This window comes from Bradyrhizobium sp. U531 (assembly GCF_051710265.1).
Taxonomy (GTDB): Bacteria; Pseudomonadota; Alphaproteobacteria; order Rhizobiales; family Xanthobacteraceae; genus Bradyrhizobium.
In genome coordinates, this window is sequence record NZ_JASVEN010000002.1 from 625,396 (window position 1) to 736,540 (window position 111,145).

A 111,145-nucleotide genomic window follows, 5' to 3' on the forward strand; every position below is an offset into this window, starting at 1 on the left:
TTCGTCGAAGCCAATGAGCGCGACGGTGCGCCCTATCAGGAGTTCTGGGCCGCGCTCAATCGCGGTGAGTACCAGGCGGCCGAATACAAGCGCATCGGCAAGGGCGGCAAGGAGATCTACATCCAGGCGTCCTACAATCCGATCCTCGACCTCAACGGCAAGCCGTTCAAGGTCGTGAAATACGCGACCGACACCACCAGGCAGGTGCTGATCCGCATGGGCAACGAGCGCGTCCGCGCCATGATGGAATCGGTCGCCGCCGGCTCCGAGGAATTGAACGCCTCGGTGCGCGAGATCGCCGAAGCCATGACCAAGTCGCGCGAAACCGCGACCGGCGCCGTGGAGCAGGTCTCCTCCGCCGACGCCCAGGCCCAGCGCCTCACCGATGCCGCGCAGGCCATGAGCGGCATCGTGGAGATGATCAACAACATCACCGGGCAGATCAATCTGCTCGCGCTCAACGCGACGATCGAATCGGCGCGTGCCGGCGAAGCCGGCCGCGGCTTTGCCGTGGTCGCATCCGAGGTGAAGGGGCTTGCCAACCAGGCCAAGCAGGCGACCGACAAGATCGCGCAGGAGATCGGCAGCCTCAACCAGATCTCGGGCGACGTCGTCGGCGCACTCGGTGCGATCAAGCAGGCGATCAACAATGTCAGCGAATACGTGACATCGACCGCCGCGGCGATCGAGGAGCAGAGCACCGTGACGAACGAGATGTCGACCAGCATGCAGCGCGCCGCGGCCGAAGCCGCCGCGATGGCCGGCCGGACCTGATCAGGCGGGCGCTGCGTCCCGCGTGTTCCGCTGCGTCGATGAGGCGGACGTCGCTACTCCGTCGTGCCGCTCAGCGCGGCGCGACGTCGGCGCGATCGAGCGACTCCAGGGTCGCGGCATTGGCGCAATAGCCGTGATAGTTTTCCGCGGCGGTGCCGTGGGCGAGATCGCGGTCGCATTGTCCCTTGTGATTGCACAGCGAGCAGACCCGCTCCATGTCGCGGAGCAGCAGCGGCTGCGCGCGGCCGAGGCCCTCGGCGCTGATGCCGAGCTGCTGCAGCATCAGCGGCAGCTCGTCGGCTGAATGCTTGCCGTGACGGACCAGTTCCTCCAGATCGTCGGGCGCGATCCTCAGATCGCTCGCGATCCGGTCGAAGTCGGCGCGATCGAGCTGACGCATCTCGTTCATCTCGCGGCGATGCTTCAGCCAGCTCGCAAAGGAGTCGATGAGGTCCTGGACGATGGGATAAGGCCTGCTGGCGGTGCTCATGGAAAGCTCCTTCGAACGGCGGAATTGGAGCGAATTAAGCACAATGTTGCAGAGGCGCGTTGCGCTGGATCAAACTGGGAGGGGCACGAGAACTACGCGAATCTCTCCGTCGCCCAGGCATACAGGCTGCCCGGAATCGGTTTTTCGCCGCCACGGCCCTTGGGCGAGATGTGCAGGCCGATGATCTCGGGGTTGGTGACGAGGTCGAGATAGCTCGAGGGATCGAAGAACAGTTTTGGTTCGGCATGCACGGCGTAGAACGACTGCTTCGGCAGCGCGTTGTGCAATTCGCCGGTCCGGCGCGCGAGCGCGGTGAGGGCGGCGGGGCCGAAGATCGCGACGCGGATATCGGAGAGCCGGTTCGATCCGCCGCGCAGGCGGCGCATCATGAAGGTGATGCGGTGGCGCACCGACAGCCAGTTCGGCGTCAGCTCCTCCTGCTCCATCAGCTCCGCGAAGGCGGCGACGATGCCGTGCTCGGGCGGCAGATAGATCACGGAATTGCCGAGCTGGCGCGGCCGCTCCCAGGCGAAATAGGGTTTGTCCGGATCGATCTCGACCGGCCTGAGCAGCAGCACGTCGGCATCGAGCCAGAGGCCGAGACCCTTCGCCATCAGCTTCATGCGGAAGAAGTCGCTGAACTGCAGCGTTGTCCAGTCGCGCCAGCTACCGTCCGGCTGCGGCGGCCGCAGCCGTTCGGAGAAGGTGTGCGGCAGGATCGCTTCGGCATCTGCATTGCCGACGCCCATGGGCAGGCCGGGAATGATGTCGAAACTGTAGACCGTGACCTTGTGGCCGGCAGCCAGCTGCGAGCGCAGACAGGTCTGGCGCAGTGCGTCCATCGGGCCATGCCAGAAGGTGACGATCTCGGGCAGCATGCGAGGACTCATAAGGGATAATCAGGACAAAGAAAAAGCCCCGGCGTTTTGGACGCCGGGGCTCGAACCAAATTTGAAGATCAGGCCCAGGCGCGTTCGCGCTTGAGCTTGTCCTCATAGCTGTCGATCGAGCCCTTTTTCTCCATCGTGAGGCCGATGTCGTCGAGGCCGTTGATCAGGCAGTGCTTGCGGAACGGGTCGATCTCGAACTTGACCTTGCCGCCGTCGGGGCCGCGGATCTCCTGGTTCGGCAGGTCGATCGTCAGCGTCGCGTTGGCGCCGCGCTCGGCGTCGTCGAACAGCTTGTCGAGGTCTTCCTGCGAAACGCGGATCGGCAGAATGCCGTTCTTGAAGCAGTTGTTGTAGAAGATGTCGCCGAACGAGGTCGAGATCACGCAGCGGATGCCGAAGTCGAGCAGCGCCCAGGGCGCGTGCTCGCGGCTCGAGCCGCAGCCGAAATTGTCGCCGGCGACCAGCACCTTCGCGTTGCGATAGGCGGACTGGTTGAGGACGAAATCCGGGTTCTCGCTGCCGTCGTCCTTGTAGCGCTGCTCGGAGAAGAGCCCCTTGCCAAGGCCGGTCCGCTTGATGGTCTTGAGGTACTGCTTCGGAATGATCATGTCGGTGTCGACATTGATGATCTTCAGCGGCGCCGCGACGCCTTCCAGCGTGGTGAACTTGTCCATTGTGGGCTTCCCGGTTTGTCGTCAGGGGAGGGCTGTTTAGCCCGGTTGGTGCGCGAATCCTAGGCCGGATTCGGCAATCTTGGTCTGTCAGACATGATCTGCGGGCCCTTGCGGAGCCATGCTGTCGGGGACGAAGCCCGTCGGCAGGCCGTCGATGCTCTTCATGTTCTTCAGGCCCCAGTATTTTCGCAAATTGTCGAGGCCCTGCTTGGTCCAGTAGCGCACGAGGCTGCCACGCTCCTGCTTGTAGTCGAACAGAGGCACGCCCATGCCGCATGACGTCTGCACGAGCTCGACCGAGAGGCGCACGATCTGGCGTGCCCCGGTCATGTCCTCGAAGCCAGGGGCGAGAGCTGTGTATTCAGGCGTGCCGCGCATCAGCGACCGACCCTGACCATAGAGCCGCAGGATCATCGGCGGGCCGTCGAAGGCGCAAAACATGATGGTCAATCGCTTGTCGTCGGAGGCGATCAGGTGCGCGCGGGTCTCGCTGCCGCTGCCGGTGCAATCGAGATAGGCGACATCATTGTGGCCGAGGACCCGGAATGAGGACAGGCCCTTCGGCGAGACGTTGATGCGTCCCTTTGGCGGGGCGCTCGCGACGAAAAAGATCTTCTGCCGCTCGATGAAAGCCCTGTGCTCGGGTTCGATCCTAGCGAATTGCTTGCCCATGTCTGGCGTCCTTGGCGCAGCGACGAAGTCCGGACGCTAGCATGGGCTATATACCAGTTTAATGGTCAATACTATGCTGGTATAAATACCACCATGTTAGGACAAGACCCAGACACCCCGGCTCTCTCGCTGAGTGCATTCCTGCGAGCGTTGCGGGAGCGCCAGTCTCCGGCGGAATTCGGCCTCGCCGCCGGGACGCGGCGGCGTACGCCCGGTCTCCGGCGCGAGGAAGTTGCCCAGCTCTGCGGATTGAGCGTCACCTGGTACACGTGGATCGAGCAGGGACGCGATGTCTCCGTCTCTGCGTCGGCACTCGCGCGCCTCGCCAGCGGATTGCGCTTGTCACGGGCCGAGCGCAGCTATTTGTTCGAGATTGCGGGCAAGCGCGATCCTGAACGTCCCGGCGCCAGCGACGACCCGCCTGACGAAATCCTGGCCTGCGTCGATGCGATCGACGGACCTGCCTACATCCTCGATCGCACATGGCGCGCGCGTCGCTGGAATGCGAAAGCGTCCGTTCTGTTCGCGGGATGGCTCGATGCAGACGGCGAGAAGAATCTGCTGCGCTACATCTTCCTCAGGCCCGAGGCGCGAACCCTGATCCTTGATTGGGCCTCGCGCGCACGCCGCGTCGTCGCAGAGTTCCGCGCCGCGGTGACGGCCTATTCCGACGATCCCGAGATTCGCCGGCTGGTGGAGGAACTGCGACTGGGAAGCCCCGACTTCGAACGTTGCTGGGACACGCAGGGCGTTCTGGCGCGCGAAGGCGGCGAACGCGCGTTCAATCACCCGGCCATGGGGCAGCTGCACTATCAGCAGGTGTCGCTGTCTCTTGCGGGGTGGTCCGACTATCGGCTGACGATGCTTGTCGGTCGTGTCTCAGTTTGAAATTTCGTCCGTCGGGCGAGAGCCTGATACGAGAAAAATGTGAATCTGCTGCGCGATGATCTGCTGAGCAAAGTTTGCTTGCTCCCGAGTGATCAACTGCCCGGCGATCAATTCCTCAACGGCATAACCTGCCACCATATCGGACCACTCCAAGTCCGGTGCCAGCCTAAGAGGTGGTTTGGCCATGTGCCCTCCCTTCGAGACATTGCCTGCTTGTCACTGCACCGCGCCTCGAAAAACCCGCGTCCTACTCGGCCTGAGCCTCGATCGCTTCCATGTCGTCGTCGGAGAGACCAAAATGGTGGCCGATCTCGTGGATCAGGACGTGGCGGACGATATGGCCGAGGCTCTCGTCATGCTCGGCCCAATAGTCCAAGATCGGCCGGCGGTAGAGCCAGACCATGTTGGGCAGCCGCGCCACGTCGCCGAGGCTCTGCTGGGGCAGGCCGACGCCCTGGAACAGGCCGAGCAGGTCGAACTCGCTCTCGCATTCCATCTCGTCGAGCACTTCCTCGGTCGGGAAGTCGTCGACGCGGATGATGACGCCCTCGCACAGGGCGCGAAATCCCGCCGGCAGGGCCTCGAAGATCTCGTGCGCCGTCGTTTCCATTTCGGCGAGCGATGGCGCTTTCAATTCCGTCCACATGTGTCCCTCTTCGCGCGGGTTCCCCGGTGATGCATCCCGCTTTATAAAAGCTGTGAGGTTGACGGGCGGCGCCAAAACGGGGAGCGTGGCCTCTCGACGGGACGTTTCAGGTGGGCGAAAAAATGCGAGCAAAAACAGCGCTGACGCTACTGTGCATGGGGTTGTTTTCGCAATTTTGCGTCGGCGCCGAGGCCCAGACGGCCGCACCCGGGGTCAGGCTGGCGCAGGCGGCCGCAACGGACGACATCCCGCCGCCGCGCAAGCGCCCGCGCGCGCGCCTTCGCGTCACGCCCTATTACACGCCCGACGGCGTCTATCCGCGCTACAATCCCGGTCCCAATGCGGTCCGCGAATGCAACGCGACCTATGTGCAGGAATTTCGGCCGAGCGGCACCGTGATCGTGCCGCGCGTGAGCTGTTACTGGCGCCCGGGCTAAGGCGGCGCGCCGCGCGGGAGCCGGGGAGTGATCATGGCGAGATGGATTCCATGGGCCGTTGCCAGCGCACTTGTCGCCGTCATGCCTTGCGCGTCCGCGGCGCACCGGGCGGTGATCCCGGAGGCCTCGGCGGGGATCGCGGTCTTCGATGCGCGCCGACACGCGCGGACCCATGTCATCGTGCCGCCCGTCATGCGCCGCGACCCCCGCTATTATGCGCGCCCGGTCCATTACCGCCCCTATCCCTACGGCGTGCCCGCACCCTTCGTGTTCGGCTACGGGCCGTTCTGGTGACGCTAGCCTGTGGGCGCGAATCCCTTCACCAGCAGCACGGTCGCCTGCGCGCCGGCCTTGCGGTCGCGCGAAATCTCCTCGTAGTCGGGTGAGGTCGAGAAGGCGAGGAAAGCGGCCTCGTCCGGAAACGACATCATGACGAGCTTGTCGTGCGGCCACGCGCCCTCGAGCACGCGCGGGCGCTCGTCGGCGGCGAGCAGCCGCCCATTGTATTTCCGGAACACGTCGAAGAACCGGGCCTGGTAGCGGTCGTAGGCGGCGCGGTCCGTCATCTTCAATTGTGCAATCGCGTAGACGGTCATCTCAAAGCTTCCTCTCGTCGCGGCACCCCGTCGCATCGCAGGTGCCGGCTTCGTTCATTCATGGCGCGTTCACATCGCTGTCCGCAATTTAATCCCGGGAGCGACTGCAATTGAACAGGGATGACGCGGGCCGGGAACGAGCATCGCAACTCCGCTGTCCATCAGGGAGGATTCCATGCTGAGGAGTTTGGGTTTCAAGACAGGTCCGATGCGCCTGCTCGGGATAGCGGCGGCGGCGACGCTGATGCTGTCGGCGGGGACCGCGCAGCGAGCGGAAGCGCTGACCTTGATCAATCCGGCGACGTCACCTGCGACGAAGGCTGCGACCGAGGCTGCGAGTGACGACCTCGTCACGCAGGTTCGTCATGGTGGTGGCGGCGGGCATGGCGGTGGTGGCCATTTCCACGGCGGCGGCGGTTTCCGCGGTGGCGGCGGACATGTCGGCGGCTTCCACGGCGGTGGTGGTTTCCATGGCGCGCGTATCGGCGGCTTCCGCGCCGCGCCGGCCTTCCATGGCGGCGGCTATCGCTATGGTGGCGTTCACCGCTACGGAGGATTTCATCGCTACGGGATCTATCGGCCTCACTACGGCCATCGCCACTTCCACCGGCGCTATTATTACGGCGGCTACTATCCCGCCTATCACTATCCGCGCCGCTGCCGGATCATCTGGACCTATTACGGCCCGCGCCGCGTCTGCCGCTGGCATCGCTGGCACCATCCGTATCGCTACTATTATTGATGTGAGAGAGCCGTCATGCCCGGGCTTGTCCCGGGCATCCACGATCTTTCTAGGCAAGTCCAAGAACGTGGCCGGGACGTAGGCGAGCGGAAGCGGCGCCGTCCTGCGGACGGCTATGCCCGGCCACGACGGAGAGACCTGCTAAAGCCAATCCTTCAGCTTCCACGGCGAAGCTTTCCACCGCATCAGATTGTCCAGCTTCCACTGCTTGAACATCGCCGGCGGCCAGCGGCTGAGCTTGGAGGTCTCCTCGACCTCGGGCTTGGCGACGATGCGCAAGGGTGCCGCGCGCCGGCGGTGCTGCCGCGTCGCTTCGCCGATCAGGTCGACATATTCCGGCTTGTTGGCCATGGCAGATGTCTAAGCTCGGCCCCGTGAAGTTGGGTTCCACGCGGCTTGCCAAAATTTTGCGAGAGTGCGCCATCCCGGGCGGTGCGACTTATTGAGAGCAGTAAGGTTGTTCAATCTCTGATTCAGATCTCATCGACACGATCAAAAGAAATCCGACCCGCCCTTCACTTCTTGAAGCGCGGATCGATGTTGCTCGGATCGATGCCTTTGCCTCCGTCGAAACGAATTTCGTCTGTGTGCCTACTCCAAATTTCTGAAGCTTTACCAAAACATTCGGCTGCAATACCTCTTCGCCAATACGGATGTCGGATAGCCAACTGATGTCGCCAATGACCCCGGCTAAGCCCTTGTTCTCAGGTATGAACCATCGATTTCGATCGTATTGGGCCGAGATGATCCGCATCTTCGGATCTTTGCCGCTATATCGATTTGCGGCAAAACTACATCTCAACCAAAGCCGATCAGTGTCTGCCAAACAGTGTGGCTGCAGTCGAGGGATGTTCCAAAAAATTGCGAGAGGCAATCGAGAGCGTTGAGCTTCCTTGAGAAGATCAATCGGTGAAGCGATGTTCGGGAATCTCGCGAGAATCGCCTCAATATCTTGCCGTGTTTGAATAAGGCTTAGCGCAAAGTGAAATGCAAATTCTTCGTGTAAAGGTTGGCTAAGATGGTTGGCTACCTCAGGATGGTCACGGAAAAAGACGGCATGGCCGATTTCGTGAAGGATAACAAACCGCCTGTTGATATCCGGTAGGCCCTGACGGATAACGATTTCGCGTTCGCGAGTCAGCAAGCCGCGAACCTGCAAACCTCTTACTTCCCTCAATTCTAGGTCCAGTCGCTTCAACAACTGGGGCACAGTCGGTGAATCGTCACCAAACAAATTTCGCTCTCTAAGGGAGTTTGCTGATAAACGGGCAAGCTCGCGAATACTATCGGCGTCCTGTATCGCTCCCCTATCTAGGCGCATTCGATCGCCTCCTCGTTCATCTGCGATGACTAGGAGAGTGTGCCCGACTTCAACCGCTCAGCCAAGTCGTCCAACTCAAACGCCCTCCGCAAAATTTGCTGTTGTTCCCCGGTTTCCACATTGGTGTCATAGTGGAACTGTGTTTTGACCTCCGCCGGGGCATCATATGCAGCGAGCATTCCTGGCGCAGCGAAATGAGAACGCACCTTGGCTACCGCGCGCTTTTCTTGCTGATCTATCGAAGATCCTTGGTCATTATCTGCCATTAGCCTTTCGACCAAATATGCACGCTGCGCATGGTCATCCGGAGCCAGGCTGCCCTGGCTCGCTGTTGTGAGGATCGGTAGCCGAATAAATCTGTCCCAACTTATTGGTCGTGAGACAGTCCCGCCAACAGCGGTGGATAGGCGCTGCATCAGTTCAGCCGCGCCACGATTTTCGACAGGGATATATGGGAACCATGCGGCTTCCTGCAGGGTATCTATTGTCCCATGACTATGGAGGCGCTCGTCTGTGCCGAGATGTGCAAAGCCGGTCCAAAGAGCGCACACAAGAACGTCTACTGCTCTAGAAAGCGACGTTACCTCTTCTCGATATTCAGGATGGACAAGCAGCAGCAATCTCCAGAGCGCCTTGTAGTCCTTTCCTAGTTCGTGGACTTTGGCCGATACAGCTGGATGGTTGCCTAATCGAACGACCCCATCCTTAGTAAAAGCAAATGTTTCTATCCCCTTGGCCTGACTTTTTCTCGGAGGAACGTATAGGAGAAGAGAATCAATCGGCCAGCCTGCTGCCTTCGTCATCTCCAGTTCTAGCTTGTCGCGTAACCCGCGCTCGGACCGAAGCCGCGTTAGTAAAGGGGCGAGCCGCTTTTCAACTTCTTCAGTCTCTTTCAATCCGTCGGTGAGCTTGCCGAACTGTTCGAAAGAAATCGAGAAGCAAACTTTATGTAGCTGTCTGTCAGAAATCGCCTGCAGCATCGCAATGCCGCGCAAGCAGTTTTGTAATTCGTCTCGCTCTCCGGCGTTGACGCATTTCTCGACACGCTGAAAGGCGCTGCTCAACAACAGCGCATGAAGCCCTTCATCGCCGATCTCAGAATCTAACAACGCTTTGGGTACGCAGTCGTCCTTTAGAGACTCTACGCGCTCCTTACCGTCTAACAGGCTCTCGGCTGTGGCTTCTGCTGAAAATTCTTTCTTGTAAAGAAGTCTGCGAGGCTTTCCGATTTCCGGCGGTTGGCCGATCAGACTCATTGCCTTTGCGAACATAGCTGAGGCCGAGACTTTTGCCTTGTGGTAGTATATGATTTCTGCAAACCGGTAGCGCTGACGCACCAGCTCAACAACGCTTGTGCAGACGTCTAGTCGTGCTTTTCCATGACGATCGACCAAAGCAAGAGCCATTCTGAAACATCGGTCACTCGACGCGGGGTCGACGCAAACATAGAAGCTTGATAGCACACGGATTTCGCGAAGGACATCTAACCCCACATTCAATGGATCGCGGCGCAGATAATCTAGATAGTCCGCGCAAATCGTGTTTCCGACGATGTCGGCCATGTATGGTCGAAAAATTTCTGCAGTTTGATCATGCGCTTCTCGGAGCATCTGAAGGAAAGAGTTGGGCTCCCCCTTCTCAAGCTGCGCCTTGAACCGTGCATGACCATCATCTCCCGCATCCTTAAAGAAGCAAATGAGCATTACGACTTGCCAAACTTGCTCCCGTTTCACGCCACAACGCTTAAAGGAAGCTGGATGCAAGTTCTCGTCGGTTAGAATTTGGTGTATCTCGCTTTCGCGCCCCCACAGGTGCGGAGATCTAGGGCTCCTAAAATCATCGTGCTTCTGAAAGATGCCTTCGAACTCATCCTCCAGCGTGTGTCCGAGCGGTACGTGTCCCAAGTCATGAAGGAGCGCGGCCCAAGCCACTAAGTGGCGGAGTACGTCCCACCTTTCGTCTAGACTCCCGCTCGTACAGGGAAGAAAATCTCTAGGGAACACGACGTAACGCGGGTGAACTGCTGTTTTCTTGGTATAGTTGAAGCGCAGTTTATCGACGATTTCAGTTGCGGTATGTGAAGCGCCCATCACGTGACTTAAGCGGGTATGTGTTCCTCCGCGAAATACGAGGTGTGCATAGCCAAGTTGATAGATTCGTCCGAGCCTTTGCATAGCGCTCGTATTGAGAAGCTTTGCGCTCAGCGGATCATAGTGAACGTCTCCGTGAACTTGGTCCCGGTGAACTATAGGCTTCGGTTGGGAATAAGGTGTTTCGAACTCTTGATCTGACTCAAGCGCCCCGTCGCCGACACCGGGAAGTAAAAGTTCGGAATTTCGCCGAATTACCCGCTTTGCCACGGTAAATCCCTCCGAAATGAACGTTCCTTCTCAAGCAATCAATTTTTGCAGTTAATCAAAAATTAAGCAGCCCGCCAAGTGCAACTTGAGCGGGCTGCTTTATGGGTGGGCAGCCTTAGCGCCAATCCCGGACGTCGACGAAGTGACCCGCGATCGCGGCGGCCGCTGCCATCGCCGGAGAGACGAGGTGCGTGCGGCCCTTGAAGCCCTGGCGGCCCTCGAAATTGCGGTTCGAGGTCGAGGCGCAGCGTTCTTCCGGAGCCAGCTTGTCCGGGTTCATCGCCAGGCACATCGAGCAGCCCGGCTCGCGCCATTCGAAGCCGGCCTTGATGAAGATCTTGTCCAGACCTTCAGCCTCGGCCTGCTCCTTCACGAGGCCGGAGCCCGGCACGACCATGGCGTTGACGTGACCCGAGACTTGCTTGCCCTCCGCGATCTTCGCGGCGGCGCGCAGATCCTCGATGCGGCCGTTGGTGCAGGAGCCGATGAAGATGCGGTCGAGCTTGATGTCGGTGATCTTCGTGCCCGCGGTCAGACCCATGTACTTCAGCGCGCGGTGCTTGGAGATGCGCTTGGCCTCGTCGGCGATCTTATCGGGATCGGGCACGAATCCGGTCACCGAGATGACGTCCTCAGGCGACGTGCCCCAGGTCACGATCGGCGGCAGCTTGGCGGCGTCGAGACGCAACTCGTTGTCGAAATGCGCGCCCTCGTCGGAGCGCAGCTTCTCCCAGTAGCGCATCGCCGCGTCCCAGTCGGCGCCCTTTGGGGCCATGGGACGGCCGCGCAAATAGTCGTAGGCCTTCTGGTCGGGCGCAACGAGGCCGGCGCGCGCGCCGCCTTCGATCGACATGTTGCAGACCGTCATGCGGCCTTCCATCGACAACGCGGTGATCGCATCGCCTGCGTATTCCAGCACGTAGCCGGTGCCGCCTGCGGTTCCGATCTCGCCGATGATGGCCAGGATGATGTCCTTGCCCGTCACGCCGTCAGGCAGCTTGCCATCGACGGTGACGCGCATGTTCTTGGCCTTCTTCTGGATCAGCGTCTGCGTCGCCAGCACGTGCTCGACCTCGCTCGTGCCGATGCCGTGCGCGAGCGCGCCGAATGCGCCATGCGTCGAGGTGTGGCTGTCACCGCAGACGATGGTGGTGCCGGGCAGGGTGAAGCCCTGCTCGGGGCCGATGACGTGGACGACGCCCTGGCGCTTGTCGAACTCGTTGTAATATTCGACGCCGAATTCCTTGGCGTTCTCCGCCAGCGCCTTGATCTGCTCGATGCTCTCGGGGTCGGGGTTCGGCTTGGTGCGGTCGGTGGTCGGCACGTTGTGGTCGACGACAGCCAGCGTCTTCTCGGGCGCGTGAACCTTGCGCCCCGTAGCGCGCAGGCCTTCGAATGCCTGCGGCGAGGTCACCTCGTGCACCAGGTGGCGATCGATGTAGAGCAGGCAGGTGCCGTCCTCGGCTTCGTGCACCAGATGGTCGTTCCAGATCTTGTCGTACAATGTGGTGGGCTTGGACATGAGCTTGAGCTCCGAAGGACTATGTGAAGCGGATGTGCGCGGCGAGCGCGCGGGGCAACAAAATCGTCAGCGCAGCTTTTAGGCTGCGCGCGTAAGCTCTGACGTTGCCGAGGTCGCGAAGCGTCCGAAGAACCGGCCGGGCAGCCGCGAGCGATCGTCGATGACGACGCGCTTGGCGGACGAGGTGCTGGTCAGATCTGGAAACATTCCAAGAATATATAGCAGGCCCATTTGGAAGCGCGAGGCCTTTGACGCGCACGGCAGACGCAACAAAAAAGCGCGGGGTTTGGCCCCGCGCTTTTCGAAAAACCTGGCTGGTCGCCGGAGCTTACTCGTTGACGGCCTTGGCGTGCTCAGTCTTCTCGACGATGCGGGCCGACTTGCCGCGGAGGTTGCGGAGATAATAGAGCTTGGCGCGACGCACCTTGCCGCGGCGCACGACCTTGATCGAGTCGATCATCGGCGACATCACCGGGAACACGCGCTCCACGCCTTCGCCGTACGAGATCTTGCGCACGGTGAAGCTCTCGTTGAGGCCACCGCCGGAACGACCGATGCAGACGCCTTCATAGGCCTGCACGCGGGTGCGGTCGCCTTCGACGACCTTCACGTTGACGATCACGGTGTCGCCGGGACCGAATTCCGGAATTTCCTTGCTGGCGGAGAGCTTGTCGAATTGCTCTTTTTCAAGCTGTTGGATCAGGTTCATGGGGTAATCTCCATCGGCGCGCCCAGCCCTGGAAACGGGGGGCTGCGCAAAATTCGTCTATCCAGCCATTGCGGATTTGGCCGCTGCTATAAGGCAAGCCGGAGCGTTTGTCACCCGTCTGTCTTGGTTTTTGGCGTTTTTTGGCGCCTGGCCCGATTCGCCGGCTTGGGCGGGATCCTGGCCCATAAATCGGGCCGTCGGGCCTCTGTGAGGGCTTCCGATTGGGCCCGCCGCCAGCCGGCGACCTTGGCGTGGTCGCCGGAGGTCAGGATCTCCGGGATCGGAACCCCCTCGAACAGCTGCGGCCGGGTGTATTGGGGGTACTCCAGAAGGCCATCGGAGAAGCTTTCCTCGGTTCCCGAAGCTTCCTTGCCCATCACGCCCGGCAGCAGGCGGACACAGGCGTCGATCAGGGCCAAAGCTGCGATCTCGCCGCCGGACAGCACGTAATCGCCGATCGAGACCTCCTCGAGGTCCCGCCCGTCGATCACCCGCTGGTCGATCCCTTCGAAGCGCCCGCAGACGATCAGGGGGCCGGGACCCTGGGCGAGCACCTGAACCCGGGCTTGGGTCAATGGCCGACCCCGGGGGCTCATCAGCAGGCGTGGCCGGTCGGACGCGATCTCCGCCGCGTCGATCGCCGCCGCCAGAACGTCCGCCCGCAGCACCATGCCCGGCCCGCCGCCGGCCGGGGTGTCGTCGACGCTGCGATGGCGGTCGGTGGCGGAAGCGCGGATGTCCCGCGCCTCGATCTGCCAGAGCCCGGATGCCAACGCGCGGCCGGCGAGGCTCACGCCGAGCGGTCCCGGAAACATCTCCGGAAACAGCGTCAGCACCGTCGCGCGCCAGGGTGAGGGATTGGTCATCGGATCTCAGTTCTCGTCGTCCCGGGGGCGCGCGAAGCGCGAGCCCGGGACCCATAACCACCGCACTTCATTTTGCGATGGCTGGAGCTATCAGCTTAGCCAAAAACCACGGACTGTGGTTATGGGTCCCCGCCTTCGCGGGGACGACTCGCGGAGGGAGTGTCGCTGTCGTCCTCGCCCTCGACTTCCTGCGGCAGAGCGATCACCACGCGCCCGCCTTCGAGATCGACCTCCGGCACCACCGCGTTCGTGAACGGCAGCAGCATCGTCGGGCCCTTGAGCGGCGCGATCTCGATGATGTCGCCGGCGCCGAAATTGTGGATCGCGAGCACGCGGCCGAGCTGCTCGCCGCCCGTGGTGACGGCGGCGAGTCCAATCAGGTCGGTGTGGTAATATTCGTCCGCATCCGTCGCGGGCAGCTTGCCGCGCGCGACGTAGAGTTCGATGCCGTTGAGGCGCTCGGCCTCATCGCGGGTCGTGACGCCCTTGAACGTCGCGACCAGATGATCCTTTGCCTCACGCGCCTGCGCGACCTCGAACTGGCGCTTGCCGTCCTTGGACGAAAGCGGGCCGTAACGTTTGATGGCAAAGGGATCTTCGGTGAAGGTCCACAGCTTGACCGCACCGCGCACCCCATGCGCGGCGCCGATCCGCGCGACGCAGACCAGCGCCGACATGATCTAGCCTTAGCCCTTGGCTGCGGCTTCGGCCTGCGCCTTGCGCTCCTTGCGCGGCACGGCCTTCTCGGGGTTGTTGCGCGCTTCGCGCTTCTTCACGCCGGCGGCGTCGAGGAAGCGGGACACGCGGTCCGACGGCTGCGCGCCCTTGGCGAGCCAGGCCTTGACCTTGTCCATGTCGAGCTTCAGGCGGGTCTCGTTGTCCTTCGGCAGCAGCGGGTTGAAATAGCCGAGACGCTCGATGAAGCGGCCATCGCGGGGGAAGCGCGAGTCGGCGACGACGACGTGATAGACGGGACGCTTCTTGGTGCCTGCGCGGGCGAGGCGGATAACGACGGACATTTGAGTTCTCCTTCAAAGTACAGTTTGTTCGGTTGATTGGTATTTTCGCGCCGCGCGGGACATTGACGACCCTCGCGGCGAATTCCTCATTTCTTCTTGCCGGGGAAGCCGCCGAGGCCCGGCAGCGTCGGCTTGCCGCTCATCCCGGTCAGTCCGGGAAGGTTCGGCAGGCCGGTACGAAGTCCCGGCGGCAGATCCTTCGGCAGGCTGGGCAGACCTTGTCCGCCGCCGGCCTGCATCTTTTCCTGCATCGCCTTCATCTCTTCGGGCGAGGGCATCTTCATGCCGCCACCAAAACCCATCGCCTGGGCGATGCCGGCGAGCGGGCCGCGCTTGCCCGAGCCCATGGCCTTCATCACGTCGGCCATGTTCCGGTGCATCTTGAGCAGCTTGTTGACGTGCTCGACGCTCTGGCCCGAGCCTGCGGCGATGCGCTTCTTGCGGCTGGCCTTGAGCAAATCGGGATGACGGCGCTCGTCGCGCGTCATGGAATCGATGATGGCGACCTGGCGCTTCAGGATCTTGTCGTCGATGCCGGCCGCCGCGATCTGGTTCTTCATCTTGGAGATGCCGGGCATCATGCCCATCAGGCCGCTGATGCCGCCCATGTTGGCCATCTGCGACAGCTGCTCGCGCATGTCGTTGAGGTCGAACTGACCCTTGCGCATGCGCTCGGCGGTGCGCGCGGCCTTTTCGGCGTCGATATTGGCGGCGGCACGCTCGACCAGCGAGACCACGTCGCCCATGCCGAGGATGCGGCCGGCGATACGATCAGGATGGAAATCTTCCAGCGCATCGGTCTTTTCACCGGTGCCGATCAGCTTGATCGGCTTGCCGGTGACGGCGCGCATCGACAGCGCGGCGCCGCCGCGGCCGTCGCCGTCAACTCGTGTGAGCACGATGCCGGTGAGGCCGACGCGCTCGTCGAAGGCGCGGGCGAGATTCACGGCGTCCTGGCCGGTGAGCGAGTCCGCGACCAGCAGCACTTCATGCGGGTTCGCAGCGGCTTTGATCGCCGCGGCTTCCGCCATCATGTCTTCGTCGAGCGTGGTGCGGCCGGCGGTGTCGAGCAGCACGATGTCGTAGCCGCCGAGCTTGCCGGCTTCCAGCGCGCGCTTCGCGATCTGCGGCGGCTGCTGGCCGGCGACGATCGGAAGCGTGGGAATGTCGAGGTCGCGGCCGAGTACGGCCAGCTGCTCCATTGCCGCCGGACGATAGACGTCGAGCGAAGCCATCAGGACCTTGCGCTTGTCGCGCTGGACCAGGCGGCGGGCGAGCTTTGCGGTGGTGGTGGTCTTACCCGAGCCCTGCAGACCGACCATCATGATCGGCACCGGCGGCACGGAATTGACGTCGATGGTCTGGCTTTCGGCGCCGAGCGTGTTGATCAGCTCGTCATGGACGATCTTGACCACCATCTGGCCGGGTGTGACCGACTTGACGACGGTGGCGCCGATCGCCTGCTCGCGGACGCGCTCGGTGAAGCTGCGTACCACTTCGAGTGCGACGTCGGCTTCCAGCAGCGCGCGGCGCACCTCGCGCATCGCGGCGTCGACGTCCTTCTCGGTCAGCGCACCGCGCCCCGTCAGACGATCGAGAATTCCGCCAAGCCGTTCCGACAGATTGTCGAACAATGAAGTCGTCCTGTTGCTGTCCCCCAAGATGGAGGAGCGCTCCGCTATTTCACCACTGTCACGCCCCGCGAAGGCGGGGCATCCAGTACGCCGCGGCACCTCGGTTCGACCCGAGCCGCCCCTGGAGTACTGCATCCCCCGCCTTCGCGGGGGATGACCGCTTCCTCAGGCAAACGATCTTCCAAACACCTTTACGCCCGAGGGCGCATCGCGCTGTCGGGCGTTGACCTCCGGCCTCCAGGGCCGGTCGGCGGGTCGAAAAGAAAGCCTTTCCGAGAAAGTGGCGGGGTTAAACGCCGCTCCCGCCCAAAAGTCAAGGAAAGTTAGGGCGTGGCGGCCCCTTTGCCAGGGCAAGGGCTTGAAAAGACGTGCTTTCCGGCGACGGGTTCCTTTTTCGACCGGCCGGCCCATATAGCGGTGATGTCTTACCGCCCCAACCGTCTCTAGAAGCCCGCCCGTGCCGATCACCCGCCGCCGTGTTCTCGGACTGCTTGCCGGCGCCGGCGCGCTGGTCGGCGTCCCCTCGCTCTGGATGTCCTACATGAAAACCTATGACGGCCCGGTCTCCGACCATTTCGACGGCCTGACCTTCTTCGATCCGGACGGCGTGCCGCCAAAGTCGCTGCGCGAGGTGCTGCGCTGGCAGTTCGGCGGCAAGCGGCAGCGGGCGAAATGGCCGGATTGGGCCCCCAGCCCCCATGCCGACACCCCGCCGGCGCGGGTGGACGGCGAAAAGGTGCGGCTCTCCTTCGTCGGCCATGCCAGCTGGCTGATCCAGGCCGGCGGCCTCAACATCCTGGTCGATCCCGTCTGGTCGGAGCGGGTCTCGCCCGTCAGCTTTGCCGGGCCGAAGCGGCACAACGATCCCGGCATCGCCTTCGAGAAGCTGCCGAAGATCGACGTCGTGCTGGTCTCGCATGGCCATTACGATCATTTGGACATCGCGACGCTGTCGCGGCTCGCGAAGAATGATGCGCCGCGCGTGGTCACCCCGCTCGGCAACGACGTCACGATGCGCAGCTCCGATTCCACGATCAAGGTGGAAGCTTTCGACTGGCACGACCGCGTCGAGCTCGGTCGCGGCATTGCCGTGCACCTGGTGCCGACCCGGCACTGGAGCGCGCGCGGTATGCTCGACCGCAACAAGGCGCTGTGGGCGAGTTTCGTGCTGGAGACGCCGGCCGGGAAAATCTATGTCGTCTGCGATTCCGGTTACGGCGATGGCCGGCATTTCCGTCGTGTCGCCGAGAGGCACGGCAAGCTGCGTCTCGCCATCCTTCCCATCGGCGCCTACGAGCCGCGCTGGTTCATGCGCGACCAGCACATGAACCCGGCAGACGCGGTGAAGGCGCTGGGCGATTGCGGCGCCGAGGCCGCGCTCGGGCATCATCACGGCACATTCCAGCTGACGGATGAAGCAATCGATGCCCCGGCGAAGGCGCTGGTGGAGGCGCTGGATGCCGCGCAGATTCCGCAGGATCGGTTCGTGGCGATGAAGCCGGGGCAGGTGGTGGAGATTTAGGTCCTGTACCCACAAACCCGGCGGTGTGATGCGACGAAAGCAATGTCCGCCTTGCTCCTGCAGCGACAAGTTCGTGCGTCACTGCGCCGTTGAACCGGAATGCCTTTGACGCAACAAAACACCATGGATTTGGATCGATCGGAAGACCTTGATTGATCGATGGATGGAGTCGAACCGTGGGATTTTTGCTGAGAATTGTGCTCGCAACCGCTCTCGTGAGCCTTGCTCCAGCCGTCGCCCAGGCGGCGAAGGACCCCGTCGCTTCTCCTGCCGTGCAGAAGGAGTTCGATGGCTTCATCGAAAAGTTTCGCGCGGCGTTGAAGGCAAACGATTCCGCCGCCGTCGCCGGTATGACGCGATTGCCGTTCATGAACGACAAAGCCATTGGCGACGCCGCGCAATTTGCCGCCAAGACCTATCGGACAGAGTTCACGGCGAAAAATCGCGCATGTCTCCAGCGCGGCAAGGCCGTCTATGATCGGGATGACTATAAGAACGACAACTACTTCATCTTCTGTGGCGATCTCATCTTCGTCTTCAGCAAGACGCCGACGGGTTTCCTTTTTACGGATATCAGCGTGAACGACTGATCGAGCAGGTGGTGGAGATTTAGCTCGCTCCACGCGCGCCGCTCGTGCCCCGGACGAAGCGCAGCACGCAGTGATGCGCTGCAGAGCCGGGGCCCATGCCACGGAAATGTACTGTGTAGCTTTCTGGGTCCCGGCTCTGCGCAGCGTCACTGCGTGCCGCAGCGCGTCCGGGACGCGAGAGCTACGGCTCTTTCGCCTTGATCGCCCAGCTCACATTCACCGTCACCGACAGCGTCTCCTCGCCCGGCGCGACGGCGGCGCCTGCGGCCATGGGAGCTACGGCCATGCGGCCCTTGAACAGCGGGACAGGGGCGCCGCCTTCCGACACGCTGAGCGGCGCGCCGAGCGTGACGCCGGTGGCCTTGGCGTAGATCTCGGCCTTGCGGCGCGCATCGGCGACCGCCTGCTCGCGCGCATCGTCGAGCAGTTTCGAAGCCTGCGTCACCTCGAAGGAGATGTTGCCGATGTCGTTGGCGCCGGCGCTGACCAGCGTGTCGATGATGCTGGCGACCTTGGTCACGTCGCGGATCTTCACGGTGACGCGATTGCTGGCGCGGAAGCCGACCACGGGGGATGCGCCGGTGGATTTGTTCTGGCCGTATTGCGGCTGCAGCGACAGGCGCGAGGTTTGATAGTCCTTCTCGGCGATGCCGGCGCCCTTCAGCGCCAGCAGCACCTTGCCCATCGCGGCGTTGTTGGCGTCGGAGGCTTCTTTCGCCGACTTGGCGTCGTTGGCGACGCCGGCATCGATCTGCGCGAGATCGGGCGCGGCGGACACGTTGGCTTCGCCGCTCACCGAAATGGCGGAGACGACGTCGTCGGCAAGCGCGGAGTTTGCCGGCAGCGTGGCGGCGAGGACGGCGGCAAGGGAGGCAACAAATACGGCGGGCTTCTGCATCGGTCTCACTTCAGCGGTACGAAAACGTTGATCACGAGCTTGTCCTCAGCGGTCTTCAGGGGATCGGTGAGGTATTCCTCGATGAAGGTGTCCTTGGCTTCCAGCCTCTTGTCGTCGAGGTGATTGGTGATCGCCTCATAGGTGTTGTCCATGTTGTCGTAGGAGCCGCGATGGACGAATTTCAGCACCTTGCCTTCCGGCGATTTGCCGATGCTCATGTCCTTGGACAGGTTCTTCGGGTCCTGCTCGACCGGAATCTCGGCGAGGAAAGTGAAGCCGGTATCGTCCGTCGAGGTGTAGACGATCATCGCATTGCCGGCGTGCTTGATGCCCTGCTTGTCCAGCAGCGTGTTCAGCGCCTTGAAGGCGTCGATAAGCGTGTCGAAGGCCGAGTCCCAATTCGCGGTGCCCTTGACCATTACGACCTTCTTGGACTCGAGCGTGGTCTCGAGGCCGAACGGGTCGGCGGTCTGCACCGGGGCGGGGGTTGCGGCGGCCGCGGGCGGCGGGGCCGTCGGGCTCGGTGACGCACTGGCGGCGGGTGACGGCGACGCTGTCGGGGCCGGCGAAGCGCTGGCTGCCGGCGACGGAGCGGGTGAGGGGGTGGCTGCCGGCGCAGGCGACGCGCTCGCTGCCGGGGCAGGGGAAGCCGACGGAGCCGGCGAGGGACTTGCCGAGGCGGCCGGTGCCGGGCTCGGGGTCTGCGCCAGACCCTGGGACAGGCCAAGCGACAAGGCCGCAGCCGGGATCAGCGCGGCCAGAGCGAGACGACGAAACCTCAACATTCTATTCTCCCCAAGGCCTTGATCACCAAGGCGCCTTCGCCGCCAAGGCCTTAACCACCAGATCCAGCTTTGCGCCCGGCCCGCGCATCCCGCTTCGCGCCAACTTTCGCCGTTCTAACACGCGAGCGCCAAATTCGTCCCATGACAGATGCGTCATGGCAGGCCTCTCGGCGGGCTTGCTGGCGACCGGCGGCAAGACACTGGCCAAGCCGGCAAGGATCGCCATATAACACAGGCGAAATTCGGGAATTTTCATGAGCGCGCTGGCCAATCACGCATTTGCCAAGATGAACGGCATCGGCAACGAGATCGTCGTTGTCGACATGCGCGATTCCGCAGGGCCGGTGACGCCCGACGACGCCCGCGCGGTGGCGTCCGCGAATGGCGGCGTGGCTTACGACCAGCTCATGGTGCTGCAGAAGCCGAGGCTCGACGGCACCGAAGCCTTCATCCGCATCTACAACAATGACGGCTCGGAGGCCGGCGCCTGCGGCAATGGCATGCGCTGCGTGGTGCGGCGCATCTTCGAGAAGAACGGGCAGACCAATGCGACGTTCGAGACCGCGGCCGGCCTGCTCAATGCCTGGCAGGGTCCGGCGCCCGATCTCTACACCGTCGACATGGGCGTGCCGAAGTTCGGCTGGAAGGATATCCCGCTGGCGGAAGAATTCCGCGACACCCGTTACATCGAGTTGCAGATCGGGCCGATCGACAAGCCGATCCTGCATTCGCCCTCCGTGGTGAGCATGGGCAATCCGCATGCGATCTTCTGGGTCGACGACGTCAACGCCTACGAACTCGAGCGTTTCGGCCCCTTGCTCGAAAACCATCCGATCTTCCCGGAGCGCGCCAACATCACGCTCGCCCATATCGTCGATGACCAGCACATCACCATCCGCACCTGGGAGCGCGGTGCCGGCCTGACCAAGGCTTGCGGCTCGGCGGCCTGTGCCACGGCGGTCGGCGCGGCGCGCCTGAAGCGGACCCAGCGCAATGTCGAGATCACGCTGCCCGGCGGCAAGCTCGGCATCGAATGGCGCGAGCGCGACGACCACGTGCTGATGACGGGCACCGCGACCTTCGAATACGAGGGCAAGTTCGATCCGGCGCTGTTCGCGCCGGCCGCCTGATGGCCGTCGACATCGTCACCTTCGGCTGCCGCCTCAATGCTTTCGAGGCCGAGGTGATCCGCCGCGAGGCGGAAGCTGCGGGGCTCGAAGACACCATCGTCATCAACAGCTGTGCCGTCACCAACGAGGCGGTGGCGCAGGCGCGGCAATCGATCCGCAAATTTAAGCGCGAGCGCCCCTCGGCGCGCATCGTCGTCACCGGCTGCGCGGCGCAGACGCAAAGCGGCATGTTCGCCGACATGGCCGAGGTCGACCGCGTCGTCGGCAATGACGACAAGATGCGAAGTGACGCGTGGCGTGAGACGCGCGATGCGTTCGATCTCGGCGCCAGCGAGAAGATCGCGGTCAGCGACATCATGGCCGTGACGGAGATGGCGCCGCATCTCGTCGACGGCTACGCGAGCGGCCTGCCGCGTGTGTTCGTGCAGGTGCAGAACGGCTGCGACCATCGCTGCACCTTCTGCATCATTCCTTTCGGCCGCGGCAATTCGCGCTCGGTGCCGATGGGCGCGGTGGTCGAGCAGGTGCGCAATCTCGCCGCGCGCGGCCATGCCGAGATCGTGCTGACCGGCGTCGATCTCACCAGCTACGGTGCCGACCTTCCGGGCTCGCCGAAGCTCGGCATGCTGACGAAGCAGATATTGCGGCACGTGCCGGAATTGAAGCGCCTGCGCATTTCCTCGATCGATTCGATCGAGGCCGATGACGATCTGCTCGATGCCATCGCCGGCGATGCGCGGCTGATGCCGCATCTGCATCTGTCGCTGCAATCCGGCGACGACATGATCCTCAAGCGCATGAAACGGCGGCATTCGCGGCAGGATGCGATCGCGTTCTGCGAGCAGGTGCGCCGCCTGCGTCCCGATATCGTCTTCGGCGCTGACATCATCGCGGGCTTCCCGACCGAGACGGACGATATGTTCGCGCGCTCGCTCGATCTTGTCGGGGAATGTGGCCTGACGTTCCTGCACGTCTTCCCCTATTCGCCGCGCCCCGGCACGCCGGCTGCGAAGATGCCGCAGGTTGCGGGCGGTGCGATCAAGGAGCGCGCGAAGCGGCTGCGCGCGGCAGGCGAAGCAGCGCTGCGTCAGCGGCTGCAAGCCGAGATGGGCAAGACGCGCGAGGTGCTGATCGAGAGCGATGCGCAGGGGCGTACGGAGCATTACCTGCCGGTGGCGATTTCGGGCGAGCGGGTCGGAAGCGTCGTGCCGCTGATGATTGCCGGCAGCGATGGTGAGCGGCTCACCACGCAATAGAGCTGCGAATCATGTGCGGCGCTCTATCCTCAACGTCGTCCCTGCGCACGCAGGGACCCATACCGCGTGATCTATCGGTCGCGGATGGTGCTCGTCCCAACGAAGCAGAGCCACGGACAGCCGTCGCCAAACTGTCTTCTGTGGTTATGGGTCCCTGCGTGCGCAGGGACGACACCGCGGCTGTGGTGCGCAGTTCGACTCGAACAGAGTCTACGACGCCCGCACCTGCCAGAACCGCAGCGTGCGCTTGGCATCCTCGACCGTCATGCGCGCGTAGAGCGCTTGCGCCCGCGAAAGATCCGCCGGCTTCATGGCGCCGGTCGCGAAACGGCATTCGAGCACGGCAATGGTGGTGTCCCAGCCGAGCTGCGCGGCCTTGCAGGGCACCAGCAGGCCGTCCTCACGCAGGCTCTGCATCAGCGGCCGAATCACCTCGACGGTCGATCCGGACAGGGCTGCCAGCGCCGCGGCGGTCTCCTCATAGCGGCGCTGCCTGGCGAAGCCGAGCAGCGCGGCCTCGTTGAGCTGACCGGTGGCCTTGAGCATCGCAATGGCGCGCTTGGCGCCCTCGAAATCGCGGACACCCGACATCTCGCGCTCGACGCCGACGGTGACGGCGGCGATCGCGCCCTGGATCTCCTCGAACAGATGCGGCGGCGCGCGCGACAACAGGCGGGTGCGCACGGCATCGGTCGCCGAGCGCAGCAATCGGCGACGCAGCTCCGACGGCAGGTCGACGCGGACGCCGACGCTGACCGCAAGTTCGGGGTCGGCCTCGGCCTGGGCGACCATGACGGCAAATCCATTTCCGGAGACGCGCGCGCCGGGATTGGCGGCGAGCCTGCGGCTGACGCTGGGATAGCGGCGGGCCAGAAGTGCGTCGGTGACGATCTCCTTCAGCCACCAGCGGCCGGCCATCGCAAGCAGATGCGGCTCGCTCTTAGCGGAGGCGATCTTCACCAGTTCGCCGTCGTCGAGGCGGGCGGATTCCTGCAGCACGGGGCCGGCGATGCGGATCTCGTCGTTGCTGGCGAGGCGGCGGATTACGGAGGGCGGCGCCTGCGCGACCGGCGCCAGCTGCGCGCTGATCTCGGCGAGCGCGACGCGCGCGCCCATGTCGGCCAGCGCACGCAGCTCGATGGTGCCGATCAGGCGATCGAGCACCTCGTCGAACAGCGCGATCTGCTCGTCGTCGAAACTGCCGGCGGAGGAGAGAAACAGGTCGGTGACGCGGCGGGCGGTCGCCAGGCCCTTTTCCGGCGAGCCGGTGCGAATCGCAGATTCGACCTCGTCGATGATCGATAGCCCGGCCGTAGACATGACGCGTTGCTCGTCCTGAGCGAATGACGGAAGCTTGTTCTAAGCAACCGTCATCATGAGGGACGAGGACTGAAGGTTTCGTAAACCATGGGGCGGGATGGCCACAGGCCGTATCGGGGCCTTCATGGTTCGAGACGGCCGCTGCGCGGCCTCCTCACCATGAGGGACTAAACGACTATTCCCCGTTCCAGCCGCAGGCCCTGAGCTTCTCGTGCATGTGGGGCGGGGCGGGCGCCACGACGCGGACCGGCTCCTTGTTGCGGGAGATCGGCACCACGATCTCGCGGGAGTGCAGATGCAGCTTCGGCTCGCCGAAGCGCGGGCCGTTGCCGTAAATGTTATCGCCGAAGATCGGCCAGCCCGTTGCCGACGAATGCACCCGCAATTGATGGGTCCGCCCGGTCACCGGTTCCATGGCAAGCCAGGTGAAGCCCTCGCCCCGGCCCATCACCTTCCAGTTGGTGATCGCCTTCTGCCCGTCCGGATCGGGCTTCTGCCACCAGCCGCGCTCGGCATTGAGCCGGCCGAGCGGCATATCGATCGTGCCTTCGTCCTCGGCAGGTCCGCCCTCGACCACGGTCCAGTAGGTCTTGCCGATCTTGCCGTGCTTGAAGAGGAGGCCGAGCGAGGCGGTGGCCTTGCGATGGCGGCCGAGCACGAGACAACCGGAGGTGTCCTTGTCGAGCCGGTGGGCCAGCACCGGCGGTCGCGGCAGGCCGAAGCACAGCGCCTGGAAGGAATCCTCCAGATTGGCGCCGCCCTTGGGGCCGCGATGCACCGGAAGGCCCGAGGGCTTGTCGATGATCAGCATCAGCCCGTCGCGATGGAGCACGCGCGCCTGGATCTCCTCGGCGGTCAATTGGGGAACATCGAGCAATTGCAGGACCTTCGGACAAGACTTTCGTTTGGGGGCGGGAACGGCTAACACACCCCCGCCATGAACGATACCACGTCAGATCCCCCCAAGCTGAGCTGGTGGCGCCGCCTGTCCAACGGGCTGAAGCGCACCTCGTCCTCGCTCGGGACCGCGGTCGCAGACCTCGTCACCAAGCGCAAGCTCGACCGCGCCATGCTCGACGACATCGAGGACGTGCTGCTGCGTGCCGACCTCGGCACCTCAGTCGCGGTCCGGATCGCGGATGCCGTCGGCACCGGCCGTTATGACAAGGCGATCTCGGCGGACGAGGTCAAGGACGTCGTCGCGACCGAAGTCGAAAAGGTGCTGTCGCCGGTGGCGAGGCCGCTTGAGATCGATGAGGCCAAAAAGCCGTTCGTGATCCTCGTGGTCGGCGTCAACGGCTCCGGCAAGACCACCACCATCGGGAAACTCTCGCAGAAATTCGCCAGCGAAGGCCGCAAGGTGATGCTGGCCGCCGGCGACACCTTTCGCGCAGCAGCGATCGAGCAGCTGAAGGTTTGGGGTGAGCGGACGAAGACGCCGGTCATCGCGGGTGCGCAGGGCTCGGATTCGGCAAGCCTCGCCTTCAACGCGCTGACGGCGGCGAAGGAGCAGGCCACCGACGTGCTCCTGATCGACACCGCCGGCCGCCTGCAGAACAAGGCCGAGCTGATGAACGAGCTCGAAAAGGTCGTGCGCGTCATCCGCAAGGTGGACGACACTGCGCCGCATGCCGTGCTGCTTGTGCTGGATGCGACCGTGGGCCAGAACGCGCTGTCGCAGGTCGAGGCCTTCCATCGCACGGCGGGGGTCACCGGTCTCGTGATGACCAAGCTCGACGGCACCGCGCGCGGCGGCATCTTGGTAGCGCTCGCAGAGAAGTTCAAACTGCCGGTGCATTTCATCGGCGTCGGCGAAGGCGTCGACGATCTCGCAGCCTTCACCGCGCGCGACTTCGCGCGCGCCATCGCCGGAATCGAAGCATAGGTTTCTCGTCATGCCCCGCGAAGGCGGGGCATCCAGTACGCAGCAGCGCTCGTTGTAGATCACTGGCGTCTCGGAATACTGGATCCCCCGCCCCCGAGCGCAATTGCGCACTAGGCGGGGGATGACGCAAAAAAGGGTACGTAATGGACAAGACCCAGCCGCATCCGCTGTTCAAGCTCGCGACCGAGCTCGGGCCGCTGCTCGTGTTCTTCTTCGTCAATGCGAAGTTCAATCTGTTCGCCGCGACCGGCGCCTTCATGGTCGCGATCGTGGTGGCGATGGTCGCCTCCTATGTGGTGACGCGTCACATCCCGATCATGGCGATCGTGACGGGTGTGGTCGTGCTGGTGTTCGGCACGCTGACTTTGGTGCTGCACGACGAGACCTTCATCAAGGTCAAGCCGACCATCATCTACGGCCTGTTCGCCGCGATCCTCGGCGGCGGCCTGCTGTTCGGCCGCTCCTTCATCGCCGTGATGTTCGACCAGGTGTTCAACCTGACGCCGCAGGGCTGGCGCATCCTCACGCTGCGCTGGGCGCTGTTCTTCGCCGGCATGGCGGTGCTGAACGAGATCGTCTGGCGCACGCAGAGCACGGACTTCTGGGTGAACTTCAAGGTGTTCGGCGTGACCCCGCTGACCATGATCTTCGCCATCGCCCAGATGCCGCTGACCAAGCGCTATCACCTCGAGCCGGTCTCGCTGGAGCGAAGCGAGGCCGAGGCGGGGGACATTAGCAAGGGGTAGTGCCGGCTCCGGGCGGGGCTGCCAACCACCACCCCACCTATTCACGCTGACGTGCACTTCACGCGCGCAGCTGATCGGGTCGAGCGACGCGTCCGGCGGGTTCCTTCATCGCTCTGTAACCGCAAGCTGAGATTCTTCGGCTCTGGACCTTGTCCGAACGGCCGCAGGCGATAGCCTCTGGTAGTGAAGAGAGGATGCCGCGCCGGAGGGCCCGGTGATGAGTGCAAAGCAGGACCACACCGCTGAACACCTGATTGAGTACCTCCGGCAACTCGCTCCGCAGGTCCGGCGCCGCCTGCTTGCCGAACTGGAGCGGCTGCATCTTCTCGGCGAGGACATCCCGCATTCCGAGCCATTGATCGCGGCGCTGCGTGCCGAGTTTCGCAACACGGGTCAAAATCACTACCGCGTCGGAAATCCCTCGCGTTACTTCTTCGAGCCGCTCGAGCCGGTGCTGGTCGACAGCGCGCCGGAACGGGCCAATGACGGACAGATCGCCCGTGGATCGCTCGCACCGATCTGGAGCCTCGTGACCGAGCAACTGCTGCGCAGCATGGCCGCCGACTACATCGCCAATGCGACCAAGGCCATCTCTGCCGACAAGCAGCCCGAGGCGCGGCAGATGGCGCAGGTATTCCAGAAGAAGGTGCTGACCTCTCTCAACGGCCAGCTTGGTTCTGCCGAGGGGGTAGCCGGCATTCGCGACGGGCTGATGGCCTATACCAGCTCCCATGCGACGTTCGATGACCTCAAGAAGATGCTGCGCTGTCTCGAGCTGCAGCGGGAGCTCGACGATTTCGGCCGTGCGCTTGCGCCCAAGATCGCCCGGCTCGAGGGCGCCAGCCTCGACAAGGTCCTTGGTCTCCTGAGCGCGCTCAAGTCCAGGCGCGTCGATGCCGTGCCGTTCGCGCTCACGATCCTCACAAGGCGTCTGGAAAATCCATGGGAGCTGCTGTCGCTCGCGACCGCGACAGCCGACGACCGGGCTGCGGCGCGGATCGCGGCGGGTCCCTTGGCGATCGCGGTTTCGATGGTGCTCGATCAGATCGAGCAGAAGCACCATCTCCTGCTCTTCGCGCTCAGGAACAATCGCCCGGTGCGGGCCAGGGAGATCGTGAGCGAGATCTACCGGATCGAACAGGCGCTGCGAACGCAGATCGAACTCAAGGGGTCCGGCTGGGCGAAGCGCCTCGATGACCTGATGACTGATGTCCAGGCCGCCGTCGACCTGGAGGTCAGCAGCATTCCAGGCGATCACCGGCACCTGACGCACATTCTGGAATCGCCGCGGCTGCGCCCGGATGATTCCTTCGGCCACAAGGTCGGTCATATCTTCGAGAAGGGCTGGGATGTCGTGGCTGGCCTGCTCGCGGGCCACGCGGACCCGACCGATCGTCGCGACGACGCGCCGTGAACTCACGCGCTCGGGCAGCTTGCCCGCGTCACGATCAGCTTCCTGCCTTGAGCGCCTTCTCCAGCTCCGGCATCAGCACCGTCTTGAGGTTTTGCGGCGTGATCGGGCCGACCAGCTTGTAGACGATGGTGCCCTCGCGGCCGACGACGAAGGTTTCCGGCACGCCGTAGACGCCCCATTCGATCGAGGCGCGGCCGTTGGCGTCGACGCCGACATGGCCGAACGGGTTGCCGTAGCGGCCGAGGAAGCGCCGCGCATTGTCGGATGCGTCCTTGTAATTGATGCCGACGAGTTGGAAGCGCTGGTCCTTGGCGAGCTCGGTCAGCAGCGGCGCCTCGTCGTGGCACGGTACGCACCAGGAGGCCCAGACGTTGACGAGGCTGACCTTGCCCTTGAACATCGCGGGGTCGAGGCCGGGCACCGGCGCATTGGCGGCCTGCAATCCTTCCAGCGGCGGCAGCGTGGTCTGCGGCACGGGACGACCGATCAGCGCGGAGGGAATCCGCGAGATGTCGCCGCTGCCGAGCCGGAACCAGAACAAGAGCGCGAGCCCGATGAAGGCAATCAGCGGCAGCGCCATCAGGAAGGTGCGGCGCTGCGGCGCTGCTGAGGCAGGTTGATCGCTCATCACAGGTCCGTGGCGTTGCGACCGGACCGGCGCGTGATGCCGCGCTCCTCCAGTTCGCGCAGGCGCTGCGTCTGGCTGCGATAGTCCAGCGCGATCCAGCCGATCAGGACCACGACCACGAGGGCCGCCGCGGCATAGGACGTCACGATGAAGGAGGCATAGGGACCGAGCGACATGATCAGGCGGCCCCGGCTTCTTTCGAGGCGCCTTGTCCGCGCGAGGAGGCGCCCATCTCGCTCGAGAACGCCACGCGGCTCGCCTGCATCATCTGCAGGGAGCGGACACGGCGGCGTAGGATTTCGTTGCGCATCGCGGCGAGGTGCAGCGTGACGAACAGCAGCGTGAAGGCGATCGCCATCACCAGGAGCGGAATCAGGAACGATTTGTCGAGGGCCGATCCGCCCATGCGCATCACCGAGGCCGGCTGATGCAGCGTGTTCCACCAGTCGACCGAGAACTTGATGATCGGCAGGTTGAGCGCGCCGACCAGGGTCAGCACGGCGGCGGCGCGCGCGGCGCGCGAGGGATCGTCGACCGCGCGCCACAGCGCCATCAGGCCGAGATACATCAGGAACAGGATCAGCACCGAGGTCAGGCGGGCATCCCATTCCCAATAGGTGCCCCACATCGGACGGCCCCACAGCGATCCCGTGAGCAGCGCGAGGAAGGTGAAGGCGGCGCCGATCGGAGCGGCGGCCTTGGCGGCGACGTCGGCGAGCGGATGCCGCCACACCAGCGTGCCCAGCGAGGCGATGCTCATCACGCCCCACACGAACATCGACAGCCAGGCATTGGGCACGTGGATGAACATGATCTTCACGGTCGCGCCCTGCTGGTAGTCATCGGGCGCCAGCGCGGTTTGATAGAGACCGATCGCAAGCAAGAGAACGGTCGCGGCCGCAAGCCACGGCAGCACCCGCGCTGTCAGCGCAAGGAACCGCGTGGGGTTGGCGAGGTCGATCAGTGTCATGGTACCCTGATAATCGTCGGTGGCCGCTCAGGCAATCAGCACGAAAGCGAGCGGCGAAAGTTGATCGGCGTCAAAATCGATCGAGGCCTGTTCAGTCGAGTCCGTGCCGCAGGCTCGCTGCGGCTGCGAACGGGCCGACGACCAGGCTGACCAGCGACAGCGCGCACAGGATCGAGAACGGCGCGCCGAACGTCATGGGGCCGACGATCACCGCCTGCGAGGCCGCCACGCCGAAAATCAGTACCGGAATCGACAGCGGCAGCACCAGCACCGCCATCAGCAGCCCGCCGCGGTGCAGCGTCACCGCCAGCGCCGCGCCGATCATGCCGGTGAAGGTCAGCGCCGGGGTGCCCGCCAGCAGCGTCAGCGCCACCGCCCCGGTCGCGACCATGTCGAGGTTGAGCAACAGGCCGAGCACGGGGGTTGCGACAATCAGCGGCAGGCCGGCGGCCAGCCAATGAGCCAGCGCCTTGGCGGCGCAGGCGAGTTCCAGCGGCGTTCGGCTCATCGTGATCAGGTCGAGCGAGCCGTCCTCATGGTCGGCCATGAACAGCCGGTCCAGGGTGAGCAGGCTCGCCAGCAGCGCGCCGAGCCAGAGAATGGCCGGCCCCAGCCGCGACAGCAGGGCCAGATCCGGGCCGACCGCGAACGGCATCAGGACCACGACGGTCAGGAAGAACAGCACGCCGATCAAGGCCCCGCCGCCGACGCGGAGCGCGATCCGGATGTCCCGGCGGATCAGGGCGGACAGGGCGGTCATGGGAGGCTCCCGTCGTGCCTCAAAGGCGGTGCGCTCCCTCCCCCGCTTGCGGGGGAGGGTTGGGGAGAGGGTGTCTCGGCAACGAAGATTCCCCCAGAGGACAGAACCCTCAACCGCGCCTTCGGCGCGACCTCTCCCGCAAGCGGGAGAGGCGAGGGAGCCCGCGGCAGCGGCTGTTTCGTGGGCGCGAGGGCGGAGGCCAGCCACTCGAAAAGCTGAGGGTCGATCGGAATCATACCGCACCCCCGATCCGCAACTCCCGGGATTCGATCCCGAGCGGAGCATGGGTGGCCGCGACGATCATGCCGCCGCGGGACAGGTGCTCGCGCATCAAGCCGCCGAACATGTTCTGGCCGGCGACATCCAGCGCGTTGGTCGGCTCGTCCAGCAGCCAGACCGGGCGGCGGACCGTCAGCAGGCGCGCCAGCGACAGCCGGCGGCGCTGGCCGGCCGACAGGAAGCCCGCGGGCAGGTGGGTGGCATGCTCCAGCCCCACGGTGGCGAGGCCCTCGGCGAAGTCCAGGCGCTCGCCGCCGAGGAAATCGGCCCAGAACGTCAGATTTTCGGCCACGCTGAGGGCCGGCTTGAGGGCATCGCGATGGCCGAGATAGTGGCACTGCTCGGGCAGCGACAGCTCGGCATCGCCACCCGCGAGCGCGATCCTGCCCTCGGCCGGGACCAGCAGGCCCGCGATCAGCCGCAGCAGCGAGGTCTTGCCCGATCCGTTGCGGCCGACCACCGCCACGGCCTCGCCCGAGACCGCCGAGAAATCGAGCCCGGCGAACACCTGGCGGCCGCCCCGCACGCAGGTGAGGGCGTGTCCGGAGAGCTGCATCTCGCCTCGTTTCAATTCACTCAAAGCCGGGCCTCAGGAAAACTTGGGGTAGCGCATGGGAATTTTTGGCTCGCGGTTGCTGCGGCACGATTGTGGCTGTGGCGGCGCGGTTAGAAAGCTTCTATAAGCCCGGAACTACTTGATGCAGCAACTCAACCTGCCCCTGCAAGCGGCCCAGCCTGATACGCTGACGGTGTTAAGATACCCTGCCGGGTATAACTAACCATTGGGATTTCCTACATGACCTCGCTCGACAGCTTCAAATGCAAAAAGACCCTCAAGGTCGGCGCCAAGACCTATGTCTATTACAGCCTGCCCACGGCCGAGAAGAATGGTCTGAAGGGAATTTCCAAACTTCCCTATTCGATGAAGGTCCTGCTCGAGAACCTGCTGCGCAACGAGGACGGGCGTTCGGTCAAGAAAGAGGACATCGTCGCCGTCTCGAAATGGCTGCGCAAGAAGTCGCTGGAGCATGAGATCGCGTTCCGCCCGGCGCGCGTGCTGATGCAGGACTTCACCGGCGTGCCGGCCGTGGTCGACCTCGCCGCGATGCGCAACGCGATGCAGAAGCTCGGCGGCGATGCCGAGAAGATCAACCCGCTGGTCCCCGTCGACCTCGTCATCGACCACTCCGTGATCGTGAACTTCTTCGGTGACAACAAGGCCTTCGGCAAGAACGTCGCCGAGGAATACAAGCAGAACCAGGAGCGCTACGAGTTCCTGAAGTGGGGCCAGAAGGCGTTCTCGAACTTCTCGGTCGTGCCGCCCGGCACCGGCATCTGCCACCAGGTCAATCTCGAATATCTCTCCCAGACGGTGTGGACCAAGAAGGAGAAGATGACGGTCGGCAAGAAGACCGGCACCTTCGAGGTCGCCTATCCCGACTCGCTGGTCGGCACCGACTCGCACACCACCATGGTCAACGGTCTGGCCGTGCTCGGCTGGGGCGTCGGCGGCATCGAGGCGGAAGCCTGCATGCTCGGCCAGCCGCTGTCGATGCTGCTGCCCAACGTCGTCGGCTTCAAGCTGAAGGGCGCGATGAAGGAAGGCGTCACCGCCACCGACCTCGTGCTGACCGTCACGCAGATGCTGCGCAAGCTCGGCGTCGTCGGCAAGTTCGTCGAGTTCTTCGGCCCCGGCCTCGACAACCTCTCGGTTGCCGACAAGGCGACCATCGCCAACATGGCGCCCGAATACGGCGCGACCTGCGGCTTCTTCCCGGTCGACGCCGCCGCGATCGACTATCTCAAGACCTCCGGCCGCGCCGCGCCGCGCGTCGCGCTGGTGCAGGCCTATGCGAAGGCGCAGGGCCTTTTCCGCACCGCCAAGTCGGCCGATCCCGTGTTCACGGAAACGCTCACCCTCGATCTCGCCGACGTCGTGCCGTCGATGGCCGGTCCGAAGCGTCCCGAAGGCCGCATCGCGCTGCCCTCGGTCGCCGAAGGTTTCTCGCTCGCGCTCGGCACTGAATACAAGAAGGCCGAGGAGCCGACGAAGCGCTTCGCCGTCGAAGGCAAGGACTTCGAGATCGGCCATGGCGACGTCGTGATCGCCGCCATCACCTCCTGCACCAACACCTCGAACCCGAGCGTGCTGATCGGTGCCGGCCTGCTCGCGCGCAACGCCGCTGCGAAGGGCCTGAAGGCCAAGCCGTGGGTGAAGACCTCGCTCGCCCCGGGCAGCCAGGTCGTCGCCGGCTATCTCGCCGATTCCGGTCTGCAGAAGGACCTCGACAAGGTCGGCTTCAACCTCGTCGGCTTCGGCTGCACCACCTGCATCGGCAATTCCGGTCCGCTGCCGGATGAGATCTCGAAGTCGATCAACGACAACGGCATCGTCGCCGCCGCCGTGCTCTCGGGCAACCGCAACTTCGAAGGCCGCGTCTCGCCGGACGTGCAGGCGAACTACCTCGCCTCGCCGCCGCTGGTCGTCGCGCACGCGCTCGCCGGCAGCGTCACCAAGAACCTCGCGGTCGAGCCGCTCGGCGAAGGCAAGGACGGCAAGCCGGTGTACCTGAAGGACATCTGGCCGACGACGAAGGAGATCAACGCCTTCATGAAGAAGTTCGTGACCGCCGCGATCTTCAAGAAGAAGTATGCCGACGTGTTCAAGGGCGACACCAACTGGCGCAAGATCAAGACCGTCGAGAGCGAGACCTATCGCTGGAACATGTCGTCGACCTACGTGCAGAACCCGCCCTATTTCGACGGCATGAAGAAGGAGCCGGAGCCGGTCACCGACATCGTCGAGGCACGCATCCTCGCCATGTTCGGCGACAAGATCACCACCGACCACATCTCGCCGGCCGGTTCGATCAAGCTGACCTCGCCCGCGGGCAAGTATCTCAGCGAGCACCAGGTGCGTCCCGCCGACTTCAACCAGTACGGCACGCGCCGCGGCAACCATGAAGTGATGATGCGCGGCACCTTCGCCAACATCCGCATCAAGAACTTCATGCTGAAGGGCGCCGACGGCAACATCCCCGAGGGCGGTCTCACCAAGCACTGGCCCGACGGCGAGCAGATGTCGATCTACGACGCCGCGATGAAGTATCAGCAGGAGCAGGTGCCGCTCGTGGTGTTCGCCGGCGCCGAATACGGCAACGGCTCCTCGCGCGACTGGGCTGCCAAGGGCACCCGCCTGCTCGGCGTTCGCGCCGTGATCTGCCAGAGCTTCGAGCGCATCCATCGCTCCAACCTGGTCGGTATGGGCGTGCTGCCGCTGACGTTCGAGGACGGCACCTCCTGGTCGTCGCTCGGCCTGAAGGGCGACGAGAAGGTCACGCTGCGCGGCCTGGTCGGCGAACTCAAGCCGCGCCAGAAGCTGACCGCGGAGATCGTCTCGGGCGACGGTTCGCTGCAGCGCGTTTCGCTGCTCTGCCGCATCGATACGCTGGACGAGCTCGATTACTACCGCAACGGCGGTATCCTGCACTACGTCCTGCGCAAGCTCGCCGCCTAAGCGCGAATTTGTGAACGGTGGCTCACCGCGACGTGAGTAGAAGGTTAAACGAAGGCGGCCTATCACAAGGCCGCCTTCGTGCGTTCAGGGTACGTATCGGATTGGCCCGCCCGGCGGAAAACGGTCCTTTGACGGTGGCTTGGGTGGACGAATGCGTCGTGCCCGTAAGACTACGGTGACCATCAGGCGATAAGATCCTCTCCACGAGTGACGGTGTGTGACGTTCGACATGACAACAATGACGGCCTCTCATCTGGTTTCGCGTTGGTCCGGTGCGCTCTGGTCGGGAGCTCTCGGCGTCTGCGCCATCGTCGCCGCCATCGTTCCCGCCTCCGCCGATCCGCGCGCCGTCGTCGAATTGTTCACCTCGCAGGGCTGCTCCTCCTGCCCGCCCGCCGACAAGATCATCGGTGACCTCTCCAAGGATCCTTCTGTCATCGCGCTGAGCATGCCGATCGATTATTGGGACTATCTCGGCTGGAAGGACACGCTGGCGGATTCGCGTTTCTCCGCACGGCAGCGCGCTTATTCGCGCATGCGCGGCGACCGCGAGGTCTACACGCCGCAGGTCGTGGTCAACGGCTCGACCCATGTCATCGGCAGCGATCGCTCCGGTATCGAGAACGCGATCGGCAACACCGACAAGGGCATGGGCGTGATGAGCGTGCCGGTGACGATGTCGCTCGCCGGCAAGCAGATCAACGTGTCGGTCGCCGCGAGCAAGGAGCCGACCGTCTCGCATGGCGAGGTCTGGATCTGCTCGATCGCCAAATCGGTTTCGATCGCAATCAGCCGCGGCGAGAATCGCGGGCAGCAGGTCACCTATCACAACGTGGTGCGCAACCTGCTCAAGGTCGGTGATTGGACCGGACGTTCGGAAAGCTGGACGGTGCCGATCGAGAATCTCACGCGCGACGGCGTCGACGGCGCGGTGGTCTATGTCCAGGACGGCAGCCGCGAGAAGCCCGGTCCGATGCTCGGCGCTGCCTACACGTCGCTGCACTGATTCTCTAGCGTCGCACTCTGCTCTCAACCCTCATGGTGAGGAGCGCGCTCCTGCGCGCGTCTCGAACCATGTAAGGCCCCCGCTGATGCAGTTCGGGCTTCGATCCTTCGAGACGCGCGCAAGAGTGCGCTCCTCGGGATGAGCACAGAGAGTCTTTTCGCTGATGTCTGGAAAAAACGCGGCGCGCCGGAAACATCCCGACACAAACAAAAAAGGACCAACTTGCGTTGGCCCTCCTTGTCGCGCGTACAGACCCGATCCTGTTCGACCCCGGGGGGCTGGGGGCTGAGGAATCCGGAACCGAAAGGACCGGGTCAACGCACACGAATCTTTTCGCAATGCAGGGCGGCGGGCGATGGGCGGAAAAGCGGCGATCCTGTGATTCCTTCTAACGATCCCGTGACGGCTTGCCGCGACAGAGTTCCACCTTTGCGTGTGGCGCGAGTCACAACTGATTCGATGGGTTGAATCCGGCGCGTTCCCAGGTTCCATCAAGAGCCTTGCGGCGAGCAACGGTTGGCGCAATCATGCCGTTGTCATGATCCTCCGGTTCCGGGGACGGTTCGCGGGGCCGCGGTCATGTCATGCGATGACGTAGCGATGAGGAGACTCTCCATGAGTCTGTCGGAGGATGCCGATCCCAGCGAGCAGCGCGCGGCGGCGCGCCCCGCTGCGAATGCGCAACAAAGCAGGGTGACGTTCAACCGGATCGAGCTGCACCGTATTCTCAATCTCTACGGCCGCATGGTCGCCGACGGCGAGTGGCGCGACTACGCCATCGATTTCCTGAAGGACCGCGCCGTGTTCTCGGTCTATCGGCGCGCTTCGGAAGTGCCGATCTACCGCATCGAGAAGGACCCGCGCCTGGCGCGCAAGCAGGGCATGTACAGCGTGATCTCGGCCACCGGCCTGATCCTGCGCCGCGGCCACGAGCTGGAGCGCGTGCTGCTGGTGATCGATCGCAAGCTGGCGGTGGTGTAGCGGGATCAATGGTCGTCATTCCGGGGCGCGACGAAGTCGCGAGCCCGGAATCCATTCAACCACCGTCTGTGCCGCTCAATGGATTCCGGGCTCGCGCTGCGCACGCCCCGGAATGACAAGTAGAGACCTATTTTGTCGGAATGCTCTTCGCGCCCTCGCCAAGGTCGCGCTGCATCATCACCGTATCCAGCCAGCGGCCGAATTTCAGCCCGACGCTCGGATGCGTGCCGATCATCTTGAAGCCGCCCCGGGTGTGCACGCCGATCGAGCCGGCATTGGCGGAATCGCCGATCACCGCGATCATCTGGCGGTAGCCGCGCGCCTCGCACTCGGTGACCAGCCGCTCCAGCAGCCTCGCGCCGATGCCGCGGCGATGGAAGGAGGGATCGAGATAGATCGAGTTCTCGACCGTGAAGCGATAGGCCGGCCGGGGCCGGTAGGCGCCGGCATAGGCATAGCCGGCGACGCGGCCCTCGAGGATGGCGACGAAATAGGGATAGCCGCCGTCGACCAGCGCGCGATAGCGGCGCGTCATCTCGGCCAGGTCGGGCGGCTCCAGCTCGAACGTCGCGGTGCCCTCGCGGACGGCCTGCTGATAGATGGCGGTGATGGCGGGAAGGTCGGCCTCGGTCGTGGGCCTGATGTCAGGTGCGGTCATGGCATCAGCCTAAAGGCTTCCCGGGACCGCTGGAAGGGGCCGCGCCGCCTCCACACCCGTCATTGCGAGCGCAGCGAAGCAATCCAGAAATGCATCCGCGGAGGGACTCTGGATTGCTTCGTCGCTTCGCTCCTCGCAATGACGAGGAGAGAGACGTCGCCTGTAGCCCGGATGGAGCGCAGCGTAATCCGGGGCAATCGTATCCGCGGAGAGGCCTGGCCCGGATTTCGCTGCGCTCCATCCGGCCTGCGGGGCACGGGGTGTGGCTGCCATCCCCCAAACAAAAACCCCGGCCTCTCGGCCGGGGTTCGTGTCCGTTCTCTGGGCCTGGCGCTTAGTCGCGCTGGCCGAGCAGCTGCAGCAGCAGCGTGAACAGGTTGATGAAGTTCAGGTACAGCGACAGCGCGCCGGTGATGGCCGCACGCTCTGCGATGTCACCGCCGGCCGAAGCGTAGCCGTAGATGTAGTCGTTCTTCAGCCGCTGGGTATCCCAGGCGGTGAGGCCCGCGAACACCAGCACGCCGACCACCGACACGATGAACTGCAGCATCGAAGAAGCCAGGAACAGGTTCACCAGGCTCGCGATGATGATGCCGATCAGGCCCATGAACAGGAACGAGCCCATCCCGGTCAGGTCACGCTTGGTGGTGTAGCCGTAGAGGCTGAGCGCACCGAAGGTCGCCGCGGTGATGAAGAACACCCGCACGATCGAGGTGTGCGTGAACACCAGGAAGATCGACGACAGCGAGATGCCCATCAGCGCCGAGAACACCCAGAACAGGATCTGGGCGGTCGAGGGAGCCAGACGGTTGATGCCCGCCGAGATCACGAACACCATGGCGAGCGGCGCGAGCATGAACAGCCACTTCAGCGGGCTGACGAACATCGCGTAGCCGAACGGCGTCAGGAACATCTTGCCGACGCGGACGGCGTCCGCGGTCGGCACGTCGGTCACGGCAGCCATGTAGACACCGAGCGCGGCAAGGCCGGTGATGGCCAGGCCGATGCTCATGTAGTTGTAGATGCGCAGCATGTAGGCGCGCAGGCCGGCATCGACCGTCGCGGCGTCAGCACGCCCGGCGGCCCTGCCGAAAGGAGAAGCGTAGTTACGGTCTAGGTCCGACATGGTCGAATTCCCGTTGGTTGGTCCGGTCCGGCATGAGGGTCGCCATGCCGCCGGTTCTTCAAACTCTATCTCGGATACCGACGCCAACCGACTAAATTTTGGCTAACAATCGGGGCTCCGAACCCATTCGATATGTGGGAAACTAACACATTCGCTGCAACCTTCCACGCGCGGCTGAATGTCGCCCTTGGCGGCAATCCTGACGCGAACCTGACGAGCAGTCGTGGTTAATCGCGGGAATCGTGCGATTCCGCTGTCGTGCGCCGATCCGCTACATTTTGTCACAAATTCCGCAACACCGTGGCAGGCTTTTTGTTCAATGCCAGCAGCGTGCCGGCGAGCCCGAGCCCGACGGTGACGACCAGCGCCGCCGCGACCACCCCGGCCGCACTGCCGGCCTGCCAGACGAAGCTCAGCGTCATCAGCCGCGTTACGATCATCCAGGCAGCCAGGCTGCCGGCGATCACGCCGAACAATGCGGTGGCGAGCCCGATCAGGAGATATTCGAGCGCATAGGCGCCGAGCAGCCGCAGCCTTGTCGCACCCAGCGTTTTCAGGATCACGGCATCGTAGACCCGGTGGCGATGGCCGGCAGCGAGCGCCCCGCCCAGCACCAGGATCGCCGAGATCAGGGTCACGGCACTGGCGCCGCGGATCGCCAGCGCCAGATTTGTCACCACCGAGCCGACCGTCTCCATCACCTCGCGTACGCGCACGCTCGTCACCATCGGATAGGCGTCGGCGACCTGCTTGATGATCTTGCCGTCGCCCGTCGCGGTTCCCCCGGATTCCGTCAGGGTCGCGATGTGGGTGTGCGGAGCGCCCTTGAAGGCGTTCGGCGAGAACACCAGAACGAAATTGATGCCGAGCCCCTGCCAGTCGATGGTGCGCAGATTGCCGATTCGGGCGGGAATGTCGCGGCCGAGCACGTTGACCACGACCTCGTCGCCGAGCTTGAGGCCCAATCCGTCGGCGATTTTCTTCTCCATCGAGACCAGAATCGGGCCGGAATAATCGGGGCTCCACCATTCGCCCTCGACCACCTTGGAGCCCTTCGGCAGCTCGCCGGTATAGGTCAGGCCGCGGTCGCTCTGCAGCACCCATTCGGAATCGGTTGTGGGCTTGAGCTCCTCGGCGCGGACCCCGCGCGCGCCGACGATGCGTCCGCGCAGCATCGGCACGTCCTCGACCGTCGCGCCGGGCGCGATCTGGCGCAGGTAGAGGTCGAACTGCGCCGCCTGCGCGCTCGGAATGTCGATGAAAAAGAACGACGGCGCGCGATCGGGCAGCGCCGCCAGGAACTGCCGGCGCAGATTGCCGTCGATCTGGGTGATGGTGACGAGCACGGCAAGGCCGAGGCCCAGCGACAGCACGACCGAGGGCGTCAGCGCGCCGGGCCGGTGGATGTTCGCGATCGCGAGCCGCAGCATCGGCAGCCGTGTCCGCGGTAATCGCCGCGCGATGGCCATCAGGAGGACAGCGATGCCGCGCAGCAGCGCGAACACCACGACGGAAGAAGCCACGAACACCGCGGCGATGCGCTTGTCGAACGACAGTCCGATCACGACGGCGATCAGCAGAGCGATCACCACGCCCATGAACACGAGATAGCCCGCGCGCGGCCGGTGCCATTCCGAGCTGATGGTGTCGCGGAACAGTGCCGCCACCGGCACGTCGTGAACGCGCCCGAGCGGCCACAGGCCGAAGGCGAGCGCGGTGAGCAGGCCATAGACAAAGGACAGCGTGAGCTCGTCGGCATGCACGGCCGGCACCACCGGCAGCGGCAGCAGTTTGCCGAACAGGCCGACGATCGCGAACGGCATGGCGGCGCCGAGCGCAAGGCCGATCACCGAGCCGATGCCTGCGAGCAGCAGAACCTGCGCGAGATAGATGCCGAACACGTCGCGCCCGGTGGCGCCGACGGCCTTGAGGGCGGCGATCACTTCGAGGCGGCGGTCGATATGGCTCTTCACGGCATTGGCGACACCGACGCCGCCGACCAGCAGCGCGGCAAGGCCGACGAGTGTCAGGAACTGCGTGAAGCGGTTGATGTTGCGTTCGAGCTGCGGCGAGGCGTTGGAGCGGCTGCGAATCTCCCAGCCGGCCTGCGGCGCGGCGCTGCGGGCATCCGCGATGAAGGCATCGGTGGCGCGCTCGTTGTTGGCGATTTCGGGCAGCTTCACCCGGTAGACCCAACGCACCAGGCTGCCGGGCTGGATCAGGCCGGTGGCGCGCAGGCCCGCCTGGCTGATCAGGAAGCGCGGGCCGAAGCCGATGCCGCCGGCGAGCTTGTCCGGCTCGGCCTCGACGGTCGAGCGGATCTGGAAGGTCGCGGAGCCGATGGTGACGCGGTCGCCAGTCTTCAGCGACAAGCGTGCCAGCAGCGTCGGATCGGCTGCCGCTCCGAACGCGCCGTCGCGCTCCGCGAGCAGGTCGGACATCGGCAGCTGCGGCGCCAGCGTCAGCTGGCCCAGCATCGGATAGGTGTCGTCGACCGCCTTCATCTCGACCAAAGCGAGCTGGCCGTCGGCCGCGCGGGCCATGCCGCGCAAGGTGGCGGCCGTGGAGACGGTGCCGCGCGAGCGCAGGAAGGCGACCTCTTCGGGCTTGGCCTCGCGCTGGAACAGCACGAAGGAGACGTCGCCGCCGAGCAGCGTGCGGCCCTCGCGGGCGAGGCCGTCGGACAGGCTCGCCGACACCGAGCCGACACCGGCAATCGCCATCACGCCGAGCGCGATGCAGGCGATGAAGACGTAAAAGCCGCGCAAGCCCCCGCGCAATTCGCGCAGCGCGTAACGCAGCGACAGCGCGACGCCGTTCGGCTTCGCGAACGATTCTGCGGCGATGCTCATGCCGGCGCTGTCTGCGTGTCGATGCGGCCCGATCGCAGGCGGATCACTCGATCGCAGCGATGCGCGAGCGAGGAATCGTGCGTCACCAGCACCAGCGTCATGCCGCGCTCGGCATGTTTGCTGAACAGGAGATCGACGATCTGGTGTCCGGTGGCCTCGTCGAGATTGCCGGTCGGCTCGTCGGCCACGAGGATGGCGGGATCGGGCGCGAGCGCGCGCGCCAGCGCCACGCGCTGCTGCTCGCCGCCGGAGAGCTGCGTCGGATAATGATGCAGACGATCGCCGAGACCGACGGATTGCAGCTCCTGCGCCGCGCGCTTCGCGGCGTCGGGATTGCCGGCAAGCTCGAGCGGCACCGCAACGTTCTCCAGTGCCGTCATGGTCGGGATCAGGTGGAAGGACTGGAAGACGATGCCGACCTGGCGGCCGCGGAAGCGGGCCAGCGCGTCCTCGTCGAGGGCATTGAAAGGCGTGCCTGAGACCACCACCTCTCCGCTATCAGGACGCTCCAGCCCCGCCATCACCATCAGCAGCGTGGATTTGCCCGAGCCTGACGGGCCGATCAGGCCGATCGTCTCGCTACGGCCGACCCGCAGGCTGATATCCTTGAGAATGTGAACGCGTGCCGCGCCCGTGCCCAATGAGAGATTGACGTTGGAGATGGCGATGGTGTCCGCGGTAGCGGCGAGCGAAGAGGGTTCGATGCGAGTGTCCATGGTCCGGTCATATGGCAAGTCCGATAGCGCGGTCGAGAGGCGTTACCGATTCTTCATGCACATAGCCGTGTTGATGCTCGTCTTCATGACAATGGCGAACCAGGCTTGGGCGGAGGCGACAAAACCGGTCAAGCTCGTCGTCCTCGGCGATTCCCTGAGCGCCGGTCTTGGCCTTCCGGCCCAGGAGGCGTTCCCCCAGAAGCTCCAAAAGGCTTTGCGGGCCAAGGGTATAGAGGTCGACATGACCAATGCCGGCGTGTCCGGCGACACCACCTCCGGCGGGCGCGACCGGCTCGACTGGTCGGTCCCCGAAGGAACCGATGGGGTGATCGTCGAGCTCGGCGCCAACGACGCCCTGCGCGGCATCGATCCCGATCTGGCACGGGCCGCGCTCACCGACATCGTGCAGCGGCTGAAGGCGCGAAAGATCGCGGTGATGTTGTGCGGCATGGTGGCGCCGCCGAATTACGGCGCCGACTATGCCGCGCGCTTCAATTCGATTTATCCGGATCTGGCGAAACGGTTCGACGTGCCGCTCTATCCGTTCTTCCTCGAGGGCGTTGCAGCCGACGCTAAGCTCAACCAGGCCGATGGCATTCATCCGACTGCCGCGGGCGTCGACATCATCGTCGGCAACGTCATGCCCACGGTCGAGGCATTCCTTGGCACGATCGCTGGGCAACGGCGTTGAAACGCAGGCAGCGCTCTCGGTAATTCCCAGGGTTTTACCGGGGTGAGGCCGGCTCCGCTTCGCAGAGTCACACAACTGCGATAGGAATCAGGGTACCGGTGATTCGTCGCCGGCTCTAATTTGGATATGATCCTGCTCGAAGGATCGTACCCAAGCATCGGGAGTGCGAAACGATGCCGCGTTTGTTCACGGGTCTGGAAATTCCGGCCGAGATCGGCCAGTCGCTTTCCAACTTGAGGGGCGGCCTTCCCGGCGCCCGATGGATCGATCCCGAAAATTATCACGTCACCTTGCGCTTCATCGGCGATATCGACGGCGTCTCCGCCAACGAGATCGCCTCGTTGCTGTTTCGCGTCGACCGCAAGCCCTTCGAGGTCAAGGTGCAGGGCCTCACCAGCTTCGGCGGCCGCAAGCCACGCGCCGTCGTTGCGACCATCGCACCGAGCAAGCCGCTGATGGAATTGCAGGCCGAGCTCGAACGCATGATGCAGCGGATCGGTCTCAATCCGGAAGGCCGCAAGTTCATCCCGCACGTCACGCTGGCCCGCCTGCACGACGCCACCGACCGCGACGTCGCCGATTATCTGTCGCTGCGCGGCTACTTCCCCAGCAAGGCGTTCACGGCCGAGCGTTTCGTTCTGTTCTCGTCGCGGGCCTCGACGGGCGGCGGGCCGTATGTGGTCGAGGATGCGTACGAGCTGTGTGAGTGATGTAGTTCTCCTGCCCCGGACGCGGTGCAGCGCGTAGCGTTGCGCCGCAGAGCCGGGGCCCATCGCTCTACCGTCAATGTACGAAATAGTTGGTCCCGGCTCTGCGGAGCGGCACTTCGCGCCGCACCGCGTCCGGGACACGGAACGCATAGCGCCTCGCACCAATTGACGGCTTGCAATTTGCCGCGGTCTCTGGCGGTAAAGGGGCATGCTCTCGACCCCCAGTTCCCCCTTCAGCGAAGCCTATCAGGCCCAGATCGCCTCCGGCGCCATCGAGCCGGATGCCGCGCAGGCCGAGGTCGCCGAAGCCTATGCGGCGCTCGATCTGCGGCTTGCGAACTACAGGCCGCAGCGCAAGCAGGGGCTGCTCGCCCGCCTGTTCAGCAGCGACAAGGACGAGGCCCCGCGCGGGCTCTACATCCATGGCGAGGTCGGCCGCGGCAAGACCATGCTGATGGACCTGTTCTTCCAGCACGCGACCGTAGAGCACAAGCGGCGCGCGCATTTCCACGAATTCATGGCCGATGTGCATGAGCGCATCTACGACTACCGGCAGAGCATCGCGCGCGGCGAGATCGCCGACGGCGACGTCATCGCGCTGACCGCGAATGCGATCTTCGAGGAAAGCTGGCTGCTCTGCTTCGACGAATTCCACGTCACCGACATTGCCGACGCGATGATCCTCGGACGCCTGTTCGCGAAGTTGTTCGAGCTCGGCACCGTCGTGGTGGCGACCTCCAACGTCGCGCCCGACGATCTCTACAAGGGCGGCCTGAACCGTTCGCTGTTCCTGCCCTTCATCAAGCAGATCACCGATCACATGGACGTCGCGCGGCTCGACGCGCGCACCGACTTCCGGCTGGAAAAGTTGCAGGGCGTGCCGATGTGGCTGACGCCGGCGGACGCCGATGCGGACGCCGCGCTCGACCGCGCCTGGTCGCGGATGTCGGGCGGCGCCAAATGCCGCTCGCGCGACATTTCGATCAAGGGCCGCATCCTGCACGTGCCGTGCTCGGCCCACGGCGTCGCGCGGTTTTCCTTCGCCGACCTCTGCGAGAAGCCGCTCGGCGCATCGGATTACCTCAGGCTGGCGCACGATTATCACACCATCCTGGTCGACCGTATTCCAGTGATGGACTTCTCCCAGCGCAACGCCGCCAAGCGCTTCATCACGCTGATCGACACGCTCTATGACAATGCGGTGAAGCTGATGGCCTCGGCCGACGCCAACCCGATCTCGCTGTACCTTGCCCATGAGGGCAACGAGGCCATGGAGTTCAAGCGGACGGCCTCGCGGCTGATCGAGATGAGCTCGGAATCCTATCTGGCACTGGCGCACGGCCGCAAGGATTCCACCGCCAGCGGCTCCACCAAGGGCCTGGTAGAGACTTAAGTCCTATTCCCGCCGTCATTCCGGGGCGTCGCGAAGCGACGAGCCCGGAATCCATTCATCAGCGCGTTCTGCCGCCCGATGGATTCCGGGCTCGCGCTTCGCGCGCCCCGGAATGACGTGCCCGGTATGGCTGCTATCGCGCCAAGCCCGACAATTGGGCATCCGGCGACTTGAACGGGGGAGGCGAAAGGGATAACCACCCTCTCAGTTTTCCCACTCCTTACGTGTCTAAAGGACAGGCTCACATGGCGCGCGACAAGATTGCTTTGATTGGCTCCGGTCAGATCGGCGGAACGCTGGCTCACCTCATCGGCCTGAAAGAACTGGGCGACGTCGTGATGTTCGACATCGCCGAGGGCGTGCCGCAGGGCAAGGCGCTCGACATCGCGCAGTCCTCGCCGGTCGACGGCTTCGACGCGCACTACACCGGCGCCAACTCCTACGAAGCGCTCGACAACGCCAAGGTCTGCATCGTCACCGCCGGCGTGCCGCGCAAGCCCGGCATGAGCCGCGACGACCTCCTCTCCATCAACCTCAAGGTCATGGAGCAGGTCGGCGCCGGCATCAAGAAGTACGCGCCCGACGCTTTCGTCATCTGCATCACCAACCCGCTCGACGCGATGGTCTGGGCACTGCAGAAGGCGAGCGGTCTGCCGCACAAGAAGGTCGTCGGCATGGCCGGCGTGCTGGATTCGTCGCGCTTCCGCTACTTCCTGGCCGACGAATTCAACGTCTCGGTCGAAGACGTCACCGCCTTCGTGCTCGGCGGCCACGGCGACACCATGGTGCCGCTGGTGAAGTATTCCACCGTCGCCGGCATCCCGCTGCCCGACCTCGTCAAGATGGGCTGGACCTCGCAGGCGCGCCTCGACGAGATCGTCGACCGCACCCGCAACGGCGGCGCCGAGATCGTCAATCTGCTCAAGACCGGCTCGGCCTTCTACGCCCCGGCCGCCTCGGCGATAGCGATGGCCGAGAGCTATCTGCGTGACAAGAAGCGCGTGCTGGCCTCGGCCGCCTACCTCAACGGCGAATACGGCGTGAAGGACATGTATGTCGGCGTACCCGTCGTGATCGGCTCCAAGGGCGTCGAGCGCGTCGTCGAGATCGAGCTCGCCGGCAAGGACCGCGAGGCCTTCGACAAGTCGGTCGGCGCCGTGCAGGGTCTGGTCGACGCCTGCAAGAAGATCGCCCCCGATCTTCTCGGCCGCTAAGCGCCAGATACTTCCCGCCGAAGCCCGAAAACCGGTCTTCGGCGGTTTCATTTCCGGGGCCCGGTTGTCGGGACAGGCCCCGGGTCGGCAGTCCAGATCGATGTCAAAGAATCCGGGTTGCAGTTCCTGTGGTATATGGTATGCCAGCCACAAGACTGAGGTGGGCCCCTAGAGGTCACCGCCCGCGGGTTCAGGGAGCGACCATATGAATATCCATGAATATCAGGCCAAGGCGCTGCTGGGTGAATTCGGCGTGCCGATCTCCAAGGGCGTTCCGGTCCTCAAGGCCGCCGACGCGGACGCCGCCGCCAAGGCGTTGCCGGGTCCGGTCTATGTGGTGAAGAGCCAGATCCACGCCGGCGGCCGCGGCAAGGGCAAGTTCAAGGAAGCCTCGGCCGGCGACAAGGGCGGCGTCCGCATCGCCAAGTCGGCCGCGGAAGTCTCCGAGTTCGCCAAGCAGATGCTGGGCGCGACGCTCGTGACCATCCAGACCGGCCCCGCCGGCAAGCAGGTCAACCGCCTCTACATCGAGGACGGCTCGGACATCGACAAGGAATTCTATCTCTCGCTCCTGGTTGACCGCGAGACCTCGCGCGTCTCGTTCGTCGTCTCGACCGAAGGCGGCGTCAACATCGAGGACGTCGCGCACAACAATCCCGAGAAGATCGTCACCTTCTCCGTCGATCCCGCCACCGGCATCATGGGCCATCACGGCCGCACCGTCGCCAACGCGCTGAAGCTCTCCGGTGATCTCGCCAAGCAGGCCGAGAAGCTCACCGCGCAGCTCTACGCGGCCTTCATCGCCAAGGACATGGCGATGCTGGAGATCAACCCGTTGGTCGTGACCAAGCAGGGCCAGCTCCGCGTGCTCGACGCCAAGGTGTCGTTCGACGACAACGCGCTGTTCCGTCATCCCGAGGTGCTCGCGCTGCGCGACGAGACCGAGGAAGACGCCAAGGAAATCGAGGCGTCCAAATACGACCTCAACTACGTCACCCTCGACGGCAACATCGGCTGCATGGTCAACGGCGCAGGTCTTGCCATGGCGACGATGGACATCATCAAGCTCTACGGCATGTCGCCGGCGAATTTCCTCGATGTCGGCGGCAGCGCCAGCAAGGAGAAGGTCGCAGCCGCCTTCAAGATCATCACCGCCGATCCCAACGTGAAGGGCATCCTGGTCAACATCTTCGGCGGCATCATGAAGTGCGACGTGATCGCCGAGGGCGTCACGGCTGCGGTGCGTGAAGTCGGCCTCAGCGTGCCCCTGGTGGTCCGCCTCGAAGGCACCAATGTCGAGCTCGGCAAGAAGATCATCCGTGAATCCGGACTGAACGTGGTGCCGGCCGACAATCTCGACGACGCCGCGCAGAAGATCGTGAAGGCCGTCAAGGGAGGCTAACGCCATGGCCCAGGACCATCTCGCCGCATCATCTCCGCTTCCCGAGCACGCGCGTCTTTCCGCGTTCGCCGGCGAATGGGATGGCGAAGAGGTGGTCTTCCCGTCACGCTGGACGGCGGGCGGGCCGGCAACCTCGCGCACCGTCGCGCGCATGGACCTCAATGGGTTTTACCTGATCCAGGACAGTGTCCAGATGCGCGACGGCAAGCAGGTCTTCGCCACCCACGGCATCTTCACTTTCGACCGCGACGACCGGACCTACAAACTGTTTTGGTACGACTCGCTCGGTTACACGCCGCCTTCGCCCGCTTCCGGCGGGTGGGTCGGCAAGACCCTGACGCTGGTGCGCGGCTCGCTCCGCGGCAATGCGCGCCACGTCTACGAAATCATCGACGACAATTCCTATTCGTTGAAGATCCAGTTCTCGCCGGACGCGGAAGGTTGGGCCGACGTGCTCACCGGCGTCTACCGCCGCATCCACTGACCCTCTCACTCCGTTAGTTTCGCGAAAGCAGACCTCATGTCCATCCTGATCGACAAGAACACCAAGGTCATCTGCCAGGGCTTCACCGGCAAGAACGGCACCTTCCACTCGGAGGCCGCGATCGCCTACGGCACCAAGATGGTCGGCGGCACCTCGCCGGGCAAAGGCGGCTCGACCCATCTGGGCCTGCCGGTGTTCGACACCGTGCGCGATGCGCGTGAGAAGACCGGCGCCGACGCCTCGGTGATCTACGTTCCGCCGCCGGGCGCGGCCGACGCGATCTGCGAAGCCATCGACGCCGAGATCCCGCTGATCGTCTGCATCACCGAGGGCATTCCCGTCATCGACATGGTCCGCGTGAAGCGTTCTCTGGCCGGCTCCAAGTCGCGCCTGATCGGGCCGAACTGCCCGGGCGTCATGACCGCCGGCGAGTGCAAGATCGGCATCATGCCCGCCAACATCTTCAAGACCGGCTCGGTCGGCATCGTCTCCCGCTCGGGCACGCTGACCTATGAAGCCGTGTTCCAGACCTCCCAGGAAGGCCTCGGCCAGACCACCGCGGTCGGCATCGGCGGCGACCCGGTCAAGGGAACCGAGTTCATCGACGTCCTCGAAATGCTGCTGGCCGACCCCAAGACCGAGTCGATCATCATGATCGGTGAGATCGGCGGTTCCGCCGAGGAAGACGCCGCCCAGTTCCTCAAGGACGAGGCCAAGCGCGGCCGCAAGAAGCCGATGGTCGGTTTCATCGCCGGCGTCACCGCCCCTCCCGGCCGCCGCATGGGCCACGCCGGCGCGATCATTTCGGGCGGCAAGGGTGATGCCGGTTCCAAGACCGAGGCGATGAAATCGGCAGGTATTACAGTGTCCCCGTCGCCCGCCCGCCTCGGCCATACGCTTGCCGAAAAGTTGAAAGGCTAATTCACTTCTTCGTACTTTTCCGGGCGAAGTTTCGCAGCAAATAGGGTAAAGGGTGCCTGTCGCGCCGAGCCTCTGCCGGGGAGCTCGGTGCCAGCGCCGTTTGTTATGCGCGAACCGAAATCGCCAGGAACTCAAGTATGTCTCGCCAGGACGCGAACGCAGCCTTTGCCCTGTCATCCTTTTTGCAGGGCACCAACGCCACCTACATCGACGAAATCTACGCCCGCTACCAGAAGGACCCCTCCTCGGTCGACGCCGAGTGGCAGGAGTTCTTCAAGAGCCTGAACGACGCCCCTGCTGACATCAGCAAGAACGCGGAAGGGCCGTCCTGGGAACGCGACAACTGGCCGCTGACCCCGCAGGACGACCTGACCTCCGCCCTCGACGGCAATTGGGCCGAAGTCGAGAAGGCGGTGGGTGCCAAGATCGCCGCCAAGGCGCAGGCCAAGACGGGCGACAAGGGCGCCAGCCTCTCCTCCGCCGACCTGCTCCAGGCCACGCGCGACTCGGTCCGCGCCCTGATGCTGATCCGCTCCTACCGCATGCGCGGCCACTTCCACGCCAAGCTCGATCCGCTCGGCATCGAAGCCCCGCGCAACCGCGAAGAGCTCGATCCCCGCACCTACGGCTTCAGCGAAGCCGATTTCGACCGCAAGATCTTCCTCGATCACGTGCTCGGCCTCGAATATGGCAGCTTGCGCGAGATCACCGCGATCTGCGAGCGCACCTACTGCCAGACGCTCGGCGTCGAGTTCATGCACATCAGCAATGCCGCGCAGAAGGCCTGGATCCAGGAGCGCATCGAGGGTCCGGACAAGGAGATCTCGTTCACCCGCGAGGGTCGCCGCGCCATCCTGATGAAGCTGATCGAAGCCGAGGGCTTCGAGAAGTTCTGCGACACCAAGTTCACCGGCACCAAGCGCTTCGGCCTCGACGGCGGCGAATCCCTGATCCCCGCGCTCGAGCAGATCATCAAGCGCGGCGGCAATCTCGGCGTGAAGGAAATCGTGCTGGGCATGCCGCACCGCGGTCGCCTCAACGTGCTGACGCAGGTGATGGGCAAGGCGCACCGCGCGCTGTTCCACGAATTCAAGGGCGGCTCGGCCAACCCTGACGCGGTCGAAGGCTCGGGCGACGTCAAGTACCACCTCGGCGCGTCCTCGGACCGCGAGTTCGACGGCAACCGCATCCATCTGTCGCTGACCGCCAATCCCTCGCATCTCGAGATCGTCGATCCCGTCGTGCTCGGCAAGGTCCGCGCCAAGCAGGACCAGCACGGCGATCCCCCGGATATGCGTATCTCGGTGCTGCCGCTGCTGATGCATGGCGACGCCGCCTTCGCCGGCCAGGGCGTGGTCGCGGAGTGCTTCGGCCTCTCCGACCTGAAGGGCTACCGCACCGGCGGCTCCGTCCATTTCATCGTCAACAACCAGATCGGCTTCACCACCTATCCGCGTTACTCGCGCTCCTCGCCCTATCCGTCGGATGTGGCGAAGATGATCGACGCGCCGATCTTCCATGTGAACGGCGACGATCCCGAAGCCGTGGTGTTCGCGGCCAAGGTCGCGATCGAGTTCCGGCAGAAATTCCACAAGCCCGTCGTCATCGACATGTTCTGCTACCGCAGGCATGGCCATAACGAGGGCGACGAACCGGCGTTCACCCAGCCGGTGATGTACAAGAAGATCGCGGCGCATCCGTCCACGCTGGAGCTCTATGCTCGCCGTCTGGTCAGCGAAGGCGTGCTGACCGAGGGTGAGGTCGACAAGGCCAAGGCCGACTGGCGCGCACGGCTCGACGCCGAGCTCGAAGCCGGTTCCGGCTACAAGCCCAACAAGGCCGATTGGCTCGACGGCAAGTGGGCGGGCTTCAAGATCGCCGACCAGGAAGAAGATGCGCGGCGAGGCGTGACCGGCGTCGACATCGCCGCCCTGAAGGATATCGGCCGCAAGATCACCAAGGTGCCGGACGGCTTCCGTGCCCACCGCACCATCCAGCGTTTCCTCGAGAACCGCTCGAAGGCGATCGACAGCGGCAACGGCATCGACTGGGCGACCGGCGAAGCGCTGGCGTTCTGCACGCTGCTGAACGAGAAGCACCATGTCCGCCTGTCCGGACAGGACTCCGAGCGCGGCACCTTCTCGCAGCGCCACTCCGTCCTGATCGACCAGGAGGACGAGAGCCGCTACACGCCGTTCAACCATCTCGGCAACGAGCAGGGCCATTACGAGGTCATCAACTCGCTGCTGTCGGAAGAAGCCGTACTTGGTTTCGAATACGGCTACTCGCTCGCCGAGCCGAATACGCTGACACTGTGGGAAGCCCAGTTCGGCGACTTCGCCAACGGTGCGCAGGTCGTGTTCGACCAGTTCATCTCCTCGGGCGAGCGCAAATGGCTGCGCATGTCCGGTCTCGTCTGCCTCCTGCCGCACGGCTATGAGGGCCAGGGACCGGAGCACTCCTCGGCGCGCCTCGAGCGTTACCTGCAGATGTGCGCGGAAGACAACATGCAGGTGGTCTATCCGACCACGCCGGCGAACTACTTCCACGTGCTGCGCCGGCAGCTTCATCGCGAGATCCGCAAGCCGCTGATCCTGATGACGCCGAAGTCGCTGCTGCGCCACAAGCGGGCGGTTTCGCGTCTCGAGGAGCTCGCGAAGGGAACGACGTTCCATCGCATCCTGTACGATGACGCCCAGATGCTGCCGAACGAGGCCGTCAAGCTCGTCCCGGACGAGAAGCTCCGCCGCATCGTGCTGTGCTCCGGCAAGGTCTATTACGACCTTTACGAGGAGCGCGAGAAGCGCGGCATCGACGACATCTACCTGATGCGCGTCGAGCAGCTCTATCCGGTGCCGCTGAAGGCGCTGGTGGCCGAGCTGTCGCGCTTCAAGAAGGCCGAAGTGGTGTGGTGCCAGGAAGAGCCCCGCAACATGGGTGCCTGGCACTTCATCGAGCCCTATCTGGAATGGGTGCTGAACCAGGTGAACGGTGCGAGCCGGCGTCCGCGTTATGTCGGCCGCGCCGCTTCCGCCGCGACCGCGACTGGCCTGATGTCCAAGCATCAGGCGCAGTTGAAGGCGTTCCTGGACGAAGCACTGAGCTGAGAAGTTTTTAAAGACGTCGTCATGCCCCGCGGAGGCGGGGCATCCAGTACTCCGCGCCGCCTGTGATTGTCACGGACGGCACGGCGCGTTGGATCGCCCGGCCCCGTGCGCCACCGCGCACAAGGCGGGCGATGACACTTGAATTCCTGTCCGCGACCGCGATCCCTTAAGGAAAAGACCATGACTGAAATTCGTGTGCCGACGCTCGGCGAATCCGTCACCGAGGCCACCATCGGCCGCTGGTTCAAGAAGGCTGGTGATGCCGTGGCCGTCGACGAGCCCTTGGTGGAGCTCGAGACCGACAAGGTCACCATCGAAGTCCCGGCGCCCTCCGCGGGTACGCTGAGCGAGATCATCGCCGCCGACGGCACGACCGTTGCGGTCGGCGCGCTGCTCGGCCAGATCACCGAAGGCGCCGCCGGTGCAAAGCCGGCTGCTGCGCCCGCCAAGCCCGCCGCTGCTGCTCCGGCTCCCGCGGCTGCTGCTCCCGCGCCGGCTCCGGCCGCGAAGGCGCCGCCGGCCGATGCGCCGCTCGCCCCGTCCGTGCGCAAGCTTTCCGCCGAGAGCGGCGTCGATGCCTCGACCGTTCCGGGCTCCGGCAAGGACGGCCGCGTCACCAAGGGCGACATGCTCGCTGCGATCGAGCGTGCGGCCTCCGCGCCGACCCCGGTCAACCAGCCTGCCGCAGCCGTGCAGGTCCGTGCGCCTTCGCCGGCCGATGACGCCGCCCGCGAAGAGCGCGTCAAGATGACCCGGCTGCGCCAGACCATCGCGCGCCGCCTCAAGGACGTGCAGAACACCGCGGCCATGCTGACGACCTTCAACGAGGTCGACATGACCAACGTGATGGCGCTGCGTGCCCACTACAAGGATGCGTTCGAGAAGAAGCACGGCGCCAAGCTCGGCTTCATGGGCTTCTTCACCAAGGCCGTCGTGCAGGCGCTGAAGGACATCCCGGCCGTCAACGCCGAGATCGACGGCACCGATTTGATCTACAAGAACTACTACCACATCGGCGTCGCCGTCGGCACCGACAAGGGCCTCGTCGTGCCCGTGGTGCGCGATTGCGACCACAAGTCGATCTCCGACATCGAGAAGGGCATCGCCGATTTCGGTCGCCGTGCCCGTGACGGCCAGCTCAAGATCGACGAGATGCAGGGCGGCACCTTCACCATCACCAATGGCGGCATCTACGGCTCGCTGATGTCGACCCCGATCCTGAACGCGCCGCAGTCCGGCATTCTCGGCATGCACAAGATCCAGGAGCGTCCGATGGTCGTCGGCGGCAAGATCGAGGTCCGCCCGATGATGTATCTGGCGCTGTCCTACGATCACCGCGTCATCGACGGCAAGGAAGCCGTCACCTTCCTGGTTCGCGTCAAGGAGAGCCTGGAAGATCCGGCGCGCCTGGTGCTCGATCTCTGATTCCTGATGCTTTGCGAGCGCCGTCGCACAATTGCGCGACGGCGCGTGTCGAACCATGGAGGCGCGCGTGACGGATAAGGTCGTTGTCATCACCGGCGGCAGCCGCGGCATCGGGCGGGCGACCGCGATCGCGGCGGCCGCGCGCGGCTACCGGGTCGTGGTCGGATACGCCAGCAACAAGAAGGCCGCCGACGAGGTGGTCGCTACGATCGAGGCCAGCAACGGCAAGGCGATCGCGGTGAAATGCGATGTGGCGGAAGAGCGCGACATCGTCGACCTGTTCAAGGAGGCCGACAAGTTCGGCACCCTCGGCGCACTCGTCAACAATGGCGGCATCGTCGGCACGAGCGGCGTGCGCGTCGACGAGATGTCGGCCGAGCGCATCCAGCGTGTGATGGCGGTCAACGTCACCGGCTCGATCCTCTGTGCGCGCGAGGCCGTGAAGCGGATGTCGACGAAGCATGGCGGCGAGGGCGGCGTCATCGTCAACCTGTCGTCGGTTGCGGCGAAGCTCGGCGCGCCCAACACTTATGTTGATTACGCCGCGTCAAAGGGCGCGATCGATTCCTTCACCACCGGTCTCGGCTACGAGGTCGCAAACGAAGGCATTCGCGTTGCGGGCATTCGCCCGGGCCTGATCGACACCGAAATCCACGCCTCGGGCGGCGAGCCCGACCGGCACCATCGTCTGGCCCATATGGTGCCGATGAAGCGCGTCGGCACCGCTGATGAAATCGCCAATGCCATCGTCTGGCTGATGTCGGACGAGGCCTCCTACATCACCGCAGCCACGCTCGATGTGTCCGGCGGACGCTGACGCACCGGCGGACGCTGCCATCTCGTCTTCACGCTAAACCTCACGGGACTTTCTCTCATGGCTACCTACGATCTCGTCGTCATCGGCACCGGACCTGGCGGTTATGTCTGCGCGGTGCGCGCCAGCCAGCTCGGCATGAAAGTCGCCGTGGTCGAAAAGAACGCCAGCCTCGGCGGCACCTGTCTCAATGTCGGCTGCATGCCGTCGAAGGCGCTGCTGCACGCTTCCGAGATGTTCGAGGAGGCCGCGCACTCCTTCGCCAAGATGGGCGTGTCGGTCTCCTCGCCGAAGCTCGACCTTCCCGCGATGATGAACTTCAAGCAGCAGGGCATCGACGGCAACGTCAAGGGTGTCGAGTTCCTGATGAAGAAGAACAAGATCGACGTGATCAAGGGCACCGGCAAGGTCCTCGGCACCGGCAAGGTCGAGGTCTCCGCCGACGGCAAGTCGCAGGTGGTCGAGACCAAGAGCATTGTGATCGCGACCGGCTCGGACATCGCGCGCCTCAAGGGCATCGAGATCGACGAGAAGCGCATCGTGTCGTCCACCGGCGCGCTGTCGCTCGACAAGGTCCCCGGCAAGCTCCTGATCGTCGGCGCCGGCGTGATCGGCCTCGAGCTCGGCTCGGTCTGGCACCGTCTCGGCGCCGAAGTCGTCGTCGTCGAGTTCTTGGACCGCATCCTGCCCGGCATGGACGGCGAGATCGCCAAGCAATTCCAGCGCATCCTCGAGAAGCAGGGCTTCTCGTTCAAGCTCGGCGCCAAGGTCACGGGCGTCGACACCTCGGGCAAGTCGCTGAAGGCGACGGTCGAGCCGGCCGCTGGCGGCGCTGCCGAGACGATTGAAGCCGACGTCGTGCTGGTCTGCATCGGCCGCGTGCCCTACACCGAGGCGCTCGGCCTGAAGGAAGCGGGCGTTGCGCTCGATCCCCGCGGCCGCGTGCAGATCGATCCGCATTTCGCCACCAGCCTGAAGGGCGTCTATGCCATCGGCGACGTCGTTGCCGGACCCATGCTGGCGCACAAAGCCGAGGACGAAGGCGTTGCGGTCGCCGAGATCATCGCAGGGCAGGCCGGCCACGTGAATTACGATGTGATCCCGGGCGTCGTGTATACCACGCCGGAAGTCTCCTCCGTCGGCAAGACCGAGGAGGAACTGAAGCAGGCCGGCACCGCCTATACCGTCGGAAAGTTTCCGTTCACCGCCAACGGCCGCTCCAAGGTCAACCAGACCACCGACGGCTTCGTGAAGATTCTCGCAGATGCGAAGACCGATCGAGTGCTCGGCGTGCACATTATCGGCCGCGAAGCCGGCGAAATGATCCATGAGGCGGCCGTTCTCATGGAGTTTGGCGGCAGTGCGGAAGATCTCGCGCGAACCTGCCACGCCCATCCGACCCGCTCGGAGGCCATCAAGGAGGCCGCGCTTGCAGTCGGCAAGCGGGCCATCCATATGTAGCAACGCGCCCAGCGCTGAATCGGGCGGGAAACACATGCTGCGCCGCCTTCTTCAACCGGTCTGGGTCCTGCTTGCGATCGTCTTCCTGATCGAAGCCTGGCTGTGGGACCATCTCGAGCCGATCGTTGCGAAGGTCGTCGCGGCGATTCCGCTCGCGCGCTTCAAGCAATGGCTGTCCGACCGTGTCGATGCGCTGTCGCCGGCGGTGACGCTGGTCATCTTCGCGGTGCCAATCATCCCGCTGTTTCCGCTCAAGCTGGTCGGCCTGTGGCTGCTCACCCATGAATATTGGCTGAGCGGCGTGTCCACGTTCCTGTTCGCAAAACTGCTCGGCGTCGGTGTCACCGCCTTCGTGTTCGACGTGACGCGCGACAAGCTTCTGGAGATGCGCTGGTTCGAGCGGATCTACGATCTGGTGCTGAAGATCCGCGCCAGGGCCGTCGAGCTCGTCAACCCGATCAAGCAGCGCATCCGCGAGCTGATCGCCGGCAACGGCGAAGGCTGGTCGTCACGCACGCTGCGCCTGATCCAGCGCTTCAGGAAGAGCGTGCACCAGGCGCGGTGACACACACTCAGTGTCATTGCCCGCGAAGGCGGGCAATCCAGTATTCCACCAGCGGTCGTGATTGAATCGAAAAGCCGCGGCGTACTGGATGCCCCGGTCAAGCCGGGGCATGACACTGCTTGTGTGGCTGAAAGTGCCGTAGCCCGGATGAGCGAAGCGACATCCGGGATCTTCCGTTGTCGCCCCCGCATGTCGCTTTCGCTCATGCGGGCTACAAGCGCCGTCGGCCCCTCAATGCAAATGCAGCAGATGCGGCCACCACAGGCCGAGCCCGGTCATGAACAGGCCGGCGAGGGTCAGGATGCCGCTGACATAGGCCAGCGCGAGCATGCCGGTGATGATGGTGGCCGAGGCTAGCACGATGCCGATTTGGAAGGCGGCCGAGGCCAGCTCGAAGTGATGGTATTTCGCGGTCGCCTCGTCGCGATCGTGCTCGGCATGCTTGGCTTTCTCGGCGAGCTGCTCGGTGCCTTCGCCGGTCTCGGGCTCGGAGCGATAGCGCGCCGCGGTCTTGGTCCAGTCCTCGACCTGCTTCTGCACGGCGGGCTTTTGCGCCTCGTCCGCGCCGGCGAGCGTAAGCTTGCCCTGCTCGGCCGCGGTCACCACCACGGTGCGGCGGATGCTCTTGGCCTGGAAGAACGCCCAGAGATTGGCGGCCTCGACGTTCTTGCTGATCGATTCGGTCTGGGCGCCCTTGCCGAGCGTCTCCGAGACCGCCAGGAACAGCGCCAGCACCGCGATCAGGAGCGCGATCTTCTTGTTCGAGCCGGACGCGTGTTCGGCGTGCTCGGCATGCTCCATGCTTTCATGTGCGCTCATAAGTCCCTCCTGTTCGGTTCCCAACGATTGACCGAACCGCGCGGCCTGCGCAAGGGGCACGCGGGCCAAGAGAGTTGCTATGACAGCTTCATGTCAGGAAGCAGCGGCCATTCAGCGCTGGTTCAGCAACGTCACCGCCGCGGATGCGCGCTGGCGTAGACTTCCAGGAGGCGCTCGGAATCGATGCCGGTATAGACCTGCGTGGTCGAGAGCGAGGAATGGCCGAGCAATTCCTGGATGGCGCGCAAATCGCCGCCGCGCGAGAGCAGATGCGTGGCGAAAGAGTGGCGCAGCGCATGCGGCGTCGCGCTGTCGGGCAGGCCGAGCGCGCCGCGCAGCCGCTCCATGGCGAGCTGGATGATGCGCGGGCTCAACGGGCCGCCGCGCGCGCCGACGAAGATCGGGCTTTCCGCCGGCAGCGGATAGGGGCACATCGCAACGTAGTCCTGCACCAGCTCCAGCACGTTCTGCAGCACCGGCACCATGCGGGTCTTATTGCCTTTGCCCGTCACGATCAGCACGTCGCCTTCGCCGGGCTTGGGCACCTCGCGGCGCTTCAGGCCGAGCGCTTCGGAGATGCGCAGGCCCGAGCCGTATAGCAGCGCCATCACGGCGGCGTCGCGGGCGAGGATCCAGGTCTCGCGGTCCTCGCCGGCGCGCTCGTCGGCATCGGCCAGACGTTTCGCGGATGCCATCGGCAGCGGCTTCGGCAGGCTCTTGGCGACCTTCGGCGCGCGGATCGCAGAGAGCGCGCCGACCTTGCCCTTGCCCTCGCGTTCGAGGAAGCGGCCGAACGAGCGCAGCCCTGCGAGCGCGCGCATCAGGCTGCGGCCGGCAATGTCGTCGGCCCGGCGCATCGCCATGAAGGCGCGCACGTCGGTCGCCTCCAGCGCGGCGAAGCGCTTGAGCGTCACGCGCTCGCCCCAATGGCTGCAAAGGAAATCCAGGCACTGCCTGAGGTCGCGGCCATAGGCCTCCAGCGTCTTCGGCGACAGCCGCCGCTCGGCGCCGAGATGCGACAGCCAGCGCGTCATCTCCTGCGCGATCGAGGGATCGGCGCTGGCGAGCTCGATCAATGGGGCGGCCGCTTTGCTCATGCGCTCTGGACGTAATGATTCCGCTCAGTATATCGCATCAGACTCGTTAACGTTCGCTAAGGTCGCGCCCCGGCGCTAGGCTGAAAGCCCAAAGGTTCCGATTCCCTCTCCATGGATCACTCGTCCCGCAGCAACGCCGCCCCCGCCAACGCGACCGGCATGGTCGACGTGCTGGTGCCGGTCGCGCTCGACCAGACCTATTCCTACAAGGTGCCGCGCGGGATGGAGCTGAAGGCGGGCGATCTCGTCGGCGTGCCGCTCGGGCCGCGCGAGGTGCTGGCCGTGGTCTGGGGCGAAAACACCAATCCGGATCCGCGCCTGCACAATCGCCTCAAGGAGGTCAGCGAGAAGCTCGACATTCCCCCGCTCAAGCCCGAGCTGCGACAGGTGGTCGACTGGGTCGCCAATTACACGCTGAGCCCGCGCGGCATGGTGCTGCGCATGTGCCTGCGGATGGGCGACAATCTCGGCCCCGAGCGGGTCCGTCCCGGCGTGCGCCTGGTCGGCGATCCCCCGAAGAGGCTGACGCCGGCGCGGGCGCGCCTGCTCGAGGTGCTGTCGGACCGGCTGCTGCACGGCAAGTCGGAAGCGGCGAAAGAAGCGGGCGTCTCCGCCGGCGTGATCGACGGCCTCGTCGACGAGGGCACGCTCACGGTCGAGCCGATGCCGCCGCCTGCGCCGCCACCAAGGCCCGATCCGGATTTCGGCCGGCCGGATTTTTCGCCGCTGCAGCGGGCCGGCGTGGACGCGATGCGTGCGCTCGCGGCCAACGGCACCTTTCATGTCGCGCTGCTCGACGGCGTCACTGGCTCCGGCAAGACCGAGGTTTATTTCGAGGCGGTTGCGGAAACTATCCGCCGGGGAAAACAGTCGTTGATCCTGATGCCGGAGATCGCGCTCACCGGCCAGTTCCTCGATCGCTTCGCGCAGCGCTTCGGCGCGCGGCCGATCGAATGGCATTCCGAGCTGACCCCGCGCACGCGCGCGCGCAATTGGGCCGCGATCTCGGGCGGCACCGCGCCGGTCGTGGTCGGGGCGCGCTCGGCGCTGTTTCTCCCCTACGCCGATCTCGGCCTGATCGTCGTCGATGAAGAGCACGACCAGGCCTACAAGCAGGACGAGGGCGTGCATTATCACGCCCGCGACATGGCGGTGGTGCGCGGGCATATCGCGAAGATCCCTGTCGTGCTGGCCTCTGCGACGCCGTCGGTGGAGTCCGAGGTCAACGCCCGCAAAAACCGCTATCAGCGCGTTGCGCTGCCCTCGCGCTTCGGCGGTCAGCACATGCCGCATATCGAGGCCATCGACATGCGCCGCGAGCCGCCGGCGCGCGGCCGCTTCATCTCGCCGCGTCTCGCCGGCGAGATTCGCGGCGCGATCGAGAAGCGCGAGCAGGCGCTCTTGTTCCTCAACCGCCGCGGCTATGCGCCGCTGACGCTGTGCCGCGGCTGCGGCCATCGCTTCGCCTGCACCATCTGCGATGCTTGGCTGGTCGATCACCGTTTTCGCCAGCGCCTCGTCTGTCATCATTGCGGCTTCTCGATGCCGCGCCCGCATCTCTGCCCGCACTGCTCGGCCGAGGAATCGCTGGTCGCGGTCGGCCCCGGGGTCGAGCGCCTGCAGGAGGAGGCAGCCGCGCTGTTTCCGCAAGCCCGCACCATGGTGCTGTCGAGCGACCTCATCACCTCGATCGAGACCATGCGCTCGGAGCTCGCCGAGATCGCGGAGGGGCGCGTCGACATCATCATCGGCACGCAGCTCGTCGCCAAGGGCCACAATTTTCCCAGGCTCAATCTCGTCGGCGTGGTCGACGCGGATCTCGGCCTGTCCAACGGCGATCCGCGCGCGGCGGAACGCACCTGGCAATTGCTCAACCAGGTGATCGGCCGCGCCGGCCGCGAGCAGGGCCGCGGCGTAGGGTACTTGCAGACGCACCAGCCCGATCATCCCGTGATGAAGGCGCTGATCGCCTGCGATCGCGAGGCGTTCTACGACAGCGAGATCGATTTGCGCGAACGCACGCTGTATCCGCCGTTCGGCCGGCTCGCGAGCCTGATCATCTCGGCCGGAGATCGCCCGAGCGCCGAAGGCCTCGGCCGCCGTATCGTCGCGCTCGCGCCGCGCGACGAGCGCGTCGTGGTGCTGGGGCCGGCCGAAGCGCCGCTCGCCGTCATCAAGGGTCGCTACCGCTTCCGCATCCTGGTGAAATCGGCGCGCGGCTTCGATCTGTCGGACTATTTGCGCAATTGGCTCGCCGTCTGCCCGAAGGCGACGGGCAATCAGAAGCTCGAAGTCGACGTCGATCCGCAGAGCTTTTTGTAGAGACGACGCGCCGCTCTCTCACCGTCATTGCGAGGAGCGGAGCGACGAAGCAATCCAGAGTCCCTCGGCGGAAAGATCCTGGATTGCTTCGCTGCGCTCGCAATGACGGCGAGAGAGCAGTGCGCAAGTCTCACTTCTTGCATCAACCGTAGCCCGGATGGAGCGCAGCGCGCACGAAGACCCCGGATTACGCTGCGCTCCATCCGGGCTACGAAGCACAAACAAAAAAGCCCGCGGTCCCCCAAGACCGCGGGCTTGTTTCATTCGCGCAGAAAACTGATGAAAACTGCGCGATCACTGGGGCGCTAACGCGCCTTAGGAGACGACTTCCGCGGTAACGCGGCCGACGCCGGCGCCGGTGAGGCCGATGGCGCGGGCAGCACCCGTGGAGAGGTCGAGAACCCGGCCGCGGATGAACGGGCCACGGTCGTTGATGGTGACGATGACGCTCGAGCCGCGATGGGTGACGCGCAGCTTGGTGCCGAACGGCAGCGAGCGGTGCGCCGCGGTCAGGGCGTTCTGGTTGAAGCGCTGGCCGGAAGCGGTGCGGCTGCCGGATTCATTGCCGTAATAGGAGGCCATGCCGGAAAAGCTGTGGCCCGAGCCCGAGGTCGGCGTCATCGATGCATTGGCGTTGCGCCAATCGGAAGTCGCGTTGGTATCGGCCTGGGCGTGGTGGCGGTGATGATGATGCCGGTGGTGGCGGGATTTGGCGGAAGCCTCGGTGGCAGTTCCACCGATGAGGAGAGTTGCGGCAACGAAAGCGATCGCCGTACGCGGCCGGGTCACAAAGCCCAGCGTCTTCAAAGACAGCATTTAGTGGTCCCTAAGCTAGTATTGCCACATATGTGGCTAGTGGAGCCCCCATCAGTTTGTGAGCGGTTTGGCGTTTCGATTCCCAATGCGGCATGAATTGGGCAGTAAATCCATTCTGTGTCGTCATGAAATATCTTGTGACTGGCATCGATATTGCAGCCGATGTTCCGTAATCCTGAATTTTAACGATTCGTTAACCTAACGATTACTTTGAATTACTGTAAAACGAAGTCATCATCTTCCGCGTTTAGAATTCAGTAAGTATTCGGGAAGAGCTGGCAGTCGGGCTTGAGGTCACGCCTCAGCGAGCCGTGTTCATGGCCGCTATGCGCTGGAGGCAGGAACGAAATGGCTGGGCGGTACCGGAGGGTGCACGGCAATTCCGTGACGCGGGGCGCCGTCCTCCCGATCATCAAGACGGCGTCACGGCGTGCGACGAACTGGCGACAGAAGCTCGCGCCTTTAATTTGGCGTCATGTTGCACGTGCGCGCCTGCTATGTTAGCAAAGCCGCGATTTTAACGGATCCGGCACCTCCCGTGTCGGCCGAGAATCAAAGTCCCGCTTGAATTCCAAGGGCTTGGATCGCTTGGCGCCGCTTCGTGGCGACGGTTTTTCCCTTGCGAGTTTGACAGCAAAAAGAGCGCGTCTGTGGCTGCAGAAGATACGTCCGTTTCCGGTGTGTCCGGCCGTTATGCAACGGCCTTGTTTGAACTGGCCCGCGACCAGAAAGTGGTCGACGAGGTCAAGGCCGACCTCGAGAAATTCGAGGCCCTGCTGAACGAGAGCGCCGATCTAAAGCGCCTCGTCCGCAGCCCGGTGTTTGCCGCCGAGGCCCAGTCCAGGGCTCTCACCGCCGTGCTGGCCAAGGCCGGCATTGCCGGCATCTCCGCCAATTTCCTCAAAGTGCTGACCGCCAACCGCCGCCTGTTCGCGGTGACGGACGTCATCCGCGCCTACCGCGCGCTCGTCGCCAGGTTCAAGGGCGAAGTGACGGCCGACGTGACCGTGGCGGAAAAGCTCTCGGACAAGAATCTCGACGCCCTCAAGGTTGCCCTGAAGTCGGTGACCGGCAAGGACGTCGCGCTCAACGTGAATGTCGATCCCTCGATCATCGGTGGCCTCGTCGTGAAGCTTGGCAGCCGCATGATCGATAGTTCGCTTCGCACCAAACTCAATTCGATCAAGCACGCGATGAAAGAGGCAGGCTGATGGACATCCGCGCCGCGGAAATTTCCGCGATCCTCAAGGACCAGATCAAGAATTTCGGCCAGGAAGCTGAAGTCTCCGAAGTCGGACAGGTGCTGTCCGTCGGCGACGGCATCGCCCGCGTCTACGGTCTGGACAACGTCCAGGCCGGTGAAATGGTCGAGTTCGAGAACGGCACCCGCGGCATGGCGCTGAACCTCGAAACCGACAACGTCGGTATCGTCATTTTCGGTGCCGACCGTGAGATCAAGGAAGGCCAGACCGTCAAGCGCACCCGCGCCATCGTGGACGCGCCGGTCGGCAAGGGCCTGCTCGGCCGCGTTGTCGACGGTCTCGGCAATCCGATCGACGGCAAGGGCCCAATCCAGGCCGACAAGCGCATGCGCGTCGACGTCAAGGCGCCCGGCATCATTCCGCGTAAGTCGGTGAGCGAGCCGATGGCGACCGGCCTCAAGGCGATCGACGCCCTGATCCCCGTCGGCCGCGGCCAGCGCGAGCTGATCATCGGCGACCGCCAGACCGGCAAGACCGCGATCGCGCTCGACACCATTCTGAACCAGAAGCCGCTCAACGCGCAGCCGGACGAGAACATCAAGCTGTATTGCGTCTATGTCGCGATCGGCCAGAAGCGTTCGACGGTTGCCCAGTTCGTCAAGGTGCTGGAAGAGCAGGGCGCGCTGGAATATTCCATCATCGTCGCCGCCACCGCGTCCGACCCGGCGCCGATGCAGTACATCGCGCCGTTTACCGGCTGCACCATTGGCGAGTATTTCCGCGACAACGGCATGCACGCCGTGATCATCTATGACGATCTGTCGAAGCAGGCCGTCGCCTATCGCCAGATGTCGCTGCTGTTGCGCCGTCCGCCGGGCCGCGAAGCTTATCCCGGCGACGTGTTCTATCTGCATTCCCGCCTGCTCGAGCGCGCGGCAAAGCTCAGCAAGGACCACGGTTCGGGCTCGCTCACCGCGCTGCCGGTGATCGAAACCCAGGCCAACGACGTGTCGGCCTACATCCCGACCAACGTGATTTCGATTACCGACGGTCAGATCTTCCTGGAAACCGACCTGTTCTTCCAGGGCATCCGTCCGGCGGTGAACGTCGGTCTGTCGGTGTCGCGCGTCGGTTCGTCGGCGCAGACCAAGGCGATGAAGAAGGTCGCCGGCAAGATCAAGGGCGAGCTGGCGCAGTACCGCGAAATGGCGGCGTTCGCGCAGTTCGGCTCCGATCTCGATGCCTCGACCCAGCGTCTGCTCAACCGCGGTTCGCGCCTCACCGAGCTCCTGAAGCAGCCGCAGTTCTCGCCGCTGAAGATGGAAGAGCAGGTCTGCGTGATCTGGGCCGGCACCAACGGCTATCTCGATCCGCTGCCGGTCAACAAGGTGCGTGCGTTCGAGGACGGCCTGCTCTCGCTGCTGCGCGGCAAGCACGTCGACATCCTCAATGCGATCCGCGACAGCCGCGATCTCTCCGACGACAGCGCTGCGAAGCTGAAGTCGGTGGTCGAAGGTTTCGCGAAGAGCTTCGCGTAAGAACGCCGTCATGGCCGGGCTGAAGCGCGAAGCGCGTCTTCGCAACTGAAGTCCCGGCCATCCACGCGTCACGGCGTGGAGGCAAGACTTGGATGCCCGGGACAAGCCCGGGCATGACGACAGGATAGGGTCGCGGTCCAGCCACAGGCTGATCGCCGGGGTGAACGAAGAATGGCGTCACTTAAAGACATGCGCGTGCGCATCGCCTCCACCAAGGCGACGCAAAAGATCACCAAGGCCATGCAGATGGTCGCGGCATCCAGGTTGCGCCGCGCCCAGCAGGCGGCGGAAGCTGCACGCCCCTATGCCGACAAGATGAGCGCGGTGATCTCCAACATCGCCAGCGCCGCCGCGGGTTCGCCCGGCGCACCGGCGCTGCTTGCCGGCACCGGCAAGGACCAGGTTCATTTGCTGCTGGTCTGCACCGGCGAGCGTGGCCTGTCCGGCGCCTTCAACTCGTCGATCGTGCGTCTCGCGCGCGAACGCGCCCAGGCGCTGATGGCGCAGGGCAAGGAAGTCAAATTCTTCTGCGTCGGCCGCAAGGGTTACGAGCAGCTTCGTCGTCTGTTCGACAAGCAGATCGTCGAGCATCTCGACCTACGCAGCGTTCGTCAGCTCGGTTTCGTCAACGCCGAGGACATCGCGAAAAAGGTGCTGGCGCGTTTCGAGAACGGCGAGTTCGACGTCTGCACGCTGTTCTACGCGCAGTTCAAGTCGGTGATCGCTCAGATCCCGACCGCACAGCAGATCATTCCGCTCGTTGTGGAAGAAAAGGCGGCGAACGCGCCGTCGACGTCCTACGAATACGAGCCGGAAGAGGACGAGCTCCTCTCGGGCCTGCTGCCGCGCAACATCGCGGTGCAGATCTTCCGCGCACTGCTGGAAAACAACGCTTCGTTCTACGGCGCGCAGATGAGCTCGATGGACAACGCCACCCGCAACGCCGGCGAAATGATCCGCAAGCAAACCCAGATCTACAACCGAACCCGTCAAGCCCAGATCACCAAGGAGCTGATCGAGATCATCTCCGGCGCCGAGGCGGTCTGACGCGAACTCAACGACGGTCGTTCAAGTAAAGAATTTCGAAGGAGAGCTTCATGGCTACAGCAGCTAACCCGGTCGGTCGCGTCACCCAGGTCATGGGCGCCGTCGTCGACGTTCAGTTCGAGGGCCACCTCCCGGCCATTCTCAATTCGCTGGAAACCAAGAACGGCAACATCCGCCTCGTGCTGGAAGTTGCGCAGCATCTCGGTGAATCCACCGTGCGCACGATCGCTATGGACGTGACCGAGGGTCTGGTTCGCGGCCAGGAAGTCACCGATACCGGCGAGCCGATCCGCGTTCCCGTCGGCGAAGGCACGCTCGGCCGAATCATCAACGTCATCGGCGAGCCGATCGACGAAGCAGGTCCCGTCAAGACCGAAGCTCTGCGCCCCATCCATCAGGAAGCGCCGACCTACACCGACCAGTCCACCGAGGCTGAAATTCTCGTCACCGGCATCAAGGTCGTCGACCTTCTGGCCCCGTACGCCAAGGGCGGCAAGATCGGCCTGTTCGGCGGCGCCGGCGTCGGCAAGACCGTGCTGATTCAGGAACTGATCAACAACGTCGCGAAGGCGCACGGCGGCTACTCCGTGTTCGCCGGCGTGGGCGAGCGTACCCGCGAGGGCAACGACCTCTATCACGAGTTCATCGAGTCCAAGGTCAACGCCGATCCGAAGAATCCGGACCCGAGCGTCAAGTCGAAGTGCGCGCTGGTGTTCGGCCAGATGAACGAGCCGCCGGGCGCCCGCGCCCGCGTCGCGCTCACGGGTCTGACCATCGCGGAAGACTTCCGCGACAAGGGCCAGGACGTGCTGTTCTTCGTCGACAACATCTTCCGCTTCACCCAGGCCGGCTCGGAAGTGTCGGCGCTGCTGGGTCGTATTCCGAGCGCCGTGGGTTATCAGCCGACGCTCGCGACCGACATGGGCGCGCTGCAGGAGCGCATCACCACCACGCAGAAGGGCTCGATCACCTCGGTGCAGGCCATCTACGTTCCGGCCGACGACTTGACCGACCCGGCGCCCGCGACCTCGTTCGCGCATTTGGATGCGACCACCACGCTGTCGCGTTCGATCGCCGAAAAGGGCATCTACCCGGCGGTGGATCCGCTCGACTCGACCTCGCGCATGCTCTCCCCGCTGGTCGTCGGCGAGGAGCACTACGCGGTCGCCCGTCAGGTCCAGCAGGTGCTGCAGCGCTACAAGGCGCTCCAGGACATCATCGCCATTCTCGGCATGGACGAGCTTTCGGAAGAGGACAAGCTGACGGTGGCGCGCGCCCGCAAGGTCGAGCGTTTCATGTCGCAGCCGTTCCACGTCGCCGAAATCTTCACGGGTTCGCCGGGCAAGTTCGTCGACCTCGCCGACACCATCAAGGGCTTCAAGGGCCTGGTGGAAGGCAAGTACGACCACCTGCCGGAAGCCGCCTTCTACATGGTCGGCACCATCGAAGAAGCCGTCGAGAAGGGCAAGAAGCTGGCTGCTGAGGCGGCCTAAGCATCTCGTCATTGCCGGGCGAAAGCGCGAAGCGCGTCTTCAAGCTAACGTCCCGGCGATCCATCGAGAGAGAACTTTCGTTGATTGATGGACCCGCGGGTCAGGCCCGCGGGTGACAAGCGAAGCAAGCGGAAAAACCATGGCCACCTTCCACTTCGATCTCGTCTCGCCGGAAAAGCTCGCATTCTCTGGCGAGGTCGATCAGGTCGACATCCCCGGCGTCGAGGGTGATTTCGGCGTGCTGGCCGGACATGCGCCGGTCGTGGCTGCGATCCGCCCGGGCATTCTCACCATCACCGCCGGCGGGAAGCATGAGAAGGTCATCGTGCTCGGCGGTCTCGCCGAAGTTTCCGAAAAGGGCCTGACCGTGCTCGCCGACGTCGCGACCTCGGTGGCCGAGCTCGATCGCGCCAAGTTCGCCGAGACGATCGCGGGAATGCAGGAAAGCCTGAAGGAGCACGAAGGCAGCGAGCTCGATCAGGCCATCGAGCGGCTCGACCATTTCAAGAGCATCCAGCATCAGCTCAACGCGACGGCCATGCATTAAGCCCCGAGGCATCGCTTCGGGGCTCCAAGGTCTCAGATTTTCGAACCGATTCGGCGCTCGTCACGGAAGTGGCGGGCGCCGAAACTTTGTTGCACCGTGCCGGGGATCGCGGCATTCTGCCCGCATATTTGTTCCCGGGGCGGGTAACTGATGAAACGCAAGATCGCAGCGATTCTTGCAGCCGATATTGCCGGCTACTCGCGACTGGTCGCGGAAGACGAGGAGGAGACGCTGCGGCGTCTGGCCTCCTATCGCGAGGTCATCGACGATTTCATCGCCAAGGCCAGTGGGCGCATCTTCAATACGGCCGGCGATGCCGTGCTCGCGGAATTCCCGAGCGCCGTCGACGCGGTGCGCTGTGCGATCGACATCCAGGAAAGCCTGCGAACCCGCAACATGGCCTATCCGCCGAGCCGGCAGATGTCGTTCCGCATCGGCATCACCATCGGCGACGTGGTCGAGCGTAACGGCGATCTCTTAGGCGACGGCGTCAACATCGCGGCAAGACTTGAAGGGCTCGCCGAGGTCGGCGGCATCTGCGTCTCCCGCGCGGTGCACGAGCAGGTCGCCAACAAGCTCTCGGTGCAGTTCGCCGATATCGGCGCGCAGGAGGTCAAGAACATCCCGACGCCGGTGCACGCCTACATGGTGGCGATGCGGCGCGAGGACGGCACCTATTCCAAGCCGCAGCTGAAGAAGCCGGCCTCTGGGCTCGCCGCCACTCCCGTGTGGATGTGGCCGCTGGTGGTGGCGGTGGTCTCGATCGTGGGCATCGGCGTTTCCGGCTTCCTCTACAACACCAAGCTCAAGCAGACGGCGAGTGTCGCGCCGACTCCGGCCGCGACGCCCAGCGCAGCGCCCAGTGCGAAGCCCAGCATCACGCCAACGGCAAGTGCCGCGACGCCGAGCCCGTCACCGACCCAGCTCGCCAAGGCGCCGATGGCCCCGATGGCGCCGTCCAATGCCGGCGCCGCGATGGCACCGATGCCGGCGCCGTCGCCGTCGGAATCGCCGATATCAGGCAAATTCCCCGCCGACAGTGTGCCCTTCATCAACGAGCGCGTGCGCAGTTTTCTTGCGGGTGATTATGCGAGCGCCGGCGATCACAAGGCTTTCGCGCTCAATGTCGGCGGCTTCACCGGCTCGGCGCTGAACCAGGCGAGCGAAGAGGCCGCGCGCAACACCGCGCTCGAGCAGTGCCAGAAGCGCGCCGACGCCGCGCAATCGCCGCGGCGCTGCGAGCTCTACGCGGTCGGCAACAATGTCGTGTATGCGCATGGCAAGCCGCCGATGCCGGCAGCTCCTTACTTCCGGCATGACGCCATGACCGAGCGGGCCTTCGTCTCGAAGGATTTTCCGATGGTGCGCGAGCCGCAGAAGGTCCGGCTCGAGAACATCTTCGTGCCGGCGGCGAAATCCCGCTCGGTCGCGCTCGGCCCGGGCGGACAATATTTCATGGTGCTCGGCGCGACATCGGCGGAGGACGCGGCGCGCCGGTCGCTGGAATCGTGCGGCGCGATTGCCGGCACCGCGTGCATGGTCGTCGCGATCGACGATAATTTCGTCGTGCCGATCCCGACCCTGTTCAGGATCACCGGCTTCTTCCATGCCGCCTCCAACGCCTCGATCCTGGCAGATGCGCGCGGCGAGGTGGTGCGCAAGATCGGCGACGCCATGGGCTGGACCGCAATCGCCGTCGGCACCGCCGGCCGGCCGGGCCTCGGCCTCAAGGCCGCCGACGAGCAGGCGGCCGTCAGTTCCGCGCTCGCCGACTGCGCCAAGCGCGACAGCGACTGCCACGTCATAGCAATCGGCCCGTTCACGGTGGGACCGATCAATTAGCGATGCCGCGGCATTGGCAGTCGACTCCCTCTCCCGCTTGCGGGGGAGGGCTGGGGTGGGGGCTGTCTCCGCATTGGGATTGTCGGGAAATGCCTGCCCTTGAGGTGTAGGGAGCGGGAGAGCGAGCGCCCCTCACACTTAAAAGTTCGGCGAAAATTTCCTCATGATTTCAAACCCCGTTCTACTGTGCATGGGGTTGTTTTCGCGATTTTAGTTCGCGAAGGGCGCAAACTCTCGCGCCACTGCGAGATAGACCTCGCGCCGGAAGGGCACCACGACGTCGGCAACGCGGTCCAGGCGCTCCCAGCGCCAGGCGTCGAACTCGGCGGGCTGGCCGTTGCGCGGCGTCAGCGGATCGATCTCGTCATCCTTGCCGGTGAAGCGCAGCGCGAACCATTTCTGGCGCTGGCCGCGGAATTTCGCGAGGCGATGCGTCTGCGGGCCGTCATAGGGCGGGAATTCGTAAGTGAGCCAGTCGGTCTCGCCGAGGAAGCTTGCGCTGACAACGTTGGTCTCCTCCCAGAGCTCGCGCATCACAGCATCGCGCAGATTCTCGCCTTCGTCGACGCCGCCCTGCGGCATCTGCCAGTCGAGCCCCGGCAGGATGATCTCAGGGCCATCGCCCTTGAAGCGGTGGCCGATCAGCACGCGGCCTTCGGCATTGAAGAGGGCGATGCCCACATTGGGGCGGTAGGGCTTTTCAGTCGTCACGCAAATCTTTCTATCGTCGTCATTCCGGGGCGCGCAGAGCGCGAGCTCGGAATCCATAACCACAGGCCGGGATTTGTGGAAAGCTCGTGGTTGCCATCGCCTGTCCAATTTCTCCCCGGCGTTATGGGTCCCCGCCTTCGCGGGGACGACGACCGAGAGTATGGCGGCAGGTGACCCGGCTCATTCATCGGCCAGCGCGGAAAATTCCTGCACCACGCGCTCGTAGACCGGGCGCTTGAAGGGAATGATCAGACCGGTGAGGTTCTTCATCGGCTCCCAGCGCCAGTTCACGAATTCGGCCTTGTGGCCGCCGCCGCCGGGCTTCTCGACATTGATCTCGCTGTCCTTGCCGGTGAAGCGCACCGCGAACCATTTCTGGCGCTGGCCGCGGTAGCGGCCCTTCCAGGTACGCCCCGCGACCGTGCGCGGGATGTCGTAGGTGAGCCAGTCCGGGACCTCGCCGAGCCGCTCGACCGAGCGCACGCTGGTCTCCTCATACAGCTCGCGCTTGGCGGCTTCCCAATTGTCCTCGCCGGGATCGACGCCGCCTTGCGGCATCTGCCAGACATGGGTGTCGTCGACATGCTCGATGCCGCCGGCACGGCGGCCGATGAACACGAGACCCTTGCTGTTGAGCAGCATCACACCGACACAGGTCCGGTAGGGCAGATCCTCGTAACGCGCCATTCCGCCAGACCTCTTGCATGCTGCAGGTTCGGCCCAACCGGTCCCCCGCCAGGACCCGGGCCGCACCAATCCGTTGATTTAGCTGGATTTTGATTTCAGCATCGCGGTTGTCAATGGCACCAAAAGGATACCTCGGTCGCCCAATGTCTTGGTCCAGGCGCTGATGCGGTCGATCGAGACGGGAAGGGCGCTGGCCGTGCCCACCGCCGCGCCGCGCTCGCGTGCCGCCGATTCCAGCTTGTTCAAGGCGCGGTCGATCTCGGTCGGGGTCGGCACCGCGTCGATCGCGATGTCGCCCTTGCCGAACGGCATCGCCGCGCTGCCCGCGGCCTGGGACGCGATGCTGCGGGGCGAGGAGCCGTCGTCGAAGAAGCCGAGGCCGCGCTTGGCCGCCTCGCGGATGATCGGCTGCATCGCAGGCTCGGTCGCGACGAAGCGCGCGCCCATGAAATTGGTGATGCCGGCATAGCCCTGCATCCGGCTTAGATGCCAGTACAGGCGGTCCATGTTCTGGTCGGGGCTGAGCGAGGTCAGAAGCGTCTGCGGGCCGGGGTCGTTGTCCGGGAAATCGTAGGGCTCCATCGGGATCTGCAGGAAGATCTCGTGGCGCTGCGCACGGGCGCGTTCGGCGAGCTTGCCGGGATCGGCGCCGTAGGGCGTGAAAGCCAGCGTCACCGCCGGCGGCAGCTTCATGATGGCATCGGTGGTCTTGGCGGCGCCGACGCCGAGGCCGCCGATCACGATCGCGACCACCGGCATCTTGGCGGCCTTGGCGCGGTCCGCGTCCGCGGCATAGACGTTGAAAGGCTTCAGGTCGCCGGCGACCATCGGGATCATGCCGTAGCGCGATTTCTCCAGCATCTTCGGGTCGATCCCGGCCATGACCGGCGGCGGGGCCGAAGCAGCCGCGGCCTCGCTCTTTTCGGCGGCATCGCCGGCGCCGATCACCACGTCGTGGCGCGCGCCGGTGGAGCCGTCGATCATGGTGACGGTCTTCTGCTCGCCCGGCGATTTCGGCGCTTCCTTGGTCTCGTGCTTGCTGTCCGGCTTGCTCTCGTTCTTGCCGTCCTGGCCGTGACCGGAGGCTGCCGGCTTCTCGTCGGTCGCCTTGGAATCACCGATCGCGATCCGCTTCATCGGCTCGCCGCCGAGCGGATCCTTGTTGAAGATGGCAAAGCCGGCAAAGCTGAGCAGGAAAAGGCCGAGCAGAACGGCGAGCAACTGCATGGCCGTGAACGGCAGCCGCAGCCGGCGTTTCCGGCGCGGCTTGTCCTGTCCGAGCGGGGTGCTCAGATCATCGGCCGTTTCAGTCATGCGAGATCCCGAATCACTGCTGCCGACGATACCACGCCACGGTCAAGCGGCGGCAGGCCGGGATAGGCCGGGGATGCCGGGAGCTGCCAAGAGTTCCAAGCAAAAAGGGCGGCTCCGGGAGCCGCCCTTTTCGTGAGATCGCGTGTGGCGCCGACTTAGTTGGCCGCTTTGGGCTTGTCGGTCGTGGCCTTGTTGTCGCCGCCGGGGGCGGGCGCGGCCGAGGCGCTGTTCTTGATGCCGTGGAGCAGGTCGCCGGCGAGCTTGAGCGCCTTGTCGTCCTTGGCGTCCGGCGGGACGTAGGACTGCGAGCCGGTCTTCTCGTCGCCGTCGTTCTTGAGATGGCCGCGCAGCGAAGCCTCGCCCTTGGTGTCGGTGCGTGCCTTCAGCTCGTCCGGCACGTCCTGCAGCACCTCGATGTCGGGCACGATGCCCTTGGCCTGGATCGACTTGCCCGACGGCGTGTAGTAGCGCGCCGTGGTCAGGCGCAGCGCGCCGTTGCCGCTTCCGAGCGGGATGATGGTCTGCACCGAGCCCTTGCCGAACGAGCGCGTGCCGACGATGGTCGCGCGCTTGTGGTCCTGCAGCGCGCCGGCGACGATCTCCGACGCCGAGGCCGAGCCGCCATTGACCAGCACGATGACCGGCTTGCTCTTGGTGAGGTCGCCCGCATGCGCGGTGCGGCGCTGGGTCTCCTCGGCATTGCGGCCGCGGGTCGAGACGATCTCGCCCTTCTCCAAGAACGAGTCGGAGACGGTGACCGCTTCCTCGAGCAGGCCGCCCGGGTTGTTGCGGAGGTCGATGATGTAGCCCTTGAGCTTGTCGCCGATCTGATTCGAGAGGTTGGCGACCTCGCGCTTCAGGCCCTCGGTGGTCTGCTCGTTGAAGGTGGTGATTCGGATATAGGCGATGTCGTCCTGTTCGACGCGCGCGCGCACCGAGCGGACGCGGATGTTGTCGCGCACCAGCGTGACGTCGAGCGGATTGTCCTGGCCCTTGCGGATGATCTTCAGCTTGATCTTGGTGTTGACCGGGCCGCGCATCTTCTCGACCGCCTGGTTCAGGGTCAGGCCCTGCACCGCCTCGTCGTCGAGATTGGTGATGATGTCGTTGGCCATGATGCCGGCGCGCGAGGCCGGCGTGTCGTCGATCGGCGAGACCACCTTGATCAGGCCGTCCTCCATCGTCACCTCGATGCCGAGGCCGCCGAACTCACCGCGGGTCTGCACCTGCATGTCGCGGAAGCTCTTGGCATCCATATAGCTGGAATGCGGATCGAGGCCGGTGAGCATGCCGCTGATGGCCGATTCGATCAGCTTGGTGTCGTCGGGCTTCTCGACATAGTCGGAGCGCACGCGCTCGAAGACGTCGCCGAACAGATTGAGCTGGCGATAGGTGTCAGCGGTGGCGGCTCGCGCGCTGGAGCCCATGAACACCGCGCGCGGCTGCGTCACGAACAGCATCAGCGCTGCGCCCGTGGCTGCGCTGAGGAGGATTACTGAAGTCTTGCGCATCATCCGCGAACCTTCTCGCCTTCATTTGCGGCCCACCATGGGCCTGGATCGATTGGAGTGCCGTCCTTACGGAACTCGACATACAGCACAGGTTGACTCGCGTTCGTCGCGAGAATGGAGGCGACTTGAGATGTCGACCCCATGGTCGCGACCGGCTCCCCCGTGAGCACAAACTGTCCGATGTTGACCGAAATGCGCTCCATCCCGGCGATCAGGACATGATACCCGCCCCCGGCGTTGAGGATCAAGAGTTGTCCATAGCTGCGGAACGGGCCGGAATAGACCACCCAGCCGTCACACGGCGTTGTGACCTGGGAGCCCGGCTTGGTCGCCAGCGAAATGCCCTTCTGGACCCCGCCGACGCCGTCGGAACCGCCAAAATCCCTGATCTTGTTACCGTTAACCGGCAGCGGCAGCAGGCCCTTGGCAGAGGCGAAGGCGATCGCCGGGGTGGTCCGGGAACGGTCCTTGAACGCGCCCGGCCCCGATTTGGCGCTGGCGGCCGCGTTTGCCGCCACAGCCTTGGCCTCCTTGGCCTCGGCCTGCCTGGCCGCTTCGGCGGCCTTCTCGGCCGCCTTGGCGGCGCTCTGCAGGTCCTGCTCCATCTTGGTGATGAGCCCCTGGAGATCGCCGACCTGCCTTGAAAGCGCGATCGCGCGCGAGTTCTCGGCGTCGAGATCCTTCTCGCGCGCCGCCTGCTGGCGCTGCCGCTCGTCGACGAGGGCGGTGAGCCGGGTCTGATCGCTCCTGACCTTGTCGCGGTCGGAGGCGAGCTGGTCGCGTTCGGTGGCGATGGTCTTGCGCAAGGCCACGAGCTCGCCGAGCTCGCTTGCGATCTTTTCGGCGCGGCCGCGCAATTCGGGGACGACGGCGCCGAGCAGCATCGCGGTGCGCAGCGACTGCAGCGCATCTTCGGGACGCACCAGCAGCGCCGGCGGCGTGCGCCGCCCGGCCCGTTGCAAGGCCGCTAGCACCTCGACGATGTCGGCGCGGCGCGAATCAAGCGACGCGCGCATCTCCTGCTCGCGGCCGTTCAGGCTTCGCAGCCGTGCTTCGGTGTCGTCGATCTTGGTCTCGACCCCGCGCACATTGGCGGCGGTGTCGATCAGCTGTTGATTGAGCTGGGTGCGGTCCTTGCCGAGCGAGGTGATCTCGGATTTGAGCTTGGCCTGGGCTTCCTCCGCGCTCTTCTGCCTGGCGCGGGCGGCCTCCAGCTCCTGCTCGCGCTGCTTGATCGCATCGGGCGAGACGGCCGCGGTCTGCGGCGCTGCCGTCTGAGCTTGCGCGAGGCTTATGCAAGCTTGCGCGAGGCTTGCGCCGGCAACGCCGGTGATCAGCAGCAGGTTGAGGAGCGGCGCTCGCATCGTGTCGGCAAAGGTGCTCGTTGTGGCGCGCATCACGCGCGGTGATAGGGGTGGCCGGCCAGAATGGTGGCGGCCCGGTAAATCTGTTCCAGAAGCATGACGCGGACCATTTGATGCGGCCAGGTCGCAGAGCCGAACGCGATCGCGAGCTTGGCCTTACGGCGCAATTCGGGCGAAAGTCCGTCCGCCCCTCCGATCATGAAGATAGTATGTCCGGCCCCCTCGTCGCGCCAGCGCGCCAGATGCCGTGCGAATACGGTGGAATCGAGATTCTGGCCGCGCTCGTCCATCGCCACCAGGATCGCCTTGTCGGGGATATGGGCCGAGATCGCCGCAGCTTCCTCGGTCATCCGCGTCGCGGTATCGCGCGCGCGGCTCTCCGGAATTTCGTGGATGGTGAGCTCGCGGAATCCGAGCTTGCGGCCGGCCTCCTCGAACCGCTCGAAATAGCGGTCGGCAAGCTCCCGTTCGGGGCCCTGCTTCAGCCGGCCCACCGCAATGACAGCAACACGCATGGGTTCTTCAGGGTCGCGTTTTCAACACCGCGCGCAGGTTGCGCGCGCACGACGCTAGCATGCGCGTCAGCCGATTCGAAATCGGCCCTTTGAGCCTAGATCGCCTTCGCCGCCCCTGGGCCCTGCGTGTACAACCGCTCGAGGTTGTAGAACTCGCGGACTTCGGGTCTGAACACGTGCACGATCACATCGCCGGAATCGATCAGCACCCAGTCGCAATTGGGGAAGCCCTCGACATGGATGTTCTTGATGCCGTTTTCCTTGAGGCCCTTGGCGACGTTCTCCGCGATCGCGCCGACGTGCCGGTTGGCCCGGCCGGTGGTGACGATCATGTAGTCGGAGTACGCCGATTTGCCGCGAAGGTCGATGGTGACCGTCTCTTCCGCCTTCATGTCGTCGAGGCGGGAGAGGATCAGGCTCAGCGTCTTGTCGGCGTCGGGTTGCGCCTTCAAGGCCGCAGCTTTGGTCGATGTTTTACGCGCCGGCTTTGCCTTGGGTAAAACAGACTTCGTTGAAGCTGACTTCGTCGAGGCTGATTTGGACAATACAGATGTGGTCAGGGACCATTCCTTTCACTGTATCGCGAACGCCGAATCCGACGCTCACTGGTTACACTACATCATGTGGGGTTAAGGGTTTCAATATGCCAGAGAGCCCGGAGCCGCCCCCCGTCCGCACACTCTGTCTCACTTCGTACCTTTCCAGCTGCCGTCCGGGTTCCGCAGGCCCGTGGAGGACAGATTCAGCTTCAATCCGGTCAGGAATACCCAGGCCGGCGCCGGCTGATCCGCGAGCAGCGCCGCCTTGTTCTCGGGCAAGCGGTAACGCGCTAGGGCTTTGGCGGCGGGCGAGGCCAGGGCACGAAAACTCTGCGGTGGACGATCGATGATCGCCATCGGTACCTGGCCGGCGATGCGCCGCCAGTCCTGCCATCGATGGAATTGAGCGAGGTTGTCGGCGCCCATGATCCAGACAAAGCGCAAGCCCGAGAGGCGGCGGCGCAAGGTGTTGATCGTGTCGATAGTATAGCGGGTCCGAATGACGGATTCGAGACAGCTCACCTCGATCCGCGGGTCGTCGGCAATTTCGCGCGCCGCCTGCATGCGCTCGCCGAGCTCATACAGCGTGCCGTTCTCCTTCAGCGGATTGCCTGGCGTCACCAACCACCACACGCGATCGAGCTGCAATCGCTTGAGCGCGAACTGGCTGATTGCGCGATGGGCCTGATGCGGCGGGTTGAACGAACCGCCGAGCAGGCCGATGCGCATGCCCGAAGTGTGGGTGGGTATGGCCTGCGCGAAGAAGCGCGGGACGACGAAATTGTTGCTCAATGCCCCGCGCCTTGCAACGTTACTTACGGCCGCGTCTGCCCGGTGCCGTGAACGCGATATTTGAAGCTGGTCAATTGCTCGGCGCCGACGGGGCCGCGGGCGTGGAAGCGGCCGGTGGCGATGCCGATCTCGGCGCCGAAGCCGAACTCGCCGCCATCGGCGAACTGCGTCGAGGCGTTGTGCAGCACGATCGCGGAATCGACCTCGCTGAGGAATTTTCTCGCCGCAGTCTCATCCGCGCTGACGATCGCATCGGTGTGGTGCGAGCCGTGATCCTGGATATGCGCGATCGCGCCGTCGACGCCGTCCACCACTTTCGCCGCGATGATCGCGTCGAGATATTCGGTGTCCCAATCGTCGTCGCTGGCGGGTTTGACGCGCGCGTCGGTCTTCTGCACGGCGTCGTCGCCGCGCACCTCGCAGCCGGCCTCGATCAGCATCTCGACCAGCGGCTTCAAATTCGTCGCAACAGCGGCGCGATCGACCAGCAGCGTCTCGGCGGCACCGCAGACGCCGGTGCGGCGCATCTTGGCGTTGAGCACGATCGACTTCGCCATGGCGAGGTCGGCGCTGGCATCGACATAGACGTGGTTGACGCCTTCGAGATGCGCGAACACGGGCACGCGCGCTTCCTGCTCGACGCGCGCGACCAGGCTCTTGCCGCCACGGGGCACGATGACGTCGACGGAGCCATTGAGGCCTGAGAGCATCATGCCGACCGCCGCGCGGTCGCGCGTCGGCACCAGCGTGATCGCGGCCTCGGGCAGACCGGCTTCGCGCAGGCCCTGCACCAGGCATTCATGGATCGCGCGGCACGACCGAAAACTGTCGGAGCCGCCGCGCAGGATCACGGCGTTGCCCGACTTCAGGCACAGCACGCCGGCGTCCGCGGCAACGTTCGGCCGGCTCTCGAAGATCACGCCGACCACGCCGAGCGGCACGCGCACGCGCTCGATGGTCATGCCGTTCGGGCGCTGCCAGCTCTCGGTGACCGTGCCGACGGGATCGGCGATGCCGCGCACGATGGCGATGCCCTCGGCCATGCCCTCGACCCGCGCGGGCGTCAGCGTCAGGCGGTCGATGAAGGAGGAGGTGGCATTGCCGGAGGCGCGGGCTTCCGCGACGTCCTCGGCATTGGCGGCGAGAATGGCGGCCGCATTGGCGCGAATCGCCCGTTCCATGGCTTCGAGCGCCCGGTTCTTCTGCTCCGGCGGCGCCAGCGCCAGCACGCGCGCGGCGGCGCGGGCACGGGTGGCGAGATCGGACATCAGCGCCTGAAGATCGGCATTGCCGTCGACGGCTTTGAGGGGGGCGGCCATGGGAGTTTCAACCTTTGCTAAGGCGGTGTCCTAGCACGGAAATCCCGGGCCTGCGAAGGGTCGGGAGGGTATGGCTGAGGCCCGGTTTGCGCCGCTGGGTCGGCCAATGGCCGAGTCGTGCGGAAGGCCCGCCGGCGGCTTGCGGTTCGTCGAAATATCAATAATTATCATTATTTGATACCGGAGCTTCCCATGGCCAGCAGTTACAGCATCGGCAAACATTTCGAGGCCCTGATCGACGGTCTCGTCGAGAGCGGACGCTATGCCAGCGCGAGCGAGGTGATGCGCGAAGGTCTGCGTCTCGTCGAGGAGCGCGAAGAACAGCGCAAGCTCAAGCTGCAGGCGCTGCGAGAGGAGATCCAGAAGGGATTTGATAGCGGGCCGATGGAGGAGATCGAGGACCTGCATCAGTGGATTGAAGACATCAAGACGCGGGGACGGCAACGGCTGGCGGCGCGCAAACGTGGCCAATAGATTCCGCAAAGCTCCACAAGCAGATCTCGATCTCGATGCAATCTGGGACTTCATTGCTTCGGACAGCGCTACGGCCGCCGAGAAGCAGATCGAACGCATCGGCGAGATTTTCGAGATGCTGATGGAGAACCCGCTGCTTGGACGGGAGCGACTGGAGTTGCGCGCAGGCTTACGAAGTTTAGCGGTAGGAAATTACGTGATCTTCTATATCCCGCTGCCTGATGGCGTGGAGATCATTCGCGTGATGCACGGCCGACAGGATATCAACTCCGACGACATGCAATAGTTGAGTACCGTCGCCTCACCCGCCCACCACGAGATCGTCGCGGTGGATCATCTCGGCGCGGCCGCTGATGCCGAGAATGGTCATGACGTCTGGCGACGAGCGGCCCTTGATCCGCTCGGCCTCTTCGGCGTCGTAGGCGATCAGGCCGCGGCCGATCTCGCTGGTGTCGGGGCCGCGCACGATCACGGCGTCGCCGCGGGCGAACTGGCCCTCGACCTTGATCACGCCGGCCGGCAGCAGGCTGGCGCCGGCGCGCAGCGCCGTCACGGCGCCGGCATCGATCGTCAGCGTGCCCTTCGGCTCCAGCGTGCCGGCAATCCAGCGTTTGCGCGAGGTGATGGGATTGGCCGGCGTCAGGAACCAGGTGCAGCGGCCGCCATCGGCGATCGCCTGCAGCGGATGCTCGATCTTGCCGGAGGCGATCAGCATATGCGTGCCGCCGGTCGTGGCGATCTTGGCCGCCTCGACCTTGGTGCGCATGCCGCCGCGCGACAGCTCGGACTCGGCGTCTCCAGCCACGGCCTCGATCTCCGAGGAGATGCTCTCGACCACCGGAATGAGCTTTGCGTTCGGGTTGTTCTTTGGCGGGGCGTCGTAGAGGCCGTCGATGTCGGACAGCAGCACCAGCAAATCGGCGCTCGCCATGGTGGCGACGCGGGCGGCGAGGCGGTCGTTGTCGCCGTAGCGGATCTCGTTGGTCGCCACCGTGTCGTTCTCGTTGATGACGGGGATGGCGCGCCATTCCAGCAGCTTGCCGATGGTGGAGCGCGCATTGAGATAGCGGCGGCGCTCCTCGGTATCCCCGGGCGTGACCAGGATCTGGCCGGCGCCAATGCCGTGGTCCCCGAGCACCTCGGACCAGATCCGAGCCAGTGCGATCTGGCCGACCGCAGCCGCGGCCTGGCTCTCTTCCAGCTTCAGCGGGCCGCGCGGCAGCTTGAGGCGGCTGCGGCCGAGCGCGATCGAGCCGGAGGAGACGACGAGGACGTCGCGGCCTTCCTTGTGCAGCTTGGCCATGTCGTCGGCGAGCGCGGCGAGCCAGGACGAGCGCACCTCGCCCTTGTCGGAATCGACCAGCAGCGCGGAGCCGACCTTGACGACGATGCGGCGGAATTGACTGAGTTCGGGGCTGGCCATGTCTGTATGTGTGTCGGCGCGCTCGGGCGATCTGCTCTGCAGTGGAGGCGGCGGAGCGAGAGAGCGGCGCCGATAGGCCTGCTTTTGCAGCAGGACGATGGCCGGCGCAAGGCGGCCGGGGCGGTAAATGGCGAAGGTCGGCCTTGTCGGGGACGCCGCCCTGGTCCTAACTGCGGCCAACCAAAATGGGGCCGGAGAGGAAACGAATGGATCGCCGCAAATTCATGGCCGGATGCCTCGGACTGCCGTTGCTGGCGCAGGCTGGCGAGGCACAAGCGCAGGCCGGGCTCAGCAAGATCATCTTCCCGTTCGCAGCGGGAGCCGGCGGCGACACGCTGTGCCGCCTGATCGCGCAGGAGATGGCGCCAACGCTGCAACGGACCCTCGTGGTCGAGAACCGCACCGGCGGCGACGGCCTGATCGGTATCAAGGCGGTGAAGGGTGCGAGCCCCGACGGCAGCATGGTGCTGGTGACCACGGGCCCCACAATGTACCTGCTGCCGATGGTGGAGACGACGCCGAGCTTCGACACGGCGAAGGATTTCATGCCGGTGTCGCTCCTGGCGCGGTTCGAATTCGCCGTCGCCATCAACCCCGCGATCGAAGCCGCCGACTTCAAGGGATTCGTCGCCTGGCTGAAGGCGCATCCGGACAAGACCTCGTTCGGCGTGCCGAGCAACGGCACGATTCCGCACTTCATGGGCTCCAAGCTGGAGAAGGATCTCGGCATTCCCCTGACCCGCGTGCCCTATCGCGGCAGCGCGCCGATCCTCAACGACATCATTGGTGGCCACATCTCGTTCGGTATCGTGACATTGGCCGATGCACTGCCGCAGCATCGCGCCAAGGGCGTGAGGATCATCGCGACCTCGAGCGCCGAACGCTCGCCCTTCGCGCCCGAGGTGCCCACGCTGAAGGAGAGCGGCATCGATCTCGTCGCGGACGCCTGGTACGGCATGTGGCTTCCCGCCGGCAGCCAGCTTGACTTCGCGAGCAAGCTCGGCGCGGCCGCCAGCGCCGCGCTGGCCAAGCCGGAGGTGAAGGAGAAGCTCACGGCGATCGGCCTGATTCCGGTCGGCAGCAATGCGGACGGGCTGACCAGGGAGCTCGCGGCGAATACGGCGTTCTGGCAGCCGATCGTGAAGGCGACGGGGTACAAGATCGAGAATTGAGTCTCTCCTCCGTCATTGCGAGGAGCTCTTGCGACGAAGCAATCCAGCCGTCTCCGCGGATGCATTTCTGGATTGCTTCGCTGCGCTCGCAATGACGGCGCGGGTGGATGCTCGATTGTATCCGCGAAGCAACCTCGTGGAGAGCGTCTACATCTTCGCGCGCTGCGCGATTCCGTCCTTGATCGACGCCAGCTCTTTCTCATCCCAGATGCCGATCAGCACGCCACCCTTCACCTGCAGCTGGTTGTCCGCATAGGCCGCGATCTTCTCGCGCGGTGTGGTGATGTGGTCGTTCGGATGCAGTGCCCAGTCGAACAGCTCGGCCTGAAGCCGCGCGATGATGCCGGCGCAATCCGGATCGTCGCCCCGATCCAGAAACTCCTCCGGATCGGTTTCGAGGTCGTACAGCATCGGGCGGAAGCCGGAGGCGTGGATGTATTTCCAGCGGCCGTCGAACACCATGAACAGGCGGCAGCGCTCGATTGGCTGGTTCAGCTTCAGCCGCACGTCCTGCATGGCATAGTCGTATTCGGAGAACGCGACCTTGCGCCAATCCGCCGGCGTCGGCCCGCGCAGCAGCGGCAGCAGCGAGCGTCCTTCGAGGATGTGGCCCGGCACCTTGCCGCCGAAATAATCGACGAATGTCGGGGCGAGATCGATGCCTTCGACCAGCGCCTCGCTGCGCGTGCCGCGCGTCGCATCCGCTTCCTGCGAGGGATCGATGATGATCAAAGGGATCTTGGCGGACTGCTCGTGGAACAGGTCCTTCTCGCCCATCCAGTGATCGCCGAGATAGTCGCCATGATCGGAGGTGAACACGATCATGGTGGTGTCCAGAAGACCGCGTTCACCTAAGAATTTCATCAGCACGCCCATCTGGTCGTCGATCTGGGTGATCAGGCCCATATAGGTCGGGATCACCTTCTCCCGCGCCTCGTCGCGCGCCATGTTGCGGGAGTAGCGCATGTCCATATAGGCGCCGAACACCGGATGCGGGTTCTGCCGCTCGCGCATCGAGCGGATCACCGGGATCATGTCATCGGTCGAATACATGCTCGCATAGGGCTCTGGTGCGATATAGGGCCAGTGTGGCTTGATGTAGGACAGATGCAGGCACCAGGGCCGGCCGTCAGTCTCGGCTTCGCTGATGAAGTCCATCGCGCGGCGCGTCATGTAGGGCGTCTCGGAATGCTCGTCCGGCACGCGCGCGGCCTTGTCGGCATGCACCAGCAGCCAGCCGTTCTGCAGGGAGCCGTCGTCCGCGGCGCCGGAATTGGCCCAATGCTCCCAGGGATTGGTGGCCTCGAAGCCTTGGCTGCGCAGATATTCGTCGTATTTCGGACGCGGCCGCCCTGTCGGATGGAGGCCGTCGTCGCGCTCGTACGGCTCGAAGCCACATTCGGCGACATGCACGCCGATGATCGATTCCGGGGGGATGCCGAGCGCCTTCATGCCTTCGAGATCGGGCGCCATGTGGGTCTTGCCGACCAGCACATTGCGCACGCCGATCTTGCCCAGGTGATCGCCGAGCGTGGGCTCGCCGACGCGCAAGGGCCAGCCGTTCCAGTGCGAGCCGTGCGAGCGCATGTAGCGGCCGGTGTAGAACGACATCCGCGAGGGCCCGCAGATCGGCGATTGCACATAGGCCTTGCTGAACAGCACGCCGCGTTTCGCCATGGCGTCGATGTTCGGGGTCTTCAGCGTGGGATGGCCGGTGCAGCCGAGATAATCATAGCGAAGCTGGTCGCACATGATCCAGAGAACGTTCTTCGCGCGCGCCATGCGTCATCCCTGCATTTTCTTGATGGTGCGATGCTGCGATATTGGAGGCGCGATGGCAACCTGCCAGTGGTGCGCGGTTGCGGCTACACATTCCGGTGTCGTCCCTGCCGAGTGCGCAATTGCGCACGGGCGCAGGGACCCATAACCCCAGGGAGTAGTTTGGCGAAGACTAGAAGTTCGGTACTGCGACCGCCCGCAATCGATAGATCGCGCGGTATGGGTCCCTGCGTTCGCAGGGACGACAGTGAGTCTACGCCGACCACGGCTCCGCTTCGGCGGCGCTCTTGGCCTTGGCCGACACCGGGGCCTCGCCGATCACCTCGACGAGCGCACGCAGGGCCTCCTTGACGCCGTCGCCGGTGACCGCCGACAGCAGCAGCGGCGTCTTCTTGGCGGCGCGCTTCAGGCGCTCCTTCTGCTTCTTGAGCTCGTCCGGCTGAACCGCGTCGATCTTGTTCAGCGCGACGATCTCGATCTTGTCGGTGAGCAGCCCGCCATAGGCGTCGAGCTCCTTGCGCACCGTCTTGTAGGCCTTGCCGGCGTGCTCGCAGGTTGCGTCGATCAGATGCAAGAGCACGCGGCAGCGCTCGACATGGCCGAGGAAGCGGTCGCCGAGGCCGGTGCCTTCATGCGCGCCCTCGATCAGGCCGGGAATGTCGGCGAGCACGAATTCGCGGCCGTCCGCATTCACGACACCGAGCTGCGGATGCAGCGTGGTGAAGGGATAGTCGGCGATCTTCGGCTTTGCCGCGCTGACCTTGGACAGGAAGGTCGACTTGCCGGCATTGGGCATGCCGACCAGCCCGGCGTCGGCGATCAGCTTCAGCCGCAGCCAGATCCAGCGCTCTTCGCCAGTCTGGCCGGGGTTCGCGTTGCGCGGCGCGCGGTTGGTCGAGGTCTTGAAATGCGCATTGCCGAAGCCGCCATTGCCACCCTCGGCCAGCACGAATTTCTCGCCGACCTCAGTGAAGTCGTGGATCAGCGTCTCGCGGTCCTCGTCGAAGATCTGGGTGCCCATTGGCACCTTCAGCACGATGTTCTTGCCGTTGGCGCCGTGACGGTCCGAGCCTGAGCCGTTCTCGCCCTTCTGGGCCTTGAAGTGCTGCTGGTAACGGTAGTCGATAAGCGTGTTGAGGCCATCGGCGACCTCGAGGATGACGTTGCCGCCGCGCCCGCCATTGCCGCCGGAGGGACCGCCGAATTCGATGAACTTCTCGCGGCGGAACGCCACGCAGCCGTTCCCGCCGTCACCGGAGCGGATATAGACCTTTGCTTCGTCGAGGAATTTCATGGGCCATAGGTAGGGCAGGGGCGGGGATGCGGCAACCCGAACTTGTCCGTGAAATCAGGGAAATTCGGCAAATTTCGGTGCTTGCTTAACCCTGTAATCCCGTTCCGGCCTCAATTTGAGGTTGGTCGGTGCTGGGCCGGCAGCAGGACGCAGCGCAGCGGATGCTGGCGGGCCACCGCAAGGCTCTGGATCTTGTCGCGAAGGGCCAGAGCCTCGGTTCGGGGAAAGATGCCGCAGGAGCCACGCCGGCCTGCATGGGTGGAGAACACGATCGACGTGGCGCGCTCGCGGCTCATCCGGAAGACGTTTTCAAGGACGGAAACCACGAATTCCGCCGGCGTGTAGGGATCGTTCAGCAGCACGACCTCGAGAAACGGTGCATCGCCTTCGTTCGAGCCGCCGTCGGTCGTCCCGCCCTTGGCGATGCCATGGCTCAGATAGACGAGAGCATCGTAGCGGGTTGCGCCCTGTGCCTGAAGGAAGCGGCCGACTGGCTCGGCGAGCAGCTCGACCAGCATGTCGGCGCCGGTCACGACCGTTTTTTCGGACAGCTGCGCCTCGTTGAAGGCAGACTGAAGCAAATGACCGAGGCCCGTCGTCGGCTCCGTCGCGCCTGCGGCCTCGATATCCCGCTGCAAGCGCGTCAGATCGATGCCGCAGGCCCGCATGACCGGCGATGCGTCATCGTCCTCGATCAAGGCAGCCAGCAAGTCCTGCGGGTCAGGATGCCCGCGACCTCGTGCCCGCGCGGACGACGTCGCGCGCTGGAGCGAGCGCTTCAATGTCTCGGAGCAAGGCGGAAGCAGGGCCATGGCGGGCTTTCATGGACGGCGGAGCGTGCAGGGTTTGTCGGCCCTTTCTCCGCCGGGGTTCACGCCCCTACGGCTCCTGCCGCGAGACGGCTTCGCTAGCCCGGCCGCCGCCGGATCAGGAATTTTTGCATTCCTTCCAGCACCAGCTCCTTGCGCTGGTTGAACACGGTGCTGCGCAGCGTCACCGCGCCGGTGGTCCGTCCCGGCACCAGCTCGGTGACCTCGAGCGCGGGATAGAGGGTATCGTCGGCGTAGACGGGCTTGAGGAACCGGCTCGACTGCTCGAGGAAGCCGACCAGGGATTCCTCGACCATGAACGGAAACAGCCCGGCGCCGGGCGCGGTGTGGATCAGGGTCTGGAAGCCATGGGCGAGCAGATGCGGCATGCCGCGGCTGCGGCAATATTCCAAATCGTAGTGGACGGGATGGGTGTCACCGCTCGCGGTCTGGAACGCGGCGAAGATCGCCGAGGTCTGGGTCCGGCTCGGCAGCACGAAGCGCTCACCGACCACGAAATCCTCAAACCAGCGTTGCGTCGGGATCATGCGGTGCTGGCTCGGATCGAAGTCGGTCATGTCATGGCTCTTTTCTCGGTGTGGCCTCTATCGCTACCGCGACGCGAAGAGTGCGACAATCCGTTCAGTTCAGCGTTGCGGGCTTGTCGCGGCGGCTTACGTCATTAAAACGACTGCAAGCGAGCCTACTCGCCGGCTTCCGCTGCTCTCCCCCCGTCATTGCGAGGAGCGAAGCTTCGCTTCGCTCGCAATGACGAGCCCTCACAGTCTGATCAATGCCCCTGTTCAAGTCTCCCTCCGCCTATGACGATCGCTCCGCGCGCCTCGCCGGCATCGGGCTGATGGTGCTGTCGATCTTCATGTTCTCGTTCGGCGACGCCATGGGCAAGTTCCTGGTGGGCACCTATTCGGTGGGGCAGCTGCTGTTCCTGCGCGCCTGCGCCGCGCTGCTGCTGCTGTCGCCGATGATCTGGACGCAGCGTCACCAGTTCCTGCATCTGGAGCGGCCGGGGCTGCAGCTATTCCGCGTCGTGCTTTCGACGCTGGAGGTCGCCGCCTTCTTCCTTGCGACCGTCTATCTGCCGCTTGCCGACGTCATCACCTATTATCTCGCCGGCCCGATCTTCGTCACCGCGATGTCGGCGATCTTCCTGGGCGAGAAGGTCGGCTGGCGGCGCTGGACCGCGATCCTGATCGGCTTCTGCGGCGTGCTGATCGCGCTGCGGCCCTCGGCGCAGACCGTCAGCCTGCCGGCGTTGATCGCGCTCGGCGGCAGTCTCTCCTTCGCGACCCTGATGCTGATCACGCGCAGCCTGCGCAAGACGCCCGACATCGTGATGGCGTCCTCGCAATTCGTCGGCACGTTCTCGCTGGGGGCGGTGCTGTCGGCGTTCAACTGGGTGCCGCCGACATCGGGCAGCCTCGTGATCTTTGCGACCGCGGGGCTGATTTCGGTGACGGCGCTGTTCTGCGTCAACCGTTCGCTGAAGCTCGCGCCGGCCAGCGTCGTGGTGCCCTATCAATATTCGATGATCGTCTGGGCCGTGATCTTCGGCTTCGTCGTGTTCGGAGACGTGCCGTCGGTTGCGACCATCGTCGGCGCTGTGATCATCATCGGCGCCGGGTTCTATATTTATCTGCGCGAGCGGGATCTGGGCCGAGAGAGCGTGGACGTAAATCCGCCGGTGTAACCCTGTCGTCGTCCTCGGGCGCGCGTAGCGCGAGCCGGGGACCCATACTCACAGGACGTCGTTTTGCGAAGACTCGGGAGTCGGCGTTGTGCCTCACGCGCCGCCCTGTGGTTATGGGCCCCCGCTTTCGCGGGGGCGACACCGGTGATTGAGGCGCGCAGTGTGCCGCCTATCTCATCCGCCTTGCACTGCTCCAGCTCTTCAGCGACGACCACACTCCGCGCGTCAGGCGGAAGCAGTCGACCGGTGTCGACGATCCCAGCGCGAGGAAGCGATGCAGCTGCACGCCGCTCCACTGGAAGCCGCACTTCTCCAGCACCTTGCGCGAGGCCGGGTTGGTGACGCGGGCACCGGCATAGAGGTGCTCGTCCTCGAACTCCTCGAAGAAGAAGTCGATGGCGCCGCGTGCGGCCTCGGTGGCAAAGCCCTGGCCCCAATGCTCGACGCCGAGCCAGTAGCCGAGCTCGGCATTCCCGGGCGTCGAGAGGTCGATGCCGACCATGCCGACCGGCCCGCTGTCGTGCTCGATCAGGAACACGGTTTCGCTGCCGAGCGTGGCGGTGGCGCGGATGAACTCGACGGCGTCGTCCTGCGAATAGGGATGGGGGAGGCGGCGGGTGTTTTCCGCGACGCGGCGGTCGTTGGCGAGCCGGGCGATGGTCCTGACGTCGGCGAGGGTCGGCCGCCGCAACGTCAGCCGTTCGGTGGCGACGACGCTCGGTCTCGCCTCCGCCAAGGTCGCGCTCGAGAAATCCTGCAACATGTCCGGCTCCGTGAAAGTCACTAAGTCAAAGTGAGCAAGTCAAAAGAAAAGGGGAGGCCGGTTTCCCGCCTCCCCTTGGAGCCTTCGATCTCTGAGATCTCTAGGACTCCGCCGGTTCAGTGGGACCGGCGGACTCCAATTTGATCCACCGTCTATTCAGCAGCCTCTGCGATCGGGAGTACCGATACGAAAGTGCGGCCATTGGCTTTGGCCTGGAACGTGACGCGACCCTCGATCTTGGCGAACAGAGTGTGGTCCGTGCCCATGCCGACATTAAGGCCGGGATGCCAGGTGGTGCCGCGCTGACGCGCAATGATGTTGCCGGGAATCACAACTTCCCCGCCGAACGCCTTGATGCCGAGGCGCTTACCCTTGGAATCGCGACCGTTGCGCGATGAACCGCCTGCTTTTTTGTGAGCCATGGCTCGTCTCCGAAATCTTGCGTAGGTCTAGATCAATTCCTTGACGGAATCATTTCAAAATTTCTCACGCATCAATTCGTGAATTGGCGTGATCGATTTTGCGTTACTCGGCGGCTTCCGCTGCCGGCTCCTTCGCCACCTTCTCCCGCTTCGGACGCGGGCCCTTGGTGGGCTTGGCGCCGTCGGCCAGGATCTCGGAGATGCGGAGCACCGTGATCTCGTCGCGATAGCCGCGCTTGCGGCGCGAATTCTTGCGGCGGCGCTTCTTGAACGCGATGACCTTGGGGCCGCGCTTGTGGTCGAGCACCTCGACCGCAACGGAGGCGCCGGCCACCGTGGGAACGCCGAGCACCGGCGTGTCACCGCCGAGCACCAGAACTTCATTCAGCTGGATGATCGAGCCGACTTCGCCTTCGATCTTGCCTACTTCGAGAACATCATCCGGCACGACGCGGTATTGCTTGCCGCCGGTTTTGATGACTGCGAACATCGTTTTTTTCTCCGTGTTCAATCCCGGCCTCGCGACAGATTGTCCGGGCCGGCTTTTTGTCAGTCGCTAAGGGTTTATGTGGTTTTGTGCGGGTGGGATTTATCCCATTGAAAACCCACGCAAAAACAAGCGGCGCGAGAAACGCCCCGCGCCGGCTGTGGGACTTATAGCCGCCGAGCGCGCCAAGTCAAGGAAAACTGCCCAAAACAGCCCGGATTTGAAGGATTTGGCGGTCCCGGCGGCCGTCAGCCGAATCTCGACCGGCTTTGCAACAAACCGGTTCCCTCGCCGTTAGTCAGGCCGGAACAGGTCAGCGGGCAAGGGCTCTTCAATGGCAACGGACGAACTGGTCAAGACGACGACGGGCATCGCTCATCACGGCGCCGAGCGGCTGCCGTCGGTTGATGTTGATAGCTTCAACATCGAGATGAAGGACGAGGACGGCTTTCTCGGCGACCGCGCCAGCAAGGGTGCGTTTCGCGAGATCCTCGACCGCTGGCGCAAGCCGCTGCGCAAAACGGGCGAGGACCCGTTCGGCAAGGAGGCGTCCGAGAGCATCAGCAAGAAGACGCTGGACGACATTCTCGTCGGCGACGACGTCGAGGCCTCCGCGGTCGTGCACAGCGCGATCGAGGAATTCGCCCAGGAGCTCGCTTACGTCACCCGCCGCTTCCTCAAGAGCAAGGCCTGGGGAAAGACGGAGCGCATCGTGGTCGGCGGCGGTTTTCGCGACTCCAGGCTCGGCGAGCTCGCGATCGCCCGCACCGAGATCATCCTCAAGGCCGAGGACTTCAAGATCGACATGACGCCGATCCGCCATCACCCCGATGAAGCCGGCCTGATCGGCGCGCTGCATCTGGCGCCGTCCTGGATCTTCGAGGCGCATGACAGCATTTTGGCGGTCGACATCGGCGGCACCAATATCCGCTGCGGTCTCGTCGAAACCAGCTGGAAAAAGGCCAAGGATCTGTCGAAAGCCAAGGTCGTGAAATCCGAGCTGTGGCGTCATGCCGACGACGAGCCGACGCGCGAAGGCGCGGTGAAGCGGCTCACCAAGATGCTGAAGGGGCTGATCACGGAGGCCGAGAAGGACGGCTTCAAGCTCGCGCCCTTCATCGGCATCGCCTGTCCCGGCGTGATCAACGCCGACGGCTCGATCGAGAAGGGCGCGCAGAACCTGCCGGGCAATTGGGAGAGCAGCAAGTTCAACCTGCCGGCGAGCCTGATCGAGGGCATCCCCGTCATCGGCGAGCACGACACCGCGATCCTGATGCACAATGACGGCGTGGTTCAGGGCCTCTCCGAGGTGCCGTTCATGCAGGACGTCGACCGCTGGGGCGTACTCACCATCGGCACCGGCCTCGGCAATGCCCGCTTCACCAACCGCCGCAAGGACAACGGCAAGGACAAGGAGTCCGCGGACAGCGGGAAGAAAAAGGATAAGGACAGCAAGAAGGGCGACTAAAGCGGCAACGATGGTCGTGGCCGCCGCCCACCTCTCCCGAAGGGAGAGGTCGAATGGCATCGAGAGATGCCATTCGGGTGCAGGGAGCCGGTCCCAGCTCGCCATACCGTTCAGCGTTACCGGAGCGGGCGCCCCAGTAACCTTGACCGGTTAGGTTAAGGACCGGATTGCGTTGCGGGATGCGACCCGCACGCTAGGGTCGAACCGTCGCCTCACCTGGCCTGCGAAGCCGCCCTTCCTGGTCAGCGTTTCAATGAGCGGCACCGGGACCGCCAGTGTTTACCGCGTCTGGCGGTCCCACCCCGTTTTCCCAGCGTCGACGTCCAATATCCCGCCGCAAAACGCGACCTCATCCTGAGGGCCCGCCGCAGGCGGGCGTCTCGAAGGATGGCCGCGAGGCACGCATCTCGCCATTTTCTTCCAGGCTCAGCTCCACCCCACTCGCTCAAAGAACGCCGCGATCTCCGCGGCCGCGCGATCAGGGTCTTCCCGATGCGGGAAGTGGCCGACGCCGGGAAACATCTTCAGATCGAGCGTGCTGAACGTCTCGCCCAGCCGATCCGTCCATTCATAGGGAAACAGCGGATCGTGCTCCGCCCAGCGCACGCAGGCCGGCACCGCGATCGGCGGCAGCTGCGGCGCCTCGCCCTTCATCATCGCGACGCGCCCGGCATGCGAGGCGCGGTAATGCGCAAAGCCGCCGGCGAGGTTGCCGTCTCCAAGGAAATTGTCGGTGAAGGCCTCGAGCACGTCGTCGAAGGCGTCTGTCCGGTGCGCCCACCCCTTGAGGAAATGGCTGATATAGAGCCGGCAGCTCTCCCTGCTGGCGCCGACCAGCGCGGGCGCCATCTCCATCTGGTGGAAGGACTGGTACCAGATGTGGTTGAGCCGATCGGGGGCGGCCATGCGCGGCCCGATCCCGGGATAGACGAAATCGAAGAAGAACAGCCCCGACAGCCGCCCCGCCGCCTGCCGCGCCAGCGGCTGCATCACGGCGCCGCCGACATCGTGGCCGACCACGCCGAATCGGTCGACGCCAAGCGCCTCCATCAGCGCCAGCATGTCGGCGGCATGGCCGTCCGGCCCGTAAGGCCCGTCAGGCTTGTCGCTGTCGCCGAAGCCGCGCAGGTCAGGCGCGATCAGCGTGAACCGGTCGGCCAGCCGGGCCATGACCGGCTCCCAGGTCAGCCAGAATTCCGGCCATCCGTGCAGCAAAAGCAGCGGTTTGCCGCGGCCAGCGCGAGCCAGGTGGAATTTGGCGCCATTGGCGGAGATCGTCAGGTGCTCCATGGCAGTTCCTCCCCGAGGGCTGGAAGCGTCTCCGAGCAACGCGGGCGCCGGTCCGCCGCCCGAGAAAACGCGTCAAAACGAGAATCTCTGGGTCGTTCCGATTCATCGGAACGGGCCTGGAGGGCAAGAAGGGCGAAAGAGGCAGCGGATTTTCCCCTTTCGCGCCTTGTCTGGCCCGCCATCCTCGCCTATTAACGCCCCCAACCACAGGGGCGCCTCGCCTCTATATGGCGCCTTCAGGAGAGGTGGCAGAGTGGTTGAATGCACCGCACTCGAAATGCGGCATAGGTGCAAGCCTATCGGGGGTTCGAATCCCTCCCTCTCCGCCAGTTAATCCGTCCATCCGCCACTTTATTGAATCGGCCAAGAGCCTCGGAAAACAACGCTTCCGGCGTGCCCGAGTGTGCAAGCGTCAAAGCGTGTGTATCCTGCAATGCAGTCCCCAAAGTAGCCCAACAGAAAAGTGCACCCCAGCGCCCCGGCCCAGAGGGTTGAGCGGACACCGACCTATCTGGTGCGTCGGCCTTCCACATATTTCTTGCAGATCCCGCACTCCTCAAACCTTACAGCCAGCCTTCGGTTATACGCACCCTATTCGGGTGCGCCTTGGGGCCCCGCATCACTGGGCGCATGGCGGGCGTCTTGGCTGGGTGTGCTGGCACAACCGGCTTCAGCTAATGGAGATGCGGGGTGAATATTCACGCCGGAGGCGAGATTCCCTGCAACGATGTTGGATTTCCGACGGGCGAAATCTCTGAGGAATTCCTCGCGAATATGCTCGCCTTCCTCGAAACCGCAGCGACCAAGATCGCCAGTCCCCCTCCGTGGTCGGATTATCAGGTTGCCGCACTATTTCGAGGACGATAGCTTGCGTCGCATCTGCATGGTGCGACTGCTTTTGCGCCGGATAGGGCCATCATGTTCTTAAGACACCTTCGGGTAAAGAATCTCAGGTCGATTGGTGAAGTCGAGATCTCGTTCGAGGGCGAAGCGGGTGAACCGCGACTTTGGACGATGATGTTGGGTCAGAACGGTGTCGGTAAGAGTACGCTCCTTAAGGCGATCGCACTGGCGACCGCCGGAGGTGATGCGTTGGCCGAGTTGATGGGCAATCCCGACCAATGGATTCGAGCCGGCTCCAAAATGGCTTCGATCGAGCTCGAATACGCGACGGCTTCGCATGAACGTAGGAGCGTGGCACTGACGATCAAGCGGGGCTTAGGTGTACGTAGTTTCTTAGCCCAGAACAGAAAAAGCCTTGAAACATTGGAACGGGCCATAGGTCACGCGGCGAGGAACTACTTCATTGTAGGATATGGCGTCTCTAGGCGGAAATCGTCCAATGACTTTCTAACTGCGAGCAACGGGCCATACAGAAACAAGCGTGCTCAAAACGTCGCTACCCTTTTCTCCGCGGATGCTACGTTGATGTCGGTCGAACGGTGGGCGATGGACCTTGATTATCGAAGGGGGAAGAAGGGTATTTCGACAGTCCGAAAAGCGCTCGATCTGATGATGCCCGGAGTGAAATTCGAGGGCATTGATAAAGAAACAAGACAGCTTCTGTTCAGGACTTCGGAAGGACGCTTGCCGTTGTCGCAACTGAGCGACGGGTATCAGTCGGTGGCCGCCTGGTGCGGAGATATCCTTTTCAGGATGTCGGAGACATTCTCGGATTTTTCCGACCCACTTTCGGCAAGAGGCGTCTTGCTTCTCGACGAGATCGATCTGCATTTGCATCCTCTTTGGCAACGGCAGCTTGTTGAGTTCTTGAATAGAACGTTGCCGCGCTTCCAGATAGTGGCGACGACTCACTCCCCCATCACCGCGCATCAGACGGGAGCGGGAGAACTGTTCATTTTACAGCGGTCGAAAGCAAGCAGTCCCGCTAGGGCGAGGCAGTACGAAGGAGCCGCCAACGAGCTATCACTTGACCAAGTAATCCGTAGCCCAATGTTCGGCATCCACACGCTCGACAGCGTCAAGGTCGGCGCTATGCGGGACATTATCCGTCGTCGGCGGGGTTTTCCTACGCTCGACACGAACGACGTTGTCTCTCATTTCGAGCCGCCAGAGGCGGAATCGAATTCGGACATCCCAATTGCTGAACTTGAGAGGAAGGTCGAGCGCATAGACGATCGATCGGAAGTGCCGCCTTACCTCGCGCAGACGAACAAGCTGCTTGAGTCCCTTAAGAAGGAGATCAGAAAACTCCCGGCCTCAAACGTGAGGGTGGTCAAGAAGCGGGTGACAAAGTCTCGGTTACGAAAAGCGTCGAAAAGCAGGCGATGATCAAGCTGGAGAGATCGAGGATTGCGTCGGCATTTCCAGGCGACTTCACCGGAGCCAGGCTGACCACGAAGCATGAAGATTTAATCGACCGCTACTACACAGGAATGGAGTCGAAGACGGCTGTCGTCTTCTCGTCCGCAAAGTGGAAGTCTGCCAAACCAAAACTTAGGAAGGACTCGGCGGATAAATGTGCCTATTGCGAAGCGTCGACTGCCATCGTTGCCCATGGCGACGTAGATCACTTCCGCCCGAAGTCCCTGTACTGGTGGCTTGCTTACAACTTCGACAATTTCGTTTACGCCTGTCAGATATGCAACCAGTCCTTTAAGGGAGATCGGTTTCCTGTAGGTAAGCCGCGACTGAAGGGGCCGTCGATGCCGGCCGTTCGGCCGAAGGCGTTAGCTCTAACGAAGCTTGCCAAAAAGCTCGCGGTGGATCCCAGCGCCAGCAAAGAGACACAGGTACGGACGCATTGGAGCAGAGAGAGCCCCCAATTGCTTCATCCCTATTTAGATGATCCCGAAAAGTATTTCGCTTACCGTGTGGATGACGCCAACGAGAACGTATGGATTGTCCCATCCAAGACGAAAGACGCCAAGACCTTTGTTAAGGCGTGCGTTGAAGTTTTTGGGCTCAACCGTGAAGAGCTCTTGAAGCTCCGGTACCAACACTACAAAAGTCTCGCTGTTCTTCACGAACTCCATCAAATGGGCGTATCAAAGACGGTACAAAAAAAAATCAAAGGTGAATTTTCTCGGAATATGAAATCTAACGTTCCCTTCGCGGGGATGAGTCGTTTTTTTATTCGTAGCGCCTGGAAGCTCAAGGGAGTCTGACTAATCAGGCCCGCTCACGCTTTAGCTTTGCTTCCTCCGCGAGCTTTTTCAGTCGTTCGAAAGTCTTTCTCGGCGAGATGGTGCGAGGAATCAGATCGACCGTGCCGACGTACTGGCTAGGATCTTCGGGGCGTGTCTTTTTTGTCTTTTGCTTGGGCGCAACATCGTGAAAAAACAACTGAGCAATTATGTCGCCAGGATGCAGAGTGAGAGGCGTCTCGCCTAAATTTCGAAGCTCAAGTGTTAGTGTCCCAGCAAAGTTTGGATGTATGCCGATCGCCGTTGCTACCGTGAGACCCAATCGACCCCATGTCGAGCGCCCGACAACGTAGGACATGAGATCGGGTGGGAGGCGCAAATATTCGAGTGTGCCAGCTAAGATAAATTGGTGGGGGTGAATGACTAATTTGTCGCCGAACGGGACATAAATTCTGGTGTATAATTTTGATAGCTCAAGATGACGTTCTAGCGGCGTCCCAAGTTCAAGTTCGTCGATCGCGCCAACTAGAGACGGAGAAATCAGTGCGAACTCGAACCCGAGTCTGACATCGACTGAAGCCCTGTCGGACTTTAGTTGTTCGGCCGGTTCTAGTATCGGGCTTACGACGAGACGTTCCGAAAAAATTTTGGACTCGAGCCGTCTAATGAGTTCTTCTCCTGACAAAGCGCTCACGGCGTTATCCATTTTTTGCGAGCCTCGGAGAGCTCGACAGCCTTGATCAGCAGAGAATGAAGCTTTTCCGAGCGCTCGGCGTTTAACAGTTCTACGCCTTCTTTTGGCACCGCGAGCCGATCAAGCCGCGTTAAAAGTACGGCCCACCCCACATTTAGAATCGTCACCAGTTCGGCAGGCTTTTTTTCGGGTATCAGGCGGCCGGATTCGATAGGCGGCACCGCATTGACAAGGTTTTCGAGATGCTCCGCTAAGTCGGCCTCCAGGCGAGACGAGGTGTATAGTAGGTCGGCTTTCAAAGAACGGATTTTTTGTTCGGCCTTGTCGTACACTTGGTCGCCGATCGTCTCGATCAAGCTCGGCAGATACGCAAGGATGACTGCTTCCTCATTCGAAAAGCTTCCTTTGAGCGTGCGGATTATAGCTTCGTCCGACTTTTGGGGAGCGTTGAGTAGATTGCTGTTGATGCGTTCGGTCAAAGCGACGCCCGTCGCCTTTCGAAAAGATGTGTGAAATGAGTACTTCGGCGAGCGGTTCAGCTTCTGGAAGGCGATCCGGCGCCGAATGACGGCCGATGGATGGGTCTTCGAGATGATGTTGCCTCGACCCAAGCTCTCCATGAAGGCGCAGAGGGCGAAGAAGAATGCCGGTCCCAACATGCATATGCCGATGGCATCGGCGAATAGTTCCGTCCCCCAAAACCTGACGGCGGCGTTCAGAAACAGCCGGTCGTTTTCGTTAAGTCTCGGTTGACCGAGCTTCTTCAGGACTTTCTCCTGGAATTTGGTGTAGTCGGAAGTCTTTATCGTGAAGTTCTGCGGCGCTTGATCGTAGAGGATATGACCGATCTCGTGAGCAACGATCGCAAAGTGGGGTAGGATGCTAAGGGCCTTTCCCGGGACCGTTATGCGTAGGTAAGGCCATTTTTCTTTCTGATCTAGAATCAGCTGGAGATTATCGGAGGGGGAACGAATGCCTTCATACGAAGCGCGCTGGAATTGTCGAAGTTCGTAGTTGGCGACCGCAAGAGATCGAAAGAAAATAACGTTCTTTATCTTAAGATCGTCGACCCAGCGTTGCATCGGAGCTACAATCGCGTAGGGAAGAGCATCTGTTCCAGATCCCTCCATTTCCACTAGGTTTTTATAGACGTCGTTACAAAGCTTGTTGGCCTCTCGCAGGAATTGGACGGCTTTGTCTGGTTTCGTTTTGGCGTCGGATGCGGCTGTCAGGTATCCGACAGCTGTGGACAAAAGAGCTTCGCAGAGTTTGAGCCAGTCGCTCGGTCCACTCAGTCCTCCCGGATGAGGACGGAGCTTCAGCTTCGCGATTTGCGACTTGAGTCGCCAGATGAAAAATTCGACCGCGTTCTTCTCTGCCGAAAGAGACACTTAGCGATCACATGAGTTGCGATGTTTCGACTGGATTGAACGCGCTGACGGCATCTTCGTAATTCAAGCTGTCGAGCAACGTCTCGATCAAGTCTTCAGCGTCGCCACGTCTTTTTTTATCTATTCTTTCGGAGCGGTCCATCTGCTTGAGAACATCTGCAGCATTTTGGATTTTATCGGCGAGGTCGGGAAAGCTTCGAGACAGGTGGTGAAAGAGAAGGGCGTACGCTTCAACCGTCTGAGCCGAATCGGGCGTATTAACGAACACGGCCGACCCAATGACATCCGACCCCTTCTTCGCATTCGACATGAAGTCGCCAACCTTCGTTAGAACGAGCTTCTTCCTGTCTTTGCTAAAATCCTCACCCCGGAGAAGGGCAAGAGAGTCCTCCAGAACGTGGCGCAGTCCAATGGAAAATTCGAAGCTTGAGGTTGCGCTCATATTCGCCCCTGCATCATGCCCGCTGACGGAGCCTTTCCATCTCTTGGATGACTTCGTTTCTTACGCCACCAATTTCTATCAAGAATGCGAAGCATTGTTGGCCGTTCAATTCGACAATAGTGCTTGCGCTTTCCTTGAAGTAAATATCGACGCCGTCCGTGACTAGAAATCCTGCAATTTCAGATACTTCATTGAATCCTTGGAAGGTTTCGCCCACCTGAGCGAAGCGCTCCTTCATTCGTTTGACGGATATACCGGCTCTCAGAAGCTTCGCGATCACACGCAGAAAGACGATGTCGCCGAAACTGTATTGCCGACTCTTGCCCCGGCCACGCGCGCCTTTGCCTGATGGGATAACAATCCCCGTTCTGCACAGGTAGTCGAGCATTTCGAGGCGCAATCCCGTCAGGGCGGCGACCTTTCGAATTGGATACAAAGCATGAACCGTTCTCGACATAAAAAATAGTACAGTACGGAACTCTTTTTTTAAAGCTAGAAATTGCCTGCATTTAGGATTTCCACCTAAATCGTATCGTCTGGCCGCTCGCCGCGCGACTTCCTGCTAAACTGCATCAGGGGCGCAGACCCGGATAGCGTCGGCCCGCTGAATCTCCGTGATCTGCGTTCGGGTAAGCAGGCGCGAACTTGGGGGCGATCGGTCATGCCGGCAATAGAACATAACAAGAACACTTATGTCGAGTGGACTGATCTTTAAAAATTCAATGCGGACGCATCGGTATTTAAACAGTTGCTGCCAAAGTTGCTGAGGTTGGAATTCCGCCTTGGAGTTCCGGTCAGCAGTAGCGAAGACATCGCTAGAAATCGCCGTTCTTATAAGCTGAATAGCTTTTCGCGTACGCACCGGACGACCATTGGTACGCGGACCATGGTGAACGCGCTTTTCGCGCCGAAACGGCGTTCGGAAACGGAATCCAGTTTCTGTCTGGACACCAAGTTCATGCGAACGGCCTCTGCTGCGGCCGGTATTCAACCCCGCCCCCCTACTGCGCCCCAATCCCCGCCCTCTCAACCACCCGCTTGTTTCGCGCCGTCTCCTCCACGATGAACGGCACCAGCTCGGCCGGGCCCTTGTCGGCGATCGAGACCTGGCCGTTGGTGGTGAGGTCGGCGACGATGCCGGGGTCGGCGAGCACGGCGGCCATCGCCTCGGAGAGCTTGCTCACGATTTTCGGGTCGGTGCCGGCGGGGAGCGAGACCCAGGTCGAGCCGGCGTTGACGGCGTCGGGGTAGCCGGCCTCCAGCACTGTCGGCGCATCGGGCAGCGCGGCCATCCGCGTAGCACCAGTGGTGCCGAGCACCTTGACCTTGCCGGTGTCGATCAGCGGCCTCAGCACGGTGAGGTAGTCGAAGGAGACGTCGAGGATGCCCGACATCATGTCGGTCATCTGGCTCGAGCCCGACTTGTAGGGCACGTGGGTCAGCTTGATGCCGGCGGCCGCCTGGAACATCTCGCCGGCGAGATGCTGCGCGGTGCCGGGGCCCGGGGAGCCGAAATTGACCTTGCCCGGGTTGGCCTTCGCATAGGCCACGAATTCGGCCAGCGTGTTGTAGGGCGCAGCTGCGGTTGCGACGAGGATCTGGTTCGACGAGCTCACGCCGCGAACGTGGACATAGCTCTTCAGCGGATCGTAGTTGAGCTTCGTCATTCCGAGGTTCGGCTGGATCGTCATCGGCCCGCCGGAGGCGTAGAGCACGGTGTAGCCGTCCGCTTGCGCCCGCGCCACGAACTCCGTGCCGATGGTCCCGCCCGCGCCGGGCCGGTTCTCCACCACAACGGGCTGCCCAAGCCGCGTCCGCAGCAGCTCGGCGATCTTGCGCGAGACGAGGTCGGTGACGCCGCCGGCTCCGAACGGCACCACCCAGGTAATGGCGCGGCTCGGCCAGGACTCCGCTGATGTCTGAGCCCTCGCGCCGCTCGCATGAAATGCCAGCGTCGTTGCGGCGACGAGACACAGCAGCGCTTTCGTCATCGCCCTTGGAGCGCGCCCGCTCAGGCCGCTGCCCGTGCCGGATCCCGCGGCGTCGCCCTGCGGACCGCTCGCATGATCCGCTCCCTCCAGGAGTCGCGCAGGTGCAAACGCCATGGATGCAGTCCTCCCTCGTACGATGTGGCCGTTCAGGGCCATCTTGAGCGAAGGCTACAGTCTTGAGTCCCGGCCAACCATTGGCGCAGTCCGAGCATCACTTTTGCAGAATATGAAAAGATCGAGGGATCGCCGTCGGGGTCCCAAGCTGCGATCAACTGGCTCGCTTGCTCTTGAAACGTTGCCCGACGCGTCACCGCGTAAGCCATTGATCTCAAAGTGGCGCGCTACTGTGCATGGGGTTGTTTTTCGCTTTTTGTTGTCGGAAGACGAAGACCCCACGCAGAGCGGTGCCAGCTTGAACCCACGGCTTCCCCGATCCGACCTAGCAATGGCCCGCCATCAGGCGGTAACGAGGTGATTTCCTGCGATGTTCGAGAAGACCTACCGCGATCGCCTCGAAGCTGATCTTGCGCAATGGGAGGCCGACGGCGTGATTGCGCCGGCGGCGGCCGCCTCCATCCGTCAGGTGCTGCCGCCGCTGCCGGCGGGCATCAATATCGCCGTGGTCGTCGGCATCGTCGGCGGACTGTTGATCGCGGCCGCGTTCCTCGCCTTCGTGGCGGCGCACTGGACCGAGATCGCGCGGCTGGTGCGGTTTGCGATCCTGCTCGCCGGCATGATCGTCACAGGCGCCCTTGGCGCATGGTTCGCTGGCGGGGGCCGCAACGTTCTCGCCGATCTCTGCGCCAGCATCGGCGCGATCATCTTCGGCGCGGGCATCGCGCTGGTCGGCCAGATGTATCATCTCGGCGAGGATTTTGCCGGCGGCATGCTGCTGTGGTCGATCGGCGCGTTTGCCGCGGCACTCCTGACCGGCTCGCGCGGGGCACTGGCGGTCGGCCTCGCCGCCGCCTGCATCTGGACCTGCATGCGCAGCACCGACCTGTCCGATGGCCTGCATCTGTCCTTCGTGCCGGTCTGGCTGATCGCCGCAAGCCTTGCGTTTGCCTGGAATTCCCGCGTCGCGGCTCATCTCGTCGCGATAGCGGCGTTGCCGTGGTGGATCGCGACGGCGTTTCGCTTCGAGTTCGACGGCGGTGCCCAGCCGTCCTTCGTGCTCGCGAACGGTGCGGCCCTGCTGTTCGGCGCCGGGCTTGCGGTCGCAGCTTGGCCCTCGCCGCGGGCGGTCCGGCTCGGCAGCGTTCTGTCGATCTACGGCGCGTTTGCGCTCGCCATTGCCGCGGCCCTGGAGGTGACGACGGTGGACGACATCCTTCTGTTCCGGACCCGCACGGCGTCCGGCCAGCCGCTCTGGGCGATCCTGTGCGGCGTCGCGGGCGTGATCCTCACCGTCGCGTCCGCTGCGCTGACAAAACGCGCCGGTGAAATCCTCAGCGCCTGCGCGATCGGGCTCGTGCTGCTGGCCGCGCCGCTCTGGCCGGTCTCCACGGCCGGCGAGCCTTGGCTCGCTTATGCCGCGCTGCTCTGTGCCATGCTGTGCCTCGTCGTGTCCGGTGTGCTCGATGATGTGCGTCCGCGGATCGTCGCCGGATGGCTCGGAATCGCCGGCGTCATCGCCGGCATCACCTGGGCGGTGAAGGGTTCGCTGCTCGGCCGCTCGGCATTCCTCGCGGCAGCCGGCATCGTTGCCGTCGTCTTTGCAACGGCGCTCAATCGCGCCCTGCCGAGGGCCGCGCGATGAACCAGCTCGCCATGTCCTTATCCGCGCTCTGGCATCGCATCCCGAAAGCCCTGCTATTCGCCATTGCCGTCCTGGTGCAATGCGCGCTGCTGATGCTCATGGTCGCCGACCGCGTGCAGATCCTGCGCGAAGGCACCGAGGTCACGCTGCAGACCCAGCCGGTCGATCCGCGCGATTTCCTGCGCGGCGACTATGTCGTGCTCCGCTACGACATCTCGCAGCTGCCGGCCGGTCACCTCGCCGGCAAGCCGGCCGACGCGCGCAATCCGCTCGTCTTCGTCAAGCTCGCGCTGAATGCCGAGGGGCTTTACGCCGCCGTCTCGGTGCATGCCGAGCCTGTGCCGGTCACGGCGCCCGAGGTGCTGATCCGTGGCCGCGTCAGCTATTCCTGCGGATCGAACGTCCGCAGCTTCTGCGACAAGCTGACTATCAAATACGGCCTCGAACGCTATTTCGTACCCGAAGGCGAGGGCCGCAAGCTGGAGCAAGCCCGCAACCAGCAGAAGCTGCGCATCGTCGCCGCCGTGCTGCCCTCGGGCCGCGCTGCCATCAAGCGGCTGCTGCTCGACGGCGAGCCGGTGTATGAGGAGCCGCTGTATTAGCCGGACGTCGTTCTTGCGCTCAGTCGGAATCCGACGCGGCCTCGTGCGCGCCGTGACAATGCTTGTAGCGCTTTCCTGAATTGCACGGGCAGGGATCGTTGCGACGCAGGCCTGCAAGCGCCGACGGCGTTTTGGCTTCGTCGGGCACATACACGAGCGGAGCCGATGGCAGCTCCGAACCTATGGCGGCCATTGCCGGGGGAGGGCGTGCGTTTCGGCGATTCATCAGCCACCCCACGAACGATGCGGTCGCCACGAAACCGACCAGGATCATCGCGCCCATCTTGGTGTCGTTCGCCTCCTTGCGCTTCCGCTCCTCGGTCTCCCTCTCGTCTTGAAGGCGCTTCTCTTCCCGATCCGCAAACCACTTTGACGCGGCTTGAAGCGCCGTCGCCGGAACAGTCCAGCTCACCGCCGTCTTTTCCGGCCGCGAAAGAACGATCGCCCGCGACAGCAACGCCATTGGAGAAGGCGAACTGCTTGCAGAAACGGCGCGTGTTCCCGTCACGCGTTTCGCCAGTCCCAGCGAAACCCCGCCGCACACTGATGAGACCAGGGTCACCCGACGGTTGCCCTTGGTTTCTTCGAGGGTTTCCCAACGCCCCAGGCCCGGAAGCGAATCCGGCAATTCGACGTGGTCGATCTGGTGGGCGTCGATCAGCGGAGTGATGTGATAGGTGTAGAGGTTCTGTTCCTTCAGGATATGTGCGATCGCGAAATGCCGGTAGATGTTGTACATGTCGCGCCAGATCGGCTCGGCGCGGATTGTCTCCTCCATGCGCGCGGTCCAATCGCAGGCGAACTCCCTTGCGATGGGATCTTCATTGCCGGTCTTGGCACCTGCATCCGCGTTGGCATCGGCGTCGCTGAGGATCACCTGGGCCGATTGCAGGGATGCGATCTGGTAATCGTGTGAATATTCGAACTTGCCGGGCTCGAACCAGAACCGGCGCCGGCTGCTCCAATCACCCGTCGAGGTGCCGGCCTTCAGCATCTGCCGCGACTGATTGAGCCGGCGCGTGAATGTCCCCGGCAGGGGCGGATCGACCGGCAATTGCAGCGTGCCCTGCGAAACCTGCTTCATGCGATAGTCGGCTTCGACCAGCACCTTCGTCACGCGGGAATGCCGGGGAAGAGAATCGACGCGAACCATTTGCGGCTGCTGGGAGCACATGCGCAAGTATTGCTGCTTCGCGGCCGCGTCGCGCCCGGAAATCTGGTCGAGGCCAGGCGTCTGGCTTCTGTCGGGGTCCAGCGAAATCCCCGGCTCGATATTCCCGTACTTCCTGGCGGCCGACCTGATCGCGACGATGAGATCGTCGAGGTAGAGATCCGGCTGGCCCTTCTCGGCCACGCCGCAAAGCAGGATGTCGTAATCGTCGTCCTGGCAGACGGTATCGATCCGGGTCAAACCCGTCAGCCGCTTCGACCCGCCTGACTTCGCCCGCTTCAATGCTTCGCGCAGCGAAACGGCGACTTCCGCCCGCATGTCCGTGGTCACCGTCGCGGGCGGAGCCTTGCACACGCTGTCAGCCGCCAACGCAGTCGAAGGCTGCTGCGCGAGAAGCGCGCTCGCGCCCGACGCCAGAAAGCTGCGCCGATTGACAAGCACTCTGTGCATCATGGTGGTCTATGTCCCGCTTCGAGAAGTTCTTGTTCGAGAAATTCTTGGGCTAGGTATCCGGCTTCTTCAAATTGAGAACCTTGCGCCGGAGCTCGCTCAGGTCGCCTTCCTTGCCCGTCGGAACGGCTCCGATGTGCACGCCGCCGACAGGTGCCGAGGGCGACGAATGCGTCGGGCCGCTGACGTTTGACGCTGACGGCTTTGCACCGATTTCGGATGAGTTCGAGCTTGATCCGGGCTCGCGGGCGCCGCTGACGCCGGACTCCCGGGTTGGAAAGGATTTTGAGGTTGGGGGAGAGCTTGGTCTTGGGGCACTGGGAGCCAGTCGCCCACCTCCGATTCCGGAAACGTCCGAATCCCGCGGCGTGGGCTGGTTTCGCCAACGCTGGAGCTCCTGCAACTCGCGGGAAACGGCGGCTGCTCCGTTCAGCCGCCTCCTCTCCTCCTGGGGGCTCTCGTAGTCTGGCCGGATCGTGAGGTTTTCTCTCAACGAAGCCTTGTTGATGCAAATTCCGGAATCATAGCCGGTTCGAGCGATGTCCTGCTTGGCGCTGTCGCACTCCAGGCATTTCTTATACAGACCCTGCAATTCGACCGAGATGTAGCTGCAGTTCCATGAGGGACCATGCTTCTTCTGCAGGGTCTCGGCTTGGGCCGGACAATTGCAGATTCCAAGAGCGGCAATCGCCGCGAGAATGAAGGAGCGCATGAACGTCGTTCGGCTGAATATGTGATCGGAATCGACAGTCGATGAAATATCTGTAAGCCAGCTTAATCCAGCGGCACCGGACGGCAACCTCTTTCTGTCTTCCCGCCGGGAACCGCCGTCCAGGCTATTTCGCCGCCGCCTTCAACGCCCGCCGCAGCACCTCCCACGTCCGCGGGTCGTTCATATGGGCCACGTTGAAACGCATGAAGTGCTGGGACGTCTGCGCCACGCTGAAGACGTTGCCGGGCGCCAGCACGACATCCTCCTCGAGTGCGGCGCGCGCGACCTGCGTCGCGTCCTGGCCGCCCGCAAGGTGGCACCACAGGAAGAACCCTCCGCGCGGCATCAGCCAGGGCTCGACGCCGATCGCCGCTAGTTTTCGCGCGATGTCGCGGCGAGCCCGTGTCAGCTTTTGCCGGAGCTCGTCCATGTGCTTGCGATAGCCGCCGCCGGCCAGCACTTTTGCGATGATCTCGGTTGCGACCGGGCTGGGGCCGCCGAAGCTGGTTGCGACCTGGAGGTCGACGAGATGCTCGATCCAGTCGGCGCGGGCGGCGATGTAGCCTGAGCGTACCGAGGCCGACAGCGTCTTGGAGAAGCTGCCGATGCGGATCACGCGATTGAGCCCGTCGAGCGCGGCAAGCCGCGGCGAGCGCTCCGGCTCGAAGTCGCCGAAAATGTCGTCCTCGATGATGGTGAGGTCGTGCGCGCCGGCCGCCGTCAGAAGCCGGTGCGCGGTCTGCAGCGACATCGTCGCGCCGGTCGGATTGTGCAGGGCCGAATTGGTGATGTAGAGCCGCGGCCGCTCGGCGCCGAGAATCTGCTCGAAGCGCGCGACGTCAGGACCCGACGGTGTGTAGGGCACGCTGACGATCCTGGCCTGATGCGCCCGCAGCAGCGCGCGAAAATTGAAGTAGCAGGGATCGTCGACCAGCACCGTGTCGCCGGGACGGAGCAGGAAGCGGCAGATCAGGTCGGTGGCTTGCGTGCCCGAGCCCGTCAGCATGAGCTGATCGGCGGAGGCGGGAATCGAATCCTCGGCGAGGCGCGCGAGCAGCAGCCGGCGCAGGACAGGTCCGCCGCGCGTACCGCCATAATTGGTCAACAGATCCGGATCGGTCCGCGCCAGCGCACGGATGGCGCTGCGCAAGCCCGCTTCCGGCATCAAGCTTGCCGGCAGCCAGCCGCAGCCGGGCTTCGGCACGGCGGTGTCGGCATCGAGCGATTGCCGGGACACCCAGAACGGATCGACCTCCCGGTCGCGCCGCGGCTCCGCCTCGGCAAGCGCGAGCGGCGGCATGATCGTCGGCGAGACATAAAAGCCTGAGCCGCGACGGGCGCGGATCAGGCCCTCGGCGGCGAGGCGATCATAGGCATCCACCACCGTTGAAGGCGAGACGTCCATCGCGGCGGCGAGGCTGCGGATCGACGGCAGGCGGTCGCCGGCACCGAGCGCGCGGCCGGCCACCTTGGCGCGGATCGCGCTCATCACGTCGACGGTCCGCGTGCCGCCGCGGCCTCTGATCTGCGTCTCGCCGGTCAAGTGTATGACCTTCCATACCCATACAGTTTCGCCAGATTGTACTGGATTGTGACTGGTCTTGCCACCGCAGAAGGCCGAGTGTCGCGGCGCGAACCAACGGGACCGATATGCAATCTGCGAGCGGCGGCTGGGGCAACGGGCTCCTCGGCGTCATCATCTTCAGCGGCTCCTTGCCGGCAACCCGCGTTGCGGTCGGCGGCTTCTCTGCGCTGTTCCTGACCTCGGTGCGTGCGGTCATCGCCGCACTGATCGGTCTTGCCGTGCTCGGCCTGCTCCGACAGGCGCGGCCGCAGCGGAGCGATCTTGCCTCCCTCGTGATCGTCTCCATCGGCGTCGTGGTCGGCTTCCCTCTGCTGACCGCGCTCGCGCTCCAGCACATCACGTCCGCGCATTCGATCGTCTTCATCGGCCTGCTGCCCTTGTCGACCGCGATCTTCGCCGTGCTGCGCGGCGGCGAGCGGCCGCAGCCGCTGTTCTGGCTGTTCGCGGGTCTCGGCAGCGCCACGGTCGCCGGCTTTGCCTTGTTGGGCGACAGCTCGGCGTCGCTCAGCGGCGATCTCCTGATGGTCGCCGCGATCGTCCTGTGCGGCCTCGGCTATGCCGAAGGGGCCGCGCTGTCGCGCCGGCTCGGCGGCTGGCAGGTGATCTCCTGGGCGCTGCTGCTCGCGCTGCCGCTGATGGTGCCGGTCGCGATCCTGAGCTGGCCGCAATCCTGGAGCGGCGTTGGCGTGCCGGCCTGGATCGGGCTCGCTTACGTCTCGATCTTCAGCATGTTCGTCGGCTTCATCTTCTGGTACCGCGGGCTCGCGATCGGCGGCATCGCGCGTATCGGCCAGCTGCAACAGCTGCAGCCGTTCTTCGGCCTGGCGCTCGCGGGCCTCCTGCTGCACGAACCCGTCGCCTGGAGCATGATCGCCGCGACCATGCTCGTGGTCGCCTGCGTCTTCTTCGCACGGCGGTTTGCGTGACGCTGGCCGCCCTCTAGGCCTGTCGCCGACCCGGCTGTGGCCTTTCGATCCCAGGGATTTGCGCGATCTGCTCGGCGAGGAAATCGACCAGCAACCGCACCCGCGCGACGCCGGATCGCTCCGGCACGATCAGCATGTTGAGCGGAACGGCAGGCAGCGAATAATCCGCCAGCACGCGTTCGAGCTTGCCGGCCGCGAGAAGGTCGTGGACCAACCAAAGATGCGTGGGTCCGATGCCGCGACCGGCCGCGAACGCCTCTCGCGCCGCAAGTCCATGATCGACGCGCAACCGTCCGCCGAGCGGGACCTGATGGCGTCCTCTGCGACGCCCATGCAGGACGAGCGTTTCGCTGCCGGCGACGTTGGACATTCTGATGCTCTGGTGGCTGGCGAGATCTTGCGGGCGCGTGGGCCTGCCGCGCTGGGCCAGATAGGCGGGCGCGGCGACAAGCAGCCGCCGCGACTGCCCGAGGGATTTCAGCTTCATCGAGCTCTCAGCGAGCGGCCCGAGGCGAAGCGCGACATCGACGCCTTCCCTGACGAGATCGATCCGCTCGTCCGTCAGATTGAGATCCACGGACAGGTCGGGATAGCGGTCCTGGAAGGCGAAGATGACGCGGCTGAGGTGGAGCACGCCGAAGGCCGCGGTGCAGGAAATCCGTATCGTCCCGGCCGGCGCGCCGCGCGTGCTGCGCGCCTCGTCGCCGGCATGCTCGACCAGGCGCAGGATCTGTACGCAGTCGGCATAATAGCGGCGCCCTTCTTCCGTCATCGTCACGCTGCGCGTGGTCCTCGTGAGCAGGGGCACGCCCACGGCCTGCTCGAGCTCGCGGATGTGCCGGGTCACGGTGGACTGGCCTACTTCCAGCTCGCGTGCGACCGCCGACAGGTTGCCCCGCTCGGCGACCCTCACGAAGCTGCGCATGCGCTCGAGGCTGACCTCCGATCTATCCATTTTTCGGCACAATCCTATCCATTGCCGACGTCTAGCGGATTGCAGGCCGCCGCGCTAGTTGCGGGGCATCCTCAAGGAATGGTGCTGATCATGAAGGTGTTGGTTGTCTTTGCTCATCCCGAGCAGCGTTCGCTCAACGGCTCACTGCGGGATGTTGCCGTCGGCGAGCTCGAGGCCCAGGGCCACGAGGTGCGCGTCTCGGACCTCTATGCCGAGGGCTGGAAGCCGGACGTCGGTCGCGCCGACTTCCCGTCGCTGCCGGCGGATGCGCGGCTCGCGCCCGCCGCTGCTTCCAGGCAAGCCTTCGAGACCGGCACGCTCACGCCGGACGTGAGCCGCGAGATCGAGAAACTGCTGTGGGCGGACATGCTGATTCTGCAATTTCCGCTGTGGTGGTTCAGCATGCCCGCGATCCTCAAGGGATGGGTCGATCGCGTGTTTGCTTACGGCTTCGCCTATGGCGTCGGCGAGCATAGCGACAAGCGATGGGGCGACCGTTACGGCGAGGGCAAGCTGGCGGGCAAACGTGCCATGCTGATCGTCACGACCGGCGGCTGGCAGGAGCACTATTCAGCGCGCGGCATCAACGGACCAATCGACGACCTGCTGTTTCCGATCCATCACGGCATTCTCTATTATCCGGGATATGACGTCCTTCCACCGTTCGTCGTCTACAAGGCCGACAAGCTCGGCGAACCCGATTTCGAAGTGACCGCCGAACGTCTGAGGGAGAGGATGCGAACGCTTGCGACGACCTCGCCCATTCCCTATCGGCGCCAGAACGGCGGCGATTACCTGATCCCGAGCATGCAGCTCCGCGCCGGGCTCGAGCCTTCCGAGGCGCGCGGCTTTGCGATTCACCTCGAACAGGCCACGACACGCACATTGCCGCCAGCGGCGGACGCCCTGCAATCGCCGGCGGATGTCGGCGCCCCCGCAAGCTGAGTGCGGGGGTTGTCGATGCGGGCCTTGGGCGGCGCTTAAATCGCAAGCGCGCTCATTCCATCACCGTCTTCGTCAGCGCGCTCCTGGCAAACTTCTTGAGCGGCATCGGCTTGCCGAATAGGAAGCCCTGCACGAGGTCGAAGCCGAGCTCGTTGGCCGCGACGAGGTCGGCGCGGCTCTCGACGCCTTGCGCCACGGCGCGCGCGCCATAACCTTGCGCGAGCTCGACGATGTGACGGCACACGGTGCGCTTCAGCCGATCGTTGCCGCTGCCGGTGACGAATTGCCGGTCGGCCTTCAGCTTGACGAAGGGAATCTTGTCCAGCTCCATCAGTGATGGCCAGTTGGCCCCGAGATTATCGATCGACAGGCCGATATTGTGCAGGCCGACCTCGCGCGCGACCTCGGTCAGGAGATCGAGGTCGCGGATCGCCTCCTCGCTGTCGATCTCCACCGTCAGCCCGCCGAAAGCCGGATGCGTCGGCATGCTGCGGCAGAGATCGCGCACCGCCTGCGGCTCCTTCATGTAGGACGAGGGGAGATTGATCGAGAGATTGACCGGGGTCTGCTGCTCCAGCAGAAAATGCCAGTCCCGCATGGCGCGCTCGATCACGAATTCGGAGAGGTCGCGCAAATGCGGATCGTCCTCATCGGGAATGAAGTAGGCCGGCGGGACCACGCCCCAGGTCGGATGCCGCATTCGTACCAGCGCCTCGGCGCCGCTGCGGACCAGCGTGCGCGCGTCGATCTTGGGCTGGTACCAGAGCTCGAGCCAGCCGGCGTGCAGGGCTTCGCCGACATGCACGGCCGGGCTCGGCGCCGGCTCCTCCGGCAGCAGCATGGCGACGCGGTCGCGCAGCGTTTCCGCGGCAAAAGGCGTGGTCAGCGGCGGCAGCATGGCAAGGCCGTATTCCTCGCCGACCTGGCGCACGGCCCTGACGATGATCGACTCGCGGGCGCCGACGGCGAGAACCTTGCCGGCAAACGCCTCGCGCACCAGTATTTCGAGAAACCGTCCGGGCTCGATGCCGTCGGCGGCGACGCCGAGCAGGATCAGGTCCGGCAATTCCGAGGCGAGCACGGTCTTCAGCTCGTCCGCACTGGCGCATTCACTCGTGACGAAGCCGAGATCCTCCAGCACCTCGCTGAGGAAGGCGCGCAGATGCCGCTTGCTGTCAGCCACGCAGGCGCGCGGCGTTACCTTTCGTCGTCCGAAGGTCACAGGCCTTCGTCCGACGAGTTCAACCATCCCATCGTTCATCAAAACCACTCCCGTACCGTGACGGTTTCTTAAACGCTGAGCGTGGGATCAAATAAGGTGAGCTTCGCTTCGTTCTTGAATTATTTGAGTAACGTTAAACCTTGCAACTCGAGCTAATCTTTCGACAGTTTCTTCAAAAAGAATTTGCATGCCCCGGCACCTCGATCGCAACGACTGTCAGCGCAGGCGAAATTCTCGCGCGCGACATTGCAGCGGATTTGCTCGCAGGCGGACGAAGGTGAGCAATGAGTCGGTGTGCCCTTTCGAGGCACCCGCGCGCGTGTCGGAGGATTAATTGCGTCCGCTTTTTCCGGAACGCGCGACCTGTCGTGCCCGGCGAAGACGGTGAACGAGATCGGGCGGTCAGCGAGGATTCGCGTTCGCGCTCTGCGGGCATGTTTCGCTCGCGCTCGCTGCGGTTCTGCGACAACGCGTCCTCGCCTGCGGCGGCGAATGTGAAGCGCATCACACGCGGATTGCGGCGACTGCGCTAATGCTCCGCACAGCCGGTGGTGGGCTGTCGAGGATTACGTCAATGACGACGCGGCGGTTGATTTATTGGTGGTTCAGGATCGTGATGTCGGGGCGATTTCTCGATCGCTTCCTGAGCCTGCCGCGCGCGCAATAAGCGCGGAGCGCGGCATCAGGACTGCCCGATCAGCTTGCGAAACGCGGCGGCGCCGTCCTGCATGGCATCGCGTCCCTTCCAGGCCAGATAGGTCAGCTTGCCGCCGATCGTATCGTGGCTGCGCAGCCGGCGTGATCCCAGGATGTGGCCGACATTGGAAGGGAAGCGGCTCACCTCGGCGGAGACCAGCGCTGCGATCGCGTCCATCAATTGCTGAAGGCGGACGCCCCATTCGTGGCCCTCGATGCCGTCCACGCGCACCTTCAGCGCATATTCGATGTCGTAGATCTCGGTGAGCAGGTCGCGGGCGACCAGCACCCGGTTGTGCCGGAGCGCGACACGAAGAGCGAGGCGCTTGTCGTCGAGCCGGTCGAGCACCATGGGAATGACGCAGGCATAGGGCGTGGCGGCGACATCGGCGACGCTCTTGCTTGCAGCGGCCTTGGTGGCGAAACGCGCCAATTGCCAGGGCGTGGCGAGGCGCCGCGCCACCAGCGCCAGCGCGAACGGCAGCGCGTCGGGGTGAGCCTTCTTGAAGGCGTCGAGCTGCGCGGTGATCTGCGCCACCTGGCCGTCATCGAGCCTTGCGATCTTCTCGGGCAGCTTCTCGTTGAATTTCGGCAGCGCATTGCCGGCGCGCAGCACTTGCTGCATCTTCCTGACATCGTCGAAGGCGGTGCGCGAGGCCGTGTATTGCGCGAGCTTGCCGCGCGCAAATTCCGCGCTCTCCGCCGAAGCCAGGGTATTCTCGAGGACCTTGACGACCTTGATCTGGAACGTCGACGCGATCTTCAGGACTTCTTTCGGGTTGTTGGCGGTGACCTGGTCGTTGATCGCCTTGATGTAGTCGCGCGCCATGGTCGGCAGCAGGTCGCGGCAGATCCATTCCCATATCGGGGTGAGAGTGTTGCGCGAGATCCGCCCCATGTTGGCGTGCTCGGGCGCGCCGTCGATCAGGAGCAGCTCGAGCGGCGCGAAGAAATAGCGCGAAGGGCTGGTGGCGCGGGCCTGGGTCGATCCGTCCTTACGAAACTCGGCGCGCAGGCGCGACTGGATGTCGGGCGAGCCGGGCATGTCGATGCCGCACAATTCGAGCCGCTCGAGTTCGCTGAGCAGACAGCTGCGCGACAGCGGCGTCAGCCTCTGCAAGAATTCGGACAGCCGATCGATCTCGTCCATGGCACGCAATCTTTCGCAGCGTCGCCCGCGGGGGTGCGGGCCCAATGCGTGGAGGCATTTGCGCGCTCTCAACCCGCCTAAGAGAAGCAAGCCGCCGTTAATTATTCCGTAAAAACCGGGGGCCGGACGCCGCCTGCGGGCAATTAGGGCCAATTTGCCCAGGGTTTCGGCAGGAAACGCAACCTGTGCGGGGGCGGTGACGAAGTCGCGCAAGCACAAATTGTGCCGCCGACTCCAATTTATCGCAAAGCTGCCAAAATCACCGTAGTCTTACGGAGCAAAAAGTTAACCACAGATAACCCCGGGTTCCGCTAAATGAGTGACATGGGGTCACAGAATGATACGGCCACCGATTCGCGGCCGTCGGAATGGTACGAAAGCAGCGCCGCTCCAACTGAAGAGCTCGATTTCGTCCGCCTGAGCGCCGCCCGGGCCAAGGCGGCTGACGAAATGGCCGCCGCCATTGCCCGCGAGCTCAACGGCCCCCTCACCGCCCTGCTGCTCTACATGGGCGAGATCAAGCATCACAGCGATCAGCTCGCCCCCGTGACCGGCGATCGGGCCTATTTGCAGCGGGTGGTCGAGAACGCGCTGGCTCAAACCGAGCGCGTTTGCGGTCTGGTCAAGCAGCTTGCCGGCCCTCACAAGACCGGCCTTGCGATCCCGGCCAGCGCCGAGGATGCGGAGGCGAAAGCCGCCCGTGCACAGCAGGTCCAGCGCGTGCCGAGCGCCGAGCTGCTCGGCCTGTCCGGCCAGAAGCGCCTGACCAAGCGCGAGCGCGAGGTGCTGAGGCTGATCAGCGAAGGTTTTTCGAACAAGCAGGGCGCGCTTCGGATGCAGATCAGCCCGCGTACGTTCGAGAGCCATCGTGCCGAGGCGATGCGCAAGCTAGGTGCGCGCAATACCGCGGACCTCGTCCGTGCGGCACTGCTGCATTCGATCGATTGAGAGATCGGCGCCGCCTTAACGCGCGATGAGATTTGGATGAATCGTCATCGCGCTTTGGGTCGTTGCTTGCGCATGGTCTTTCCGGAAAACTGCTTCGCACTTTTCCGGATCATGCTTTAGGCGGCGCGGGCTTTGCCGAAAACCGATAGCGCTCAGAAATAATCTTCAGCGAAGGGACGCGCGCGCGAGGCGGGACGCAGCGGCTTGATGTCTTCCTTCGGCCCGTTCGGGATGATCGTGATGGTCCAGCGCGGCGGCATGGTCGATTCCTGCTCCAGCACCGAACGCACGAAGCCGGTCACCGTCGATTCCCCCGCCTTCACCGTCGCCATCCGGCCGTTGAACTGTGCGATGCGGAAGCGGCGAACC

General features: G+C 64.0%; 108 protein-coding genes and 1 tRNA gene (2 of these 109 running past the window's edge). 47 read left to right on the forward strand and 62 right to left on the reverse strand.

Annotation, left to right across the window (positions count from 1 at the left end):
• Window positions 1-774, forward strand: the 3' portion of a protein-coding gene (locus QRQ56_RS14840) for a methyl-accepting chemotaxis protein (protein WP_438741036.1). It extends 903 nt beyond the left edge of the window; the window shows 774 of its 1,677 coding nt (coding positions 904-1,677); its start codon lies off the left edge, out of view; the stop codon is at window positions 772-774.
• Between the two features lie 70 nt (window positions 775-844).
• On the opposite strand, the gene QRQ56_RS14845 is transcribed toward QRQ56_RS14840, so the two are convergent.
• The 4 genes from QRQ56_RS14845 to QRQ56_RS14860 all read right to left on the reverse strand — a co-directional run bounded on the left by QRQ56_RS14845 (window position 845) and on the right by QRQ56_RS14860 (window position 3,500).
• The gene (locus QRQ56_RS14845) at window positions 845-1,264 is read right to left on the reverse strand and encodes a hypothetical protein (protein ID WP_438741038.1); all 420 of its coding nucleotides are present in this window, start codon (window positions 1,262-1,264) and stop codon (window positions 845-847) included.
• Between the two features lie 92 nt (window positions 1,265-1,356).
• A complete protein-coding gene (locus QRQ56_RS14850) occupies window positions 1,357-2,142 on the reverse strand; it encodes a hypothetical protein (protein ID WP_438741040.1) in 786 nt (261 codons plus the stop codon).
• 80 nt (window positions 2,143-2,222) lie between these two features.
• A complete protein-coding gene (gene leuD / locus QRQ56_RS14855; protein WP_438741042.1) occupies window positions 2,223-2,828 on the reverse strand; it encodes a 3-isopropylmalate dehydratase small subunit in 606 nt (201 codons plus the stop codon).
• A gap of 87 nt (window positions 2,829-2,915) precedes the next feature.
• Window positions 2,916-3,500 (reverse strand): pyridoxamine 5'-phosphate oxidase family protein, encoded by a 585-nt coding sequence (locus QRQ56_RS14860; RefSeq protein ID WP_438741044.1) that lies wholly within the window; start codon window positions 3,498-3,500, stop codon window positions 2,916-2,918.
• Window positions 3,501-3,593: 93 nt separating this feature from the next.
• Here QRQ56_RS14860 and QRQ56_RS14865 point away from each other — a divergent pair, with 93 nt between their 5' ends.
• Window positions 3,594-4,388 carry a helix-turn-helix transcriptional regulator gene (locus tag QRQ56_RS14865; RefSeq protein ID WP_438741478.1) on the forward strand — a complete coding sequence of 265 codons (795 nt, stop codon included), beginning with the start codon at window positions 3,594-3,596 and terminating at the stop codon, window positions 4,386-4,388.
• Here the strand turns inward: QRQ56_RS14865 and QRQ56_RS14870 are convergent.
• Both QRQ56_RS14870 and QRQ56_RS14875 read right to left on the reverse strand, forming a co-directional pair.
• The gene (locus tag QRQ56_RS14870; RefSeq protein WP_438741046.1) at window positions 4,380-4,574 is read right to left on the reverse strand and encodes a hypothetical protein; all 195 of its coding nucleotides are present in this window, start codon (window positions 4,572-4,574) and stop codon (window positions 4,380-4,382) included. The genes QRQ56_RS14865 and QRQ56_RS14870 overlap by 9 nt on opposite strands.
• 61 nt (window positions 4,575-4,635) lie before the next feature.
• Complete coding sequence (locus QRQ56_RS14875) at window positions 4,636-5,034, reverse strand: metallopeptidase family protein (protein ID WP_438741047.1); 399 nt, start codon at window positions 5,032-5,034, stop codon at window positions 4,636-4,638.
• Between the two features lie 155 nt (window positions 5,035-5,189).
• Between QRQ56_RS14875 and QRQ56_RS14880 the strand changes: the two genes are divergently transcribed.
• On the forward strand, window positions 5,190-5,471 hold the full coding sequence (locus tag QRQ56_RS14880; RefSeq protein ID WP_438741479.1) for a hypothetical protein: 282 nt from the start codon (window positions 5,190-5,192) through the stop codon (window positions 5,469-5,471).
• A gap of 33 nt (window positions 5,472-5,504) precedes the next feature.
• The gene (locus QRQ56_RS14885) at window positions 5,505-5,765 is read left to right on the forward strand and encodes a hypothetical protein (RefSeq protein WP_438741048.1); all 261 of its coding nucleotides are present in this window, start codon (window positions 5,505-5,507) and stop codon (window positions 5,763-5,765) included.
• A gap of 2 nt (window positions 5,766-5,767) precedes the next feature.
• Here QRQ56_RS14885 and QRQ56_RS14890 read toward each other — a convergent pair whose 3' ends face one another.
• Window positions 5,768-6,067 (reverse strand): DUF1330 domain-containing protein, encoded by a 300-nt coding sequence (locus QRQ56_RS14890; protein WP_438741049.1) that lies wholly within the window; start codon window positions 6,065-6,067, stop codon window positions 5,768-5,770.
• Between the two features lie 175 nt (window positions 6,068-6,242).
• On the opposite strand from QRQ56_RS14890, the gene QRQ56_RS14895 reads away from it, so the two are divergent.
• Window positions 6,243-6,809 (forward strand): hypothetical protein, encoded by a 567-nt coding sequence (locus tag QRQ56_RS14895; protein ID WP_438741051.1) that lies wholly within the window; start codon window positions 6,243-6,245, stop codon window positions 6,807-6,809.
• 141 nt (window positions 6,810-6,950) lie between these two features.
• Here QRQ56_RS14895 and QRQ56_RS14900 read toward each other — a convergent pair whose 3' ends face one another.
• The 9 genes from QRQ56_RS14900 to ffh all read right to left on the reverse strand — a co-directional run bounded on the left by QRQ56_RS14900 (window position 6,951) and on the right by ffh (window position 16,240).
• Window positions 6,951-7,160 carry a hypothetical protein gene (locus QRQ56_RS14900; protein WP_438741054.1) on the reverse strand — a complete coding sequence of 70 codons (210 nt, stop codon included), beginning with the start codon at window positions 7,158-7,160 and terminating at the stop codon, window positions 6,951-6,953.
• Between the two features lie 88 nt (window positions 7,161-7,248).
• Window positions 7,249-8,130, reverse strand: a complete 882-nt coding sequence (locus QRQ56_RS14905; protein WP_438741055.1) for an ImmA/IrrE family metallo-endopeptidase — start codon at window positions 8,128-8,130, stop codon at window positions 7,249-7,251.
• 29 nt (window positions 8,131-8,159) lie between these two features.
• Window positions 8,160-10,490, reverse strand: coding sequence for an HD domain-containing protein (locus tag QRQ56_RS14910; protein WP_438741057.1), 2,331 nt, complete (start codon window positions 10,488-10,490; stop codon window positions 8,160-8,162).
• A gap of 115 nt (window positions 10,491-10,605) precedes the next feature.
• Complete coding sequence (gene leuC / locus QRQ56_RS14915) at window positions 10,606-12,012, reverse strand: 3-isopropylmalate dehydratase large subunit (RefSeq protein WP_438741059.1); 1,407 nt, start codon at window positions 12,010-12,012, stop codon at window positions 10,606-10,608.
• 328 nt (window positions 12,013-12,340) lie between these two features.
• A complete protein-coding gene (rplS, locus tag QRQ56_RS14920; protein WP_438741061.1) occupies window positions 12,341-12,721 on the reverse strand; it encodes a 50S ribosomal protein L19 in 381 nt (126 codons plus the stop codon).
• 110 nt (window positions 12,722-12,831) lie between these two features.
• Window positions 12,832-13,587 carry a tRNA (guanosine(37)-N1)-methyltransferase TrmD gene (gene trmD, locus QRQ56_RS14925; RefSeq protein WP_438741064.1) on the reverse strand — a complete coding sequence of 252 codons (756 nt, stop codon included), beginning with the start codon at window positions 13,585-13,587 and terminating at the stop codon, window positions 12,832-12,834.
• Between the two features lie 119 nt (window positions 13,588-13,706).
• Window positions 13,707-14,264: a ribosome maturation factor RimM gene (gene rimM, locus QRQ56_RS14930; protein WP_438741067.1), complete on the reverse strand. Its 558-nt coding sequence runs from the start codon at window positions 14,262-14,264 to the stop codon at window positions 13,707-13,709.
• Window positions 14,265-14,273: 9 nt separating this feature from the next.
• Window positions 14,274-14,606: a 30S ribosomal protein S16 gene (gene rpsP, locus QRQ56_RS14935; RefSeq protein ID WP_014438992.1), complete on the reverse strand. Its 333-nt coding sequence runs from the start codon at window positions 14,604-14,606 to the stop codon at window positions 14,274-14,276.
• Window positions 14,607-14,692: 86 nt separating this feature from the next.
• A complete protein-coding gene (gene ffh, locus QRQ56_RS14940) occupies window positions 14,693-16,240 on the reverse strand; it encodes a signal recognition particle protein (RefSeq protein WP_438741069.1) in 1,548 nt (515 codons plus the stop codon).
• Window positions 16,241-16,697: 457 nt separating this feature from the next.
• Between ffh and QRQ56_RS14945 the strand changes: the two genes are divergently transcribed.
• Both QRQ56_RS14945 and QRQ56_RS14950 read left to right on the forward strand, forming a co-directional pair.
• Window positions 16,698-17,762, forward strand: coding sequence for an MBL fold metallo-hydrolase (locus tag QRQ56_RS14945; protein WP_438741070.1), 1,065 nt, complete (start codon window positions 16,698-16,700; stop codon window positions 17,760-17,762).
• Window positions 17,763-17,938: 176 nt separating this feature from the next.
• The gene (locus QRQ56_RS14950) at window positions 17,939-18,352 is read left to right on the forward strand and encodes a hypothetical protein (RefSeq protein ID WP_438741072.1); all 414 of its coding nucleotides are present in this window, start codon (window positions 17,939-17,941) and stop codon (window positions 18,350-18,352) included.
• A 181-nt stretch (window positions 18,353-18,533) separates the two neighbouring features.
• On the opposite strand, the gene QRQ56_RS14955 is transcribed toward QRQ56_RS14950, so the two are convergent.
• Both QRQ56_RS14955 and QRQ56_RS14960 read right to left on the reverse strand, forming a co-directional pair.
• Window positions 18,534-19,250 carry an SIMPL domain-containing protein gene (locus QRQ56_RS14955; protein ID WP_438741073.1) on the reverse strand — a complete coding sequence of 239 codons (717 nt, stop codon included), beginning with the start codon at window positions 19,248-19,250 and terminating at the stop codon, window positions 18,534-18,536.
• A 5-nt stretch (window positions 19,251-19,255) separates the two neighbouring features.
• The gene (locus tag QRQ56_RS14960) at window positions 19,256-20,035 is read right to left on the reverse strand and encodes a GyrI-like domain-containing protein (protein WP_438741076.1); all 780 of its coding nucleotides are present in this window, start codon (window positions 20,033-20,035) and stop codon (window positions 19,256-19,258) included.
• Between the two features lie 254 nt (window positions 20,036-20,289).
• On the opposite strand from QRQ56_RS14960, the gene dapF reads away from it, so the two are divergent.
• Both dapF and mtaB read left to right on the forward strand, forming a co-directional pair.
• On the forward strand, window positions 20,290-21,165 hold the full coding sequence (dapF, locus tag QRQ56_RS14965; protein WP_438741078.1) for a diaminopimelate epimerase: 876 nt from the start codon (window positions 20,290-20,292) through the stop codon (window positions 21,163-21,165).
• Window positions 21,165-22,421: a tRNA (N(6)-L-threonylcarbamoyladenosine(37)-C(2))-methylthiotransferase MtaB gene (gene mtaB / locus QRQ56_RS14970; protein WP_438741079.1), complete on the forward strand. Its 1,257-nt coding sequence runs from the start codon at window positions 21,165-21,167 to the stop codon at window positions 22,419-22,421. The genes dapF and mtaB overlap by 1 nt, the downstream gene beginning before the upstream one ends.
• Before the next feature lie 210 nt (window positions 22,422-22,631).
• Here mtaB and QRQ56_RS14975 read toward each other — a convergent pair whose 3' ends face one another.
• Window positions 22,632-23,741 (reverse strand): DUF2336 domain-containing protein, encoded by a 1,110-nt coding sequence (locus QRQ56_RS14975; protein ID WP_438741081.1) that lies wholly within the window; start codon window positions 23,739-23,741, stop codon window positions 22,632-22,634.
• Window positions 23,742-23,916: 175 nt separating this feature from the next.
• On the reverse strand, window positions 23,917-24,618 hold the full coding sequence (locus QRQ56_RS14980) for an RluA family pseudouridine synthase (RefSeq protein WP_438741083.1): 702 nt from the start codon (window positions 24,616-24,618) through the stop codon (window positions 23,917-23,919).
• Window positions 24,619-24,678: 60 nt separating this feature from the next.
• Here QRQ56_RS14980 and ftsY point away from each other — a divergent pair, with 60 nt between their 5' ends.
• The 3 genes from ftsY to QRQ56_RS14995 all read left to right on the forward strand — a co-directional run bounded on the left by ftsY (window position 24,679) and on the right by QRQ56_RS14995 (window position 27,786).
• A complete protein-coding gene (ftsY, locus tag QRQ56_RS14985) occupies window positions 24,679-25,626 on the forward strand; it encodes a signal recognition particle-docking protein FtsY (protein ID WP_438741085.1) in 948 nt (315 codons plus the stop codon).
• Window positions 25,627-25,769: 143 nt separating this feature from the next.
• Complete coding sequence (locus QRQ56_RS14990; RefSeq protein ID WP_438741088.1) at window positions 25,770-26,372, forward strand: septation protein A; 603 nt, start codon at window positions 25,770-25,772, stop codon at window positions 26,370-26,372.
• 217 nt (window positions 26,373-26,589) lie between these two features.
• A complete protein-coding gene (locus QRQ56_RS14995; RefSeq protein WP_438741090.1) occupies window positions 26,590-27,786 on the forward strand; it encodes a hypothetical protein in 1,197 nt (398 codons plus the stop codon).
• A gap of 34 nt (window positions 27,787-27,820) precedes the next feature.
• Here the strand turns inward: QRQ56_RS14995 and QRQ56_RS15000 are convergent, their stop codons facing one another.
• The 5 genes from QRQ56_RS15000 to ccmA all read right to left on the reverse strand — a co-directional run bounded on the left by QRQ56_RS15000 (window position 27,821) and on the right by ccmA (window position 30,979).
• Window positions 27,821-28,414 (reverse strand): DsbE family thiol:disulfide interchange protein, encoded by a 594-nt coding sequence (locus tag QRQ56_RS15000; protein WP_438741092.1) that lies wholly within the window; start codon window positions 28,412-28,414, stop codon window positions 27,821-27,823.
• Entirely contained in the window at window positions 28,414-28,596 is a 183-nt protein-coding gene (gene ccmD, locus QRQ56_RS15005) for a heme exporter protein CcmD (RefSeq protein WP_438741481.1), read from the reverse strand. Before ccmD ends, QRQ56_RS15000 begins: the two co-directional genes overlap by 1 nt.
• Complete coding sequence (locus tag QRQ56_RS15010) at window positions 28,593-29,384, reverse strand: heme ABC transporter permease (RefSeq protein WP_438741094.1); 792 nt, start codon at window positions 29,382-29,384, stop codon at window positions 28,593-28,595. The genes ccmD and QRQ56_RS15010 overlap by 4 nt, the downstream gene beginning before the upstream one ends.
• Window positions 29,385-29,475: 91 nt before the next feature.
• Complete coding sequence (gene ccmB / locus QRQ56_RS15015) at window positions 29,476-30,144, reverse strand: heme exporter protein CcmB (RefSeq protein ID WP_061880182.1); 669 nt, start codon at window positions 30,142-30,144, stop codon at window positions 29,476-29,478.
• Between the two features lie 232 nt (window positions 30,145-30,376).
• Entirely contained in the window at window positions 30,377-30,979 is a 603-nt protein-coding gene (gene ccmA, locus QRQ56_RS15020) for a heme ABC exporter ATP-binding protein CcmA (RefSeq protein WP_438741483.1), read from the reverse strand.
• Between the two features lie 240 nt (window positions 30,980-31,219).
• On the opposite strand from ccmA, the gene acnA reads away from it, so the two are divergent.
• The 3 genes from acnA (at window position 31,220) to QRQ56_RS15035 (ending at window position 35,927) form a co-directional block, all read left to right on the forward strand.
• Window positions 31,220-33,940, forward strand: a complete 2,721-nt coding sequence (gene acnA / locus QRQ56_RS15025; RefSeq protein ID WP_438741096.1) for an aconitate hydratase AcnA — start codon at window positions 31,220-31,222, stop codon at window positions 33,938-33,940.
• Window positions 33,941-34,169: 229 nt separating this feature from the next.
• A complete protein-coding gene (locus tag QRQ56_RS15030) occupies window positions 34,170-34,946 on the forward strand; it encodes a DUF1223 domain-containing protein (protein WP_438741099.1) in 777 nt (258 codons plus the stop codon).
• Window positions 34,947-35,561: 615 nt separating this feature from the next.
• Window positions 35,562-35,927, forward strand: a complete 366-nt coding sequence (locus tag QRQ56_RS15035; protein WP_438741101.1) for a DUF2794 domain-containing protein — start codon at window positions 35,562-35,564, stop codon at window positions 35,925-35,927.
• Window positions 35,928-36,054: 127 nt separating this feature from the next.
• Here the strand turns inward: QRQ56_RS15035 and QRQ56_RS15040 are convergent, their stop codons facing one another.
• The 4 genes from QRQ56_RS15040 to QRQ56_RS15055 all read right to left on the reverse strand — a co-directional run bounded on the left by QRQ56_RS15040 (window position 36,055) and on the right by QRQ56_RS15055 (window position 41,279).
• Complete coding sequence (locus tag QRQ56_RS15040; protein ID WP_438741102.1) at window positions 36,055-36,585, reverse strand: GNAT family N-acetyltransferase; 531 nt, start codon at window positions 36,583-36,585, stop codon at window positions 36,055-36,057.
• 334 nt (window positions 36,586-36,919) lie between these two features.
• Entirely contained in the window at window positions 36,920-37,711 is a 792-nt protein-coding gene (locus tag QRQ56_RS15045; protein ID WP_438741103.1) for a Bax inhibitor-1/YccA family protein, read from the reverse strand.
• Between the two features lie 281 nt (window positions 37,712-37,992).
• Window positions 37,993-40,563 carry an ABC transporter permease gene (locus tag QRQ56_RS15050; protein ID WP_438741104.1) on the reverse strand — a complete coding sequence of 857 codons (2,571 nt, stop codon included), beginning with the start codon at window positions 40,561-40,563 and terminating at the stop codon, window positions 37,993-37,995.
• Complete coding sequence (locus QRQ56_RS15055) at window positions 40,560-41,279, reverse strand: ABC transporter ATP-binding protein (protein ID WP_438741106.1); 720 nt, start codon at window positions 41,277-41,279, stop codon at window positions 40,560-40,562. The genes QRQ56_RS15050 and QRQ56_RS15055 overlap by 4 nt, the downstream gene beginning before the upstream one ends.
• A gap of 55 nt (window positions 41,280-41,334) precedes the next feature.
• On the opposite strand from QRQ56_RS15055, the gene QRQ56_RS15060 reads away from it, so the two are divergent.
• The 12 genes from QRQ56_RS15060 (at window position 41,335) to QRQ56_RS15115 (ending at window position 55,466) form a co-directional block, all read left to right on the forward strand.
• A complete protein-coding gene (locus QRQ56_RS15060) occupies window positions 41,335-41,970 on the forward strand; it encodes an arylesterase (protein ID WP_438741485.1) in 636 nt (211 codons plus the stop codon).
• A 173-nt stretch (window positions 41,971-42,143) separates the two neighbouring features.
• Window positions 42,144-42,680, forward strand: coding sequence for an RNA 2',3'-cyclic phosphodiesterase (gene thpR / locus QRQ56_RS15065; protein ID WP_438741108.1), 537 nt, complete (start codon window positions 42,144-42,146; stop codon window positions 42,678-42,680).
• Window positions 42,681-42,888: 208 nt separating this feature from the next.
• A complete protein-coding gene (gene zapE / locus QRQ56_RS15070; protein ID WP_438741109.1) occupies window positions 42,889-44,073 on the forward strand; it encodes a cell division protein ZapE in 1,185 nt (394 codons plus the stop codon).
• A 245-nt stretch (window positions 44,074-44,318) separates the two neighbouring features.
• Window positions 44,319-45,287 (forward strand): malate dehydrogenase, encoded by a 969-nt coding sequence (gene mdh / locus QRQ56_RS15075; RefSeq protein ID WP_027533317.1) that lies wholly within the window; start codon window positions 44,319-44,321, stop codon window positions 45,285-45,287.
• 205 nt (window positions 45,288-45,492) lie between these two features.
• A complete protein-coding gene (gene sucC / locus QRQ56_RS15080) occupies window positions 45,493-46,689 on the forward strand; it encodes an ADP-forming succinate--CoA ligase subunit beta (RefSeq protein ID WP_438741110.1) in 1,197 nt (398 codons plus the stop codon).
• Window positions 46,690-46,693: 4 nt separating this feature from the next.
• On the forward strand, window positions 46,694-47,173 hold the full coding sequence (locus tag QRQ56_RS15085; RefSeq protein ID WP_008538937.1) for a DUF1579 family protein: 480 nt from the start codon (window positions 46,694-46,696) through the stop codon (window positions 47,171-47,173).
• Between the two features lie 36 nt (window positions 47,174-47,209).
• On the forward strand, window positions 47,210-48,094 hold the full coding sequence (sucD, locus tag QRQ56_RS15090; protein ID WP_035702902.1) for a succinate--CoA ligase subunit alpha: 885 nt from the start codon (window positions 47,210-47,212) through the stop codon (window positions 48,092-48,094).
• 137 nt (window positions 48,095-48,231) lie between these two features.
• Window positions 48,232-51,201 carry a 2-oxoglutarate dehydrogenase E1 component gene (locus tag QRQ56_RS15095; RefSeq protein WP_438741112.1) on the forward strand — a complete coding sequence of 990 codons (2,970 nt, stop codon included), beginning with the start codon at window positions 48,232-48,234 and terminating at the stop codon, window positions 51,199-51,201.
• Window positions 51,202-51,381: 180 nt separating this feature from the next.
• Complete coding sequence (gene odhB / locus QRQ56_RS15100) at window positions 51,382-52,626, forward strand: 2-oxoglutarate dehydrogenase complex dihydrolipoyllysine-residue succinyltransferase (protein WP_438741114.1); 1,245 nt, start codon at window positions 51,382-51,384, stop codon at window positions 52,624-52,626.
• A gap of 55 nt (window positions 52,627-52,681) precedes the next feature.
• Window positions 52,682-53,443: an SDR family oxidoreductase gene (locus tag QRQ56_RS15105; protein WP_438741116.1), complete on the forward strand. Its 762-nt coding sequence runs from the start codon at window positions 52,682-52,684 to the stop codon at window positions 53,441-53,443.
• A gap of 57 nt (window positions 53,444-53,500) precedes the next feature.
• On the forward strand, window positions 53,501-54,901 hold the full coding sequence (gene lpdA, locus QRQ56_RS15110) for a dihydrolipoyl dehydrogenase (RefSeq protein WP_438741118.1): 1,401 nt from the start codon (window positions 53,501-53,503) through the stop codon (window positions 54,899-54,901).
• A gap of 34 nt (window positions 54,902-54,935) precedes the next feature.
• Window positions 54,936-55,466, forward strand: coding sequence for a hypothetical protein (locus tag QRQ56_RS15115; RefSeq protein WP_438741119.1), 531 nt, complete (start codon window positions 54,936-54,938; stop codon window positions 55,464-55,466).
• A 231-nt stretch (window positions 55,467-55,697) separates the two neighbouring features.
• Here QRQ56_RS15115 and QRQ56_RS15120 read toward each other — a convergent pair whose 3' ends face one another.
• On the reverse strand, window positions 55,698-56,285 hold the full coding sequence (locus tag QRQ56_RS15120) for a DUF4337 domain-containing protein (RefSeq protein ID WP_438741121.1): 588 nt from the start codon (window positions 56,283-56,285) through the stop codon (window positions 55,698-55,700).
• Between the two features lie 131 nt (window positions 56,286-56,416).
• Window positions 56,417-57,382, reverse strand: a complete 966-nt coding sequence (locus tag QRQ56_RS15125) for a tyrosine recombinase XerC (protein ID WP_438741122.1) — start codon at window positions 57,380-57,382, stop codon at window positions 56,417-56,419.
• Window positions 57,383-57,493: 111 nt separating this feature from the next.
• On the opposite strand from QRQ56_RS15125, the gene QRQ56_RS15130 reads away from it, so the two are divergent.
• Window positions 57,494-59,704: a primosomal protein N' gene (locus QRQ56_RS15130; protein WP_438741124.1), complete on the forward strand. Its 2,211-nt coding sequence runs from the start codon at window positions 57,494-57,496 to the stop codon at window positions 59,702-59,704.
• 315 nt (window positions 59,705-60,019) lie between these two features.
• Here QRQ56_RS15130 and QRQ56_RS15135 read toward each other — a convergent pair whose 3' ends face one another.
• Entirely contained in the window at window positions 60,020-60,520 is a 501-nt protein-coding gene (locus QRQ56_RS15135; protein ID WP_438741125.1) for a septal ring lytic transglycosylase RlpA family protein, read from the reverse strand.
• Between the two features lie 650 nt (window positions 60,521-61,170).
• On the opposite strand from QRQ56_RS15135, the gene QRQ56_RS15140 reads away from it, so the two are divergent.
• The 6 genes from QRQ56_RS15140 to QRQ56_RS15165 all read left to right on the forward strand — a co-directional run bounded on the left by QRQ56_RS15140 (window position 61,171) and on the right by QRQ56_RS15165 (window position 68,189).
• Window positions 61,171-61,731, forward strand: coding sequence for a F0F1 ATP synthase subunit delta (locus tag QRQ56_RS15140; RefSeq protein WP_438741127.1), 561 nt, complete (start codon window positions 61,171-61,173; stop codon window positions 61,729-61,731).
• Window positions 61,731-63,260 carry a F0F1 ATP synthase subunit alpha gene (gene atpA, locus QRQ56_RS15145; RefSeq protein WP_438741128.1) on the forward strand — a complete coding sequence of 510 codons (1,530 nt, stop codon included), beginning with the start codon at window positions 61,731-61,733 and terminating at the stop codon, window positions 63,258-63,260. Before QRQ56_RS15140 ends, atpA begins: the two co-directional genes overlap by 1 nt.
• A 171-nt stretch (window positions 63,261-63,431) precedes the next feature.
• Window positions 63,432-64,307, forward strand: coding sequence for a F0F1 ATP synthase subunit gamma (locus tag QRQ56_RS15150; protein WP_438741129.1), 876 nt, complete (start codon window positions 63,432-63,434; stop codon window positions 64,305-64,307).
• Between the two features lie 50 nt (window positions 64,308-64,357).
• Entirely contained in the window at window positions 64,358-65,800 is a 1,443-nt protein-coding gene (atpD, locus tag QRQ56_RS15155; protein WP_438741131.1) for a F0F1 ATP synthase subunit beta, read from the forward strand.
• Between the two features lie 139 nt (window positions 65,801-65,939).
• Window positions 65,940-66,347: a F0F1 ATP synthase subunit epsilon gene (locus tag QRQ56_RS15160; protein WP_438741134.1), complete on the forward strand. Its 408-nt coding sequence runs from the start codon at window positions 65,940-65,942 to the stop codon at window positions 66,345-66,347.
• Window positions 66,348-66,497: 150 nt separating this feature from the next.
• Window positions 66,498-68,189, forward strand: coding sequence for an adenylate/guanylate cyclase domain-containing protein (locus tag QRQ56_RS15165; RefSeq protein WP_438741135.1), 1,692 nt, complete (start codon window positions 66,498-66,500; stop codon window positions 68,187-68,189).
• A 210-nt stretch (window positions 68,190-68,399) separates the two neighbouring features.
• Here the strand turns inward: QRQ56_RS15165 and QRQ56_RS15170 are convergent, their stop codons facing one another.
• The 9 genes from QRQ56_RS15170 to QRQ56_RS15210 all read right to left on the reverse strand — a co-directional run bounded on the left by QRQ56_RS15170 (window position 68,400) and on the right by QRQ56_RS15210 (window position 76,941).
• Window positions 68,400-68,900 (reverse strand): RNA pyrophosphohydrolase, encoded by a 501-nt coding sequence (locus QRQ56_RS15170; RefSeq protein ID WP_438741137.1) that lies wholly within the window; start codon window positions 68,898-68,900, stop codon window positions 68,400-68,402.
• Window positions 68,901-69,080: 180 nt separating this feature from the next.
• Window positions 69,081-69,587 (reverse strand): RNA pyrophosphohydrolase, encoded by a 507-nt coding sequence (locus QRQ56_RS15175; RefSeq protein WP_438741139.1) that lies wholly within the window; start codon window positions 69,585-69,587, stop codon window positions 69,081-69,083.
• Between the two features lie 78 nt (window positions 69,588-69,665).
• Entirely contained in the window at window positions 69,666-70,901 is a 1,236-nt protein-coding gene (locus QRQ56_RS15180; RefSeq protein ID WP_438741140.1) for a divergent polysaccharide deacetylase family protein, read from the reverse strand.
• Window positions 70,902-71,056: 155 nt separating this feature from the next.
• Window positions 71,057-72,415 carry a S41 family peptidase gene (locus QRQ56_RS15185; protein ID WP_438741141.1) on the reverse strand — a complete coding sequence of 453 codons (1,359 nt, stop codon included), beginning with the start codon at window positions 72,413-72,415 and terminating at the stop codon, window positions 71,057-71,059.
• Window positions 72,412-73,776 (reverse strand): murein hydrolase activator EnvC family protein, encoded by a 1,365-nt coding sequence (locus QRQ56_RS15190; protein ID WP_438741142.1) that lies wholly within the window; start codon window positions 73,774-73,776, stop codon window positions 72,412-72,414. Before QRQ56_RS15190 ends, QRQ56_RS15185 begins: the two co-directional genes overlap by 4 nt.
• A gap of 32 nt (window positions 73,777-73,808) precedes the next feature.
• Window positions 73,809-74,291: a 23S rRNA (pseudouridine(1915)-N(3))-methyltransferase RlmH gene (gene rlmH / locus QRQ56_RS15195; RefSeq protein ID WP_438741143.1), complete on the reverse strand. Its 483-nt coding sequence runs from the start codon at window positions 74,289-74,291 to the stop codon at window positions 73,809-73,811.
• Between the two features lie 95 nt (window positions 74,292-74,386).
• Window positions 74,387-74,743: a ribosome silencing factor gene (rsfS, locus tag QRQ56_RS15200; protein ID WP_438741144.1), complete on the reverse strand. Its 357-nt coding sequence runs from the start codon at window positions 74,741-74,743 to the stop codon at window positions 74,387-74,389.
• Between the two features lie 234 nt (window positions 74,744-74,977).
• Window positions 74,978-75,622 (reverse strand): nicotinate-nucleotide adenylyltransferase, encoded by a 645-nt coding sequence (locus tag QRQ56_RS15205; RefSeq protein ID WP_438741147.1) that lies wholly within the window; start codon window positions 75,620-75,622, stop codon window positions 74,978-74,980.
• A gap of 23 nt (window positions 75,623-75,645) precedes the next feature.
• Window positions 75,646-76,941 carry a glutamate-5-semialdehyde dehydrogenase gene (locus QRQ56_RS15210; RefSeq protein ID WP_438741149.1) on the reverse strand — a complete coding sequence of 432 codons (1,296 nt, stop codon included), beginning with the start codon at window positions 76,939-76,941 and terminating at the stop codon, window positions 75,646-75,648.
• Between the two features lie 192 nt (window positions 76,942-77,133).
• On the opposite strand from QRQ56_RS15210, the gene QRQ56_RS15215 reads away from it, so the two are divergent.
• The gene (locus QRQ56_RS15215; protein ID WP_438741152.1) at window positions 77,134-77,415 is read left to right on the forward strand and encodes a type II toxin-antitoxin system ParD family antitoxin; all 282 of its coding nucleotides are present in this window, start codon (window positions 77,134-77,136) and stop codon (window positions 77,413-77,415) included.
• The gene (locus tag QRQ56_RS15220) at window positions 77,405-77,701 is read left to right on the forward strand and encodes a type II toxin-antitoxin system RelE/ParE family toxin (RefSeq protein ID WP_438741154.1); all 297 of its coding nucleotides are present in this window, start codon (window positions 77,405-77,407) and stop codon (window positions 77,699-77,701) included. The genes QRQ56_RS15215 and QRQ56_RS15220 overlap by 11 nt, the downstream gene beginning before the upstream one ends.
• Before the next feature lie 15 nt (window positions 77,702-77,716).
• Here the strand turns inward: QRQ56_RS15220 and proB are convergent, their stop codons facing one another.
• Complete coding sequence (gene proB / locus QRQ56_RS15225) at window positions 77,717-78,838, reverse strand: glutamate 5-kinase (RefSeq protein ID WP_438741155.1); 1,122 nt, start codon at window positions 78,836-78,838, stop codon at window positions 77,717-77,719.
• A gap of 206 nt (window positions 78,839-79,044) precedes the next feature.
• Between proB and QRQ56_RS15230 the strand changes: the two genes are divergently transcribed.
• Window positions 79,045-80,010 carry a Bug family tripartite tricarboxylate transporter substrate binding protein gene (locus QRQ56_RS15230; protein WP_438741158.1) on the forward strand — a complete coding sequence of 322 codons (966 nt, stop codon included), beginning with the start codon at window positions 79,045-79,047 and terminating at the stop codon, window positions 80,008-80,010.
• A 147-nt stretch (window positions 80,011-80,157) separates the two neighbouring features.
• Here the strand turns inward: QRQ56_RS15230 and QRQ56_RS15235 are convergent, their stop codons facing one another.
• The 4 genes from QRQ56_RS15235 to QRQ56_RS15250 form a co-directional block, all read right to left on the reverse strand.
• Window positions 80,158-81,792: an alkaline phosphatase family protein gene (locus QRQ56_RS15235; RefSeq protein WP_438741160.1), complete on the reverse strand. Its 1,635-nt coding sequence runs from the start codon at window positions 81,790-81,792 to the stop codon at window positions 80,158-80,160.
• A 250-nt stretch (window positions 81,793-82,042) separates the two neighbouring features.
• Entirely contained in the window at window positions 82,043-83,083 is a 1,041-nt protein-coding gene (gene obgE / locus QRQ56_RS15240) for a GTPase ObgE (protein ID WP_438741162.1), read from the reverse strand.
• A gap of 110 nt (window positions 83,084-83,193) precedes the next feature.
• Window positions 83,194-83,895 carry an ATP-dependent Clp protease adaptor ClpS gene (locus QRQ56_RS15245; RefSeq protein WP_438741164.1) on the reverse strand — a complete coding sequence of 234 codons (702 nt, stop codon included), beginning with the start codon at window positions 83,893-83,895 and terminating at the stop codon, window positions 83,194-83,196.
• Window positions 83,896-83,990: 95 nt separating this feature from the next.
• On the reverse strand, window positions 83,991-84,470 hold the full coding sequence (locus QRQ56_RS15250) for a MaoC family dehydratase (protein ID WP_438741166.1): 480 nt from the start codon (window positions 84,468-84,470) through the stop codon (window positions 83,991-83,993).
• Between the two features lie 215 nt (window positions 84,471-84,685).
• Here QRQ56_RS15250 and QRQ56_RS15255 point away from each other — a divergent pair, with 215 nt between their 5' ends.
• Window positions 84,686-85,600: a DMT family transporter gene (locus QRQ56_RS15255; protein ID WP_438741168.1), complete on the forward strand. Its 915-nt coding sequence runs from the start codon at window positions 84,686-84,688 to the stop codon at window positions 85,598-85,600.
• A gap of 169 nt (window positions 85,601-85,769) precedes the next feature.
• On the opposite strand, the gene QRQ56_RS15260 is transcribed toward QRQ56_RS15255, so the two are convergent.
• The 3 genes from QRQ56_RS15260 to rplU form a co-directional block, all read right to left on the reverse strand.
• Window positions 85,770-86,363: a GNAT family N-acetyltransferase gene (locus QRQ56_RS15260; RefSeq protein WP_438741170.1), complete on the reverse strand. Its 594-nt coding sequence runs from the start codon at window positions 86,361-86,363 to the stop codon at window positions 85,770-85,772.
• Window positions 86,364-86,515: 152 nt separating this feature from the next.
• Window positions 86,516-86,785: a 50S ribosomal protein L27 gene (gene rpmA / locus QRQ56_RS15265; protein ID WP_011083253.1), complete on the reverse strand. Its 270-nt coding sequence runs from the start codon at window positions 86,783-86,785 to the stop codon at window positions 86,516-86,518.
• A gap of 103 nt (window positions 86,786-86,888) precedes the next feature.
• On the reverse strand, window positions 86,889-87,275 hold the full coding sequence (gene rplU, locus QRQ56_RS15270; RefSeq protein ID WP_438741172.1) for a 50S ribosomal protein L21: 387 nt from the start codon (window positions 87,273-87,275) through the stop codon (window positions 86,889-86,891).
• A 331-nt stretch (window positions 87,276-87,606) separates the two neighbouring features.
• Here rplU and QRQ56_RS15275 point away from each other — a divergent pair, with 331 nt between their 5' ends.
• Complete coding sequence (locus QRQ56_RS15275; RefSeq protein WP_438741174.1) at window positions 87,607-88,740, forward strand: ROK family protein; 1,134 nt, start codon at window positions 87,607-87,609, stop codon at window positions 88,738-88,740.
• A gap of 426 nt (window positions 88,741-89,166) precedes the next feature.
• Here QRQ56_RS15275 and QRQ56_RS15280 read toward each other — a convergent pair whose 3' ends face one another.
• Window positions 89,167-90,030, reverse strand: a complete 864-nt coding sequence (locus tag QRQ56_RS15280; protein WP_438741176.1) for an alpha/beta fold hydrolase — start codon at window positions 90,028-90,030, stop codon at window positions 89,167-89,169.
• Between the two features lie 239 nt (window positions 90,031-90,269).
• Here QRQ56_RS15280 and QRQ56_RS15285 point away from each other — a divergent pair.
• The 3 genes from QRQ56_RS15285 to QRQ56_RS15295 all read left to right on the forward strand — a co-directional run bounded on the left by QRQ56_RS15285 (window position 90,270) and on the right by QRQ56_RS15295 (window position 93,158).
• Window positions 90,270-90,359, forward strand: a tRNA-Ser gene (locus QRQ56_RS15285).
• A 589-nt stretch (window positions 90,360-90,948) separates the two neighbouring features.
• Window positions 90,949-92,322 (forward strand): AAA family ATPase, encoded by a 1,374-nt coding sequence (locus QRQ56_RS15290; RefSeq protein ID WP_438741178.1) that lies wholly within the window; start codon window positions 90,949-90,951, stop codon window positions 92,320-92,322.
• Window positions 92,319-93,158, forward strand: coding sequence for a hypothetical protein (locus tag QRQ56_RS15295; protein WP_438741180.1), 840 nt, complete (start codon window positions 92,319-92,321; stop codon window positions 93,156-93,158). The genes QRQ56_RS15290 and QRQ56_RS15295 overlap by 4 nt, the downstream gene beginning before the upstream one ends.
• Window positions 93,159-93,162: 4 nt before the next feature.
• On the opposite strand, the gene dcd is transcribed toward QRQ56_RS15295, so the two are convergent.
• The 5 genes from dcd to QRQ56_RS15320 all read right to left on the reverse strand — a co-directional run bounded on the left by dcd (window position 93,163) and on the right by QRQ56_RS15320 (window position 97,769).
• A complete protein-coding gene (dcd, locus tag QRQ56_RS15300) occupies window positions 93,163-93,831 on the reverse strand; it encodes a dCTP deaminase (protein WP_438741182.1) in 669 nt (222 codons plus the stop codon).
• On the reverse strand, window positions 93,828-95,222 hold the full coding sequence (locus tag QRQ56_RS15305) for a hypothetical protein (protein ID WP_438741184.1): 1,395 nt from the start codon (window positions 95,220-95,222) through the stop codon (window positions 93,828-93,830). Before QRQ56_RS15305 ends, dcd begins: the two co-directional genes overlap by 4 nt.
• A 7-nt stretch (window positions 95,223-95,229) precedes the next feature.
• Entirely contained in the window at window positions 95,230-95,664 is a 435-nt protein-coding gene (locus tag QRQ56_RS15310) for a hypothetical protein (RefSeq protein WP_438741186.1), read from the reverse strand.
• A 13-nt stretch (window positions 95,665-95,677) separates the two neighbouring features.
• A complete protein-coding gene (locus tag QRQ56_RS15315; RefSeq protein ID WP_438741188.1) occupies window positions 95,678-96,121 on the reverse strand; it encodes a MerR family transcriptional regulator in 444 nt (147 codons plus the stop codon).
• A 544-nt stretch (window positions 96,122-96,665) separates the two neighbouring features.
• Window positions 96,666-97,769, reverse strand: coding sequence for a Bug family tripartite tricarboxylate transporter substrate binding protein (locus QRQ56_RS15320; protein ID WP_438741190.1), 1,104 nt, complete (start codon window positions 97,767-97,769; stop codon window positions 96,666-96,668).
• Between the two features lie 370 nt (window positions 97,770-98,139).
• Here QRQ56_RS15320 and QRQ56_RS15325 point away from each other — a divergent pair, with 370 nt between their 5' ends.
• Both QRQ56_RS15325 and QRQ56_RS15330 read left to right on the forward strand, forming a co-directional pair.
• Entirely contained in the window at window positions 98,140-99,414 is a 1,275-nt protein-coding gene (locus QRQ56_RS15325) for a DUF2157 domain-containing protein (protein ID WP_438741191.1), read from the forward strand.
• Window positions 99,411-100,016, forward strand: coding sequence for a GDYXXLXY domain-containing protein (locus QRQ56_RS15330; RefSeq protein ID WP_438741193.1), 606 nt, complete (start codon window positions 99,411-99,413; stop codon window positions 100,014-100,016). The genes QRQ56_RS15325 and QRQ56_RS15330 overlap by 4 nt, the downstream gene beginning before the upstream one ends.
• A gap of 19 nt (window positions 100,017-100,035) precedes the next feature.
• On the opposite strand, the gene QRQ56_RS15335 is transcribed toward QRQ56_RS15330, so the two are convergent.
• From QRQ56_RS15335 to QRQ56_RS15345, 3 genes are all read right to left on the reverse strand, one after another.
• Window positions 100,036-101,505 (reverse strand): SEC-C metal-binding domain-containing protein, encoded by a 1,470-nt coding sequence (locus tag QRQ56_RS15335; RefSeq protein ID WP_438741194.1) that lies wholly within the window; start codon window positions 101,503-101,505, stop codon window positions 100,036-100,038.
• A gap of 184 nt (window positions 101,506-101,689) precedes the next feature.
• Window positions 101,690-102,349 (reverse strand): hypothetical protein, encoded by a 660-nt coding sequence (locus QRQ56_RS15340; RefSeq protein WP_438741195.1) that lies wholly within the window; start codon window positions 102,347-102,349, stop codon window positions 101,690-101,692.
• Window positions 102,350-102,473: 124 nt separating this feature from the next.
• Complete coding sequence (locus QRQ56_RS15345) at window positions 102,474-103,838, reverse strand: PLP-dependent aminotransferase family protein (protein ID WP_438741487.1); 1,365 nt, start codon at window positions 103,836-103,838, stop codon at window positions 102,474-102,476.
• 161 nt (window positions 103,839-103,999) lie between these two features.
• Between QRQ56_RS15345 and QRQ56_RS15350 the strand changes: the two genes are divergently transcribed.
• Entirely contained in the window at window positions 104,000-104,860 is an 861-nt protein-coding gene (locus QRQ56_RS15350) for a DMT family transporter (RefSeq protein ID WP_438741196.1), read from the forward strand.
• Between the two features lie 13 nt (window positions 104,861-104,873).
• On the opposite strand, the gene QRQ56_RS15355 is transcribed toward QRQ56_RS15350, so the two are convergent.
• Window positions 104,874-105,815 (reverse strand): LysR family transcriptional regulator, encoded by a 942-nt coding sequence (locus QRQ56_RS15355; protein WP_438741198.1) that lies wholly within the window; start codon window positions 105,813-105,815, stop codon window positions 104,874-104,876.
• A gap of 90 nt (window positions 105,816-105,905) precedes the next feature.
• Here QRQ56_RS15355 and QRQ56_RS15360 point away from each other — a divergent pair, with 90 nt between their 5' ends.
• Entirely contained in the window at window positions 105,906-106,760 is an 855-nt protein-coding gene (locus QRQ56_RS15360) for an NAD(P)H-dependent oxidoreductase (protein ID WP_438741199.1), read from the forward strand.
• A gap of 52 nt (window positions 106,761-106,812) precedes the next feature.
• Here QRQ56_RS15360 and QRQ56_RS15365 read toward each other — a convergent pair whose 3' ends face one another.
• Window positions 106,813-108,021, reverse strand: a complete 1,209-nt coding sequence (locus tag QRQ56_RS15365; protein ID WP_438741201.1) for an EAL domain-containing protein — start codon at window positions 108,019-108,021, stop codon at window positions 106,813-106,815.
• Window positions 108,022-108,664: 643 nt separating this feature from the next.
• Window positions 108,665-109,828 (reverse strand): hypothetical protein, encoded by a 1,164-nt coding sequence (locus QRQ56_RS15370; protein WP_438741202.1) that lies wholly within the window; start codon window positions 109,826-109,828, stop codon window positions 108,665-108,667.
• Window positions 109,829-110,152: 324 nt separating this feature from the next.
• On the opposite strand from QRQ56_RS15370, the gene QRQ56_RS15375 reads away from it, so the two are divergent.
• On the forward strand, window positions 110,153-110,776 hold the full coding sequence (locus QRQ56_RS15375) for a LuxR C-terminal-related transcriptional regulator (protein ID WP_438741205.1): 624 nt from the start codon (window positions 110,153-110,155) through the stop codon (window positions 110,774-110,776).
• 152 nt (window positions 110,777-110,928) lie between these two features.
• On the opposite strand, the gene QRQ56_RS15380 is transcribed toward QRQ56_RS15375, so the two are convergent.
• On the reverse strand, window positions 110,929-111,145 hold the 3' portion of the coding sequence (locus QRQ56_RS15380; RefSeq protein ID WP_097660705.1) for a hypothetical protein. The gene runs 32 nt beyond the window's last position; only the last 217 of its 249 coding nucleotides appear in the window; its start codon lies beyond the right edge, outside the window; its stop codon occupies window positions 110,929-110,931.

What these genes read in the sequence shown, in the direction of transcription:
- QRQ56_RS14845 (WP_438741038.1), bottom strand. Translation starts at nt 1,264, where the DNA reads ATGAGCACCGCCAGCAGGCCTTATCCCATCGTCCAGGACCTCATCGAC.
- QRQ56_RS14850 (WP_438741040.1), bottom strand. Translation starts at nt 2,142, where the DNA reads ATGCTGCCCGAGATCGTCACCTTCTGGCATGGCCCGATGGACGCACTG.
- leuD (WP_438741042.1), bottom strand. Translation starts at nt 2,828, where the DNA reads ATGGACAAGTTCACCACGCTGGAAGGCGTCGCGGCGCCGCTGAAGATC.
- QRQ56_RS14860 (WP_438741044.1), bottom strand. Translation starts at nt 3,500, where the DNA reads ATGGGCAAGCAATTCGCTAGGATCGAACCCGAGCACAGGGCTTTCATC.
- QRQ56_RS14865 (WP_438741478.1), top strand. Translation starts at nt 3,594, where the DNA reads ATGTTAGGACAAGACCCAGACACCCCGGCTCTCTCGCTGAGTGCATTC.
- QRQ56_RS14870 (WP_438741046.1), bottom strand. Translation starts at nt 4,574, where the DNA reads ATGGCCAAACCACCTCTTAGGCTGGCACCGGACTTGGAGTGGTCCGAT.
- QRQ56_RS14875 (WP_438741047.1), bottom strand. Translation starts at nt 5,034, where the DNA reads ATGTGGACGGAATTGAAAGCGCCATCGCTCGCCGAAATGGAAACGACG.
- QRQ56_RS14880 (WP_438741479.1), top strand. Translation starts at nt 5,190, where the DNA reads ATGGGGTTGTTTTCGCAATTTTGCGTCGGCGCCGAGGCCCAGACGGCC.
- QRQ56_RS14885 (WP_438741048.1), top strand. Translation starts at nt 5,505, where the DNA reads ATGGCGAGATGGATTCCATGGGCCGTTGCCAGCGCACTTGTCGCCGTC.
- QRQ56_RS14890 (WP_438741049.1), bottom strand. Translation starts at nt 6,067, where the DNA reads ATGACCGTCTACGCGATTGCACAATTGAAGATGACGGACCGCGCCGCC.
- QRQ56_RS14895 (WP_438741051.1), top strand. Translation starts at nt 6,243, where the DNA reads ATGCTGAGGAGTTTGGGTTTCAAGACAGGTCCGATGCGCCTGCTCGGG.
- QRQ56_RS14900 (WP_438741054.1), bottom strand. Translation starts at nt 7,160, where the DNA reads ATGGCCAACAAGCCGGAATATGTCGACCTGATCGGCGAAGCGACGCGG.
- QRQ56_RS14905 (WP_438741055.1), bottom strand. Translation starts at nt 8,130, where the DNA reads ATGCGCCTAGATAGGGGAGCGATACAGGACGCCGATAGTATTCGCGAG.
- leuC (WP_438741059.1), bottom strand. Translation starts at nt 12,012, where the DNA reads ATGTCCAAGCCCACCACATTGTACGACAAGATCTGGAACGACCATCTG.
- rplS (WP_438741061.1), bottom strand. Translation starts at nt 12,721, where the DNA reads ATGAACCTGATCCAACAGCTTGAAAAAGAGCAATTCGACAAGCTCTCC.
- trmD (WP_438741064.1), bottom strand. Translation starts at nt 13,587, where the DNA reads ATGACCAATCCCTCACCCTGGCGCGCGACGGTGCTGACGCTGTTTCCG.
- rimM (WP_438741067.1), bottom strand. Translation starts at nt 14,264, where the DNA reads ATGTCGGCGCTGGTCTGCGTCGCGCGGATCGGCGCCGCGCATGGGGTG.
- rpsP (WP_014438992.1), bottom strand. Translation starts at nt 14,606, where the DNA reads ATGTCCGTCGTTATCCGCCTCGCCCGCGCAGGCACCAAGAAGCGTCCC.
- QRQ56_RS14955 (WP_438741073.1), bottom strand. Translation starts at nt 19,250, where the DNA reads ATGCAGAAGCCCGCCGTATTTGTTGCCTCCCTTGCCGCCGTCCTCGCC.
- QRQ56_RS14960 (WP_438741076.1), bottom strand. Translation starts at nt 20,035, where the DNA reads ATGTTGAGGTTTCGTCGTCTCGCTCTGGCCGCGCTGATCCCGGCTGCG.
- dapF (WP_438741078.1), top strand. Translation starts at nt 20,290, where the DNA reads ATGAGCGCGCTGGCCAATCACGCATTTGCCAAGATGAACGGCATCGGC.
- mtaB (WP_438741079.1), top strand. Translation starts at nt 21,165, where the DNA reads ATGGCCGTCGACATCGTCACCTTCGGCTGCCGCCTCAATGCTTTCGAG.
- QRQ56_RS14975 (WP_438741081.1), bottom strand. Translation starts at nt 23,741, where the DNA reads ATGTCTACGGCCGGGCTATCGATCATCGACGAGGTCGAATCTGCGATT.
- ftsY (WP_438741085.1), top strand. Translation starts at nt 24,679, where the DNA reads ATGAACGATACCACGTCAGATCCCCCCAAGCTGAGCTGGTGGCGCCGC.
- QRQ56_RS14990 (WP_438741088.1), top strand. Translation starts at nt 25,770, where the DNA reads ATGGACAAGACCCAGCCGCATCCGCTGTTCAAGCTCGCGACCGAGCTC.
- QRQ56_RS14995 (WP_438741090.1), top strand. Translation starts at nt 26,590, where the DNA reads ATGAGTGCAAAGCAGGACCACACCGCTGAACACCTGATTGAGTACCTC.
- QRQ56_RS15000 (WP_438741092.1), bottom strand. Translation starts at nt 28,414, where the DNA reads ATGAGCGATCAACCTGCCTCAGCAGCGCCGCAGCGCCGCACCTTCCTG.
- QRQ56_RS15010 (WP_438741094.1), bottom strand. Translation starts at nt 29,384, where the DNA reads ATGACACTGATCGACCTCGCCAACCCCACGCGGTTCCTTGCGCTGACA.
- ccmB (WP_061880182.1), bottom strand. Translation starts at nt 30,144, where the DNA reads ATGACCGCCCTGTCCGCCCTGATCCGCCGGGACATCCGGATCGCGCTC.
- ccmA (WP_438741483.1), bottom strand. Translation starts at nt 30,979, where the DNA reads ATGCAGCTCTCCGGACACGCCCTCACCTGCGTGCGGGGCGGCCGCCAG.
- acnA (WP_438741096.1), top strand. Translation starts at nt 31,220, where the DNA reads ATGACCTCGCTCGACAGCTTCAAATGCAAAAAGACCCTCAAGGTCGGC.
- QRQ56_RS15030 (WP_438741099.1), top strand. Translation starts at nt 34,170, where the DNA reads ATGACAACAATGACGGCCTCTCATCTGGTTTCGCGTTGGTCCGGTGCG.
- QRQ56_RS15035 (WP_438741101.1), top strand. Translation starts at nt 35,562, where the DNA reads ATGAGTCTGTCGGAGGATGCCGATCCCAGCGAGCAGCGCGCGGCGGCG.
- QRQ56_RS15040 (WP_438741102.1), bottom strand. Translation starts at nt 36,585, where the DNA reads ATGACCGCACCTGACATCAGGCCCACGACCGAGGCCGACCTTCCCGCC.
- QRQ56_RS15045 (WP_438741103.1), bottom strand. Translation starts at nt 37,711, where the DNA reads ATGTCGGACCTAGACCGTAACTACGCTTCTCCTTTCGGCAGGGCCGCC.
- QRQ56_RS15050 (WP_438741104.1), bottom strand. Translation starts at nt 40,563, where the DNA reads ATGAGCATCGCCGCAGAATCGTTCGCGAAGCCGAACGGCGTCGCGCTG.
- QRQ56_RS15055 (WP_438741106.1), bottom strand. Translation starts at nt 41,279, where the DNA reads ATGGACACTCGCATCGAACCCTCTTCGCTCGCCGCTACCGCGGACACC.
- QRQ56_RS15060 (WP_438741485.1), top strand. Translation starts at nt 41,335, where the DNA reads ATGCACATAGCCGTGTTGATGCTCGTCTTCATGACAATGGCGAACCAG.
- thpR (WP_438741108.1), top strand. Translation starts at nt 42,144, where the DNA reads ATGCCGCGTTTGTTCACGGGTCTGGAAATTCCGGCCGAGATCGGCCAG.
- zapE (WP_438741109.1), top strand. Translation starts at nt 42,889, where the DNA reads ATGCTCTCGACCCCCAGTTCCCCCTTCAGCGAAGCCTATCAGGCCCAG.
- mdh (WP_027533317.1), top strand. Translation starts at nt 44,319, where the DNA reads ATGGCGCGCGACAAGATTGCTTTGATTGGCTCCGGTCAGATCGGCGGA.
- sucC (WP_438741110.1), top strand. Translation starts at nt 45,493, where the DNA reads ATGAATATCCATGAATATCAGGCCAAGGCGCTGCTGGGTGAATTCGGC.
- QRQ56_RS15085 (WP_008538937.1), top strand. Translation starts at nt 46,694, where the DNA reads ATGGCCCAGGACCATCTCGCCGCATCATCTCCGCTTCCCGAGCACGCG.
- sucD (WP_035702902.1), top strand. Translation starts at nt 47,210, where the DNA reads ATGTCCATCCTGATCGACAAGAACACCAAGGTCATCTGCCAGGGCTTC.
- QRQ56_RS15095 (WP_438741112.1), top strand. Translation starts at nt 48,232, where the DNA reads ATGTCTCGCCAGGACGCGAACGCAGCCTTTGCCCTGTCATCCTTTTTG.
- odhB (WP_438741114.1), top strand. Translation starts at nt 51,382, where the DNA reads ATGACTGAAATTCGTGTGCCGACGCTCGGCGAATCCGTCACCGAGGCC.
- QRQ56_RS15105 (WP_438741116.1), top strand. Translation starts at nt 52,682, where the DNA reads ATGGAGGCGCGCGTGACGGATAAGGTCGTTGTCATCACCGGCGGCAGC.
- lpdA (WP_438741118.1), top strand. Translation starts at nt 53,501, where the DNA reads ATGGCTACCTACGATCTCGTCGTCATCGGCACCGGACCTGGCGGTTAT.
- QRQ56_RS15115 (WP_438741119.1), top strand. Translation starts at nt 54,936, where the DNA reads ATGCTGCGCCGCCTTCTTCAACCGGTCTGGGTCCTGCTTGCGATCGTC.
- QRQ56_RS15120 (WP_438741121.1), bottom strand. Translation starts at nt 56,285, where the DNA reads ATGAGCGCACATGAAAGCATGGAGCATGCCGAGCACGCCGAACACGCG.
- QRQ56_RS15125 (WP_438741122.1), bottom strand. Translation starts at nt 57,382, where the DNA reads ATGAGCAAAGCGGCCGCCCCATTGATCGAGCTCGCCAGCGCCGATCCC.
- QRQ56_RS15130 (WP_438741124.1), top strand. Translation starts at nt 57,494, where the DNA reads ATGGATCACTCGTCCCGCAGCAACGCCGCCCCCGCCAACGCGACCGGC.
- QRQ56_RS15135 (WP_438741125.1), bottom strand. Translation starts at nt 60,520, where the DNA reads ATGCTGTCTTTGAAGACGCTGGGCTTTGTGACCCGGCCGCGTACGGCG.
- atpA (WP_438741128.1), top strand. Translation starts at nt 61,731, where the DNA reads ATGGACATCCGCGCCGCGGAAATTTCCGCGATCCTCAAGGACCAGATC.
- QRQ56_RS15150 (WP_438741129.1), top strand. Translation starts at nt 63,432, where the DNA reads ATGGCGTCACTTAAAGACATGCGCGTGCGCATCGCCTCCACCAAGGCG.
- atpD (WP_438741131.1), top strand. Translation starts at nt 64,358, where the DNA reads ATGGCTACAGCAGCTAACCCGGTCGGTCGCGTCACCCAGGTCATGGGC.
- QRQ56_RS15160 (WP_438741134.1), top strand. Translation starts at nt 65,940, where the DNA reads ATGGCCACCTTCCACTTCGATCTCGTCTCGCCGGAAAAGCTCGCATTC.
- QRQ56_RS15165 (WP_438741135.1), top strand. Translation starts at nt 66,498, where the DNA reads ATGAAACGCAAGATCGCAGCGATTCTTGCAGCCGATATTGCCGGCTAC.
- QRQ56_RS15175 (WP_438741139.1), bottom strand. Translation starts at nt 69,587, where the DNA reads ATGGCGCGTTACGAGGATCTGCCCTACCGGACCTGTGTCGGTGTGATG.
- QRQ56_RS15180 (WP_438741140.1), bottom strand. Translation starts at nt 70,901, where the DNA reads ATGACTGAAACGGCCGATGATCTGAGCACCCCGCTCGGACAGGACAAG.
- QRQ56_RS15185 (WP_438741141.1), bottom strand. Translation starts at nt 72,415, where the DNA reads ATGATGCGCAAGACTTCAGTAATCCTCCTCAGCGCAGCCACGGGCGCA.
- QRQ56_RS15190 (WP_438741142.1), bottom strand. Translation starts at nt 73,776, where the DNA reads ATGCGAGCGCCGCTCCTCAACCTGCTGCTGATCACCGGCGTTGCCGGC.
- rlmH (WP_438741143.1), bottom strand. Translation starts at nt 74,291, where the DNA reads ATGCGTGTTGCTGTCATTGCGGTGGGCCGGCTGAAGCAGGGCCCCGAA.
- QRQ56_RS15210 (WP_438741149.1), bottom strand. Translation starts at nt 76,941, where the DNA reads ATGGCCGCCCCCCTCAAAGCCGTCGACGGCAATGCCGATCTTCAGGCG.
- QRQ56_RS15215 (WP_438741152.1), top strand. Translation starts at nt 77,134, where the DNA reads ATGGCCAGCAGTTACAGCATCGGCAAACATTTCGAGGCCCTGATCGAC.
- proB (WP_438741155.1), bottom strand. Translation starts at nt 78,838, where the DNA reads ATGGCCAGCCCCGAACTCAGTCAATTCCGCCGCATCGTCGTCAAGGTC.
- QRQ56_RS15230 (WP_438741158.1), top strand. Translation starts at nt 79,045, where the DNA reads ATGGATCGCCGCAAATTCATGGCCGGATGCCTCGGACTGCCGTTGCTG.
- QRQ56_RS15235 (WP_438741160.1), bottom strand. Translation starts at nt 81,792, where the DNA reads ATGGCGCGCGCGAAGAACGTTCTCTGGATCATGTGCGACCAGCTTCGC.
- obgE (WP_438741162.1), bottom strand. Translation starts at nt 83,083, where the DNA reads ATGAAATTCCTCGACGAAGCAAAGGTCTATATCCGCTCCGGTGACGGC.
- QRQ56_RS15245 (WP_438741164.1), bottom strand. Translation starts at nt 83,895, where the DNA reads ATGGCCCTGCTTCCGCCTTGCTCCGAGACATTGAAGCGCTCGCTCCAG.
- QRQ56_RS15250 (WP_438741166.1), bottom strand. Translation starts at nt 84,470, where the DNA reads ATGACCGACTTCGATCCGAGCCAGCACCGCATGATCCCGACGCAACGC.
- QRQ56_RS15255 (WP_438741168.1), top strand. Translation starts at nt 84,686, where the DNA reads ATGCCCCTGTTCAAGTCTCCCTCCGCCTATGACGATCGCTCCGCGCGC.
- QRQ56_RS15260 (WP_438741170.1), bottom strand. Translation starts at nt 86,363, where the DNA reads ATGTTGCAGGATTTCTCGAGCGCGACCTTGGCGGAGGCGAGACCGAGC.
- rpmA (WP_011083253.1), bottom strand. Translation starts at nt 86,785, where the DNA reads ATGGCTCACAAAAAAGCAGGCGGTTCATCGCGCAACGGTCGCGATTCC.
- rplU (WP_438741172.1), bottom strand. Translation starts at nt 87,275, where the DNA reads ATGTTCGCAGTCATCAAAACCGGCGGCAAGCAATACCGCGTCGTGCCG.
- QRQ56_RS15275 (WP_438741174.1), top strand. Translation starts at nt 87,607, where the DNA reads ATGGCAACGGACGAACTGGTCAAGACGACGACGGGCATCGCTCATCAC.
- QRQ56_RS15280 (WP_438741176.1), bottom strand. Translation starts at nt 90,030, where the DNA reads ATGGAGCACCTGACGATCTCCGCCAATGGCGCCAAATTCCACCTGGCT.
- QRQ56_RS15290 (WP_438741178.1), top strand. Translation starts at nt 90,949, where the DNA reads ATGTTCTTAAGACACCTTCGGGTAAAGAATCTCAGGTCGATTGGTGAA.
- QRQ56_RS15295 (WP_438741180.1), top strand. Translation starts at nt 92,319, where the DNA reads ATGATCAAGCTGGAGAGATCGAGGATTGCGTCGGCATTTCCAGGCGAC.
- QRQ56_RS15310 (WP_438741186.1), bottom strand. Translation starts at nt 95,664, where the DNA reads ATGAGCGCAACCTCAAGCTTCGAATTTTCCATTGGACTGCGCCACGTT.
- QRQ56_RS15315 (WP_438741188.1), bottom strand. Translation starts at nt 96,121, where the DNA reads ATGTCGAGAACGGTTCATGCTTTGTATCCAATTCGAAAGGTCGCCGCC.
- QRQ56_RS15320 (WP_438741190.1), bottom strand. Translation starts at nt 97,769, where the DNA reads ATGGCGTTTGCACCTGCGCGACTCCTGGAGGGAGCGGATCATGCGAGC.
- QRQ56_RS15325 (WP_438741191.1), top strand. Translation starts at nt 98,140, where the DNA reads ATGTTCGAGAAGACCTACCGCGATCGCCTCGAAGCTGATCTTGCGCAA.
- QRQ56_RS15330 (WP_438741193.1), top strand. Translation starts at nt 99,411, where the DNA reads ATGAACCAGCTCGCCATGTCCTTATCCGCGCTCTGGCATCGCATCCCG.
- QRQ56_RS15335 (WP_438741194.1), bottom strand. Translation starts at nt 101,505, where the DNA reads ATGCGGGCGGAAGTCGCCGTTTCGCTGCGCGAAGCATTGAAGCGGGCG.
- QRQ56_RS15340 (WP_438741195.1), bottom strand. Translation starts at nt 102,349, where the DNA reads ATGCGCTCCTTCATTCTCGCGGCGATTGCCGCTCTTGGAATCTGCAAT.
- QRQ56_RS15345 (WP_438741487.1), bottom strand. Translation starts at nt 103,838, where the DNA reads ATGAGCGCGATCCGCGCCAAGGTGGCCGGCCGCGCGCTCGGTGCCGGC.
- QRQ56_RS15350 (WP_438741196.1), top strand. Translation starts at nt 104,000, where the DNA reads ATGCAATCTGCGAGCGGCGGCTGGGGCAACGGGCTCCTCGGCGTCATC.
- QRQ56_RS15355 (WP_438741198.1), bottom strand. Translation starts at nt 105,815, where the DNA reads ATGGATAGATCGGAGGTCAGCCTCGAGCGCATGCGCAGCTTCGTGAGG.
- QRQ56_RS15360 (WP_438741199.1), top strand. Translation starts at nt 105,906, where the DNA reads ATGAAGGTGTTGGTTGTCTTTGCTCATCCCGAGCAGCGTTCGCTCAAC.
- QRQ56_RS15365 (WP_438741201.1), bottom strand. Translation starts at nt 108,021, where the DNA reads ATGAACGATGGGATGGTTGAACTCGTCGGACGAAGGCCTGTGACCTTC.
- QRQ56_RS15370 (WP_438741202.1), bottom strand. Translation starts at nt 109,828, where the DNA reads ATGGACGAGATCGATCGGCTGTCCGAATTCTTGCAGAGGCTGACGCCG.
- QRQ56_RS15375 (WP_438741205.1), top strand. Translation starts at nt 110,153, where the DNA reads ATGGGGTCACAGAATGATACGGCCACCGATTCGCGGCCGTCGGAATGG.